General features: G+C 71.6%; 93 protein-coding genes, 4 tRNA genes, 2 pseudogenes and 1 riboswitch (1 of these 100 running past the window's edge). Of the genes and pseudogenes, 47 read left to right on the top strand and 52 right to left on the bottom strand.

The window, feature by feature from the left end; translation table 11 throughout:
• The 3 genes from ACH4F6_RS25205 to ACH4F6_RS25195 form a co-directional block, all read left to right on the top strand.
• Nucleotides 1-71, top strand: the 3' portion of a protein-coding gene (locus ACH4F6_RS25205) for a ParA family protein (protein WP_397962645.1). The gene continues 1,003 nt to the left of window position 1, outside the view; the window shows 71 of its 1,074 coding nt (coding positions 1,004-1,074); its start codon lies beyond the left edge, outside the window; its stop codon occupies nucleotides 69-71.
• Nucleotides 68-1,165, top strand: coding sequence for a ParB/RepB/Spo0J family partition protein (locus ACH4F6_RS25200; RefSeq protein WP_397962575.1), 1,098 nt, complete (start codon nucleotides 68-70; stop codon nucleotides 1,163-1,165). Before ACH4F6_RS25205 ends, ACH4F6_RS25200 begins: the two co-directional genes overlap by 4 nt.
• A gap of 323 nt (nucleotides 1,166-1,488) precedes the next feature.
• On the top strand, nucleotides 1,489-2,106 hold the full coding sequence (locus ACH4F6_RS25195) for a GNAT family N-acetyltransferase (protein WP_397962574.1): 618 nt from the start codon (nucleotides 1,489-1,491) through the stop codon (nucleotides 2,104-2,106).
• 125 nt (nucleotides 2,107-2,231) lie between these two features.
• Here the strand turns inward: ACH4F6_RS25195 and trxA are convergent, their stop codons facing one another.
• The 7 genes from trxA to ACH4F6_RS25160 all read right to left on the bottom strand — a co-directional run bounded on the left by trxA (nucleotide 2,232) and on the right by ACH4F6_RS25160 (nucleotide 12,189).
• Complete coding sequence (gene trxA, locus ACH4F6_RS25190) at nucleotides 2,232-2,561, bottom strand: thioredoxin (RefSeq protein ID WP_397962573.1); 330 nt, start codon at nucleotides 2,559-2,561, stop codon at nucleotides 2,232-2,234.
• A 41-nt stretch (nucleotides 2,562-2,602) separates the two neighbouring features.
• On the bottom strand, nucleotides 2,603-3,571 hold the full coding sequence (trxB, locus tag ACH4F6_RS25185; protein ID WP_397962572.1) for a thioredoxin-disulfide reductase: 969 nt from the start codon (nucleotides 3,569-3,571) through the stop codon (nucleotides 2,603-2,605).
• A gap of 169 nt (nucleotides 3,572-3,740) precedes the next feature.
• The gene (locus ACH4F6_RS25180; protein ID WP_397962571.1) at nucleotides 3,741-4,658 is read right to left on the bottom strand and encodes an anti-sigma factor family protein; all 918 of its coding nucleotides are present in this window, start codon (nucleotides 4,656-4,658) and stop codon (nucleotides 3,741-3,743) included.
• Complete coding sequence (sigM, locus tag ACH4F6_RS25175) at nucleotides 4,655-5,395, bottom strand: RNA polymerase sigma factor SigM (protein ID WP_397962570.1); 741 nt, start codon at nucleotides 5,393-5,395, stop codon at nucleotides 4,655-4,657. Before sigM ends, ACH4F6_RS25180 begins: the two co-directional genes overlap by 4 nt.
• 33 nt (nucleotides 5,396-5,428) lie before the next feature.
• A complete protein-coding gene (locus tag ACH4F6_RS25170; protein WP_397962568.1) occupies nucleotides 5,429-7,150 on the bottom strand; it encodes a protein kinase family protein in 1,722 nt (573 codons plus the stop codon).
• 324 nt (nucleotides 7,151-7,474) lie between these two features.
• Entirely contained in the window at nucleotides 7,475-9,760 is a 2,286-nt protein-coding gene (gene murJ, locus ACH4F6_RS25165) for a murein biosynthesis integral membrane protein MurJ (RefSeq protein WP_397962567.1), read from the bottom strand.
• Between the two features lie 44 nt (nucleotides 9,761-9,804).
• Complete coding sequence (locus tag ACH4F6_RS25160; protein ID WP_397962566.1) at nucleotides 9,805-12,189, bottom strand: DUF6049 family protein; 2,385 nt, start codon at nucleotides 12,187-12,189, stop codon at nucleotides 9,805-9,807.
• Between the two features lie 258 nt (nucleotides 12,190-12,447).
• Between ACH4F6_RS25160 and ACH4F6_RS25155 the strand changes: the two genes are divergently transcribed.
• Nucleotides 12,448-13,890 (top strand): CCA tRNA nucleotidyltransferase, encoded by a 1,443-nt coding sequence (locus ACH4F6_RS25155; protein WP_397962565.1) that lies wholly within the window; start codon nucleotides 12,448-12,450, stop codon nucleotides 13,888-13,890.
• Nucleotides 13,891-13,989: 99 nt separating this feature from the next.
• Here ACH4F6_RS25155 and ACH4F6_RS25150 read toward each other — a convergent pair whose 3' ends face one another.
• From ACH4F6_RS25150 to ACH4F6_RS25135, 4 genes are all read right to left on the bottom strand, one after another.
• Nucleotides 13,990-14,481, bottom strand: a complete 492-nt coding sequence (locus tag ACH4F6_RS25150) for a hypothetical protein (RefSeq protein WP_397962564.1) — start codon at nucleotides 14,479-14,481, stop codon at nucleotides 13,990-13,992.
• 122 nt (nucleotides 14,482-14,603) lie between these two features.
• Complete coding sequence (locus ACH4F6_RS25145) at nucleotides 14,604-15,866, bottom strand: MFS transporter (RefSeq protein ID WP_397962563.1); 1,263 nt, start codon at nucleotides 15,864-15,866, stop codon at nucleotides 14,604-14,606.
• A gap of 87 nt (nucleotides 15,867-15,953) precedes the next feature.
• On the bottom strand, nucleotides 15,954-17,036 hold the full coding sequence (locus ACH4F6_RS25140) for an inositol-3-phosphate synthase (RefSeq protein WP_397962562.1): 1,083 nt from the start codon (nucleotides 17,034-17,036) through the stop codon (nucleotides 15,954-15,956).
• 44 nt (nucleotides 17,037-17,080) lie between these two features.
• A complete protein-coding gene (locus ACH4F6_RS25135) occupies nucleotides 17,081-17,764 on the bottom strand; it encodes a helix-turn-helix transcriptional regulator (protein WP_397962561.1) in 684 nt (227 codons plus the stop codon).
• A 385-nt stretch (nucleotides 17,765-18,149) separates the two neighbouring features.
• Between ACH4F6_RS25135 and ACH4F6_RS25130 the strand changes: the two genes are divergently transcribed.
• Both ACH4F6_RS25130 and ACH4F6_RS25125 read left to right on the top strand, forming a co-directional pair.
• Complete coding sequence (locus tag ACH4F6_RS25130; RefSeq protein ID WP_397962560.1) at nucleotides 18,150-20,834, top strand: transglycosylase domain-containing protein; 2,685 nt, start codon at nucleotides 18,150-18,152, stop codon at nucleotides 20,832-20,834.
• Nucleotides 20,835-20,965: 131 nt separating this feature from the next.
• A complete protein-coding gene (locus ACH4F6_RS25125) occupies nucleotides 20,966-22,462 on the top strand; it encodes a glycosyltransferase family 87 protein (protein WP_397962559.1) in 1,497 nt (498 codons plus the stop codon).
• 82 nt (nucleotides 22,463-22,544) lie between these two features.
• On the opposite strand, the gene ACH4F6_RS25120 is transcribed toward ACH4F6_RS25125, so the two are convergent.
• The 3 genes from ACH4F6_RS25120 to ACH4F6_RS25110 form a co-directional block, all read right to left on the bottom strand.
• The gene (locus tag ACH4F6_RS25120) at nucleotides 22,545-23,576 is read right to left on the bottom strand and encodes an alanine racemase (RefSeq protein WP_397962558.1); all 1,032 of its coding nucleotides are present in this window, start codon (nucleotides 23,574-23,576) and stop codon (nucleotides 22,545-22,547) included.
• A gap of 101 nt (nucleotides 23,577-23,677) precedes the next feature.
• Entirely contained in the window at nucleotides 23,678-24,799 is a 1,122-nt protein-coding gene (gene femX / locus ACH4F6_RS25115) for a peptidoglycan bridge formation glycyltransferase FemX (RefSeq protein ID WP_397962557.1), read from the bottom strand.
• 215 nt (nucleotides 24,800-25,014) lie between these two features.
• Entirely contained in the window at nucleotides 25,015-25,326 is a 312-nt protein-coding gene (locus ACH4F6_RS25110) for a hypothetical protein (protein WP_397962555.1), read from the bottom strand.
• A gap of 287 nt (nucleotides 25,327-25,613) precedes the next feature.
• On the opposite strand from ACH4F6_RS25110, the gene rpsF reads away from it, so the two are divergent.
• The 4 genes from rpsF (at nucleotide 25,614) to rplI (ending at nucleotide 27,341) form a co-directional block, all read left to right on the top strand.
• Entirely contained in the window at nucleotides 25,614-25,904 is a 291-nt protein-coding gene (gene rpsF, locus ACH4F6_RS25105) for a 30S ribosomal protein S6 (RefSeq protein WP_004950685.1), read from the top strand.
• Between the two features lie 78 nt (nucleotides 25,905-25,982).
• A complete protein-coding gene (locus tag ACH4F6_RS25100; RefSeq protein WP_397962554.1) occupies nucleotides 25,983-26,558 on the top strand; it encodes a single-stranded DNA-binding protein in 576 nt (191 codons plus the stop codon).
• Nucleotides 26,559-26,639: 81 nt separating this feature from the next.
• Nucleotides 26,640-26,876 carry a 30S ribosomal protein S18 gene (rpsR, locus tag ACH4F6_RS25095; protein ID WP_003949403.1) on the top strand — a complete coding sequence of 79 codons (237 nt, stop codon included), beginning with the start codon at nucleotides 26,640-26,642 and terminating at the stop codon, nucleotides 26,874-26,876.
• An 18-nt stretch (nucleotides 26,877-26,894) separates the two neighbouring features.
• Complete coding sequence (rplI, locus tag ACH4F6_RS25090) at nucleotides 26,895-27,341, top strand: 50S ribosomal protein L9 (protein ID WP_396318931.1); 447 nt, start codon at nucleotides 26,895-26,897, stop codon at nucleotides 27,339-27,341.
• 125 nt (nucleotides 27,342-27,466) lie between these two features.
• On the opposite strand, the gene ACH4F6_RS25085 is transcribed toward rplI, so the two are convergent.
• Nucleotides 27,467-28,804 (bottom strand): MATE family efflux transporter, encoded by a 1,338-nt coding sequence (locus ACH4F6_RS25085; RefSeq protein ID WP_397962553.1) that lies wholly within the window; start codon nucleotides 28,802-28,804, stop codon nucleotides 27,467-27,469.
• Between the two features lie 459 nt (nucleotides 28,805-29,263).
• Here ACH4F6_RS25085 and dnaB point away from each other — a divergent pair, with 459 nt between their 5' ends.
• Both dnaB and ACH4F6_RS25075 read left to right on the top strand, forming a co-directional pair.
• Nucleotides 29,264-30,742: a replicative DNA helicase gene (dnaB, locus tag ACH4F6_RS25080; RefSeq protein WP_397962552.1), complete on the top strand. Its 1,479-nt coding sequence runs from the start codon at nucleotides 29,264-29,266 to the stop codon at nucleotides 30,740-30,742.
• 99 nt (nucleotides 30,743-30,841) lie between these two features.
• A complete protein-coding gene (locus tag ACH4F6_RS25075) occupies nucleotides 30,842-32,227 on the top strand; it encodes a serine hydrolase domain-containing protein (RefSeq protein WP_397962551.1) in 1,386 nt (461 codons plus the stop codon).
• A gap of 111 nt (nucleotides 32,228-32,338) precedes the next feature.
• On the opposite strand, the gene ACH4F6_RS25070 is transcribed toward ACH4F6_RS25075, so the two are convergent.
• Both ACH4F6_RS25070 and ACH4F6_RS25065 read right to left on the bottom strand, forming a co-directional pair.
• On the bottom strand, nucleotides 32,339-32,791 hold the full coding sequence (locus ACH4F6_RS25070) for a GNAT family N-acetyltransferase (RefSeq protein ID WP_397962550.1): 453 nt from the start codon (nucleotides 32,789-32,791) through the stop codon (nucleotides 32,339-32,341).
• 9 nt (nucleotides 32,792-32,800) lie between these two features.
• The gene (locus ACH4F6_RS25065; RefSeq protein WP_397962549.1) at nucleotides 32,801-33,265 is read right to left on the bottom strand and encodes a MarR family winged helix-turn-helix transcriptional regulator; all 465 of its coding nucleotides are present in this window, start codon (nucleotides 33,263-33,265) and stop codon (nucleotides 32,801-32,803) included.
• Nucleotides 33,266-33,406: 141 nt separating this feature from the next.
• Between ACH4F6_RS25065 and ACH4F6_RS25060 the strand changes: the two genes are divergently transcribed.
• A complete protein-coding gene (locus tag ACH4F6_RS25060; RefSeq protein WP_397962548.1) occupies nucleotides 33,407-34,615 on the top strand; it encodes an MFS transporter in 1,209 nt (402 codons plus the stop codon).
• Nucleotides 34,616-34,666: 51 nt separating this feature from the next.
• Nucleotides 34,667-35,086 (top strand): heme-binding protein, encoded by a 420-nt coding sequence (locus tag ACH4F6_RS25055; RefSeq protein WP_397962547.1) that lies wholly within the window; start codon nucleotides 34,667-34,669, stop codon nucleotides 35,084-35,086.
• A gap of 76 nt (nucleotides 35,087-35,162) precedes the next feature.
• Here ACH4F6_RS25055 and ACH4F6_RS25050 read toward each other — a convergent pair whose 3' ends face one another.
• The 6 genes from ACH4F6_RS25050 to ACH4F6_RS25025 form a co-directional block, all read right to left on the bottom strand.
• Nucleotides 35,163-36,029, bottom strand: a complete 867-nt coding sequence (locus tag ACH4F6_RS25050) for a GNAT family N-acetyltransferase (RefSeq protein WP_397962546.1) — start codon at nucleotides 36,027-36,029, stop codon at nucleotides 35,163-35,165.
• 206 nt (nucleotides 36,030-36,235) lie between these two features.
• Entirely contained in the window at nucleotides 36,236-36,718 is a 483-nt protein-coding gene (locus ACH4F6_RS25045; protein ID WP_397962545.1) for an NUDIX domain-containing protein, read from the bottom strand.
• A gap of 87 nt (nucleotides 36,719-36,805) precedes the next feature.
• On the bottom strand, nucleotides 36,806-37,711 hold the full coding sequence (locus ACH4F6_RS25040; protein WP_397962544.1) for a LysR family transcriptional regulator: 906 nt from the start codon (nucleotides 37,709-37,711) through the stop codon (nucleotides 36,806-36,808).
• A 226-nt stretch (nucleotides 37,712-37,937) separates the two neighbouring features.
• A complete protein-coding gene (locus ACH4F6_RS25035) occupies nucleotides 37,938-39,089 on the bottom strand; it encodes a cystathionine gamma-lyase (RefSeq protein WP_397962543.1) in 1,152 nt (383 codons plus the stop codon).
• Nucleotides 39,086-39,625, bottom strand: coding sequence for a low molecular weight protein-tyrosine-phosphatase (locus ACH4F6_RS25030; RefSeq protein ID WP_397962542.1), 540 nt, complete (start codon nucleotides 39,623-39,625; stop codon nucleotides 39,086-39,088). Before ACH4F6_RS25030 ends, ACH4F6_RS25035 begins: the two co-directional genes overlap by 4 nt.
• Before the next feature lie 7 nt (nucleotides 39,626-39,632).
• Nucleotides 39,633-40,010 carry a phage holin family protein gene (locus tag ACH4F6_RS25025; protein WP_397962541.1) on the bottom strand — a complete coding sequence of 126 codons (378 nt, stop codon included), beginning with the start codon at nucleotides 40,008-40,010 and terminating at the stop codon, nucleotides 39,633-39,635.
• A 48-nt stretch (nucleotides 40,011-40,058) separates the two neighbouring features.
• On the opposite strand from ACH4F6_RS25025, the gene ACH4F6_RS25020 reads away from it, so the two are divergent.
• From ACH4F6_RS25020 to ACH4F6_RS25005, 4 genes are all read left to right on the top strand, one after another.
• Nucleotides 40,059-40,376: a cupin domain-containing protein gene (locus ACH4F6_RS25020; RefSeq protein ID WP_397962540.1), complete on the top strand. Its 318-nt coding sequence runs from the start codon at nucleotides 40,059-40,061 to the stop codon at nucleotides 40,374-40,376.
• Between the two features lie 184 nt (nucleotides 40,377-40,560).
• Complete coding sequence (locus ACH4F6_RS25015) at nucleotides 40,561-40,773, top strand: DUF5326 family protein (protein WP_397962539.1); 213 nt, start codon at nucleotides 40,561-40,563, stop codon at nucleotides 40,771-40,773.
• A gap of 315 nt (nucleotides 40,774-41,088) precedes the next feature.
• The gene (locus ACH4F6_RS25010; RefSeq protein WP_397962538.1) at nucleotides 41,089-41,832 is read left to right on the top strand and encodes an IclR family transcriptional regulator; all 744 of its coding nucleotides are present in this window, start codon (nucleotides 41,089-41,091) and stop codon (nucleotides 41,830-41,832) included.
• A gap of 98 nt (nucleotides 41,833-41,930) precedes the next feature.
• The gene (locus ACH4F6_RS25005) at nucleotides 41,931-42,377 is read left to right on the top strand and encodes an SsgA family sporulation/cell division regulator (protein WP_397962537.1); all 447 of its coding nucleotides are present in this window, start codon (nucleotides 41,931-41,933) and stop codon (nucleotides 42,375-42,377) included.
• Between the two features lie 213 nt (nucleotides 42,378-42,590).
• Here the strand turns inward: ACH4F6_RS25005 and ACH4F6_RS25000 are convergent, their stop codons facing one another.
• Nucleotides 42,591-44,096, bottom strand: a complete 1,506-nt coding sequence (locus ACH4F6_RS25000) for a YibE/F family protein (protein ID WP_397962536.1) — start codon at nucleotides 44,094-44,096, stop codon at nucleotides 42,591-42,593.
• A gap of 416 nt (nucleotides 44,097-44,512) precedes the next feature.
• A riboswitch (TPP riboswitch) is annotated at nucleotides 44,513-44,702 on the top strand.
• On the opposite strand from ACH4F6_RS25000, the gene thiC reads away from it, so the two are divergent.
• Entirely contained in the window at nucleotides 44,695-46,491 is a 1,797-nt protein-coding gene (thiC, locus tag ACH4F6_RS24995; protein ID WP_397962535.1) for a phosphomethylpyrimidine synthase ThiC, read from the top strand. It overlaps the preceding riboswitch by 8 nt.
• Nucleotides 46,492-46,564: 73 nt before the next feature.
• Here the strand turns inward: thiC and ACH4F6_RS24990 are convergent, their stop codons facing one another.
• The 3 genes from ACH4F6_RS24990 to ACH4F6_RS24980 form a co-directional block, all read right to left on the bottom strand.
• A complete protein-coding gene (locus ACH4F6_RS24990) occupies nucleotides 46,565-47,449 on the bottom strand; it encodes a hypothetical protein (RefSeq protein WP_397962534.1) in 885 nt (294 codons plus the stop codon).
• A 194-nt stretch (nucleotides 47,450-47,643) separates the two neighbouring features.
• Nucleotides 47,644-48,726 carry a metallophosphoesterase gene (locus tag ACH4F6_RS24985; RefSeq protein WP_397962533.1) on the bottom strand — a complete coding sequence of 361 codons (1,083 nt, stop codon included), beginning with the start codon at nucleotides 48,724-48,726 and terminating at the stop codon, nucleotides 47,644-47,646.
• Nucleotides 48,727-49,271: 545 nt separating this feature from the next.
• Nucleotides 49,272-50,384, bottom strand: a complete 1,113-nt coding sequence (locus tag ACH4F6_RS24980) for a LacI family DNA-binding transcriptional regulator (RefSeq protein ID WP_397962532.1) — start codon at nucleotides 50,382-50,384, stop codon at nucleotides 49,272-49,274.
• Nucleotides 50,385-50,919: 535 nt separating this feature from the next.
• Between ACH4F6_RS24980 and hisC the strand changes: the two genes are divergently transcribed.
• From hisC to ACH4F6_RS24955, 5 genes are all read left to right on the top strand, one after another.
• Nucleotides 50,920-51,999, top strand: a complete 1,080-nt coding sequence (gene hisC / locus ACH4F6_RS24975; RefSeq protein WP_397962531.1) for a histidinol-phosphate transaminase — start codon at nucleotides 50,920-50,922, stop codon at nucleotides 51,997-51,999.
• Between the two features lie 211 nt (nucleotides 52,000-52,210).
• Complete coding sequence (locus tag ACH4F6_RS24970) at nucleotides 52,211-53,719, top strand: cytochrome ubiquinol oxidase subunit I (protein WP_397962530.1); 1,509 nt, start codon at nucleotides 52,211-52,213, stop codon at nucleotides 53,717-53,719.
• Between the two features lie 20 nt (nucleotides 53,720-53,739).
• Entirely contained in the window at nucleotides 53,740-54,744 is a 1,005-nt protein-coding gene (gene cydB, locus ACH4F6_RS24965) for a cytochrome d ubiquinol oxidase subunit II (protein WP_397962529.1), read from the top strand.
• A 60-nt stretch (nucleotides 54,745-54,804) separates the two neighbouring features.
• A complete protein-coding gene (cydD, locus tag ACH4F6_RS24960; protein ID WP_397962528.1) occupies nucleotides 54,805-58,290 on the top strand; it encodes a thiol reductant ABC exporter subunit CydD in 3,486 nt (1,161 codons plus the stop codon).
• 110 nt (nucleotides 58,291-58,400) lie between these two features.
• Nucleotides 58,401-59,462 (top strand): M23 family metallopeptidase, encoded by a 1,062-nt coding sequence (locus tag ACH4F6_RS24955; RefSeq protein ID WP_397962527.1) that lies wholly within the window; start codon nucleotides 58,401-58,403, stop codon nucleotides 59,460-59,462.
• A gap of 16 nt (nucleotides 59,463-59,478) precedes the next feature.
• On the opposite strand, the gene ACH4F6_RS24950 is transcribed toward ACH4F6_RS24955, so the two are convergent.
• The 4 genes from ACH4F6_RS24950 to ACH4F6_RS24935 form a co-directional block, all read right to left on the bottom strand.
• Nucleotides 59,479-60,360, bottom strand: coding sequence for an HAD hydrolase family protein (locus tag ACH4F6_RS24950; protein ID WP_397962526.1), 882 nt, complete (start codon nucleotides 60,358-60,360; stop codon nucleotides 59,479-59,481).
• Nucleotides 60,361-60,495: 135 nt separating this feature from the next.
• Complete coding sequence (locus ACH4F6_RS24945) at nucleotides 60,496-61,398, bottom strand: LLM class flavin-dependent oxidoreductase (protein ID WP_397962525.1); 903 nt, start codon at nucleotides 61,396-61,398, stop codon at nucleotides 60,496-60,498.
• Between the two features lie 157 nt (nucleotides 61,399-61,555).
• Nucleotides 61,556-62,104, bottom strand: coding sequence for an RNA 2'-phosphotransferase (locus tag ACH4F6_RS24940; RefSeq protein ID WP_397962524.1), 549 nt, complete (start codon nucleotides 62,102-62,104; stop codon nucleotides 61,556-61,558).
• Between the two features lie 235 nt (nucleotides 62,105-62,339).
• Complete coding sequence (locus tag ACH4F6_RS24935) at nucleotides 62,340-64,115, bottom strand: SDR family oxidoreductase (RefSeq protein ID WP_397962523.1); 1,776 nt, start codon at nucleotides 64,113-64,115, stop codon at nucleotides 62,340-62,342.
• 336 nt (nucleotides 64,116-64,451) lie between these two features.
• Here ACH4F6_RS24935 and ACH4F6_RS24930 point away from each other — a divergent pair, with 336 nt between their 5' ends.
• From ACH4F6_RS24930 to ACH4F6_RS24905, 6 genes are all read left to right on the top strand, one after another.
• Nucleotides 64,452-65,417 carry an ABC transporter ATP-binding protein gene (locus ACH4F6_RS24930; protein ID WP_397962643.1) on the top strand — a complete coding sequence of 322 codons (966 nt, stop codon included), beginning with the start codon at nucleotides 64,452-64,454 and terminating at the stop codon, nucleotides 65,415-65,417.
• On the top strand, nucleotides 65,407-66,315 hold the full coding sequence (locus ACH4F6_RS24925; RefSeq protein WP_397962522.1) for an ABC transporter permease: 909 nt from the start codon (nucleotides 65,407-65,409) through the stop codon (nucleotides 66,313-66,315). The genes ACH4F6_RS24930 and ACH4F6_RS24925 overlap by 11 nt, the downstream gene beginning before the upstream one ends.
• Entirely contained in the window at nucleotides 66,312-67,223 is a 912-nt protein-coding gene (locus ACH4F6_RS24920; RefSeq protein WP_397962521.1) for an ABC transporter ATP-binding protein, read from the top strand. Before ACH4F6_RS24925 ends, ACH4F6_RS24920 begins: the two co-directional genes overlap by 4 nt.
• A gap of 10 nt (nucleotides 67,224-67,233) precedes the next feature.
• On the top strand, nucleotides 67,234-67,953 hold the full coding sequence (locus tag ACH4F6_RS24915) for an ABC transporter permease subunit (RefSeq protein WP_397962520.1): 720 nt from the start codon (nucleotides 67,234-67,236) through the stop codon (nucleotides 67,951-67,953).
• Nucleotides 67,954-68,227: 274 nt separating this feature from the next.
• Entirely contained in the window at nucleotides 68,228-68,419 is a 192-nt protein-coding gene (locus ACH4F6_RS24910; protein ID WP_397962518.1) for a hypothetical protein, read from the top strand.
• Nucleotides 68,420-68,764: 345 nt separating this feature from the next.
• A tRNA-Ser gene (locus ACH4F6_RS24905) sits at nucleotides 68,765-68,849 on the top strand.
• A gap of 215 nt (nucleotides 68,850-69,064) precedes the next feature.
• On the opposite strand, the gene ACH4F6_RS24900 is transcribed toward ACH4F6_RS24905, so the two are convergent.
• From ACH4F6_RS24900 to ACH4F6_RS24860, 9 genes are all read right to left on the bottom strand, one after another.
• Nucleotides 69,065-69,892, bottom strand: a complete 828-nt coding sequence (locus tag ACH4F6_RS24900) for an HAD family hydrolase (protein ID WP_397962517.1) — start codon at nucleotides 69,890-69,892, stop codon at nucleotides 69,065-69,067.
• Nucleotides 69,889-71,166: a serine--tRNA ligase gene (gene serS / locus ACH4F6_RS24895; RefSeq protein ID WP_397962516.1), complete on the bottom strand. Its 1,278-nt coding sequence runs from the start codon at nucleotides 71,164-71,166 to the stop codon at nucleotides 69,889-69,891. The genes ACH4F6_RS24900 and serS overlap by 4 nt, the downstream gene beginning before the upstream one ends.
• A gap of 741 nt (nucleotides 71,167-71,907) precedes the next feature.
• Nucleotides 71,908-72,840 carry a prephenate dehydratase gene (gene pheA / locus ACH4F6_RS24890; protein WP_397962515.1) on the bottom strand — a complete coding sequence of 311 codons (933 nt, stop codon included), beginning with the start codon at nucleotides 72,838-72,840 and terminating at the stop codon, nucleotides 71,908-71,910.
• Between the two features lie 94 nt (nucleotides 72,841-72,934).
• Nucleotides 72,935-74,311 (bottom strand): iron uptake transporter deferrochelatase/peroxidase subunit, encoded by a 1,377-nt coding sequence (gene efeB / locus ACH4F6_RS24885; protein ID WP_397962514.1) that lies wholly within the window; start codon nucleotides 74,309-74,311, stop codon nucleotides 72,935-72,937.
• Nucleotides 74,312-74,318: 7 nt separating this feature from the next.
• A complete protein-coding gene (locus ACH4F6_RS24880; RefSeq protein WP_397962513.1) occupies nucleotides 74,319-76,457 on the bottom strand; it encodes a copper resistance CopC/CopD family protein in 2,139 nt (712 codons plus the stop codon).
• A gap of 13 nt (nucleotides 76,458-76,470) precedes the next feature.
• On the bottom strand, nucleotides 76,471-76,920 hold the full coding sequence (locus ACH4F6_RS24875) for a copper chaperone PCu(A)C (protein WP_397962512.1): 450 nt from the start codon (nucleotides 76,918-76,920) through the stop codon (nucleotides 76,471-76,473).
• Nucleotides 76,917-77,567 carry an SCO family protein gene (locus ACH4F6_RS24870; protein WP_397962511.1) on the bottom strand — a complete coding sequence of 217 codons (651 nt, stop codon included), beginning with the start codon at nucleotides 77,565-77,567 and terminating at the stop codon, nucleotides 76,917-76,919. The genes ACH4F6_RS24875 and ACH4F6_RS24870 overlap by 4 nt, the downstream gene beginning before the upstream one ends.
• Before the next feature lie 81 nt (nucleotides 77,568-77,648).
• A complete protein-coding gene (locus ACH4F6_RS24865) occupies nucleotides 77,649-78,401 on the bottom strand; it encodes a YcnI family protein (protein ID WP_397962641.1) in 753 nt (250 codons plus the stop codon).
• 144 nt (nucleotides 78,402-78,545) lie between these two features.
• A complete protein-coding gene (locus ACH4F6_RS24860; protein ID WP_397962510.1) occupies nucleotides 78,546-79,376 on the bottom strand; it encodes a hypothetical protein in 831 nt (276 codons plus the stop codon).
• 253 nt (nucleotides 79,377-79,629) lie between these two features.
• Between ACH4F6_RS24860 and ACH4F6_RS24855 the strand changes: the two genes are divergently transcribed.
• The 3 genes from ACH4F6_RS24855 to ACH4F6_RS24845 all read left to right on the top strand — a co-directional run bounded on the left by ACH4F6_RS24855 (nucleotide 79,630) and on the right by ACH4F6_RS24845 (nucleotide 81,965).
• Nucleotides 79,630-80,082, top strand: coding sequence for an ATP-binding protein (locus ACH4F6_RS24855; protein ID WP_397962509.1), 453 nt, complete (start codon nucleotides 79,630-79,632; stop codon nucleotides 80,080-80,082).
• Nucleotides 80,083-80,183: 101 nt separating this feature from the next.
• Entirely contained in the window at nucleotides 80,184-81,122 is a 939-nt protein-coding gene (locus ACH4F6_RS24850; RefSeq protein ID WP_397962508.1) for an intradiol ring-cleavage dioxygenase, read from the top strand.
• A 9-nt stretch (nucleotides 81,123-81,131) separates the two neighbouring features.
• Complete coding sequence (locus ACH4F6_RS24845; RefSeq protein ID WP_397962507.1) at nucleotides 81,132-81,965, top strand: triphosphoribosyl-dephospho-CoA synthase; 834 nt, start codon at nucleotides 81,132-81,134, stop codon at nucleotides 81,963-81,965.
• Between the two features lie 1,065 nt (nucleotides 81,966-83,030).
• Here the strand turns inward: ACH4F6_RS24845 and ACH4F6_RS24840 are convergent.
• From ACH4F6_RS24840 to ACH4F6_RS24825, 4 genes are all read right to left on the bottom strand, one after another.
• A complete protein-coding gene (locus tag ACH4F6_RS24840; protein ID WP_397962506.1) occupies nucleotides 83,031-84,245 on the bottom strand; it encodes an MFS transporter in 1,215 nt (404 codons plus the stop codon).
• Between the two features lie 67 nt (nucleotides 84,246-84,312).
• Entirely contained in the window at nucleotides 84,313-85,686 is a 1,374-nt protein-coding gene (locus ACH4F6_RS24835; protein WP_397962505.1) for a PLP-dependent aminotransferase family protein, read from the bottom strand.
• An 88-nt stretch (nucleotides 85,687-85,774) separates the two neighbouring features.
• A complete protein-coding gene (locus ACH4F6_RS24830) occupies nucleotides 85,775-87,259 on the bottom strand; it encodes an aminopeptidase P family protein (protein WP_397962504.1) in 1,485 nt (494 codons plus the stop codon).
• Between the two features lie 78 nt (nucleotides 87,260-87,337).
• Nucleotides 87,338-88,732, bottom strand: coding sequence for a PP2C family protein-serine/threonine phosphatase (locus ACH4F6_RS24825; protein ID WP_397962503.1), 1,395 nt, complete (start codon nucleotides 88,730-88,732; stop codon nucleotides 87,338-87,340).
• Nucleotides 88,733-89,384: 652 nt separating this feature from the next.
• Here ACH4F6_RS24825 and ACH4F6_RS24820 point away from each other — a divergent pair.
• Nucleotides 89,385-90,050, top strand: coding sequence for a bifunctional DNA primase/polymerase (locus tag ACH4F6_RS24820; RefSeq protein WP_397962502.1), 666 nt, complete (start codon nucleotides 89,385-89,387; stop codon nucleotides 90,048-90,050).
• A 56-nt stretch (nucleotides 90,051-90,106) separates the two neighbouring features.
• Entirely contained in the window at nucleotides 90,107-90,706 is a 600-nt protein-coding gene (locus tag ACH4F6_RS24815) for a hypothetical protein (RefSeq protein WP_397962501.1), read from the top strand.
• 276 nt (nucleotides 90,707-90,982) lie between these two features.
• Here ACH4F6_RS24815 and ACH4F6_RS24810 read toward each other — a convergent pair whose 3' ends face one another.
• The 3 genes from ACH4F6_RS24810 to ACH4F6_RS24800 all read right to left on the bottom strand — a co-directional run bounded on the left by ACH4F6_RS24810 (nucleotide 90,983) and on the right by ACH4F6_RS24800 (nucleotide 93,911).
• Entirely contained in the window at nucleotides 90,983-91,948 is a 966-nt protein-coding gene (locus tag ACH4F6_RS24810) for a DUF5926 family protein (RefSeq protein ID WP_397962500.1), read from the bottom strand.
• Nucleotides 91,949-92,145: 197 nt separating this feature from the next.
• Nucleotides 92,146-92,697 carry an ATP-binding protein gene (locus tag ACH4F6_RS24805; protein ID WP_397962499.1) on the bottom strand — a complete coding sequence of 184 codons (552 nt, stop codon included), beginning with the start codon at nucleotides 92,695-92,697 and terminating at the stop codon, nucleotides 92,146-92,148.
• A 323-nt stretch (nucleotides 92,698-93,020) separates the two neighbouring features.
• On the bottom strand, nucleotides 93,021-93,911 hold the full coding sequence (locus ACH4F6_RS24800; protein WP_397962498.1) for a glycerophosphodiester phosphodiesterase: 891 nt from the start codon (nucleotides 93,909-93,911) through the stop codon (nucleotides 93,021-93,023).
• Nucleotides 93,912-94,223: 312 nt separating this feature from the next.
• Here ACH4F6_RS24800 and ACH4F6_RS24795 point away from each other — a divergent pair, with 312 nt between their 5' ends.
• A complete protein-coding gene (locus ACH4F6_RS24795; protein WP_397962497.1) occupies nucleotides 94,224-95,777 on the top strand; it encodes a S1C family serine protease in 1,554 nt (517 codons plus the stop codon).
• Between the two features lie 188 nt (nucleotides 95,778-95,965).
• Nucleotides 95,966-96,050 (top strand) — tRNA-Ser (locus ACH4F6_RS24790).
• A gap of 106 nt (nucleotides 96,051-96,156) precedes the next feature.
• On the opposite strand, the gene ACH4F6_RS24785 is transcribed toward ACH4F6_RS24790, so the two are convergent.
• Entirely contained in the window at nucleotides 96,157-97,074 is a 918-nt protein-coding gene (locus tag ACH4F6_RS24785; protein ID WP_397962496.1) for a bifunctional DNA primase/polymerase, read from the bottom strand.
• 347 nt (nucleotides 97,075-97,421) lie between these two features.
• Between ACH4F6_RS24785 and ACH4F6_RS24780 the strand changes: the two genes are divergently transcribed.
• The 3 genes from ACH4F6_RS24780 to ACH4F6_RS24770 all read left to right on the top strand — a co-directional run bounded on the left by ACH4F6_RS24780 (nucleotide 97,422) and on the right by ACH4F6_RS24770 (nucleotide 100,461).
• Complete coding sequence (locus tag ACH4F6_RS24780; protein ID WP_397962495.1) at nucleotides 97,422-97,733, top strand: hypothetical protein; 312 nt, start codon at nucleotides 97,422-97,424, stop codon at nucleotides 97,731-97,733.
• 380 nt (nucleotides 97,734-98,113) lie between these two features.
• Nucleotides 98,114-98,662, top strand: a complete 549-nt coding sequence (locus ACH4F6_RS24775) for a SigE family RNA polymerase sigma factor (RefSeq protein WP_397962494.1) — start codon at nucleotides 98,114-98,116, stop codon at nucleotides 98,660-98,662.
• Between the two features lie 155 nt (nucleotides 98,663-98,817).
• Nucleotides 98,818-100,461 (top strand): long-chain fatty acid--CoA ligase, encoded by a 1,644-nt coding sequence (locus ACH4F6_RS24770; protein WP_397962640.1) that lies wholly within the window; start codon nucleotides 98,818-98,820, stop codon nucleotides 100,459-100,461.
• A gap of 252 nt (nucleotides 100,462-100,713) precedes the next feature.
• Here the strand turns inward: ACH4F6_RS24770 and ACH4F6_RS24765 are convergent, their stop codons facing one another.
• Both ACH4F6_RS24765 and ACH4F6_RS24760 read right to left on the bottom strand, forming a co-directional pair.
• Complete coding sequence (locus ACH4F6_RS24765) at nucleotides 100,714-105,273, bottom strand: PAS domain-containing protein (protein WP_397962493.1); 4,560 nt, start codon at nucleotides 105,271-105,273, stop codon at nucleotides 100,714-100,716.
• 352 nt (nucleotides 105,274-105,625) lie between these two features.
• Nucleotides 105,626-106,105, bottom strand: a complete 480-nt coding sequence (locus ACH4F6_RS24760) for an SSI family serine proteinase inhibitor (protein WP_397962492.1) — start codon at nucleotides 106,103-106,105, stop codon at nucleotides 105,626-105,628.
• Nucleotides 106,106-106,262: 157 nt separating this feature from the next.
• Here ACH4F6_RS24760 and ACH4F6_RS24755 point away from each other — a divergent pair.
• The 7 genes from ACH4F6_RS24755 (at nucleotide 106,263) to ACH4F6_RS24725 (ending at nucleotide 114,205) form a co-directional block, all read left to right on the top strand.
• Nucleotides 106,263-106,353 (top strand) — tRNA-Ser (locus ACH4F6_RS24755).
• Between the two features lie 222 nt (nucleotides 106,354-106,575).
• Nucleotides 106,576-106,648: transfer RNA gene (locus ACH4F6_RS24750), tRNA-Arg, on the top strand.
• Between the two features lie 174 nt (nucleotides 106,649-106,822).
• A complete protein-coding gene (locus tag ACH4F6_RS24745) occupies nucleotides 106,823-107,710 on the top strand; it encodes a DUF2797 domain-containing protein (RefSeq protein WP_397962491.1) in 888 nt (295 codons plus the stop codon).
• A gap of 405 nt (nucleotides 107,711-108,115) precedes the next feature.
• Nucleotides 108,116-108,856 carry a response regulator transcription factor gene (locus ACH4F6_RS24740; protein WP_397962490.1) on the top strand — a complete coding sequence of 247 codons (741 nt, stop codon included), beginning with the start codon at nucleotides 108,116-108,118 and terminating at the stop codon, nucleotides 108,854-108,856.
• Nucleotides 108,853-110,517, top strand: a complete 1,665-nt coding sequence (locus tag ACH4F6_RS24735; RefSeq protein WP_397962489.1) for an ATP-binding protein — start codon at nucleotides 108,853-108,855, stop codon at nucleotides 110,515-110,517. The genes ACH4F6_RS24740 and ACH4F6_RS24735 overlap by 4 nt, the downstream gene beginning before the upstream one ends.
• 14 nt (nucleotides 110,518-110,531) lie before the next feature.
• Complete coding sequence (locus ACH4F6_RS24730) at nucleotides 110,532-112,010, top strand: glycosyltransferase (RefSeq protein WP_397962487.1); 1,479 nt, start codon at nucleotides 110,532-110,534, stop codon at nucleotides 112,008-112,010.
• Entirely contained in the window at nucleotides 112,007-114,205 is a 2,199-nt protein-coding gene (locus ACH4F6_RS24725) for an ArnT family glycosyltransferase (protein WP_397962486.1), read from the top strand. Before ACH4F6_RS24730 ends, ACH4F6_RS24725 begins: the two co-directional genes overlap by 4 nt.
• 272 nt (nucleotides 114,206-114,477) lie before the next feature.
• Here the strand turns inward: ACH4F6_RS24725 and ACH4F6_RS24720 are convergent.
• Nucleotides 114,478-114,585, bottom strand: a pseudogene (locus ACH4F6_RS24720) (PPOX class F420-dependent oxidoreductase); the annotation flags it as partial.
• 86 nt (nucleotides 114,586-114,671) lie between these two features.
• Nucleotides 114,672-114,769, bottom strand: a pseudogene (locus tag ACH4F6_RS24715) (PPOX class F420-dependent oxidoreductase); the annotation flags it as partial.

Below are 114,769 nucleotides of genomic sequence, written 5' to 3'. Positions count from 1 at the left end.
TCGGCTATGACGCCACCCACGCCCATATCGGCGCCCAGAACAATCCGAGCATGGTGGAGGGGATCCAGTGAGTGAGCGACGAAGGGGGCTGGGCCGTGGTCTGGGCGCGCTGATCCCTGCTGCCCCGACCGAGAAGGCGCCGGCTGCGGCTGCGGTGGGAGGTGGCACGTCGGCGTCCCCCGCAGCGGTCCCGCTGCTGACGACCGACCGTGGAGTGGCGGCGGCCAAGGTGACGACGCTGCCTGTTTCACGTGAAACCGAGGAATCGTCGGCGACCGGTGCTCCGGAGACGCCTGCGCCTCCCCTGGGTGCTCACTTCGCAGAGATTCCCCTCGACGCCATCACGCCGAACCCGCGCCAACCGCGTGAGGTCTTTGACGAGGATGCCCTCCACGAGCTGATCACCTCCATCAAGGAAGTCGGTCTCCTCCAGCCGGTCGTGGTACGGCAGCTGGGCCCCGGGCGCTATGAGCTCATCATGGGTGAGCGGCGCTGGCGGGCCTGCCGTGAGGCGGGCCTGGAGGCGATCCCCGCGATCGTGCGGGCCACGGAGGACGAGAAGCTTCTTCTGGACGCCCTCCTGGAGAACCTCCACAGGGCTCAGCTGAACCCGCTGGAAGAGGCAGCCGCCTACGACCAGCTGCTGAAGGACTTCAACTGCACCCACGACCAGCTGGCGGACCGCATCGGTCGCTCGCGCCCGCAGGTCTCCAACACGCTGCGTCTGCTGAAGCTCTCGCCGGCGGTTCAGCGTCGGGTCGCTGCCGGGGTGCTCTCCGCCGGTCACGCCCGGGCCCTGCTCTCGGTCGAGGACTCGGAGGAGCAGGATCGACTGGCCCACCGGATCGTGGCCGAGGGACTCTCGGTGCGGGCGGTCGAGGAGATCGTCACCCTCATGGGCTCCCGCCCGCAGACGCCTCAGCGTTCCAAGGGACCCCGCGCCGGTGGCCCTGTCTCCCCGGCGCTCACCGACCTCGCCACCCGCCTCTCGGACCGCTTCGAGACGCGGGTGAAGGTCGACCTGGGCCAGAAGAAGGGCAAGATCACCGTCGAGTTCGCCTCCATGGAGGACCTTGAGCGCATCCTCGACACCCTCGCCCCCGGTGAGGGGCCGGTCCTTCAGAAGGGCCTGGTCGAAGGGGAGGGTGCGGAAACGGAAGGCTGAGCCGTCCGGCTTCCGAGCTTTCGTCCGCCGATCGCTGGAGCGAGCCGTGTCCGGTGTATACCGGAACACGGCTCGCTCTTTGCTTTCCCGCAGTATCGAGGGAATCGCATCGTGGATACGATGCGTGGGGGTATGGCGCATCCACCGGGCAGCACCTCTGAGGGGGAGGCGGGGGCCATGCGGACGATGAGCCGAACGGGACTGGTGAGCGCGGGACTGGGACTGGGCGCGGTCGGAGGGTTCGTCGGCAGCCTGCTCAGGGAACGGAACGCTCTGACAGCCGCTCGCGGCGCGGCGGGCGCAGGAAGCGAGGAACAGCCTTCATGGGGCGTCGGCTCGTACCGCTCACGTTGGACAACCTTCAGGACCTTCCCCAGCGCTGTCGCTCGTGCGTCTTCTGGGAACTGGATCCCGTCAGCGGCGAGGCCGCGGTAAAAGCCGGAACAGGCGCCGCGGAGAAGGAGGCCTGGATCTCCGGCGTCCTGCTGGACTGGGGCTCCTGCGGCCGGGTCGTCTACGTCGACGACGTCCCCGTCGGCTTCGTGCTCTACGCTCCGCCGGCTTATGTGCCTCGCTCGACAGCTTTCCCCACGAGCCCGGTGTCACCCGATGCGGTGCAGCTGATGACGGCCTTCATCATGCCGGGTTACCAGGGACAAGGGCTGGGCCGGGTGATGGTGCAGACGGTCGCCAAGGATCTGCTGCGCCGGGGCTTCAAGGCGATCGAGGCGTTCGGTGACGCCCGCTGGAAGGATCCGGCCTGTCTGCTTCCGGCCGACCACCTGCTGGCCGTGGGGTTCAAGACGGTCCGCCCGCACCCTGCTCACCCCCGGTTGCGGCTGGAGCTGCGTACCACGCTCTCCTGGAAGGAAGACGTGGAAATGGCGCTCGACCGGTTGCTGGGAGCAGTCCAGAAAGAGCCGGCGCTGCGACCGCTGTGAGCGGTACTCGTATGCGGGGCGCGCGGGCTCGGATACGCCTGGGACAAACGAAAGGGCCAGCCCTTTCGGGCTGGCCCTTCGTGTTTCACGTGAAACATCGGCCGCCGGTGCGACGACTCAGAACGTCACTCGGCGATGAAGTCCTCGAGGTCGCGGACGATCGCGGCCTTCGGCTTGGCGCCGACGATGGTCTTGGCGACCTCACCGTTCTGGTAGACGTTCAGGGTCGGGATGGACATGACGCCGTACTTGGCGGCCGTACCCGGGTTCTCGTCGATGTTGAGCTTGACGACCTCGATCTTGTCACCGTACTCGTTGGCGATCGCCTCGAGGGACGGAGCGATCTGGCGGCACGGTCCGCACCAGGCGGCCCAGAAGTCCACCAGGACGGGCTTGTCGTTCTTGAGGACGTCCTGCTCGAAGGAGTCGTCGGTCACGTTCTTCAGGTCGGCCACGGCGGGCTCCTTTAACTGGGTGCGGTAGGGCGGTAGGGGGATCAGACAGCGGTCTTCTCGGGCTCGGCGTGCTCCTCGTCAGCGAGGGCAGCGAGGAAGCGCTCCGCGTCCAGAGCCGCGGAACAGCCGGTCCCGGCCGCGGTGATCGCCTGACGGTAGGTGTGGTCGACCACGTCGCCGGCAGCGAAGACACCGGTCACGTTCGTCCGGGTGGAGGGGGCGGCGACCTTCAGGTACCCCTCCTCGTCCAGGTCGAGCTGACCCTTGAAGAGTTCGGTGCGCGGGTCGTGGCCGATCGCGATGAACAGGCCCGTCACCGGCAGGTCGGAGAGCTCACCGGTCTTGAGGTTGCGCAGCTTCAGACCCGCCAGCTTCTGGTCACCCTGGATCTCGGCCACCTCGCTGTCCCAGACGAACGTGATCTTCGGGTCGGCGAAGGCGCGCTCCTGCATCGCCTTGGAGGCGCGCAGGGTGTCCCGCCGGTGGACGATCGTCACGGACTTGGCGAAGCGCGAGAGGAAGGTGGCCTCCTCCATCGCGGTGTCGCCTCCACCGATCACGGCGATGTCCTGGTCCTTGAAGAAGAAGCCGTCACAGGTGGCGCACCAGGAGACACCGCGGCCGGACAGCGCGTCCTCGTTCGGCAGGCCGAGCTTGCGGTGCTGCGAGCCGGTGGTGACGATGACGGCCTTGGCCTGGTGCACGGTACCGGCGGTGTCCGTCACCGTCTTGATCTCACCGGAGAGGTCGACGGAGACGATGTCGTCGGGAACGAGCTCGGCGCCGAACCGCTCGGCCTGGGCGCGCATGTTGTCCATGAGCTCGGGGCCCATGATGCCGTCCTGGAAGCCGGGGAAGTTCTCCACCTCGGTCGTGTTCATGAGCGCGCCGCCCGCGGTGACAGCGCCTTCGAACACCAGCGGCTTCAGCGACGCGCGTGCGGTGTACAGCGCCGCCGTGTAGCCGGCGGGCCCGGAGCCGATGATGATCACGTTACGGACGTCGCTCACGGCTTGATTCCTCGTCTCTGGTCTGCGTCGTTCGACCGGTGGGAGCCTCTCTGAACTCTCACCCCACCCAACGGATCCTAAGGGGCGCGCATTCCCGTTGTGCCCGGGCACACGGAGGGACGGACACCGTACGGGATAACCACGCAGGACCCGGACGAAGCCTTGCCCGTCAGCGCTGTGTGTACGTGTCCTTCAAGAGGAGCTCGGCCGGGCCGGCCGACCCCTGCCGGACGCACGTGGCGTCCATCAGGTAGACGTTCACACGGGTGGCGTCGGAAGGGTCGGGCAGCACGACCAGCAGAGCGTCCCTCCCTTGGTACCGGCCCTGTTCGACGGCGAGGGCCGTCCCGCTCTGACCGATCCCCTTCTGGACGCAGGGCGGAACAGTGGGCTGCCTGAAGGCCCTGGTGCTGGGACCTTCAGGTTCACCCTGAATGCCGACCTCGCCCGGGCTCTTGGAGCCCTGGGTCGTGGCGAGGAGTTCAGTGACCTGCTGCTCCAGGGTGCTGTGAGCGAAGGTGTCGACGGCTGTGGACGCCGACGGATGGGCGGAGGTGCCGGAGCCCGAGTCCTCCGTCAGTGACGACACCAGGAACGAACCGAGTCCCAGCGCGGCGACAGCGAAGACGGTGCTCAGCGCAGCGACCGTGCGTCGCCTGCCCCGAGCATGTTCCTTACGGCCCGGGCCGGTGGTGGCGCTACGGGCGTGGCCTGCGGGGCGGGACGTCCCTGCCGATGTTTCACGTGAAACGTACGGGGCGGGCTGGACGTCGCTCTCGGGTATGGAAACGGGCAGACCGTCCTCGGACGTGCTCGTGGCTTCCGACGCGGTGGCGCTCGGCAGCGACTCCGCGGCGAGTGCGGCATCGATGCGGTGGGCGACGTCGTCGGGCATGCGCGGCGGTCCCGAGACCGCGCCCAGGAGACCACGGATCTCCTCCAGCGACGCATGGACGTCCGCGCAGAGTGCGCACGCCTCCAGGTGCTGACGGACGGCGGAGCTGCGAGAGGGCGGCAGCAGGCCCTCGGTGAGGTCGGAGATCTCCGCGACGTCCGGGTGCCCGCTCGTGTCCGTCGTCGATGTCACGCTCGCCCACCTCCGCCCTTCACAGCAGCTGAATCGCCCGTCCCGGCGCCGGACGGTCCCTCCTCATGAGGACCCGCTGCGGGTGGGACGGATGTCCCCTCCGCCCGGTTCCGTCCCCCGGCCGTTTCTTCCTCCGCGTTTTCTTCCTCGGCCTCGGTGTGTCCCGGGCGAAGATGCGTGAGCAACGGCAGCAGCTTGGCTCTGCCCCGGGCGCAGCGGCTTTTCACCGTCCCGGCCGGCACGTCGAGCATGCGGGCGGCTTCGGCAACGGGGTATCCCTGCATGTCGACGAGCACGAGTGCGGCGCGCTGGTCGGGCGGGAGCGTGCCGAGCGCGTCCAGCAGCTGGCGGTGGACGTCGTTGCGCTCGGCCGGAGCCGAAGCCGACTCGTGCGGCTCCAGCAACTGCTCCAGGCGTTCGGGGTCGTCGACCGGCGAGGTCCTGCGGGAGGCCACCTTGCGGGCGCGGTCCAGGCAGGCGTTCACCGTGATGCGGTGCAGCCAGGTCGTGACGGCGGACTGGCCGCGGAAGGTGTGGGCGGCGCGGTAGGCGGACACCAGGGCGTCCTGGACCGCGTCAGCGGCTTCCTCGCGGTCGCCGAGAGTGCGCAGGGCCACCGCCCAGAGCCGGTCGCGGTGGCGTCGTACGAGCTCACCGAAGGCGTCGGGGTCGCCCTTCACATGGCGGGCGAGGAGGTCCTGATCGCTGGCGTCGCCATGTGTGGTGCCATCTGCCATCAGACCCCCTCCCCCTGTGTCCGCGGTGAGCTGTCAGCCGGTGAACTTCACGTCGGTGATGGCCTGCTTGTAACCGGAGCCGCTGTAGTTGGCGGAGTCGTTTCCGGAATACGGCATCGCGGTCAGCCACACCAGCACGTAGCGGCTCTTCGCCGGCTTGGCGACCGCCACCTTCGCAGAGGTGTCGCTCGTCGTCACCTCACCCAGCTTGCTCATGGAGCTCAGCGGGGTGGACGAATCCAGCGAGTCGGTTGCGTAGAGCTGGACCGTGGTGTGATCGCCGCCGTACCGGAGTGAGAGCGTCGCGGTCGACACCTCCTGGGCGGAGCCGAGGTCGTAGACGATGCCGACACCAGGCTTGATCACTATCTTCGGACCGTCCTCGTAGCTGTTGGTCCGCCATCCCGTCGTCGTGCTGCCGTCGTACGTCAGGTCCACGTCGCCGGGATGCTGGGCGTCGCCCGCGGCCACGTACTCCTGGGCACCCTCGATCGTGAGCTGCCTGACGGGCTTGATCTTGTCGCTGTTGTTGTCGTTCCCGTCGGTGGTCTGCGTCTGGTTGGTGTCGTCGGGCTTGTCACCCTGGTCCATCAGGGCGTCCGCGAGCTGCCAGCTGCCCAAGCCCAGGGCCGCGATCAGGAGGGCCGAGACGGCCCACTTCAGCGCCCTGCCGGTACGGCTCTGCAGCGGTGGAGGCGGAGCCGGCACCGGCTGCGTGGCGCCCGGGTGGGCGACGGGGCGGCCGTACGTGCCCTGCTGGTACGTCGTCCGCTGGTACTCCGGGGGCGCGGTGAACGCCGGCTCCGGCGGGCGGATGCGGGGCATCTCCCCGATCGCCTTCACCAGCTCCTCCGGCGTGGTGCAGGCGGCCTCGTGCCGGGACGCGGTGGCCCCGTCGTTGACGAGGGCCCGCATCGTCAGCTCCGACAACCCGCGATGGACGCCGGCACGCACCTGGTCGGGTGGGATGAGCCCGATGTCCTTGGGCAGCCCGGACAGGCCGTATGCGTCGCTCTCGTACGGCCAGCGCTGGGTGAGCGCCGCGTACAGCAGCGCGCCGATCGCTTCGGTGTCGGCGCGCTGCGGAGTGTCGGAGCTGACCCCGCGCAGCGCGGCGTTCACGGCGAGGCCGCGGATGCGCCACTGGCCCGTGGAGGTGCGCAGTACGGCGTTGGGGTTCAGGCGCAGGTGCGCGAGGCCCTCGCGGTGGGCGGCGGCCATGGCGGAGGCGACCTGGCTGACCATCTGGTAGGCGTCGTGCGGTTCCAGCGGCCCGGAGGCGAGGAGGGTCGTCAGCTCGGTGGCGTCCGGCAGCCACTCGTGGACGACGTAGACGAGGTCGTTCTCCTCGACGGCGTCCAGTACCTGGACGAAGCGGGGATCGCCGAGCAGCGCGGAGGAGCGCGCCGCGGCCAGCACGGAACGGGCCCGGCTGTGGTCCGCGGGCAGGACGTGGACGCCGACGGCACGACGGAGTTTCTCGTCGACCGCACGCCAGCTGCTGAAACCGTCCAGACGGGTGACGCAGTCCTCGAGACGGTAGCGTCTGGCGAGCTTGTGACCGCTGTGCAGTTCCGGCGCCGAGGCCTTCCCAGGACGCTCCGTCCCGCCGCTCCCCTGTGCCTCGTCGCTGTCCGTGTCCCGCTCCCGGTTCTTGGCCACCCCGTCGGCCGTGGACTGGTCCGCCTGCGCGGTCAGCGGCTCGTCACCGCTGTTGTCTGCCACGTCGACGGCAGCCGTACTCCGTTCCGCCACCGTCGTTCCTGCCTCCCCATTCATTGCGCGCCGCCCGACCTCGTGCGCGCCGTCCGACGCCGAAACCAATTGTGCCCACAGTCCGCCGCTATGCACGACACGCGGCGACGGACGATGGTTGTGCGCCTACCCCCTGATCCAGGGCCTGCGCAGCCTCTCATACCGGGGACGCAGGGTCCGGCACGCACCTCGGCGGAGTCGTCGTCGGCTGCCGGCGCTCGGCATCGACGTCCTCCCCCGCACTGCATCTGTACGTACCGGATCCCGCTCGTGCTCGTTCACAGGTGCTGATCCTTTCCTCCGCCCCGATCCGCCGGACGGGCCCTAGCGGCCCAGGCGTCCACGGACCATGCCGACGAGCGAGTTGAGCTCCTCGATGCGCATGCGGCGGGCGGCGACGAAGAAGATGCCGAGCAGCACCGCCCCGCCGGCCAGCAGCGCGGCGAGGGAGCCGAGGACGCCCTGGCCCAGGCTGTGACCGATGCCGTAGCAGGCGGCGCCACTGAGCAGGGCGGCCGGCACGGAGGCGATGCACAGGCGCGCGTAGGTCCGCAGGACGCGGGAGCCGTCGAGGTCGCCACCGAGCCGCTTGCGCAGCCGGCTCCAGGCGACGCCGACGCCGATCGCGTAGGCCAGGCCGTAGGAGGCGGCCATGCCGATCACGGCCCAGCGGGGGTCGAGCACGAAGTAGCAGACCGCCGAGGCGCCGGCGTTGACCGCGGCCACGATGACGGTGTTGTAGAAGGGGGTGCGGGTGTCCTCGTACGCGTAGAAGGCGCGCAGCACCACGTACTGCACGGAGTAGGGGATCAGGCCGAGGCCGAAGGCCATCAGCATGAAACCCATGTTGGTGGCCTCGCTGGTGCCGGACGAACCGAAGATCAGAGTGCACATCGGGATGCCGAGCGCGAGGAAGCCGAAGGCGATCGGGACGATCGCGACGGCCGTGGTGCGCAGTCCCTGGGAGATGTCGTCCCGGACCGCGCCGGCGTCCTCCTCGGCCGCCGAGCGGGAGAGACGCGGCAGCAGGGCGGCCATCAGGGAGACCGTGATGATGGCCTGCGGCAGGCCCCAGATCAGCTGGGCGTTGGCGTAGGCGGCGAAGCCGGTACCGTCGACGGGCGAGTCCTTGCCGGCCGCGGTGGACAGCTGGGAGACGACGATCGCGCCCGCCTGGTTGGCGAGGACGAACAGGAAGGTCCACTTGGCGAGCGTGACGGCCTTGCCGAGGCCGTGGCCCTTCCAGTCGAACCGCAGCCGCAGCCGGAAGCCGGTCTCCCGCAGGTACGGGATCATCGCCAGGGCCTGGACGACCAGGCCGAGCAGGATGCCCACGCCCAGGAGCCGCTGGCCCTCCGGCGGGATGGACGTGACCTTCATGCCGGAGTCGGCGGCGGTGCCGTAGACCCAGATGAACATGCCCAGCGTCACGATGATGACGATGTTGTTCAGGACCGGTGTCCACATCATCGCGCCGAACCTGCCGCGCGCGTTGAGGATCTGCCCCATCACGACGTGGATCCCCATGAAGAAGATCGAGGGCAGGAAGTAGCGGACGAAGGTGATGCCGACCTCGTTGGCGGCCGGGTCGCTGGCGACCGGGTCGGACAGGAGACGGATCAGGACGGGGGCCGCGGCGACCGAGGCGAGCGTGAGCACGCCGAGCGCCACGACGACCAGGGTCAGCAGACGGTTCGCGTACGCCTCGCCGCCGTCCTCGTCCTCCTTCATGGCGCGGACGAGCTGGGGGACGAAGACGGAGTTGAGGCCGCCGCCGACGGTCAGGATGTAGATCATCGTCGGAAGCTGGTAGGCGACCTGGAAGGTGTCACCGAGCAGACCGACGCCCAGCGCCGAGACGATCAGCGCGGAGCGGATGAAGCCGGTGAGGCGCGAGACCATCGTGCCCGCCGCCATCACGGCGCTGGACTTCAGCAGGCCCGAGGCCCGCCCGCCCTTCTTGGCGACCGTGGCGGCAGCCGGTGCCGGCTCCGCCGCCGGGGCGGCCGCCGGTCGGGCGCCCAGGTCCATGGTCTGGTCGGTGAGGGACGCCGAGGAGGCCTGGTACGACGCCACCGCTCCCGGCCCGCCCGGGGAGGCCACCGGATTCGGGACCGCCGGGGGCTCGGAGGAGGGCCGGACGCCGCCCTGTTGCTGGTCCCGGAAGAGATGCGCGAAGGCGTCCGGCTCGTGGCGCTCCTCCCCGGAGTGCGTGACGAGGTCGTCGACGCCGACGAACTGGGTCGTGCGGGGATCGTCGCCGTACGGCAGGTACTGGGTCGGGCCGTCCGGCTCGGGCGCCGGCGTCTGGGCCCACATGCGCGGGTCGGGGGCGTACGGCGACTGCTGCGGCGGTGCGTACAGCGGCTGCTGAGGCTGGTGCGTGCCCGGGGGCGGCGGGGGGTGGGCGGCACGGTCGTAGAGCGCCTCGGTGACCGGGTCCTGCGCGGTGAGGTCCTGGGCCCGGTAGGGGTCCTGGTCGTAGGCGTCCTGGAGGTACATGTCCGCGGGGTGCTGCGGCGGCACCTGGCCGTGCTCGGGCGGCGGGCCCTCGGGGTAGCCCGAGCTGCCCGCGGCCTGGCCGCGGTCACCGTCGTACGGCGCGTTCATGGTTACCCCACCTCATCGTCCCGGGCCCACCGGCCACGACATCCTCAACGGTCCACTCTCTCACCCGTGCCGGAAGGGTCGACCCTTTCCACCGCGGTGTCCGGCGCCCCGTCACTCGGCTGCACCGGCTCGTCCGCCCCGGACCGGACACCGGATTCCTCGGGGAGACGGTCCTTCGGCTCCTGCGCCGTGGCAGGGGTGTCCGGCGTCTCGTCCGCCTCGTCGCGGGTGTCGTCCTCGGCCTCGCGGGCCGCGGCGCGCTTGCGCTGGGTGTACATGCGGAAGCCTGCCAGCACCAGCAGCAGGACGCCGCCGCCGATGACCAGCATCACGGTGGCCGTGATCTCCGTGACCTTCACATCGAAGGTGACCGGGGCCCCGTACGGCCGGCCGTCCTCCGTGTAGAGCTGGGCGACCACCGACGTCTGACCGTTGACGTTGGCGGACGTGGTGAACTTCACCGTCGTGCTGTGCCCGCCCGACACCGCGATGGGCTGCTCGAAAGAGGCGTTGCCACCGATCTCGAGACGGGTCGGATTGGTCGAGGTGAGCCGCAGCCTCAGGTGCTCGACGCCCTGCACGAGGTTGTTCTGCACGGTGACCGGGATCGTGGCGCTGCGTCCGGAGAGCTTGGTATCCGACTTCTGGATCAGCTTGACCTGGTCGGTCAGGGTGTCGAGGTAGTTCTGCACGCCTTGGCGGAAGGAACTCGCCGCCGTGCTCCGGCCCCGCCACGACGTGGACATCTCACGGTTGACGGCCCGGCCGAAGGGGGTCGCCGCCCGGGATTCGTCGGTGAGGATGACCTTGAAGTTGTCGAGCTTGGCCTGGGTGGTCGCGATCTCCTCGAAAGCCGACCGGGACAGTTCCCGGTTGCGCAGCGAGGAGAGGTACTTCGATCGCGCCGGCACCTTCGTGGTGGCACCGGCGTCGGGCTTGGCCGCGGCGGCCGCGGTGAGCTGCTGGGGCTGCGACCAGGTGCCGTCCTGGAGAGCGGTGACCGCCCTCGCCATCACCTGGGCCTGGCTCGCGGTCGGCATCCGCTGCGGTGCGACGACGACGGTGCGCTGCTTGTCCGTCTGCAGGTTCAGCGCCAGGCTCTGCGCGAGGAACTCCTGTACCGCGAGCGTGGACACGGAGGCCCTCGCCAGGTCGCCCTGGAACACCGTCGACAGCCGCGCGTCCGCGACCACCGCCGTGGTGCCACCCCCGATCGGCCGGGCCGCGGAGGGCGTGTACGACAGGCTGCCCGTCTCCCGCAGGCTGTCACTGCGCGCGATCACCTTGTCGGCGCCGGCGGAAGTGGCGATCTTGACGATCGAGGGGTCGACGGCCCCCTCCACAGGCCAGGCGAAGTCGGTGCTGGGAGTGACGTGGAGCACCGTCTCCACCGTGACGGCGGCGACGTCGGTGGCCGCCTTGAGCTGGCTCAGCGAGCCGGTGGCACCGGTGCCGTTGTGAGCGAGGGAGGCCAGGTCCGGATCAGCGAAGGGCAGGGCGACGACCTCCTTGCCCCGCACCGCCTCCTGCAGGTGGGCGAGCCACTGCTTGGCCACCGCCTGATGCGTGCCGGCCGTGGTGGTGGTGCCCTCGCCGCGGAGGTCGTAGGTGCCGGTCATGGCGTCGACGGAAGCCAGCAGGTCCGGGTCGATCACCCAGGTGACGTCGAGGGCCTTGCCCAGGCTCACGAGCTGGTCGAGACGGCCGCCGGGTGAGATCTCCTCGGCGAGGTCGTCGTTCAGGAAGATCGGCGTCTGCTGCTTGTTGGAACCGGTCTCGGCCGTCATGTGGACGGTGGACATCAGCGGCCACAGCACGGTCGTCCTCGTCGTGGTGTCCGCCTTGTCGGGCTGCCACGGCAGGAACGTCCGCTGGATGCCCAGCAGCCGCGCCCACGGCTTCGCCGCGGTCTCGCCCGAGAGCGAGACGCCCAGGGGGTAGACCCCGTCGTCCCCGAGGTCGAGCGCGTCGACCGGTACGGCGATGCTGAAGGGCTGCGCGACGCCCGGCGTGAGCTTGGCGAACTTGGCGACGTACTTGCCGCCCACTTCCTCACCGGCGGGGGCCGAGAGGTCGTCGGCCTTCCTGGTGGCGGACTCGATCGCCGAGCGGGTCGTCAGCGCGGAACCCACCCGCAGGTCCACCTGGGCGTCCGTGACCGCTTGCTTGCCGTTGTTGGTGACCGTGCCGGACACGGTGAGCGTGTCCCCGTCGCTGGGGGCGCTGGGGGTGAGCGTGTCGACGGCGACGGCCACGGTGCCCGCGTCGGAGGCTTCCCTGACCGACGCCTGACCCTCGGCGTGTGCCGGGGAGGCGGGCAGCTGGAGCAGGCCGGCCAGCAGAGGCGCCCCCGCGAGCAGTGCTCCGGTGCGCCGCAGCCACCGGCGGGCAGGTGAGGGAGTCCCCGGGAAGTCTGCAGCCTCGGCCACGCGTTCGTCCGTCCCTCGTCGTCGTCAGTGGTGGTCGTCGGAAAGTGCGTCCACGCATGGTAACGAGGAGCGCTGAAGGTAAGTGCCACGGTCTGCTTCGCAAGATCGGCGAAGACGGCCGTGCCGTCCTCTATGTTCACGTATGAAGGGACGCACCCGCGTACGTCACAAGTGCTGATCTTGGGCGGCTGTCGGAGGAGGTGTCCGCACTCCTTGATCGGGGCGCCTGGCCCGCCGCGGCACGTACCCTCTTCTGTTGTGCCGAACGCCAACGAAGACAACCTCAGTGTCCTGAGCCAGGTGCAGCACCGCGCGGTGAGTGAACTGCTGCGGGTCGCCCCTGTCGCCGACGACCTCGCCCGCCGTTTCCAGGAAGCTGGGTTCTCACTCGCCCTGGTCGGTGGCTCGGTACGGGACGCGCTGCTCGGCCGGCTCGGCAACGACCTGGACTTCACGACGGACGCGCGTCCCGAGGACGTGCTGAAGATCGTCCGGCCGTGGGCGGACGCCGTCTGGGAGGTCGGGATCGCCTTCGGCACCGTGGGCGTGCAGAAGGACGGCTACCAGATCGAGGTCACCACCTATCGGTCGGAGGCCTACGACCGGACCTCCCGCAAGCCCGAGGTGTCCTACGGCGACTCCATCGAACAGGACCTCGTCCGACGTGACTTCACCGTCAACGCGATGGCCGTGGCGCTTCCGGAGAAGGAGTTCATCGACCCGCACGGCGGCCTCGACGACCTCGCGGCCCGGGTGCTGCGCACCCCGGGCACGCCCGAGGAGTCCTTCTCCGACGACCCGCTGCGCATGATGCGCGCCGCCCGCTTCGCCGCCCAGCTCGACTTCGAGGTCGCCCCCGAGGTCGTCACGGCGATGACGGAGATGGCCGGCCGCCTGGAGATCGTGTCCGCCGAGCGAACCCGGGACGAGCTGAACAAGCTGATCCTGTCCGCGCACCCCCGCAAGGGGCTGGCGCTGCTGGTGGACACCGGGCTCGCCGACCACGTTCTGCCGGAGTTGCCCGCCCTGCGGCTGGAGAGGGACGAACACCACCGGCACAAGGACGTCTACGACCACACGCTGATCGTTCTGGAGCAGGCGATCGCACTGGAGGAGAGCGGCCCCGACCTGACACTCCGCCTGGCCGCACTGCTGCACGACATCGGCAAGCCGCGCACCCGCCGCTTCGAGAAGGACGGCAGAGTCTCGTTCCACCACCACGAGGTGGTCGGCGCGAAGATGACCAAGAAGCGTATGACGGCCCTGAAGTACTCCAACGAACTCGTCAAGGACGTCTCGCGCCTGGTCGAACTCCACCTCCGCTTCCACGGGTACGGCGCCGGCGAGTGGACCGACTCCGCCGTCCGTCGCTACGTGCGGGACGCGGGCCCGCTGCTGGAGCGTCTGCACAAGCTGACCCGCTCGGACTGCACCACGCGCAACAAACGCAAGGCGGCCGCGCTCTCGCGGACCTACGACGGGCTGGAGGAGCGCATCGCCCAGCTCAAGGAGCAGGAGGAGCTGGACGCGATCCGGCCCGACCTCGACGGCAACCAGATCATGGAGATCCTGGGCACCGGCCCGGGCCCCGTCGTCGGGAAGGCGTACAAGTATCTGCTGGAGCTTCGGCTGGAAAACGGGCCGATGGAGCACGACGAGGCGGTGGCGGCCTTGAAGGAGTGGTGGGCCGGGCAGAGCTGAACCGGGAAGCCGGGTCATGTTTCACGTGAAACATGACCCGCAGGGATGCGAAGAGGGCGATGTTTCACGTGAAACATCGCCCTCTTGGCGTCTGCTGCCTTACTTGTCCTTCAGGCAGAGCAGGAAGTCGCTTCCGTCGCCGCTCTCGGTGTAGGAGTACTGGAAGTCCTTGGCCTTCTCCTCGCACTTGCTCTCGGCCGTGAGGGCCGTGTAGTTGCCCTCGATCTTGGCGAGCACCACGTACTGGGCCTTCGAGTCGCCGCAGTCGACGACCTCGAGGTCCGGGTTGTTGTCGTCGCTGCTGCCGCGGTGCATGCAGTCGCCGACCTTCGCCGTGTTGGCGTCGTCCTGGCTGGCTATGTAGCCACCGGCGATCACGCCGATGGCGGCGACGACGAGGACGACGTTCTTGATCGTCTTAAAGCTGACCTTGCGGCGGGGCTGTGGCGGCACCGGCGCGTAGGGAGCGGCACCCTGCGGGGGGAGCCCCGGCTGACCGGGCTGCTGGGGGTAGCCGCCCTGGGGCGGGTACGGGGCCTGAGGCTGGTTCTGGGCGAACGGGTTCTGGCCCTGGGGCGGCGGAGTGGTCACTTGGGGGTCCCCCTAGAACATGGGTGAGTGCGTGCGCAAGGAGCGCATAAGACCCACGTAAGTTATCGGTCCCCACTGACAAGCCAGTAGCCAGGACGGGCTCTGTGTCACTGATGTGACACTTATCGGCGATCAAAACGGGCCATACCCACCGCTACCAGTCCGTAGATAACGGCGACTGTTATCACCAGCACCGCCGAGCGGCCGTTCGGCGGCAGCATCAGGGCCGCGACCGCCGCCGCTCCGACGAAGGCGACGTTGAAGAGCACGTCGTAGAGCGAGAAGATCCGGCCGCGGAAACCGTCGTCGACCGCGGACTGGACGATCGTGTCCGTGGCGATCTTGGCGCCCTGGGTGGTCAGGCCCAGGACGAACGTCGCGACCAGCAGAGGAGCCGTGGCGAACGGAAGACCGAGGGCGGGCTCCAGGATCGCGGCGGCCCCCGCGCACACGACGATCCAGCGGCCCGCCCCGAGTCGCCCCACGGCCCCCGGCGTCACGACGGCCGCCGCGAAGAAACCGGCGCCGGAGATGCCCAGGGCGACTCCCAGCAGCGCGAGGCCGTCGTCGGTGTCGGAGGTCAGGGTGTACCGGCACAGCATCAGCAGCATGACCAGCAGGGCGCCGTAGCAGAACCGCATCAGGGTCATCGCGCCGAGCGCCCAGGCGGCCTCCCGGCGGGCCGGCTCGGCGAGGTGCCGGATGCCCGCCACCAGGTCGCGGGCGGTACCGGCGATCGCCGTCATGAGCCGGGGCTGGACCAACGCGCGGTCGGGGCCCAGGAGCTCCCGCGCCATGCGCAGCGATGCGAGCGCCCCGCACAGGTACAGCGCCGCTCCCAGCAGCACGACGGCCGCGTCGGAGTCCGCGGCCGCCAGCCGGACGACGAAGGCGAGGCCGCCCCCCGCCGTCGCGGCCAGGGTGCCGGCGGTCGGGGAGAGGGAGTTGGCCATCACCAGGCGCTGGGCGTCGACCACACGCGGGAGAGCGGCGGACAGGCCCGCGAGGACGAAGCGGTTGACGGCGGTGACGCACAGCGCCGAGGCGTAGAAGAGCCAGCCGGGGACGTGACTGACCATCAGCACGGCGGTCACCGAGGCCAGTGCGGCGCGCAGCAGGTTGCCGTAGAGGAAGACCTGACGGCGGCGCCAGCGGTCCAGCAGAACGCCGGCGAAGGGGCCGACCAGGGAGTAGGGAAGCAGCAGGACCGCCATCGCGGAGGCGATCGCGGCGGCCGAGGTCTGCCTCTCCGGAGAGAAGACGACGTACGTGGCGAGCGCGACCTGGTAGACGCCGTCGGCGGACTGGGAGAGCAGCCGTACGGCGAGCAGGCGCCGGAAGTCGCCGAAGCGCAGCAGGACGCGCAGATCGCGGTGGACGGCCATGGGGCACAGCCTCACATACGCAGAAGGCTCCCGGACCACATGGTCCGGGAGCCTTCTGCGGCCCTGGCAGGAGCGACTCGATGAGCTTTAGCGCTCGACCTCACCCTGGATGAACTTCTCGACGTTCTCGCGGGCCTGGTCGTCGAAGTACTGGACCGGCGGGGACTTCATGAAGTAGCTCGAGGCCGACAGGATCGGGCCGCCGATGCCGCGGTCCTTGGCGATCTTCGCGGCGCGCAGGGCGTCGATGATGACACCCGCGGAGTTCGGGGAGTCCCAGACCTCGAGCTTGTACTCCAGGTTCAGCGGGACGTCACCGAAGGCACGGCCCTCGAGGCGGACGTAGGCCCACTTGCGGTCGTCCAGCCAGGCGACGTAGTCGGACGGGCCGATGTGGACGTTCTTCTCGCCGAGGTCCCGGTCGGGGATCTGGGAGGTGACGGCCTGCGTCTTGGAGATCTTCTTGGACTCCAGGCGCTCGCGCTCGAGCATGTTCTTGAAGTCCATGTTGCCGCCGACGTTCAGCTGCATCGTGCGGTCCAGGATGACACCGCGGTCCTCGAACAGCTTGGCCATGACGCGGTGCGTGATGGTGGCGCCGACCTGCGACTTGATGTCGTCACCGACGATCGGGACGCCCGCCTCGGTGAACTTGTCCGCCCACTCCTTGGTGCCGGCGATGAAGACCGGGAGGGCGTTGACGAAGGCGACCTTGGCGTCGATGGCGCACTGGGCGTAGTACTTCGCCGCGTCCTCGGAGCCGACGGGCAGGTAGCAGACGAGGACGTCGACCTGCTTGTCCTTGAGGACCTGGACGACGTCGACCGGCTCCTCGGCGGACTCCTCGATGGTCTGGCGGTAGTACTTACCGAGGCCGTCGAGGGTGTGGCCGCGCTGGACCGTGACACCGGTGGTGGGCACGTCGCAGATCTTGATGGTGTTGTTCTCGGACGCGCCGATGGCGTCCGCGAGGTCGAGGCCGACCTTCTTCGCGTCCACGTCGAACGCGGCGACGAACTCGACGTCACGGACGTGGTAGTCGCCGAACTGCACGTGCATCAGGCCCGGCACCTTGGACGCCGGGTCGGCGTCCTTGTAGTACTCCACGCCCTGCACCAGCGATGCGGCGCAGTTGCCCACGCCGACGATGGCTACGCGAACCGAACCCATTCCGGTTGCTCCCTGTGTGTACGAGTGAGGCCCTGACTGGGCGCTCACGTGGCGGTGTCGTCGGGCGTATCCGTCCCGGGGGTGCCCCCGGAACGGGGCAGGCCGCCCGTCGCTCCAGATGTGGTGTCCTGCTGAGCGGACCCCCCGGACGCGGAACCCCTCAGATCCCGTCCGGCCCGCTCGCTCTCGATGAGCTCGTTCAGCCAGCGCACTTCGCGCTCCACGGACTCCATCCCGTGGCGCTGGAGCTCAAGCGTGTAGTCGTCGAGGCGCTCCCGGGTGCGTGCGAGGGAGGCGCGCATCTTCTCCAGGCGCTCCTCCAGCCGGCTGCGCCGGCCCTCCAGGACGCGCATGCGCACATCACGCGAGGTCTGCCCGAAGAAGGCGAAGCGAGCGGCGAAGTGCTCGTCCTCGTACGCGTCGGGCCCCGTCTGCGAGAGCAGCTCCTCGAAGTGCTCCTTACCTTCCGCCGTCAGCCGGTAGACGATCTTGGCGCGGCGGCCCGTGAGGGGAGCGGTGAGGGCGTCCTCCGGGCTGTTGCTCGCTTCCTCGATCAACCAACCGTTGGTGACCAGCGTCTTGAGGCAGGGGTAGAGCGTGCCGTAGCTGAACGCACGGAACACTCCCAGCGACGTGTTGAGTCGTTTGCGCAGCTCATAGCCGTGCATCGGGGACTCGCGGAGCAGGCCGAGCACGGCGAACTCGAGGATGCCGGAACGCCGGCTCATCCATCGCCTCCCCTCTGCCTCGACCCGTCATGACGGGCGTCCTGACCGCTTTATCTCGCGCTGATGTATCGACTCGATACATCACGACGATAGAACGGCCTTCCGGGTGCGACAAGAGGGAGGATGGTGAACGGGGTCACATCGCCGATTCGTCACGGGCAAGTTGTCCGCTTTGATGGGAACTTCGGGACCAGGGGGGTTTTGACGGTGCGTAGTCTGTGCGCCATGCAGACCACCGGGACTCGCGTGACGTCGGGGGGCGTCGAGGTCCCCGGTGCCGTACGGGTGAATACGCAACCGACCGCATCCGTACTTCGGGGGGACAGGAAACCAGCCGCCGTTTCCAGGCGCGCACGGATGCGCCTGCCCGAGGAGTAATCGTTCGATGAGCGAGCACCGTCGCAAACCGCCGCAGCCGCAGGAAGGCGGACGTGCCGCGGCCCGACGCGGCCAGTCCGGCTCGTCCTCCGGCCGCCGTGCGGCACCGCGAGGCGCCACAGGGTCTCCTTCCGACTCGTACGGGTCGGGGCTCCACGGGCCGGGAGGCGAGGCGCGGTCGTACGGCGGCCGTGCCGAGACCCGCCGCGCGGGACAGAGGAGCACGGGTGGCCGGCGCGGAGGGGCAGAACCCGCAGGGGGCCGCCGTGGCGTCCCCAGTGGCCCTCCCGGCCGGGGCAGAGGGCGTGTCGCGCCCGACAGGAAGCGGCTGATCGACTACCCGCGTGCCGACAAGGACGGCTGGCGCCGCTGGACGCCGTCCTGGAAACTCGTCGCCGGCCTGTTCGTCGGCTTCGTCGGCTGTCTGGTCGCCGTGGCGGGCATCGGGTACGCCATGGTCGCGGTCCCGAAGGTCGACGAGACGGCGACGGCGGAGAACAACGTCTACTACTGGAAGGACGGCAGCCAGATGGTTGCCACCGGTGGTGAGACGAACCGCCAGATCATCGACCTCTCGCAGATCCCCGAGGCGATGCGCTGGGCCGTGATCTCCCAGGAGAACAAGACCTTCTACGACGACAGCGGCATCGACCCCAAGGGCATCGCGCGCGCCGTGTTCAACATGGCCCGTGGTGGACAGACGCAGGGTGGCTCGACCATCACCCAGCAGTACGTCAAGAACGCCATGCTGAACGACCAGTCGCAGACGATCTCCCGGAAGTTCAAGGAGATCTTCGTCTCGATCAAGGTGGGCGCCACGGTCGACAAGGACGAGATCATGGCCGGCTACCTGAACTCCGCGTACTACGGGCGCAACGCCTACGGGATCCAGGCCGCCGCCCGCGCGTACTTCAACAAGGACGCCATCAAGCTCAACGAGGGCGAGTGCGCCTTCCTGGCCGCCATGCTCAAGGGCGCGACGTACTACGACCCGGCGGGCGCGGTGTCCATCGACACCTCCGCGACATCGGATGCCAACACCAAGCGCGCGCTGGTCCAGATGCAGGACACGCTCGACAAGATGGTCGAGTACGGGCACCTGAGCCCCGACGTGCGGGCCAAGTACACCAAGCTCCCCAACTGGCAGAACCCGCGTTCCAACACCCAGCTGAGCGGGCAGGTCGGCTACCTCGTCGACCTCGCCAACAGTTACGTGGTCACCCACAGCAAGGAAACGGGGATCACCCAGGAAAAGCTGCAGCAGGGCGGCTACTCGATCTACACGACCTTCGACAAGAAGAAGGTCGACCAGCTCACGGAGGCCGTCACCAAGGTCTACAAGGCCAACATCAAGCCGGAGAAGCGTCCGGAGACGGACACCCACGTCCAGTTCGGCGGGGCGTCGGTGAACCCGGCCACCGGCGCCATCGAGGCCATCTACGGCGGTGCGGACGCGACCAAGCACTTCACCAACAACGCCGACCAGACCGGTGCCCAGGTGGGTTCGACGTTCAAGCCGTTCGTTCTCGCCGCCGCGATGAGCTGGGGCGTCCGCGACCCCGACCTGGGTTCCTCGCAGGCGCAGGACGAGCGCACCATCGTCTCCCCCAAGAGCCTGTTCAGCGGAAAGAACAAGCTCAAGATCAAGAACTACGACGGGACGGTCTGGAAGAACGAGAAGGGCGAGGAGTGGCTGCAGACCAACGACGGCCAGGTCTCCTACGGCTCCGCGCCCAACTACAAGATCGACCTGCGTGAGGCGATGCGTGAGTCGGTGAACTCCGCGTTCGTGCAGCTCGGCATGGACGTAGGCCTGGACAAGGTCAAGGAGGCCGCGGTCAACGCCGGCATCAAGGAGAGCACCCTCGCCGGCACCACCTTCCCGTCGTTCTCCATCGGCATCTCCGACCCGAGCGCGATCCGCATGGCGGGCGCCTACGCCACCTTCGCGGCCAGCGGCAAGCAGCGGGACCCCTTCTCCGTCGAGAAGGTCACGGGCAAGGAAGGCGTGCTCTACACGCACAAGACGGCGACGAAGGAGGCGTTCACCTCGAAGGTCGCCGACAACGTCACGGACATCCTCAAGACCGTGGTCGAGGAGGGCACGGGTACCGCCGCCCAGCTGGACGGGCGGGACGTGGCCGGCAAGACCGGTACCACCGACGGCAACAAGTCGGCCTGGTTCGTCGGCTACACCCCGCAGCTGTCGACGGCGATCACCATGTTCCGGTACCCCGACGACGAGACCCAGAAGAACCGCACGTTCCTGGAGATGTTCGGCACGGGCGGCCAGGAGAAGATCCACGGTGCCTCGTTCCCGGCGGAGATCTGGCACGACTACATGGACGAGGCCATGGAAGGCCTTCCGGTGAAGAGGTTCCCCGAGCCCGAGCCCATCGGTGAGGTCCTCAACAAGGACCCGGAGCCGTCTCCCAGCCCCTCGGTCACCGAGACCGAGGAGGAGAGCCCGTCGCCCTCCCCGACTCCCAGCGAGACGGAGACCGAACCCTCGCCCTCCCCGAGCGAGACGTGCAACAGGTTCTTCGGCTGCGAGGAAACCTCGGGCGGCGGGAACAACGGCGGCGGCAACGGGGGCAGCGACGAGACGAGTCCGTCACCGTCCCCCTCGGAGTCGGAGGACACCACGAGAGGCAATCAGAGCGGCGGCCTCTTCGGAGGATCGACCGGTTAACGGTGTCATCGCCCCGAGCGGGCGTTTCACGTGAAACATCCGCATGTTTCACGTGAAACGAGGGCCGTCCCACGGCAGCAGGTGGGGCGGCCCTCGGCTTTTTCCTAGGTCCGTACGGCAGGATGTGGCCCATGCCCAGTGCAGAATCGACGCCGACGCGCGTGCACGAGCCGGACCCGGTACGGCCGACCAGGGACGACGAGGTCGCCGGTGCCGGCAGCGAGCTGATCGGTGGCCCCCTCGGGCGGCACGCCCTGACGGGGACGTCCTGGCTGACTCCCGTACGGGTCGTCGCGCTCGTGGCGATCGGGATGTTCGCCCTCGGGCTGGTCCAGAAGGCGCCCTGCTACAACGGCGCATGGTTCTTCGGCGCCAGCTCCCAGTACACGCACGCGTGCTATTCGGACATCCCGCACCTCTACCAAGGGCGCGGGTTCGCCGACGGGCTCGTGCCGTACTTCGACAAGCTCCCCGGCGACATGCAGTACCTCGAGTACCCGGTGCTGACCGGTGTGTTCATGGAGGTGGCCAGCTGGCTGACACCGGGCAGCGGCAGCATCCAGCACCAGGAGCAGTGGTACTGGATGGTCAACGCCGGGATGCTGATGGCGTGCGCGGCCGTCATCGCCGTCTGCGTGGCCCGCACGCACGCCCGGCGCCCCTGGGACGGTCTGCTGGTCGCCCTGGCACCCGCCTTCGCGCTGACCGCCACCATCAACTGGGACCTCCTGGCGGTCGCTCTGACGGCCGTCGCCATGCTGATGTGGTCGCGGGGCCGCTCGCTGGGTTTCGGGGTCCTGCTCGGGCTCGCCACGGCCGCCAAGCTCTATCCCGTCTTCCTGCTGGGCCCGCTGTTCGTCCTGTGCTGGCGGGCGGGGAAGTGGCGGGAGTTCGGCACCGCTCTGGGAGGCGCCGTCGTCGCCTGGCTGGTGGTGAACCTGCCGGTGATGCTCTTCGCCTTCGAAGGCTGGTCGAAGTTCTACACGTTCAGCCAGGAGCGGGGCGTCGACTTCGGTTCCTTCTGGCTGATCCTGGCCCAGAACTCCAGCGACCCCCTCACCACGGACAGCGTCAACACCCTGGCCACGCTGCTGGTCGTGGTGTGCTGCGTGGGCATCGCGGGGCTCGCGCTCGCCGCTCCCCGCCGCCCCCGCTTCGCTCAGCTCGCCTTCCTGATGGTGGCGGCCTTCATCCTCACCAACAAGGTCTACTCACCGCAGTACGTCCTGTGGCTGGTGCCGCTGGCCGTGCTCGCCCGGCCGAAGTGGCGCGACTTCCTGATCTGGCAGGCGTGCGAGGTGGCGTACTTCCTCGGCATCTGGATGTACCTCGCCTACACCACCAGCGGTGACGCCCACAAGGGCTTGCCGACCGACGGCTACCACTGGGCCATCGGCGCGCACCTGCTGGGGACGCTGTACCTGTGTGCCGTGGTCGTGCGGGACATCCTCATGCCGGAGCGGGACGTGGTGCGGCAGGCCGGTGACGACGATCCCTCGGGCGGTGTGCTCGACGGTGCGGAGGACGTCTTCGTCCTCGGTGCGGCCACCCGTCCTCCCCGCCACGCCGCGCCCTTCGACGGGGCGCAGGTGGGGTGGGGCAAGCAGGGGACCGACAGTTCGCCCTGAGTGAACAGGACGCTTCCGCGTCATACGAAAGGCCGTACACGGAGTCCGTGTACGGCCTTCGTCATGGCCCTGTTCCGGCGACTCAGCGGTCCACGAGCCGGTCGAACTGGGTGGTGGTGTGCCGCAGATGAGCCACCAGCTCGTCTCCGACGGTCGGCTCGGGAGCGTCCGCGGGCACGAAGAGGATGGACACCTGCATGTGCGGTGGCTCGGCGAACCAGCGCTGCTTGCCGCCCCACACGAACGGCGAGAGATTCCGGTTCACCGTGGCGAGGCCGGCGCGAGCGACGCCCTTGGCGCGCGGCATGACGCCGTGCAGGGCCTTCGGGGCCTCCAGGCCCACCCCGTGCGACGTTCCGCCCGCCACGACCACCAGGAAGCCGTCGGAGGCCGCCTTCTGCTGCCGGTAGCCGAAGCGGTCGCCCTTGGCGACGCGGGTGACGTCCAGGACGGCGCCGCGGTACTCGGTGGCCTCGTGGTCGCCCAGCCACAGCCGCGTGCCGATGCGGGCGCGGAAGCGGGTCTGCGGGAACTGCTGCTGCAGCCGGGCGAGTTCCTCGGCCTTGAGGTGGCTGACGAACATGGTGTGCAGCGGCAGCCGGGCCGCGCGCAGCCGGTCCATCCAGCCGATGACCTCCTCGACGGCGTCGGAGCCGTCGGTGCGGTCCAGCGGCAGGTGGATGGCGAAACCCTCCAGCCGGACGTTCTCTATGGCGGCGTGCAGCTGCGGCAGGTCCTGCTCGCTGATGCCGTGCCGCTTCATCGAGGACATCACCTCGATGACCACGCGCGCGCCCACGAGGCCGTACACGCCGTCGATCGAGGAGACCGAGCGCACGACGCGGTCCGGCAGCGGCACGGGCTCCTCACCGCGCCGGTACGGCGTCAGCACCAGCAGGTCGCCGCCGAAGAAGTCCTTGATGCGCGCGGCCTCGTACGTCGTGCCGACGGCGAGGATGTCCGAGCCCAGCCGGGTGGCCTCCTCCGCCAGCCGCTCGTGCCCGAAGCCGTAGCCGTTGCCCTTGCAGACCGGGACGAGTCCCGGGAACTGCTCCTGCACGTGCTTGTGGTGCGCCCGCCAGCGCGCGGTGTCGACGTAGAGCGTGAGCGCCATGGCCGGACCTGGAACCTTTCTCGTGGCTGCGGTGTGTCAGAGAGGGGGGAGCTGTCGGAGCCGTTGAGGCCATTGAAGCGGTGAGAGCCGCCGGTGCGTGCTCAGCGCCGCGACATGTAGATGTCGAGCGCCTTGTGGAGCAGCTTGTTCAGCGGGAAGTCCCACTCGCCGAGGTATTCGGCGGCCTGCCCGCCCGTTCCGACCTTGAACTGGATCAGGCCGAAGAGGTGGTCCGACTCGTCCAGCGAGTCGGAGATGCCGCGCAGGTCGTAGACGGTGGCGCCGAGCGCGTAGGCGTCGCGCAGCATCCGCCACTGCATCGCGTTCGAGGGGCGGAACTCCCGGCCGATGTTGTCGGAGGCTCCGTAGGAGTACCAGACGTGCCCGCCGACGATCAGCATCGTGGCCGCCGACAGGTTCACCCCGTTGTGGCGGGCGAAGTACAGCCGCATGCGGTTGGGGTCCTCGGTGTTGAGGGCCGTCCACATGCGCTGGAAGTAGGACAGCGGGCGCGGCCGGAAGTGGTCGCGCACGGCCGTGATCTCGTACAGCCGCTGCCATTCCTCGAGGTCGTGGTAACCGCCCTGGACGACCTCGACACCGGCCTTCTCGGCCTTCTTGATGTTGCGGCGCCACAGCTGGTTGAAGTTCTTGTGGACCTCTTCGAGGGAACGGTTCGCCAGCGGCACCTGGTAGACGTAGCGCGGCTGGACGTCGCCGAAGCCGGCGCCGCCGTCCTCGCCCTGCTGCCAGCCCATGCGGCGCAGCTTGTCCGCCACTTCGAAGGCGCGCGGCTCGATGAAGTCGGCCTCGATGTCGCGCAGCCGCTTCACGTCCGGGTTCTGGATGCCCGCCTTGATGGACGTGGCCTCCCAGCGCCGGATGATCACCGGCGGGCCCATCTTCACCGAGAAAGCGCCCTGCTGCTTGAGGTGCGCGAGCATCGGTTCCAGCCACTCGGTCAGGTTCGGCGCGTACCAGTTGATGACCGGGCCCTCGGGCAGATAGGCCAGGTAGCGCTTGATCTTGGGCAGCTGACGGTAGAGGACGAGACCGACGCCGACGAGCTCACCGGTCCTGCTGTCGAACCAGCCGAGGTTCTCCGAGCGCCACTCGGCCTTGACGTCGGCCCAGGCCGGAACCTGCATGTGGCTCGCCGACGGCAGGCTCTGGATGTACGCCAGATGCTGCTCGCGACTGATCGTCCTCAGGGTCAGGCTCATTCGGGGCGCTCCTCGGGCTGGTGTGTCCCCATGGGAACAGGGGCTCCGGCTCTAGCGCCGAAGCCTACTGCGCCTCGGGAGCGGCCCGACTGGGCGTACGGCAGCTTCGCCCCGGCCTTGTCGGCGGCCGGGGCGGTTCACCGGGCGCTCAGGCGTCCTCCGCGTCTTCGGCCGACGCCGGCGTCCGGGGTCCCGGGCCGGCGTCGGCCGACTCGTCAGACGCCGCCGAAGAGGCCGCCGTTCGCCATGCCGAGCATGAAGCCGACGCCGGAGGCGCCGAGACCCAGGATCAGGAAGAAGCGCTGGCGGGTGGTCTCGGAGATCCACTGTCCGTAGGCGCCGGTACCGATCCCCACCAGACCGGTCCAGGAACTGAGGAGATGCAGGTGGTCGAACTGTGCCGTGACGAAGGACACCACGCCGAGCACCAGGGTCACCGCCATCAGGGCGTCCTGGACGGGGTGGGACTTGCCGTCGGTGGCGAAGAGGGAACCGACTCCGGTGTTGGGTCGCAATGCTCGTGCCATGGGGCACCTCCTGCGGAAGGCGGCGCATCGTAGCGCCATACACACCCGATGTGTACAGATTGACGGCCACCGCCGCCGGATTTCAACCGGAAGCCGGTGTGCAGGTAGTCTGTACCGTCTGCACCGGTGTCTGCCCAGGCACGCCCAGGGACTCCGCCCAGCTCAGAGCGGGGACGTCGCAAGCCGACCCCCGATTGTCAGTGGCGGCCGATACCGTTGCGTACGCATCACAACCCTCCTGCCACGGAACGACCGTGGCCGCTGAGTCCGAAGGAGGTGGGTTCCACATGCGTCACTACGAGGTGATGGTCATCCTCGACCCCGATCTCGAGGAGCGCGCTGTCTCCCCGCTGATCGAGAACTTCCTCTCCGTCGTCCGTGAGGGCAACGGAAAGGTGGAGAAGGTCGACACCTGGGGCCGTCGTCGTCTCGCGTACGAGATCAAGAAGAAGCCCGAGGGCATCTACTCGGTCATCGACCTGCAGGCCGAGCCTGCGGTCGTCAAGGAGCTCGACCGCCAGATGAACCTGAACGAGTCGGTCCTCCGGACCAAGGTCCTCCGTCCCGAGACCCACTGAGCGTCCCCGCTCAGCCGATCTCGGGAATCTGAGTAGCCACACAAGCAGCCAGCAGCAAACCCGCCGAGAGGTTCCCCCATGGCAGGCGAGACCGTCATCACGGTCATCGGCAATCTTGTCGATGACCCCGAGCTGCGCTTCACCCCCTCCGGTGCGGCGGTCGCGAAGTTCCGTGTCGCGTCCACTCCCCGCACCTTTGACCGCCAGACGAACGAGTGGAAGGACGGCGAGAGCCTCTTCCTCACCTGCTCGGTCTGGCGTCAGGCGGCGGAGAACGTCGCCGAGTCGCTCCAGCGAGGCATGCGCGTCATCGTGCAGGGCCGGCTGAAGCAGCGGTCCTACGAGGACCGCGAGGGTGTCAAGCGCACGGTCTTCGAGCTGGACGTCGAGGAAGTCGGCCCCAGCCTGCGCAACGCCACGGCCAAGGTCACCAAGACCTCCGGCCGCGGTGGCCAGCAGGGCGGCGGCGGCTTCGGCGGCGGCCAGCAGGGCGGCGGCTGGGGCGGCGGCCCCGGTGGCGGCCAGCAGGGCGGCGCGCCCGCCGACGACCCGTGGGCCACCGGCGCTCCCGCCGGTGGTGGCCAGGGCGGCGGTGGCGGCTGGGGTGGAAACTCCGGCGGCGGTGGCGGCTACTCGGACGAGCCCCCCTTCTAGGCCTTCGGGCCCGGTCTTCCGGGCCTGCTCGGGTCGAGGGCGGGTCGTATCCCAACTTCTTGATCACACAGGAGAAACACCATGGCGAAGCCGCCTGTGCGCAAGCCGAAGAAGAAGGTCTGCGCTTTCTGCAAGGACAAGGTCACGTACGTGGACTACAAGGACACGAACATGCTGCGGAAGTTCATTTCCGACCGCGGCAAGATCCGTGCCCGCCGCGTGACCGGCAACTGCACGCAGCACCAGCGTGACGTCGCCACGGCCGTCAAGAACAGCCGTGAGATGGCGCTGCTGCCCTACACCTCCACCGCGCGCTAAGGGAAGGGTGACAGAAACATGAAGATCATCCTCACCCACGAGGTCTCCGGCCTCGGTGCCGCGGGCGACGTCGTCGACGTCAAGGACGGCTACGCTCGCAACTACCTGATCCCGCGGAAGTTCGCGATCCGCTGGACCAAGGGCGGCGAGAAGGACGTCGAGCAGATCCGTCGTGCTCGCAAGATCCACGAGATCCAGACCATCGAGCAGGCCAACCAGGTCAAGGCCCAGCTCGAGGGCGTGAAGGTCCGCCTGGCCGTCCGCTCCGGCGACGCCGGTCGTCTCTTCGGTTCCGTCACCCCGGCCGACGTCGCCTCGGCGATCAAGGCTGCCGGCGGCCCCGAGGTCGACAAGCGCCGCATCGAGCTCGGTACGCCGATCAAGACCCTGGGCGCCCACGAGACGTCCGTGCGTCTGCACCCCGAGGTTGCCGCCAAGGTCAACATCGAGGTTGTCGCGGCCTGACCGCTGCACTCGGCTTGATGAGCTGAGAAGGGGCCGCACCTTCCCGGTGCGGCCCCTTCGGCGTGTTCGGGTCCAGGACGGCTCCGCCCCTGTTCCAGGTGAAACGCCGGTTTCACGTGAAACGGTCAGCGCGTCGCACCGGTGACCACCCAGTGCCCGGAGCGGGCTCGCAGCCACAGAGTCAGCATGCGGACCACCATCATCAGCGTCATCGCACCCCACAGTGCGGTCAGCCCACCACCGAGAGCCGGCACCAGCAGGGCCGCCGGCGCGAAGACGGCCAGGGTGAGCACCATCGCCCGGGCGAGATAGGGGCCGTCACCCGCGCCCATCAACACGCCGTCCAGGACGAACACGATGCCGCAGACCGGCTGGGAGAGCGCCACCACCAAGAGGGCGGGGAGTGCCGCGTCCTTCACCACCTGGTCACCGGTGAACAGCGGCAGGAAGACCGGGCGGCTGATGACCACCAGCAGGGCGAGGACGACACCCACGGCGATGCCCCACTCCACCATGCGACGGCAGGCGGCGCGGGCGCCCTGGGCGTCGCCGGCGCCGAGACAGCGCCCGATGATGGCCTGCCCGGCGATGGCGATGGCGTCGAGAGCGAAAGCGAGCAGGCTCCACAAGGACAGAACGATCTGGTGCGCCGCGATGTCCGCGTCGCCGAGACGGGCGGCGACAGCGGTGGCGATCATCAGGACTGCTCGCAGGGACAAGGTGCGCACCAGCAGGGGCGCGCCGGCCTGGGCAGAGGACCGTATGCCGACGGCGTCCGGTCGCAGTGAGGCGCCGTGGCGGCGGGCGCCCCGGATCACCACGACGAGATAGGCCGCCGCCATGCCGCACTGGGCGATCACGGTTCCCCAGGCGGATCCGGCGATGCCGAGGCCGGCGCCATAGACAAGGCCGGCGTTCAGGGCGGCGTTGGCGACGAAGCCGGCGACGGCGACATAGAGCGGTGTCCTGGTGTCCTGGAGGCCGCGCAGGACACCGGTTGCGGCGAGGACGACGAGCATGGCGGGAATGCCGAGCGCCGAGATGCGCAGATACGTCGTGGCGTGCGGAGCTGCCGTGTTCGAGGCGCCGAAGAATTCCACGAGCGCCGGAGCCGTGGGCAGAACGGCCGCGATCACGGCGACCCCGAGTATCAGGGCGAGCCAGATGCCGTCCATGCCTTGCCGGATGGCTGCAGGAAGGTCGCCCGCGCCCACGCGGCGCGCCACGGCCGCCGTGGTGGCGTAGGCGAGGAAGACGAAGATGCTGACGGCGGTGGTGAGAAGGGCTGAGGCAACTCCCAGACCGGCCAGTTGCGCGGTCCCGAGGTGGCCCACGATCGCACTGTCGGCCATGACGAAGAGAGGCTCGGCGACGAGTGCGCCGAATGCCGGGACGGCCAGTGCGACGATCTCGCGATCATGCTGTCGCCGGGACGCTGCGGGGGGCGCGGCAGCTTGTGTCATGACCGCCAATGTAGTCGTCCACAGGTAATGGATGCAATCCGCAAGTGACCCTTACTCGCCGTGCGGCCGCAGCTCCTCTCGCCCGGCGTTCGAACCGATCTTGGTCCGACTGGGAAAGTTTTTCTTCTGCACAGCCCGTGGATGTCGAAAGTGCAGGTCAGGCGAGTTCCACAGGCAAAGAAGAGGGCTTGTTCACAGGGCTGTCCACCGCGTCGTGCACAGGTTTCGCGGAGTTGTCCACAGCATCCGGGGCATCGTCCACATGGCCTGTGGATAACCAGATTGGCTGACGGTGCCTGCGGGCCTACGGTTGTCCGGCGCCCGCTCCGCTCGCCGACTGTGAAACCCTCACAAAACCGGCACCCCAGCACCGGAGTTGGGCCTCTCAATTGTCAGTGCCGTGCCGTAGGAATGAGAGGCGCGGCGAGGTCCGCTCCGCGGACGGGAGGAGGTGGCTCGGTGAGCACTTCCGAGCCCTTGGACGATCCGTGGGCCGACAGCGGGCCCAGTGATCGTCTGCCCTCCGCCCGCCGACGCAGCGACGGCGGCCGTGGCCGCGACGAACAGCACGACCGCGACCGGGACAACGGCGCGTGGGACGGCGGGAGCCCGACTTTCGAGCGGGTGCCGCCGCAGGACCTCGACGCCGAACAATCCGTCCTCGGCGGCATGCTGCTGTCCAAGGACGCCATCGCCGACGTCGTGGAGATCCTCAAGGGCCACGACTTCTACAAGCCCGCGCACGAGATGATCTTCCAGGCGATCCTCGACGTCTATGCGAAGGGCGAACCGGCCGACCCCATCACGATCGCCGCCGAGCTCACCAAGCGCGGCGAGATCAACAAGGTCGGCGGCGCCGCGTATCTGCACACCCTCGTCCAGACGGTGCCGACAGCGGCCAACGCCGAGTACTACGCGGAGATCGTGCACGAGCGTGCGGTCCTGCGGCGCCTGGTCGAAGCCGGCACCCGCATCACCCAGATGGGGTACGCGGGTGACGACGACGTCGACGAGATCGTCAACCGCGCCCAGGCCGAGATCTACGCGGTCACCGAACAGCGCACCAGCGAGGACTACCTGCCCCTCGGCGACATCATGGAGGGCGCCCTCGACGAGATCGAGGCGATCGGTTCACGCAGCGGCGAGATGACCGGTGTCCCCACGGGCTTCACCGATCTCGACTCGCTCACCAACGGCCTGCACCCGGGCCAGATGATCGTCATCGCGGCCCGTCCCGCCATGGGCAAGTCCACGCTCGCGCTGGACTTCGCCCGGGCCGCGTCGATCAAGCACAACCTGCCGAGCGTCATCTTCTCCCTCGAAATGGGCCGCAACGAGATCGCGATGCGCCTGCTGTCCGCGGAGGCCCGCGTCGCCCTGCACCACATGCGCTCCGGCACGATGACGGACGAGGACTGGACGCGGCTGGCACGCCGGATGCCCGAGGTCTCCTCCGCGCCGCTCTACATCGACGACTCCCCCAACCTGTCGATGATGGAAATCCGTGCCAAGTGCCGCCGCCTCAAGCAGCGCAACGACATCAAACTGGTGATCATCGACTACCTGCAGCTGATGCAGTCCGGTGGCTCGAAGCGCGCCGAGAGCCGCCAGCAGGAAGTCTCGGACATGTCCCGCAATCTCAAGCTTCTCGCCAAGGAGCTGGAGGTTCCCGTGATCGCGCTTTCGCAGCTCAACCGTGGCCCCGAGCAGCGCACGGACAAGAAGCCCATGGTGTCCGACCTGCGTGAGTCCGGCTCCATCGAGCAGGATGCCGACATGGTGATCCTGCTGCACCGCGAGGACGCGTACGAGAAGGAGTCGCCGCGGGCGGGCGAGGCGGACATCATCGTGGGCAAGCACCGTAACGGTCCGACTGCCACGATCACCGTGGCCTTCCAGGGCCACTACTCGCGCTTCGTGGACATGGCACAGACCTGACCGGACCAGACGGCGGCAGCGGGAGTGCACGCGAACACCGTCTCGCGCCCTGGGCGAAACGACCTCGACGCAGGCCGGGCGGCCGGGTGAACTGGGCCCATGACGACACCTCAGGATGAGCTGCTCCCCGGCACCCGGCGGGCGCTGCTGCACCGGATCGCCGTGGCCCAGGCCGAGGGGCGGGCCCCGTCGCTCGTCGCCGCTGTCGTGCGCGACGGGCGGGCGGTGTGGCACGGAGCGCGGACCTCGGTCGACGGGCACGGCCCGGACAGGAACGTGCAGTACCGGATCGGCTCGATCACCAAGACCTTCACCGCCGTGCTCGTGATGCGACTGCGTGACGAGGGAGCGCTCGACCTCGGGGACCCGCTGGAGAAGCATCTGCCGTGCACCGGAACGGGGGAGGCGACGATCGCCCAACTGCTCGCCCACACCGGGGGACTGGCGGCCGAGTCGCCCGGTCCCTGGTGGGAACGGACGCCGGGCGCGCTGCGTCCCGAGCTCGCCGATGTCCTCGGCGACCAGCCCTTCCTCCATCCCGCAGGGCGCCGATTCCACTACTCCAACCCCGGATACAGCCTTCTGGGCGCCCTTGTCGAGCAGCTCCGCGGAGTGCCCTGGGACGAGGCGCTACGACGCGAAGTGCTCGAACCCCTGGGCCTGGACCGCACCACCACACGGCCGCAGCATCCGCACGCGGGCGGCTGGGCGGTGCACCCGTGGGCCGATGTGATGCTGCCGGAGCCCACCGAGGACTTCGGGCGGATGGCCGCAGCCGGTCAACTCTGGTCCACCGCCGGCGACCTGGCACGGTTCGCCGCCTTCCTGGCCCACGGGGACGACCGGGTGCTGAGCGCGGAGACCCTCCGGGAGATGCGGACGCCCGCGGCCCCGGCCGAAGAGACGGATCTGAGGGACGGCAGCGCCTACGGGCTTGGTCTACGGGTGGAGGCCCGGTCCGGCCGGCTGCTGGTGGGCCACTCCGGGTCCGTCCCGGGTTTCCTGGCGAGCCTCACGCTCAGCGTGGACGACGATGTCGCCGCCGTGGTGCTCAGCAACTGCACCTCCGGACCGATGGTCTCTCAAGTGGCCGCGGATCTCGTGTGCATCGTGGCCGAGGCCGAGCCGCGCTTCCCCGCCCCGTGGCGCCCGTTGCGGGAAGTCGATCGCACCGTCCTGGAGCTGGCCGGCCAGTGGTACTGGGGCACCAGTCCCTTCGCCCTGCGTCTCACGGCCGACGGCCTCCTCTCCTTGGGGCCGCTTTCCGGTGGAGGCCGGCGTTCAGGGTTCAGGGCGAACGGCGACGGGTCCTGGACAGGACTCGAGGGCTACTTCGCCGGTGAGGTCCTGCGGGCCGTACGACGCCCGGACGGCACGGTGGACCACCTGGACCTCGGGTCGTTCGTGTTCACGCGCCAGCCGTACGACAACGGGGCTGATGTACCCGGTGGCGTCGACACCGGCGGATGGCGGGGGATCGGCTGACGCATGCGGTGCGCGACCGGCTGAGCAAGCCGGAAGCGGGGGAGACGAGGGCGGCCACGTTTCACGTGAAACATGGCCGCCCTCGGTCGGCGGTACCGGGCGTCGGTTGCCTCAGAGCGGAAGCTTGAAGCCGACATGTGAGGCCACGAAGCCCAGCCGCTCGTAGAAGCGATGGGCGTCTGTGCGTGTGTGGTCGGAGGTCAGCTGCACCAGCTGGCAGTTCTCCCGCCGGGATTCCTCGATCGCCCACTCGATGAACCGCGTGCCCAGGCCGCTGCCCCGCTCGTCGGCGTGGACGCGCACGCCCTCGATGATCGACCGGGTCGCTCCGCGCCGGGACAGGCCGGGCACGATCGTCAGCTGGAGGGTGCCCACCACGCGACCGTCGCGCACGGCGACGACCAGGCGCTGGTTCGGATCGGCACTCAGCCGTTCCCAGGCGGCCCGGTACGGGGTGAGGTCGTCCGGCGACTCGCGCTGGGCGCCCAGCGGGTCGTCCGCGAGCATGCCGACGATCGCGGGGATGTCCTCTGCGACGGCGGCCCGCATCTCAAGATCTCCCATGGCCGCACCCTATGCGGGAGTGGGCGCCTTCAGTGACTCCACGACCCGGACCAGGGGGGCCAGGTTCGGGTCGCGTGCCGCCTCGTCGAGAGCTTCGCGGAGTGCCGCGTCATTGGTCGGGCGGGCCTCGTCGAGCAGTTCGAGGCCGGCCTCGGTGACGTTGGTGTAGATGCCGCGGCGGTCCGTGGGGCACAGGTAGCGCTCGAGCAGCCCCCGGTCCTCGAGCCGGGTGACCAGCCGGGTGGTGGCGCTCTGGCTGAGGACGACCGCGTCGGCGACCTGCTTCATCTGCAGATGGCCCCCTTCGCCGTCGTGCTGGCGGCTGAGCACGTCGAGCAGCGAGTACTCGCGCACGCTCAGGTCGTGCCGGGCCTGCAGTGCGCGCTCGATGTGGGCCTCGATCCTCCCGTGCAGCAGGGAGAGGGCGCACCAGCCCTGGGCGAGGGCGGTGAGCGCGGGGTCCGTCGCAGTCATGGGTGTCTTCCTCCGTCCCGGAGCGGCTGAATCCAGGATAGAGCAGCTCCGCAATAGTCAGCTGTTGCCTATATCCCGCGTCTGCAACTATTGTGGACGCACGCAAAGCGCTCCTGCAATCGTTTGGGAAGGTGTACCCCCATGCCTCTCGCGCTACTGGCCCTCGCGATCGGGGCCTTCGGAATCGGGACGACCGAGTTCGTGATCATGGGCTTGCTGCCCGAGGTCGCGGGCGACTACGGGGTCTCCATCCCCACGGCCGGCTTCCTCGTGACCGGCTACGCGCTCGGCGTCATGCTCGGCGCCCCGCTGATGACCGTCCTCGGCACCAAGGTGTCCCGCAAGCGGATGCTGATGCTGCTGATGGGCCTGTTCATCGTCGGCAACCTGCTCTCCGCCGTCGCCCCTGCCTTCTCCGTCATGCTGATCGGCCGGGTGATCGCCTCGCTCGCCCACGGCGCCTTCTTCGGCATCGGCTCCGTGGTCGCAGCCGACCTGGTCGCCCCGGACAAGAAGGCCGGCGCCATCGCCATGATGTTCACCGGCCTCACCGTCGCCAACGTCGTCGGTGTCCCGCTGGGCACCCTGGTCGGACAGAGCGTCGGCTGGCGCGTCACCTTCGGGATCGTCGCCGCGCTCGGCGTCGTCGGCCTGGCGGGCATCGCCCGGCTGGTCCCGGACATGCCCAGGCCGGAGGGCGTACGCCTGCGCCACGAACTGGCCGCCTTCAAGAACGCCCAGGTCCTGCTCGCCATGGCGATGACCGTCCTCGGCTTCGGCGGGGTCTTCGCGGCCATCACCTACATCGCGCCGATGATGACCCACGTGACCGGCTTCGCCGACGGGTCCGTCACCTGGCTGCTGGTCCTCTTCGGGCTCGGCATGGTCGGCGGCAACCTCGTCGGCGGCAGGTACGCCGACCGCGCCCTGATGCCGATGCTCTACGTCTCCCTGGGGGTCCTGGCGGTCGTCCTGGCGCTCTTCACCCTGACCGCCCACAACAAGGTCCTCGCGGCCGTCACGATCGCTCTGATCGGCGCCCTGGGCTTCGCCACCGTCCCGCCGCTGCAGAAGCGCGTCCTCGACCAGGCGCACGGCGCCCCGACGCTGGCCTCGGCGGTCAACATCGGCGCCTTCAACCTCGGCAACGCCCTGTCGGCCTGGCTCGGCGGCCTGGTCATCGCCGCCGGCCTCGGCTACACCGCGCCCAACTGGGTCGGCGCCGCCCTCGCCGCGGCCGCCCTGGTGCTGGCCCTCGTCTCGGCTGCGCTGGAGCGCCGCGACAGCGCCCCGAGCGCCGTCGTCGCCGGCAGTCCGAGCGTCGAGCGGCCGGCCGCCGTCCACCACTGAGCCCCGTCACCACCACAACCTCAGCACCACGACCAAGGAGAACTCCCCCTCATGAGCACCACCGCTGTCGCCCCCCTGACCATCGACGAGGCCGAGACCCTCATCACGGCCGCGCGCCGCGCCGCCGAGGCCGCCGGGGCCACGGTCAGCGTCACCGTCCTGGACGCGGGCGGCCATCTGCTGGCCTTCCGACGGGACGACCGCGCCGTACTGATCTCCGGCGAGACGAGCACCCGCAAGGCGTACACGGCGCTGCAGCTGAACACGCCCACCGCGGACCTCGTCGACGCCGTACAGCCCGGCGCTCCCTTCCACACCCTGCCCACCGCGCTCGACCGGCCGCTGCTGTTCATCGCCGGCGGTGTACCGGTCCGCCGTGACGGTCGCCTCATCGGTGCGATCGGGGTCGGTGGCGGCGCTCCGGAGCAGGATCACGGCTTCGCCACGGCCGCCCTCGAGACGCTCGCCTGACGGGACCGCGTCCCCGCGGGCGCATGAGAAACGCCGGTTCCCGACGAGCGAGGGGACCGGCGTCGCCGTGTCCGCGTCAGCCGGCCGCCACCGTCAGCGGAGCGAACCGACGGTTCCAGTCGCCCGGCAGTTCCGGGATCCCGTGGGTCATGACGGCATTGAAGGCGACGGACCGCAGCCCCCGCTCCTTCACCCACGCCAGCAGCTCCTCGTGGCGCACGTCGATGTCGGTGCGCAGGGGCCGGTCCGTGTGGGCGGCGAGGGCCGTCAGGAGTGCCTTCGCCGTCTCCGTGTCCCTCGCGATCAGCGGGCCCACCACATGGGTGTCCATGTTGGGCCAGGCGGCCGCGTAGCCGGTGATCCGGCCGTCGTCCTCGGCGACCCGCACCTGGTCGGCGAAGGCGGGCAGCCGGGCTATCACGTGGGTGCGGTCGGCGCCGAACACCTCCCCGTCGAGCCGGATGATCGTGCTGAGGTCCTCGGCCGTGGCCGCACGGGTGGCGACGCCGGGACCCGGTCCGTCGGACGTGAAGTGCCCGACCACCATCTCGGCCCGGCCCGTGACCTCGAACCCCAGCTTCTCGTACAGCGGACGGCCGTTCGGCGTCGCGTGCAGGGTCAGGGGGGTGGTGCCCATCGTGGAGACGACGTGCCGCATCAGGTACCGGCCGATGCCCTGGCGGGCGTACCGCTCGGCGACCAGCACCATGCCGATGGCACCGAGTTCCGGCCGGCCGTGCGGGCCGTACTCGGTGACCACGCAGGCGCTGACCAGGCCACCCTGCGGGTCGTCGATGCCGTACCCCTTGCCCGCGCTGAGGAGGAGGCCCCACTTGTGTTCTTCCCGGGGCCACCCCCGGTCCTCGGACAGGTCGGCGCAGGCGGTGAGATCGCGGTGCGTCAGGCGGCGAACGGGAAAAGAGGCGGGGGAAGGAGTCGGCACGCAGGTCAGGCTGTCCGACCATCACCTGCGACGTCCACCTGTTTCCCGGTGAGGCGCGTGCTTTTGGCCATGCCACGATCAGCTCCACAGCGTGCCGGCAGGCCGCCGGCGTTTCCCGTGCGCCACGTCGTGGCCGGGGAGCTCGTCGCCGTCGGGCGCCGGACGCCACCTCCGCCGGGCTCAGGCGCTGAACGGCGTTCCGGTTGTCACCCCAGGTCGGGCGCGTGCATGGCACGTACGCCCTCGATGTTGCCGTCGAGGTAGTGCCGCAGTGACAACGGCACGAGGTGAACGGAGGCGATGCCGACGCGGGTGAACGGAACCCGGACGATCTCGTACTCGCCGACCGGCTCGTCGATCTCGGGGCCGTGCCTCAGGGTCGGGTCCATGGACCCCAGACGGCAGACGAAGAAGTGCTGGACCTTCACCCCGGTGGCGCCGCCGTCCTCGCCGATGTGCTCGACGGTGTCGACGAAGCAGGGCACCACATCGGTGATCTTGGCGCCGAGCTCCTCGTACACCTCACGGTGCAGAGCCTCGACGACGGTCGCGTCCTCCGGTTCGACCCCGCCCCCGGGCGTGAGCCAGTACGGATCCATACCAGGCTTGGTGCGCTTGATCAGGATCAAGTCGTCGCCGTCCAGCAGAACGGCGCGGGCGGTGCGCTTGACCACGGGTCGGACGGTCATGGGAGAAATGTGGCCCGGCTGGTTCCACGTGAAACATCGCGAGAGGTCACCGGACGAGCTCGTTCCGTGAGGTCACGGGGAGGCCGTTCAGCACCAGTCGGCAGCCGTCCTGAGCAGCCCTTCGTGCGCCCGCGCGATGTGCGGCATCGCCAGTGTGCCGGTGCGCACCACCAGCACGTACGTCCGCAGCGGCGGCACCGCGGGCTCGTGGAGCTCGACGACGTCACCGCGGTCGAGCGCGGCCGCGCACAGGTAGCGGGGCAGCACCGCCAGACCGGCGCCCGCGATCACACAGGCGAGCACGGCACGCAGATCGGGAACGATGACGGTGCCCGAGGCGGCGGGACGCGAGTCGAAGACGGAGGCCCAGTAGCGGGAGACGAAGGGCAGCGACTCGTGGACCTCCACGACGGGGAGGTGCTTCAGCACGGACGCGTCCCTGCGGTGCGGTCTCTGCGCACCGATCGGCTCCGCCCGGTGCGGGGAGGCGATGAGGACGTGCTCCTCGTCGCACAGGGGGGTGGCGGTGAGGAGGCCGCCGCGGGGCCGGACCGTGCTGATGGCGAGGTCGTGGTGCCCGGCTGCCAGACCTTCCAGGACCTCCTCGGTGGTACCGAAGGAGGCGCGCAGGGCGAGGCCCTGTCCGTCGTCGCCGGACAGCTCGGTGAGGGCGGGCAGAGCCCGCTCGGCGGTGAACTCGGGGGGTCCGGCGAGATGCAGGGTCCGTACCGAGGACTCGTCGTCGAGTCCGGTCTCGGCGATCTCGACCAGCGCGTCGAGGTGCGGAGCGGCCTTGTGGGCGAGCTCGTCGCCGATGGTCGTCGGAGTGACGCCGCGGGCCTGGCGCAGGAAGAGGGGGCGCCCCAGCTGCCGTTCCAACGTGCGGATCTGGGAGGTCACGGCCGGCTGGGACAGCCCCAGCAGCGCGGCGGCGCGAGTGAAGGAGCCGGCCCGGTGCACGGTCACGAAAGTGCGCAGCAAGGCCAGATCCATGGAACGCCGCCCCTCCCCCTGTCCTGTCCCGGCCCCCGAGGCAGGGCCTCACTATAAATAAGTCGATAGGTCTCTGTCGCTACCGTGATTGGACACTGACACAGAGTCAACTAGCCTTGGTCACGCGGTTCTTCGCGCGCAGAACCGCGGACGGTCCGAGCCACGAGGGGGGAGGCTCGGACCGTCCGATGTGCGTAACGGGACACCGCGGGGTGCCCGTCGACGTTCACCGCGCCGACTCCTCCAGCGCGCGCAGCACATCCGCCACGAGGTCCTCGGGATCCTCGGCGCCGACCGACATGCGGATGAAGCCCTCCGGCACCGCGTCCCCGCCCCAGCGTCCGCGCCGTTCGGCCGTCGACCGCACCCCGCCGAAGCTCGTCGCATCGTCCACGAGCCGCAGCGCCTCCAGGAAACGCTCGGCACGCTCGCGGGTGGGCAGTGTGAAGGAGACCACGCACCCGTAGCGCCGCATCTGCTGCGAGGCCACCTTGTGGGACGGGTCGTCGGGCAGCCCCGGATACCGCAGCCCGGTCACCTCGGGCCTGCCCCGCAGCGCCTCGGCGACGGCCAGGGCGGCCGCCGTCTGCCGGTCGACGCGCAACTGCAGCGTGGCGATCGACCGGTGCGCGAGCCAGGCCTCCATCGGCCCCGGAATCGCTCCGACGATCTTGCGCCAGCGCCGTACGGCCGTCATCGGCTCGCCCGCGCGTCCGGTGACGTAGCCGAGGAGGACGTCGCCGTGTCCCGTGAGCTGCTTGGTGCCGCTGGCCACCGAGAAGTCGGCGCCGAGCGCCAGCGGACGCTGCCCGAGGGGCGTCGCGAGCGTGTTGTCGACGGCCACCAGGGCGCCGCGCCCGTGCGCCGCCTCGACGAGCCGCCGGATGTCGCAGACGTCGAGCCCGGGGTTCGACGGCGACTCGATCCACAGCAGCTTCGCGCCGTCGAGGACACCGAGCTGGGCGTCGCCACCGGTCGGCGCGGTGCGCACCTCGATGCCGTACGCCTCCAGCTGGGCGCGGACCAGGGGCAGCGCCTGGTAGCCGTCACTGGGCAGAACGACGGCGTCCCCGGCGCTCAGCTGGGAGAACAGCACCGACGAGATCGCGGCCATGCCGGAGGCGAAGGCCAGTGTCTCGACGCCGTCCTGTCCGGGCGCCTCCAGCTCGCCGATGGCCCGCTCCAGGTGGGTCCACGTCGGGTTCTCGTCGCGGCCGTAGGTGTACGGGCCCGTGGGCTCGCCCGGCAGGTGGAAGTGGGCGGCGAACACCGGACCCGGCAGGGTCGGCTCGTACTTCTCGGGCTCGGGCAGGCCCGCCCGCACCGCGCGCGTGCCCTCGCCGGCGGGCAGGTTCCCGGCCTTGGCGGAATCGTTCATACCCCTCGTCCTTCCACGTGCTCACGTACCGCGGCGAGCAGACCGTCACTCGCCTCCTCCACCATCTCAAGGCATTCCTCGAAACCGTCCCGGCTCCCGTAGTAGGGGTCGGGGACGTCGAGGTCGTCGCCCGCGGGTCCGGCAGGCGCGTGTGCCGCGCGGGACGAGGGCCGGCCGGGCGACGGAGGGGCGTAGGAACGCAGCAGACGCACCTTGCGGGCGTCCTCGTCCGTGGGCGCGAGGCGGCGCAGGGCCCTGAGGTGGCCGGAGTCCAGGGCGATCACGAGGTCGAGGTGCTCGAACCACGACCGCTCGAACACACGGGCCGTGTGCGCGACGGCGTAACCGTTCTCCTCCAGGACGGAGACGGCGCGCGGGTCGGCGCTCTCGCCCGCGTGCCAGTCGCCCGTGCCGGCGCTGTCGACCTCGACCAGCCCGTCGAGGCCGGCCTCCGCCACGCGCGCGCGGAACACCGACTCGGCCATCGGGGAACGGCAGATGTTGCCGGTGCAGACGAAGCAGACGCGGTAGGTCATCGCGGACTCAGTCCTCGTCGGGCAGGACGACGTTGAGGGCCCAGGAGACGACGGAGATGATCAGGCCGCCGACGACGGCCGTCCAGAAGCCCTCGACGTGGAAGCTCAGGTCGACCTTGTCCGCCAGCCACGAGGTGAGGAGCAGCATCAGCGCGTTGACGACCAGCGTGATCAGGCCGAGCGTGAGGACGAACAGCGGAAAGGTCAGCACCTTCACGACGGGCTTGACCACGATGTTGACCAGTCCGAAGATCAGCGCCACGACTATCAGGGTGCCGATCTTCCTGCCGGTGCTGTCACCGGTCAGAGTGATCTTGTCGAGCAGCCAGACGGCGACCGCCAGGGCGCCCGCGTTGGCGATCGTCTTGACTACGAAATTCTTCATGTGTCTGATCGTGGCAGAAGAGATCGGCTGCGAGCGTGGACGAGGGCGATGAAGGCATTCCGGCTGGACGAACTGGAGGCGGAGCGAGCCGCCAACGACGGTGCCTACCTGCAGTTCCTGCACGAACGGAACATGTCGGTCGGGCTGTACGCGCTCGACGCCGGGGACCACGATCCTCAGAATCCGCACGCTCAGGACGAGGTGTACTTCGTCGTGAGCGGGCGTGCGTCGCTCACCGTCGGCCTGGAGACGACCCAGGTGGCACGCGGCAGCGTGGTGTACGTGCCGGCCGGGGTCGCCCACAAGTTCCACCACATCAGCGAGGACCTGCGCGTCCTGGTCGTGTTCTCACCGCCCGAGGGCTGATCGTCTCCGTCCCGGAGCCGAGTGCGGGCTCGGGGTTCCCTAGGGGACCGGTCAGGGGAGGACAAGGGGTGCGAGGCCCCCGTCGGCAGGCTCGTCGGACCTAGCATCGACGGCAGGACATCGAAGGGGTCCGGCCCGTGCGAGGTGCCGGACATCGGACTGAACGAGGATGAGGACGAGGGCGATGCGAGAGATCTTTGCTGGGCTGCCGTGGTGGGTGAAGTGGGTGGCGGTGCCGGTCATCGCCCTGGTCGTGTTCGGCGGTCTGATAGCCAGTGTCGTCGGTTTCGTGATCGGCCTGCTCTTCAAGCTGCTGGTGTTCGTGGCACTGGTGGGCGGACTCGTCTACGTCGTACGGAAGTTCACGTCGAGTTCCTCGTCGCGCGGCGACTGGTGAGCGGTCGGGAGGCCGGAGACCGGTAACAGGAATCGCCGGTTCCCTCGGCCGGGGGAAGTTTCCCGGACGGCCGGTCCGTGAGCGGTGGCGGACGGTTAAAGTCCGGAGCCCGGCGCGGGGACGACCCCGCGAGCGGCGTATCCCCCCTCCCGTGTTCCCCGCACGGGCCGCCCTCTCGCGCTTCGGGAGCGACTCTTGCCCACGGTCGACACCGCATCAGCGACACCGTTCGCACCCCCTGCCCGTCCGTGTTCCACCGCGACTCCGCGCCAGCGTCCGCCGAGCGGAGGCGTCCCCGAACAGCCGCACTCCGCGATGACGCTCATCAGTTCCGTGCAGCGCGCGATGCGGCTGCTGGAGGCGGTCGCGGAGCACGCGTGCGGGGCTCCGGCCAAGCAACTGGCCCGCGAGACCGGCCTCGCGCTCCCCACGGCGTACCACCTGCTGCGCACCCTCGTGCACGAGGGATACCTCCGGCGGGACAAGGGGTTGTTCTTCCTCGGAGAGGCGGCCGAGCGGCTGGGCAGCAGCGGAGCCGCGCAGAAACGTCGCAGCACGGTCGTCGACACTCTCGCCCAATGGCGTGATTCGATCGGTGTCCCCGTGTACTACGCGCTGTACCGCGACGGTGAGATCGACGTCATGTGCGTCTCCGACACCCCGGGCATCCCGGCCGTCGAGGAATGGGCCGACTTCCGCGAAACCGGCCACGCGCACGCCATCGGGCAGTGCCTGCTGTCGCAGCTGGACGAGCGGTCCCGCCGCGACCACCTCGATCGCTACCCGGTGCAGTCCATCACCCCGTACACCGTCCGTGACGACCACACGCTGATGCGGCGGCTGGCCCGCTTCCGGCGTATGGACACGGTCGTCGAGCGCCAGGAGTACGCACTGGGCACGGTGTGCGCCGCGATCCCGATCACCGTGGGCGCGACCGCGGCCACCGTGGCGATCTCCCTGCCCGTCCACCAGGCCGACCGACTGCCGACGGCGGCACGGCAGTTGCAGAACGAGGTCGGCCGGATGCTGGGATCGCTCGCGATCTCTATCAGTATCTGAAAAATCACTCCTTGTGATCTGTCGTGTACGTTCAGCAAGATGCCTTGCACTATCAGGGGTTCATTCCCAGCCAGTTCACGGCCATGCGGGGTTAGGCGATGCGAGAGTCCGTACAAGCGGTTCAGGCAGAGGTCATGATGAGTTTTCTCGTCTCGGAGGAGCTCTCGTTCCGCATCCCGGTGGAGCTGGGCTACGAGACCTGTGATCCCTATGCCGTACGGCTCACTTTCCACCTGCCCGGGGACGCCCCCGTGACCTGGGCGTTCGGGCGGGAGCTGCTCATCGACGGGGTGGGGCGGCCGTGCGGCGAGGGAGACGTGCGCGTATCGCCCGTCGATCCGGACTCGCTGAGCGAGGTGCTGATCCGGCTTCAGGTCGGGGCCGACCAGGCGGTGTTCCGTTCCTCGGCGGCGCCGCTCGTCGCCTTTCTCGACCGCACGGACAAACTCGTGCCGCTGGGCCAGGAGGGGGCGCTCGCCGACTTCGACGCCCACCTCGAGGAGGCACTGGACCGGATCCTCGCGGAGGAGCAGAGCGCCGGCTGAGCGGTCGGCCGAACGGGGGAACGTTTCGACGCGGGGCGGGGCTCCGCAGGAACGCTTCTTCTGGGACGTCGCGGTCACGGACCGCCGGACCCTGCGTCCCGGACGACAGGGAGACCCGGTATCCGGCAGGCGGTGGAACCCGGCTGCCGGGAAGACAGGGCGGGGGCGCCCGGGTCCGTCCTCGGCAACGGCTCGGACGCCCCCCCCCGCACATCAGCGCTTGCGTCGTCTGCCCCGGCCGCTGCGGGCGGTCTGGGGCGCGGGGACCGCCGTACCGGCCGGTGAGGCCCCCGGCGCCGCCTGCGCGGCTGCGGCGGCCGCCCTGCCGGACTCCGGTCGGTCGGCCGAGACGACCAGGGCCGCGAGGGCCGTGGTCACCGGAACCGACGCCACCAGACCGATCGAGCCCACCAGTGTGCGCACGATCTCCTCGGCGACCAACTCGCTGTTGGCGACCGTGCCGACGTTGCTCTGGGCGATCGAGAAGAGCAGCAGCAGCGGCAGGGCGGCGCCGGCGTAGGCGAGGACGAGCGTGTTCACCACGGAGGCGATGTGGTCACGGCCGATCCGGATGGCGGCCCGGTACAGCCCCCGCCAGCCCATGGACGGGTTGGCCTCGTGCAGTTCCCAGACCGCCGACGTCTGGGTCACCGTCACATCGTCGAGGACGCCGAGCGAGCCGATGATGATGCCCGCGAGCAGCAGACCGCTCATGTCGATCGACGGATACAGGCCGTGGATCAGGCCGGTGTTGTCGTCCGTGTTGCCGGTGAGCGCGGCCCAGTCGATGAAGAGCGAGCCGAGGACGCCGATCAGCGACAGCGAGATGAGTGTGCCGAGCACCGCGACGGACGTACGGGCCGACAGGCCATGACACAGATAGAGCGCGATCAGCATGATGGCGCTCGACCCCACCACCGCCACGACCAGAGGGTTCGACCCCTGGAGGATCGCGGGCAGGATGAAGAAGTTCAGGATGAGGAAGCTGATGGCCAGGGCGATCAGCGCCATGACACCCCGCAGCCGGCCGACGACCACGACGGCGAGGGCGAAGATCAGGGCGAGCACCGTCATCGGAACGCGACGGTTCACGTCGGCCACCGAGTACTGGAGGTCCTTCGGCGCGGCGGGCTCGTAGGCGACCACGACCTTCTGGCCCTCGTCCAGCTGTCGTGACTGGTCCGGCTGCACGATCTCCGTGAACGTGCGTCCCTTGTCCTGACCCGTGTCCACCCGGATCGTGGCCCGCTTGCAGGTGCCGTTCGCCTGCTGCTGGGCGGAGGAGCCCTCGGCCGTGGAGGTGTCGCCGGTCGGGGCGCCGCCCGAGCCGTTCACCGACGAGCAGCTCAAGGTCTCCACCTTGGTCACCGTCGCGTGCTGGGTCTGCCGGTCGAAGCCGACGCCGGTGCGCTCGTGCGCCGGGGCGCCGCCGGGCCACAGCACGACCAGCCCGGCGAGCACCGCCACGGCGAACGGGACGAGGACGGCCGTGATGACCTTGCGCAGGTGCAGGGAGACGGGGGCGGCCGGGCCGTGACTGTGCGAGTGCCCGTGCCCCCCGCCTGAACCGGGTCCGTGCCCCTCGCCGGAACCGTGCCCGCCACCGGAACCGTGCCCGCCACCGGAACCGGGACCCGGCCCACCGCTGTGGCCGCCGTCCGGGGCGTGCGCGTGGAGGTGAGCGCCGGCCGGGTCACCGGCGGCGCCGTGTCCGCCCATGCCCGGGCGGTAGTCGTCCCTGCCGGAGCCGTACTCGCCTCTGCCCGGACCGTATTCGTCCCTGCCCGGCCCGCGCTCGCCGCCACCGGGCCCGTCGAGCCTCCGAGGCTCACCGGGCCCGTACCCGCCGCTCGGCGTCCGACCGTTGCCGGGGCCCCGCGCGCCATGGACCTCAGAGCGACCGTCGCCGGACCCGGGCCCCGGGGCGTGCCCGCCGCCGAAGGCGCGGTCGTCTCCGGGTGCGGGGATCCGGCCACGGCCGGTGCCGGGCCCGTGGCCGTTTCCGGCACCCGGCCCGCGGGGTGGTTCGGGTGGTGGATACGGAGGCTGGTGTGTCGTGGTCACCGCCCGATCATCGCAAGAACGAAGAGGGCCCCCTGTTCACCGCGCCCGAACTGCCGCTAGCGTGGGGGCACCTTTGCACACGCGGGAGCTCGGAGCACCGGGCTGAGAGGGCGCTGACCTCCGTCTTCGCGATGTTTCACGTGGAACGTCACCGACACCAGGTGATGTTTCACAGGAAACGTCGGCAGGCGGTAGCCGCTGCGTCGACCGCTGAACCTGTTACCGGGTAATGCCGGCGTAGGGAGTAGGTCTCATGACCAACAAGGACGCACGCACGCCTGCCTCCGCGCAGATCTCCGCCGAGAGCTCTGCCCACGGGGAGGCCGGGAAGTCCATCGGCTGGCACAAGGCGTATGTCGAGGGCACCCGCCCCGACCTGCGGGTGCCGGTCCGCCAGGTGCACCTCACCAACGGACGGTCGGTCACGCTGTACGACACCTCCGGCCCGTACACCGATCCGCACGTCGACACCGATGTCCGCAGGGGCCTGCCGCCGCTGCGGGAGAACTGGATCACCACGCGCGGCGACACCGAGGAGTACGCGGGCCGCCCCGTCCGTCCGGAGGACGACGGGATCAAGCACACCTCGCCGCGTGGTGGCCTGCGCAACCTCGACGCGGTCTTCCCGGGGCGTCCCCGTCTGCCGCGCCGGAGCCGTGACGGCAAGGCGGTCACCCAACTCGCGTACGCGCGCCGGGGGGAGGTCACCCCGGAGATGGAGTACGTGGCGATCCGGGAGAACGTGTCGCCCGAGGTGGTCCGTGAGGAGATCGCGGCGGGCCGTGCCGTCCTGCCCGCGAACGTCAACCACCCGGAGATCGAGCCGATGATCATCGGCAAGCGGTTCCTGGTGAAGGTCAACGCCAACATCGGCAACTCCGCCGTGACGTCCTCCATCGAAGAGGAGGTCGAGAAGATGACCTGGGCGACCCGCTGGGGAGCCGACACGGTCATGGACCTCTCCACCGGCCGCAACATCCACACCACCCGCGAGTGGGTGCTGCGCAACTCCCCCGTCCCCATCGGCACGGTGCCGCTCTACCAGGCCCTGGAGAAGGTCGACGGCAAGGCCGAGGAACTGACCTGGGAGATCTACAAGGACACCGTCATCGAGCAGGCCGAGCAGGGCGTGGACTACATGACGGTCCACGCGGGGGTACGTCTGCCGTACGTCCCGCTGACGGCGAACCGCAAGACCGGCATCGTCTCCCGCGGCGGCTCGATCATGGCGGCATGGTGCCTGGCCCACCACAAGGAGTCGTTCCTCTACGAGAACTTCGAGGAGCTGTGCGAGATCCTCGCCGCCTACGACGTCACGTACTCGCTCGGTGACGGTCTCCGGCCGGGCTCGATCGCGGACGCCAACGACGAGGCGCAGTTCGCGGAGTTGCGCACGCTCGGGGAACTCAACCGGATCGCGAAGCGCTTCCACGTCCAGACCATGATCGAGGGCCCGGGACACGTTCCGATGCACAAGATCAAGGAGAACATCGACCTCCAGCAGGAGATCTGCGACGAGGCTCCCTTCTACACGCTCGGCCCGCTGACGACGGACGTCGCACCGGCGTACGACCACATCACCTCCGGCATCGGTGCCGCGATGATCGCCTGGTGGGGCACGGCCATGCTCTGCTACGTCACGCCCAAGGAACACCTGGGTCTGCCCAACCGGGACGACGTCAAGACCGGCGTCATCACCTACAAGATCGCTGCCCATGCGGCCGATCTCGCCAAGGGCCACCCCGGGGCGCAGGAATGGGACGACGCGCTGTCCGACGCCCGGTTCGAGTTCCGTTGGGAGGACCAGTTCAACCTGGCCCTCGATCCGGACACGGCCCGTGAGTTCCACGACGAGACCCTGCCCGCGGAGCCGGCCAAGACCGCTCACTTCTGCTCGATGTGCGGGCCGAAGTTCTGCTCGATGAAGATCTCCCAGGACATCCGTCGCGAGCACGGTGGGTCACGTGCGGAGATCGAGGAGGGGATGGCGCAGAAGTCGAAGGAGTTCGCGGCGGCGGGGAACCGCGTGTATCTGCCGCTGGCGGACTGACGCCGGTCCCGCTCCGTACGGCGCCGGCTGTACGGCTTGCGCTCCCCTGTGGCGGGGGGCGCAAGCCGAAGGCCTACTCCGGCTGGTGTTCCGGGCCGCCGAAGTCCGGGCTGGTGTAGTCCGGGCTGCTGTAGCTCGGGCGGGAGCCGCCGGTGCGCCCGTCGTCGGGGCTGGTGAAGCCCGGGCGGTCGTAGCCGATCTTCGGCAGACGGCCGGTGGGCGCCTGCGGGGCCGGCTCGGAGTGCGACGCGGCGGCCGTGCCGGGGTCGGCGAGGGCCTCGCGCAGGAACGGCACGATGCCCCGTTCGAGCAGGGCTTCCCGCCAGGCTTCCCTGGCGCGGGCCACCTCGTCGCGCAGTTCGTCGTACGGGCCGGCCTCCACGGAGGGCCGGTTGCGCAGCGCGGTGAGGAGGAGTCCGACGGTGGCGACGAGGATGGCGGCCGCGGCGATGGCCCCGAACGCCCATCCGGCGGTGAGCATGGCCTGGGCGAACGACTGCCCGGGGCTGAGCATGCTGAGGAGGTAACCGACGAGCAGGAAGATCACCGCGGCGGTTCCGGCGAGAACGGGGGTGAGGACGGCGGCGATGGCGACGGCGCCCGCCCCGGCGCCCTCGGCGACCTGCGCGGCCTCTCCCATGGTGGTGGCGAGCCCCAGACCGCCCACGCCCGGCTCACCGGAACCGGACTCGTGGGCGGGTGACGACGGGGTGGACGGCGCCGGGTGGCGCAGTTCCTCGCGGACCTTCACGTAGTGCTGGTACTCGGTCGCCGCGGCCGCCGCGATGAGCGCGGTGGCGTTGAGCGCCATGGTGCGCAGTTGTTCGGCGTTCAGCCGCTGTCCGACAGCGGTCAGGTGCGGGTGGTGTGGTGCGGAGCGCAGCGCCTCGTCGAGGACCCGCTCGTACTCCTGGCGGTCCTCGCTGTGCAGGTGCTGCGGAACGCTGTTCATGTGCATCCCCCGATGCTCCGTAGGGCTTGGGGCTCGCATGCCAACGAGCCGTCGGGCAGAAACGGAGGGGAGCCTGCTACGGATAAGCCGATGGTAGAGCGGCGACGGCCTGAGGTAACAGGGGGTTCGCGGAAATTGGCCCCTGGCCTGCGGTGTCGTCGGACGTCTCCGGCGCGGGGGAGCGCCGGAGACGTGAACGGTCAAACGATCAGCGGCAGTTGCTGGACCAGCAGCTTTCCGGCCATCGTCACGCCGCCGTCCATCGCGATGGCCAGCCCGTCGGCGTAGACGTGCGGTCCCTCGACGACGGGACCGGCCGCGTCGTCGCCGTCCTCGGAGCCGACCTCGCCCAGCAGGTACGGGATCGGGCTGTGGCCGTGAACGATGCGGGTGCCGCCGTACGTATCCAGGAGCGAGCGGACGGCGTCGGCGCCGCCTTCGTCGCGGAAGGAGAAGCGCTTGGTGAACTTGCGGAACAGGTCCCAGACTTCGTCCGCGTCGTTACGGGTGATCGTCTCGCGGACGGTGTCGTTGACCGCCTCGATCGAGTCGCCGTAGTCGAGGTAGGCGGTGGTGTCGGAGTGCACGAGCAGATGACCGTCGACCTCCTCGATGGCGTCGAGGCGGGCCATCCACTGCAGGTGGTGGTCCTGGAGGCGGTCCATGTCGGACTTCTGGCCGCCGTTGAGCAGCCAGGCCGCCTGGAAGGTGGCGGTGCCCGCGCCGGAGTTGACGGGGGTGTCGCCGAAGCGCTTGGCGCCGAGCAGGAGCAGCTCGTGGTTGCCCATGAGGGCCTTGCAGTAGCCGCCGGCCGCGGCCGCTTCGGCGGACAGGCGCATGACGAGGTCGATGACGCCGATACCGTCCGGGCCGCGGTCGGTGAAGTCGCCCAGGAACCACAGCCGGGCGGTGCCCGCGCACCAGCGGCCCGCCGCGTCGACCAGGCCCTTCTCCTGGAGGGCGGCGACCAGCTCGTCGAGGTAGCCGTGCACGTCGCCGACGACGAACAGCGGACCGGGTCCGTTCGCGGGCAGCGGGGCCTGGACCGCCGCCGGGTCGACGGTCACCTGCAGGGTGTCGCCCCGGTTGATGACGGGCAGGTCCCGCTGGGTGGGCGTGTAGCCCTCGGGGTGCTCGAGAGGCTCCTCGAGGGGCGGCGCGACGTTCCCGGGATGGCTGTCGTGCGCGTACGGACCGGTCTCGTGGACATACGCGGGCACCCGGAAGTCACGCACCGTCGCCGTACGTTCCACCTCGGGTCCCTGACCGGCCCCCTGAGTCATCAGACCCCTCCACCATCGCGCCGCATCTGCACCGCTTCGGACTGCCTGGTCGCAACGGTCCGCGGTGCCGTGCGCCCATCATAGGAACGCGGATCGTGCCGTGTGATGACCCAGGGGTGGTGAATCGGAGCAAGGCTCCAGTTCGGCGCGGCTTTCGCCCCGATTGGGCCCGGGTTCGGCCGTCCCCGCTCACCCTGCGAACACTCACTCGACTCTCTCGCCTCACGCATCTCGGCGCGTCACGGGCGAGTCGTGGGACCGGCGCGTCGCGCTCGCGGCCCCCGCGTGCCGTCCGGTTCCGATGAGATCACCGGGTGTCGCGGCCCGGGCGGCATCCGGCCCGGCCGTCGCGGGCCTCGCGGTTCGGTGCCCCTGTGCGGTGCCGTCACCGTGGAACCCCTGCCCGGCACCCCGGGCGACGGCCCGCACGTCGTCCCTCTCCGTACGTGTCCGTCCGGTGCCCGACCCGGCCTCCCCGGCCCGCCGACTGGGCGGCAGCGCGTGCAGACGTCCCCGTGCCCCTCGAGATCCCGCGGTGACGCCCTTCAGATCCCTTCGGGAGCCCGCGGCGGACTCACGGTCGTGCGCTGCGCGCGTCGCTGGGACGAGGTACGCACGATCAGTTCGGTCGGTATCACCTGTTCGACGGGCCGGTCCGACTGGAGGCCCTCGATGGCGTCGATGAGGAGCTGGACCACCGCCGTGCCGATGCGGCGCGGCTTCAGGGACAGCGTGGTGATGGGCGGCTCGGTGCTGGCGTACACCGTGGACTCGCTGCAGCACACCAGCAGCAGGTCCTCCGGTACCCGCAGTCCGTAACGGCGGGCGGCGGCGAGCAGATCGGTGCCGTTGGGGTCGAACAGGCCGTAGACGGCGTCGGGACGGTCGGGGCGGGCCAGCAGCCGGTCGGCGGCGACGGCGCCCGCACACGGATCGTGGGCGGGGTAGGCCTCGTAGACCGGGTCCTGGCCGACCCGTTCGCACCAGCTGAGGTAGGCGCTGGTCGACAGGTGGGTGTACGTGTCGGTGGTGGTGCCGGTCAGCAGGCCGATGCGACGGGCACCGGCGTCGGCGAGGTGGTCGAGGATGTCGAGGACGGCGGCCTCGTGGTCGTTGTCGACCCAGGCGGTGACCGGGAGCTCGCCGCACGGGCGGCCGTCGGAGACGACGGGTAAGCCCTGACGGACGAGCTCACCGACCACCGGATCCTGGTCGGAGGGGTCGATGACGACCGTGCCGTCCAGGGCGACGTTCGACCACACGTCGTGGCGCGAGGTCGCGGGGAGGATGACGAGCGCGTAGCCCCGGGCGAGGGCCGCGGAGGTCGCGGCGCGCGCCATCTCGGCGAAGTACGCGAACTCGGTGAAGGTGAAAGGTTCATCCCCGTACGTCGTCACGGTCAGGCCGATGAGGCCCGACTTGCCGGTCCGGAGGGTTCTGGCCGCTGCCGAGGGGCGATAGCCGAGTCGGTCGGCGACCTCGCGGACGTGGCGTCGGGTGGCATCCGGGAGCCTGCCCTTGCCGTTGAGGGCGTCGGAGACGGTCGTGATGGACACTCCGGCGGCGGCGGCCACGTCCCTGATGCCCGCTCGGCCCGGCCGGCTGCCTCGGCGTGAGGTTTCCGCGCGGCTCACCTGGTGCTTCCCTGCTGCTGTCATGGCGAGCCGATAGTAGGGCTCATCCGGTGGGGTAGGGCGGACGCATATGCACGCGTTGACAGGCACGTTTCTGCATGATCGAAAAAGGCCATACCCCTGCGAACGCAAGCTGGTTGAGGCAATCCATGTCAGTACGTGGGGTGTGGGCACGGATGAGCCTGCCAAGGCACCGATGTTTCGAAGAGGTCTCAACTCACCTGCACGAGGGATGCGCGCCAAGGCGCGAGCCACCGGCGCGTAGATATATGTGAGGCGCGCCCCCGATTCGTACGCCTTCCTGTGGTGATGTCGCTGATGTGGGCCTGTGGAGCGTGGGACGGGGCCGTGGGCCGGGGAGGAGGTGCGCGGGTGCGGGGTGGCGATCGCGGGATCCGCGTGCGGGTGCCGGGGCGGGGGTCATGAGGTCGGAGGGCGGTGCCGGGGCGGTGATCGAGGGGTCCGTGGCCGACTGCTCGTCCACAGCTGTTCGCACCCGGGCCGAATCCTCATAAGGTGAGCAGTATTGAAGCCGGTGGTGGTCACGAGGAGGACTGCGGTGAGCGAGACGAGCCCCAAGCTGCGCGCCGAGCTGGAGGGGATCCCCACCTACAAGCCGGGCAAGCCGGCCGCGGCCGGTGGCCCCGTGGCCTACAAGCTGTCCTCGAACGAGAACCCGTACCCGCCCCTGCCGGGTGTGCTGGAACGGGTCACAGCCGCTGCCGCGTCCTTCAACCGTTACCCGGACATGGCGTGCTCGGGACTGGTGGACGAGCTCTCCGAGCGCTTCGGTGTGCCTGCGGCCCACGTCGCCACCGGCACCGGTTCGGTCGGCGTCGCCCAGCAGCTGATCCAGGCGACGGCGGGGCCCGGTGACGAGGTGATGTACGCCTGGCGGTCCTTCGAGGCGTACCCGATCATCACGCAGATCAGTGGTGCGACGTCGGTCCAGGTGCCGCTGACCCCGGGGTACGTGCACGATCTGGACGCGATGGCGGACGCGATCACCGAGCGGACCCGGCTGATCTTCGTCTGCAACCCCAACAACCCCACCGGGACCGTTGTGAAGCGGGCGGAGCTGGAGCGGTTCCTGGACCGGGTGCCTCGTGATGTGCTGGTCGTGCTCGACGAGGCCTACCGGGAGTTCATCCGCGATCCCGAGGTGCCGGACGGCGTCGAGCTGTACCGGGACCGGCCCAACGTCTGTGTGCTGCGGACCTTCTCCAAGGCGTACGGCCTTGCCGGGCTGCGGGTCGGTTTCGCGATCGCCCATGAGCCGGTGGCGGCGGCCCTGCGCAAGACGGCGGTGCCGTTCGGCGTCAGCCAGCTCGCCCAGGAGGCGGCCGTCGCCTCGCTGCAGGCCGAGGACGAGCTGTTCGGACGCGTGGGCTCCCTGGTCTGCGAGCGCAAGCGCGTGGTCGAGGGGCTGCGCGAGCAGGGCTGGACCGTGCCGGAGACGCAGGCGAATTTCGTGTGGCTCGGGCTCGGTGAGCGCACGGGCGCCTTCGCGGCCGCATGTGAGCAGGCCGGGGTCGTGGTCCGGCCGTTCGCGGGCGAGGGAGTGCGGGTGACGGTCGGGGAGGCCGAGGCCAATGACATCTTCCTGAAGGTGGCGGAAGGGTTCCGGAAGGAGCTGTAGGACGGTCCGACCCCCGTTCGACAGTTGCCGGGCGCCTTGGTTTCACGTGAAACCAAGGCGCCTTTGTCGTTTCCCGGCCCGGCGCTCGCCCCGGGTGACAGGAGTCACGCACATTGGTGACCCCCGCCGACAAGGTGTCGAACGGCTATGCGTCATACTTGCTTGTGAATGTGAACGCTTTCACAAGCGTGCGAGGTTAAGGAGCGGCGACGTGGACCTGGCTTTGGCGCCGGAGACTCTGGCGCGCTGGCAGTTCGGCATCACGACCGTCTATCACTTCCTGTTCGTGCCCCTGACGATCTCGCTGGCCGCTCTCGTGGCCGGCCTGCAGACCGCCTGGGTGCGCACGGAGAAGGAGAAGTACCTCAGGGCGACCAAGTTCTGGGGCAAGCTCTTCCTGATCAACATCGCGATGGGCGTGGTCACGGGCATCGTGCAGGAGTTCCAGTTCGGCATGAACTGGTCCGACTACTCGCGCTTCGTCGGCGACGTCTTCGGTGCCCCGCTCGCCTTCGAGGCCCTCATCGCGTTCTTCTTCGAGTCCACCTTCATCGGACTGTGGATCTTCGGGTGGGACAAGCTGCCCAAGAAGATCCACCTGGCCTGCATATGGATGGTCTCGATCGGCACGATCCTGTCGGCCTACTTCATCCTCGCGGCCAACTCGTGGATGCAGCACCCGGTCGGCTACCGGATCAACGAGGCGAAGGGACGGGCCGAGCTCACCGACTTCTGGCATGTGCTCACCCAGAACACCGCGCTCGCCCAGGCCTTCCACACCCTCTCCGCGGCCTTCCTCACCGGTGGTGCCTTCATGGTGGGCATCTCCGCCTTCCACCTGGTGCGCAAGAGGCACATCCGCGAGATGAAGACCTCCCTGCGGCTGGGTCTGGTCACCGTCGCCATCGGTGGTCTGCTCACCGCGGTCAGCGGTGACGTCCTCGGCAAGATCATGTTCGATCAGCAGCCGATGAAGATGGCCGCGGCCGAGGCACTGTGGGACGGCGAGGCTCCGGCACCCTTCTCCGTCTTCGCGTACGGCGACGTCGACGAGGGCCACAACAAGGTGGCCGTCGAGATCCCCGGCCTGCTGTCCTTCCTCGCCAACGACGACTTCAGCTCCTATGTCCCCGGGATCAACGACGTCAACAAAGCGGAGCAGGAGAAGTTCGGGCCCGGCGACTACCGGCCCAACATCCCCGTCGCCTACTGGGGCTTCCGCTGGATGATCGGCTTCGGCATGACGTCCTTCGCCATCGGCCTGGCCGGACTGTGGCTGACCCGCAAGAAGTTCATGCTGCCGCAGCACCTGCGGGTGGGTGACGACGAAGTGCCCCACCTGGTCCTGCTTCCGAAGAAGGCGCTCAGCCCCAAGCTCACCAAGCTGTACTGGCTCGCGGCGATCTGGACCCTGGGCTTCCCGCTCCTCGCCAACTCCTGGGGCTGGATCTTCACCGAGATGGGCCGACAGCCCTGGGTCGTCTACGGCGTCCTGCGCACCACCGACGCGGTCTCCCCCGGCGTCTCCCAGGGCGAGGTCCTCACCTCGATGACCGTCTTCACGGCCCTGTACGCCGTCCTCGCCGTCGTGGAGGTCAAGCTGCTGGTGAAGTACGTGAAGGCCGGCCCGCCCGAGCTCACCGCGGCCGACCTCAACCCGCCCACGAAGATCGGCGGCGACTCCCGTGACGCCGACAAGCCGATGGCCTTCTCGTACTAGGCCGAGGGAGCTGCACAGTCATGGAACTGCACGACGTCTGGTTCGTCCTGATCGCCGTCCTGTGGACCGGCTACTTCTTCCTGGAGGGCTTCGACTTCGGGGTCGGCGTCCTCACCAAGCTGCTCGCCCGCGACCGGCCCGAGCGGCGGGTGCTCATCAACACCATCGGGCCGGTCTGGGACGGCAACGAGGTCTGGCTGCTCTCGGCGGGCGGCGCCACCTTCGCCGCCTTCCCCGAGTGGTACGCCACGCTCTTCTCCGGCTTCTACCTGCCGCTGCTGTTCATCCTGGTCTGCCTCATCGTGCGGGGCGTCGCCTTCGAGTACCGGGCCAAGCGGCCCGAGGAGAACTGGCAGCGCAACTGGGAGCACGCGATCTTCTGGACCTCGCTTCTCCCGGCGTTCCTGTGGGGCGTGGCCTTCGGCAACATCGTGCGGGGCGTGAAGATCGACCGCAACTTCGAGTACGTCGGCGGTCTCGGGGATCTGCTCAACCCCTACGCGCTGCTCGGCGGTCTGGTGACCCTGACGCTGTTCACCTTCCACGGGGCGGTGTTCACGGCCCTCAAGACGGTCGGTGACATCCGGGAGCGGGCGCGAAAGCTGGCGTTCAAGGTCGGTCTGGCGACCGCCGTCTTCTCCCTGGTCTTCCTGCTGTGGACCCAGGTCGACGGCGGTGACGGCAAGAGCCTGGTCGCGTTGGCCGTGGCGGTCGTCGCATTGGTCGCGGCGCTCGTCGCGAACCAGGCCGGCCGGGAGGGATGGTCGTTCGCCCTGTCCGGCGTCACCATCGTGGCCGCGGTGGCGATGCTGTTCCTGACGCTCTTCCCGAACGTCATGCCGTCGACGCTCGACGATCAGTGGAGTCTTACGGTGTCCAACGCCTCGTCGAGCCCCTACACCCTGAAGATCATGACCTGGTGTGCGGTGATCGCCACACCGATCGTGATGCTCTACCAGGGCTGGACCTACTGGGTCTTCCGCAAGCGGATCGGTACGCAGCACATCGCTGAGCCTGCGCACTGAGTCCGAGATGGGGCATGTTTCACGTGAAACATGCCCCCGTGAGAAGAGGGTGTGTTTCACGTGAAACCGATCGACCCGCGTCTGCTCCGGTACGCCCGCGCCACCCGCCTGTTCCTGCTGGCGGTCGTCGGACTGGGTGCCGTCGGAGCGGCCCTGGTCATCGCGCAGGCGATGCTCATCGCCGAGGTGGTGGTCGGCGCCTTCCAGCACGGACTGTCGGTCGGCGAACTCCGCTCCCCCCTGCTGTTGTTGGTGGCCGTGGCGATCGGCCGTGCCCTGGTCTCCTGGCTCACCGAACTCGCCGCGCACCGTGCGAGCGCTGCCGTGAAATCGGAGCTGCGGGGGCGGCTGGTGGAGCGTGCCACGCAGCTGGGGCCGGGATGGCTGAGCGGGCAGCGGACCGGTTCGCTGGTCGCTCTCGCCACGCGTGGCGTGGACGCTCTCGACGGCTACTTCTCCCGCTATCTGCCGCAGTTGGGGCTGGCGGTGGTCGTTCCTGTCGCGGTGCTGGCGCGGATCGTGACCGAGGACTGGGTGTCCGCTGCCATCATCGTCGGCACTCTTCCTCTGATTCCCGTCTTCATGGTGCTGATCGGCTGGGCCACGCAGTCGCGGATGGACCGCCAGTGGCGGCTGCTGTCACGGCTGTCGGGGCATTTCCTGGACGTGGTGGCGGGGCTGCCCACGCTGAAGGTGTTCGGCCGCGCCAAGGCACAGGCGGAGTCCATCCGACGCATCACGGGTGAGTACCGGCAGGCGACCATGCGGACCCTGCGGATCGCCTTCCTCTCGTCGTTCGCGCTGGAGTTGCTGTCGACGCTCTCCGTCGCCCTGGTCGCCGTGACGATCGGTATGCGCCTGGTGCACGGCGAGATGGACCTCTACATCGGTCTCGTCATCCTCGTCCTGGCACCGGAGGCGTACCTGCCGCTGCGGCAGGTCGGGGTGCAGTACCACGCGGCCGCCGAAGGGCTCGCCGCGGCCGAGGAGATCTTCTCCGTGCTGGAGACGCCGGTGCCGGCGTCGGGTGACGGCGCGGTGCCGACGGGCGGTGTGGCCTTCGACGGTGTCACCGTCCGCTATCCCGGACGGTTCACCGACGCCGTCCGTGATGTCTCCTTCAGCGTTCGGTCCGGGGAGACGGTCGCGCTCGTCGGCCCGAGCGGCGCGGGAAAGTCGACCCTGCTGAACGCGCTTCTGGGATTCGTGCGGCCCACCGAGGGACGGATCCGGGTCGGGGGAGCCGACCTCGCCGACATCGACCCGGAGCAGTGGCGGTCCCGGATCGCATGGGTGCCACAGCACCCGCACCTGTACGCCGGGACGATCACCGAGAACGTGCGGCTGGCGCGTCCGGACGCCGATGACGACGCCGTACGCCGGGCGCTCGCGGATGCGGGGGCACTGGAGTTCGTGGACGCGCTGCCCGCCGGGGAGCGGACGGTGCTCGGCGAGGACGGAGCCGGGCTGTCCGCCGGACAACGGCAGCGGCTCGCACTGGCCCGGGCGTTCCTCGCGGACCGGCCGGTACTGCTCCTGGACGAACCGACGGCCGCCCTCGACGGGGAGACCGAGGCCGAGGTCGTGGCGGCCGTGCGCCGGCTCGCGGCCGGGCGGACAGTGCTGCTGGTGGTGCACCGTCCGGCGCTGCTGGCGGTGGCGGACCGGGTCGTACGGCTGGCGGAGGCCGAGGTTCCCGCGCGCGGTGAGGCCGTGTCCAAGGGCGCTTCCGCACCGCTGGAGGACACGGCATCCGCCGCCGCGTCCGACACCGCGGCCATGCCCGCGGCGGCCGGCGGCGGCGCCCTCGCCCGGGTGCGCGCCATGGCCGGCGCCCGGCGCGGCCGGCTCGCCCTCGCGCTCCTGCTCGGAGCCCTGGCCCTCAGCAGTGCCGTCGGACTCATGGCCACCTCCGGGTGGCTCATCTCGCGGGCCTCGCAGCAGCCGCCGGTGCTGTACCTGATGGTGGCCGTGACGGCGACCAGGACCTTCGGCATCGGACGGGCCGTGTTCCGGTACGCCGAGCGGCTCGTGTCGCACGACGCGGTGCTGCGGATGCTCGCCGACACCCGGGTCGCCGTCTACCGGCGACTGGAGCGTCTGGCACCCGCCGGACTGCGTACGACCCGCCGGGGTGATCTGCTGACACGGCTCGTCGCCGATGTGGACGCGCTGCAGGACTACTGGCTGCGCTGGCTGCTGCCCGCCGGTGCCGCCGCCGTCGTCTCGGCCGGGTCCGTCGCGTTCACCGGATGGCTGCTGCCCGAGGCCGGTGCGGTGCTCGCGGCCGGGCTGCTGGCGGCCGGGGTGGGCGTCCCGCTCGTCACCGGCGCCGTGGCCCGCCGGGCGGAGCGCCGGCTCGCACCCGCCCGGGGCGTGCTCGCCACCCGCACCGCCGATCTGCTCACCGGCACCGCCGAACTGACCGTCGCCGGCGCGCTGCCCGCCCGTACCGCCGGGGTGCGGGCGGCCGACTCCGTGCTCACGCGGATCACCTCGCGGGCCGCCACCGCCACCGCGCTCGGTGACGGGCTGACCGCGCTCGTCACCGGTCTGACCGTCACGGCGGCCGCCGTCGTGGGGGCGCAGGCCGTCGGCGACGGCCGGCTGGGCGGCGTGACGATGGCCGTCGTCGTCCTCACTCCGCTGGCCGCCTTCGAAGCCGTGCTGGGGCTGCCGCTGGCCGTCCAGTACCGCCAGCGGGTGCGCAGGAGCGCGGAGCGGGTGTACGAGGTCCTCGACTCCCCCGAACCGGTGCGGGAGCCGCAGCACCCCCGGCAGGCGCCCGCGTCGCCGTTCCCGCTCGTCGTCAAGGGGCTGACCGCCCGGTACGCCGGGCAGGACCGGGACGCGCTCGCCGGTGTCGACCTCACGCTGGCACAGGGGCGCCGGATCGCCGTCGTGGGACCCTCCGGTTCCGGCAAGACGACGCTCGCGCAGGTGCTGCTGCGCTTCCAGGACGCGGGCACCGGCTCGTACACCCTCGGCGGGGTCGACGCGTACGCACTGGCCGGCGACGACGTGCGCCGACTGGTCGGGCTGTGTGCGCAGGACGCGCACCTCTTCGACAGTTCGGTCAGGGAGAACCTGCTGCTGGCGAAGAAGGACGCGACGGAGGACGAACTGCGGAGCGCGCTCGCCCGGGCCCGTCTCCTGGAGTGGGCCGACAGCCTGCCCGAGGGACTCGACACGCTCGTCGGCGAGCACGGCGCCCGGCTGTCCGGCGGACAGCGGCAGCGGCTCGCGGTGGCCCGTGCGCTCCTCGCCGACTTCCCCGTGCTGGTGCTGGACGAACCCGCCGAGCACCTCGACCTGGCGACGGCCGACGCGCTCACCGCGGACCTGCTGGCCGCCACCGAGGGCCGTACGACGCTCCTCATCACCCACCGGCTGGCCGGTCTGGAAGCGGTGGACGAGGTGGTCGTGCTGGAGGAGGGACGGGTCGTGCAGCGCGGCGCGTACGCGGAGCTGGCCGCTGCCGAGGGGCCGTTGCGGAGGATGGCCGAGTGGGAGGCCGCCGCGGAGCAGCTGGTGGGCGCGCGCTGACCCGCCGGAGCCGGATCGCGCGGGGCGAGTCGGCCATTCGGGGCTGACGGTCCCCCGGGCGTACGACTTGAACAGGACCGGGGCGGGACGGCCGGGACACGATCGCTGACATGCGCTCATCTCACCGTCGTCCGCTGCTCGCCCTGGTCCTGTTCTGCGCGGCCGCGGGGCTCGCGGCACGGCCGGCCGCGGACGGGGAGTCCGGCGGGGACGACCCCGCCCGGGCCTCCGGGAGCAGCGCGCAGGTGGTGCGGCTGTACGAGGACGCCGCCGCGGCCACCCGACGGTACGAGGCGGCGCGTTCGGAGGCGGAGGCGCAGCGGGCCGAGGCCCAGCGGCTGGAGAAGCTCCTCGACCGTGAACGGCGGGCGGCCGCCGCCCTGCGTGATGACCTGGGACGCATAGCGAGCGCCCAGTACCGCGGCAGCGGCGGCCTGCCGCTCGTCGCACAGCTCGTGATGGCCCGCGGTCCCGATGACCTGATGCGCGGTCAGCACCTCTTCTCGCAGGCGAGCCTCGGTGTCGCGAACGTGATCGCCAGGAGCCGGCGGGCCGAGACGCGGCTGGCCGCCGAGGAGGCACGGGCGGCCGCGGCCTGGCGGGCGCTGGACCGGCGCAACACCCGACTCGCCGCGTTGAAGAACGACATCGAGCAGAAGCTGGAACAGGCGCGCTGGCGGTTGCAGGGGGAGGCGGACGCGTCGGTCGCGGCCGGTTCGTGCCGGGGCGCCGTGCGGCTCGGTCAGCCGCCGGCGCAGTCGGCCCGGGTGTGGGTACCGCCCGTCGAGGGGTACGCCCTGTCCGCGAGTTTCGGCAGCGGTGGTTCCCACTGGGCGAACCGGCACACCGGGCAGGACTTCGCGGTGCCGATCGGGACGCCCGTGCGGGCGGTCGGCGCGGGCCGTGTGGTGCGGGTGGCGTGCGGCGGCGCGTTCGGCGTCGAGATCGTGCTCGAGCACGCCGGCGGCTACTACACGCAGTACGCCCACCTAGCGGCCGTCACCGTCGACCAGGGCGAGACGGTGGCTCCCGGGCAGTGGATCGGCCAGTCGGGGACCAGCGGCAACTCCACCGGACCCCACCTGCACTTCGAGGTGCGGGTCACGCCGGAGATGGGGTCGGCGGTCGATCCGGTGCCGTGGCTGGCGGCCCGCGGGGCGCCTGTCGGCTAGGACCGTCGTGGACGGCTCAGCCGGAGGACCGGGCCCGCTCGGCGATCAGCCGCTCGATGACGACGGCGACCCCGTCGTCGTTGTTGGCGACCGTCTGCCCGGAGGCCGCCGCGACCACGTCCGGGTGCGCGTTGCCCATGGCGTACGACCGGCCCGCCCAGGTGAGCATCTCGACGTCGTTCGGCATGTCCCCGAACGCGACGACCTCCTCGTGCGAGATGCCGCGTTCGGCGCAGCACAGGGCGAGCGTGCTGGCCTTGGAGACGTCGGGACCACTGATCTCCAGCAGGGCACTGGGGCTGGAACGGGTGACGTTGGCGCGGTCGCCGATCGCGAGCCGCGCGAGGGTGAGGAAGGCGTCGGGGTCGAGCGTGGGGTGGAAGGCGAGGATCTTCAGCACCGGTTCGTCCGCTCCCGGGGCGCCGGGGGCCAGCAGCTGCTCGGCGGGCGCGAGGGCGTCCGGGATCTCCAGGTGCATCTTCGGATACTCCGGCTCCTGGTAGAAGCCGTAGGTCTGCTCAACGGCGTACATCGTGCCGGGCGCGGCCTCGCGCAGCAGCCGTACGGCGTCCAGCGCGTTGTCCCGGGCCAGCTCGCGGACCTTCACGAACCGGTGGGTGCCGGCGCCGCCGTGCAGGTCGACCACGGCGGCGCCGTTGCCGCAGATGGCCAGGCCGTGCCCGTGGACGTGGTCGCTGACGACGTCCATCCAGCGGGCCGGGCGTCCGGTGACGAAGAAGACCTCGATCCCCGCTTCCTCGGCGGCGGCCAGGGCCGCGACGGTGCGTGGGGACACCGACTTGTCGTCGCGCAGAAGGGTGCCGTCGAGGTCGGTGGCGATCAGCCGCGGCGGGAGGCCGGCGGCCGGGGACACGGGCTGTCGAGTCGCTGAGGTCACCGGGTCATTCTCCCGTATCCGCCCGCACGGCCGTGCGAGAGACCGCACAGATGAGACACGTGCGGCTCATCGGCGAGGCTTACGGCGCTCACCGGTAAGGCCGACGGCGGCCCAGGTGCGGGTGGGCGGCCGAGGTCAGCGCAACTGGGCGGGCGCTTCCATCGCGATCTGCTCGAAGACCTTGTCGTCCGCGGCGAAGTCGGAGTCCGGGATCGGCCAGTGGATCACGAGCTCCGTGAAGCCGAGCTCCTGGTGTCGGCCCGCGAAGTCGACGAAGGCGTCCAGAGACTGCAGCGGACGGCTGCGGTCCGGCGTGAATCCGGTGAGCAGGATCTTGTCGAGCGCCTGGACGTCCCGACCGAGGGCCACGCAGGCGTCCGTGAGCTTCTCGATCTGAGCGCGGATGGCCTGAAGCGACTGCTCGGGGGTGCCGTTCTCGTACAGCTTGGGGTCGCCGGTGGTCACCCAGGCCTGCCCGTGACGGGCCGCCAGCCTCAGCCCGCGCGGTCCGGTCGCGGCGACGGCGAAGGGCAGCCGGGGGCGCTGAACGCAGCCCGGGATGTTGCGCGCCTCGTGCGCCGCGTAGAAGTCGCCCTCGTACGACACCGAGTCCTCGGTCAGGAGCCGGTCGAGCAGGGGCACGAACTCGGTGAAGCGGTCGGCGCGCTCCCGAGGGGTCCACGGCTCCTGGCCCAGGGCGGTGGCGTCGAAGCCGGTGCCGCCCGCGCCGATGCCCAGGGTGACGCGGCCGCCGGAGATGTCGTCGAGGGAGATGAGCTCCTTGGCCAGGGTCACCGGGTGGCGGAAGTTCGGCGAGGTCACCAGCGTGCCCAGGCGGAGGCGGTCGGTGACGGACGCGGCGGCGGTCAGGGTCGGGATCGCGCCGAACCACGGACCGTCGCGGAAGCTGCGCCAGGACAGGTGGTCGTAGGTGTACCCGGTGTGGAAGCCGAGCTGCTCGGCGCGCGTCCACGTCGAACGGCCTCCCTCGTTCCAGCGGCGGTAGGGGAGGATCACGGTGCTCAGGCGCAGACTCATGGCGTCGAGCGTATGCGGCGGACCGCGTTTCACGTGAAACGCTCACCGCACGTGTCTCACCGGACACGGAGGGGGATGGCGGCGGCCTCGGCGACGGGGAGGTGGTCCATGAGGGTGATCACGCCGACGGGGGTCTCGGGCGCCCGGTGGCCAGAACTCAGTGCGGTTCCGGGAACCGCAGGTACCGGGGCGGCACCGCCTGCGTCAGCCACACGCCGTTCGCACTGACGTGGAACACGTGGCCGTCGCGGTGCATGGCGCCCGCGTCCACGGACAGGACCACGGGCCGGCCGCGGCGGGCCCCCACCCGGGTCGCGGTCTCCCGGTCGGCCGAGAGGTGCACGTCGTGCCGGTTCATGGGCCGCAGCCCCTCGGCGCGGATCGCTTCCAGATGGCGTGCCACTGTCCCGTGATAGAGGTACGGCGGTGGGGCCGCCGGGGGCAGACCGAGGTCCACCTCGATGCTGTGGCCCTGGCTGGCCCGGATGCGGGTGCCCTCGATCGCGAAGCGCTTCTTGTCGTTGGCGGCGACCACATGGTCCAGTTCGGCCCGGGTGAAGGGGAAGCCGTGGGCCGCGGCGGCCGCGATCAGAGTGTCGATCTCGACCCAGCCGCCCTCGTCGAGGGCGAGGCCGATGCGTTCGGGCTGGTGACGCAGGTGTTTCGAGAGGTACTTCGACACCTTCACGGTGCGTCTTTCGTCCATTCCCCCAGCATGGCGGGGGAGACGCGGATCACGCATCGTCTTTTGCGCCCGGCGCTTGCCTCCCGGGAAACTGTGGTGCCGGCGCAGGGGACGGGCTGAACCCGTGGACCGCCGGACCGGGGCGGCGATGGCGCGACAAGGGCACGTACGCATCGATGACGCGGTCGGCGACGGGCCGAGCCGAGCGCCGGCGGACACAGGTGGCCCGCCGATCGTCCGGCCGCCCGCAACCGCGTCACACCGGCGGCTTCACACGGGCCAGACGCCGCAACCACCCGGGCGCGAAACGCGACAGCGCGTAAGCCGCCCGTGCCTCCGGAGTCACGGGGACCAGGGCCTCGTCGTGGGCCACCGCTCGGAGAATCGCCTCGGCGACCTTTTCCGGCGGGTAGCGGCGCATGCCGTACCAGCGGGCCGCCCGCTTCCGGCGACGCTCTTCCTCTTCGGCGTCGACCCCGACGAACCTCGCTGTGGCGGTGATGCCGGTGTTCACCAGACCGGGACAGACGGCCGTGACGCCGATGTCCTTCCCGGCCAGTTCGGCGCGCAGGCACTCGCTCAGCATGAGCACGGCCGCCTTGGAGGTGCTGTAGGCGGGCAGGACCCTGCTCGGCTGGAAGGCCGCCGCCGAGGCGGTGTTGACGATGTGGCCGCCCTGACCGCGCTCGATCATCTGCCGGCCGAAGAGACGGCACCCGTGGATGACGCCCCACAGGTTGACGTCCAGGATCCGCTTCCAGTCCTCGGGCGCCGTGTCGAAGAAGGAACCCGACAGCCCGATGCCCGCGTTGTTCACCAGGACGTCCACCACGCCGTACCGGGACAGGACGTCGGCGGCGAGCTTCTCCATCGCCTGCTCGTCGGAGACGTCCACGGTCTCCGCCCAGGCCTCCGGCGCGCCGAGCAGCAGGGACTTCTCGGCGGTGCGGGCGGCGCTGTCCGCGTCGCGGTCGACGGCGATCACGCGCGCACCGGCCTCCGCGAAGGCGAACGCCGTGGCCCGTCCGATGCCGCTGCCCGCGCCGGTGACCAGCACGAGTTGGCCGCCGAAGCGTTCGGCGTGGGGGCCGGTGGCCCTGCGCGACGCCTCACGGACCCCGCCGCCCTCGGAGGCTTCCGTCGACGTGACGAAGTCGGCGATCCAGGAGGACAGCTGATCCGGCCGGGTCCGTGGCACCCAGTGCTTCGCCGCGAGCGTCCGCCTCGTCAGCCGCGGGACCCACTCCTCCAGTCCGTCGTACAGCCGCTCCGACAGGTAGGCGTCTCCGAGGGGCGTGACGAGCTGCACGGGCGCGTGCGCGTGGGCGTCGGTGCGGGGATGGCGCAGCCGGGACCGGACGTTGTCGCGGTACAGCCAGGCTCCGTGCGCGGCGTCCCGGGGGAGCGATGGCGTCGGGTAGTCGCCGTGCGGGACCTTCTCCAGTCGCCGCAGGATGCCCGGCCAACGCTTGCCCAGCGGACCGCGCCAGGCGAGTTCCGGCACGGCGGGCGTGTGGAGCAGGTAGACGTACCAGGACTTGGCGCCCTGGCCCAGGAGTTGGCCGATCCTGCGTGGTGTGGGGCGCCGCAGGCGCCGGTTGATCCAGTGGCCGAAGTGGTCGAGGGACGGACCGGACACCGACGTGAAAGAGGCGATCCTGCCCCGGGTGCGCTCGACCGTGACGAACTCCCAGGCCTGGACCGACCCCCAGTCGTGACCCACCAGGTGCACAGGCCGGCCGGGGCTGACCACGTCGACGACCGCGAGGAAGTCGTCCGTCAGCTTCTCGAGGGTGAATCCTCCGCGCAGCGGCTCGGGAGCGGAGGAACGGCCGTGGCCGCGCACGTCGTAGAGCACCACGTGGAAGCGGTCCGCCAGTCGGGACGCGACCTCCGACCACACCTCCTTGCTGTCCGGATAGCCGTGCACCAGGACGACCGTCGGCCGCCCGGGATCCCCCAGCTCGGCCACGCACAGCTCGATCCCGCCGGTCCGCACCCGGCGCTCGCGCGCACCCTCCAGTGCCGTCACTCGGCCTCCACCTCCGCTTTCGCCCGTGCCTCCGGCCGGCTCCCCCGCACCGGGCGGCGCTGCGCGAGGAGGGGCCATCGGTCTTCGCCGTCGTCGAGCCGCCTCTTCCCGTCCGCCGGAACGGCCGACCACGGTACGTGTTCGTAGCGTGACCCCGCCGAATCTGGCACTTGTCGGAGAGAGCGTCAATGGGGCGGGGACCGGGGCTGCGGATCAGCGCCGTAGCTCTCAGGCAGGGGATCCCCTACGGTCCCCTACACCTGAGGTCTGATGCGAAGACGGCTCTGCGGTCTGACGATTTCCGTGGCGTGCGTCACTACGTTCGGTGGTGTGACTGTGATCGCGACCGAAAGCCTGAGCAAGCGGTTCCCCCGGGTGACCGCGCTCGACCGGCTGTCCGTGGACGTCGGACCCGGTGTGACCGGACTCGTCGGCGCCAACGGCGCCGGCAAGTCCACCCTGATCAAGATCCTGCTGGGTCTCTCGCCCGCCACGGAGGGCCGCGCCGAGGTGCTCGGCCTCGACGTCGCCACCAAGGGCGCCGCCATCCGTGAGCGTGTCGGCTACATGCCGGAGCACGACTGCCTGCCGCCCGACGTCTCGGCCACCGAGTTCGTCGTGCACATGGCCCGCATGTCCGGTCTGCCGCCGACGGCCGCGCGCGAGCGCACCGCGGACACCCTGCGCCACGTCGGCCTGTACGAGGAGCGCTACCGCCCCATCGGCGGCTACTCGACCGGCATGAAGCAGCGCGTGAAGCTCGCCCAGGCCCTCGTCCACGATCCGCAGCTGGTCTTCCTGGACGAGCCGACCAACGGCCTGGACCCGGTCGGCCGCGACGAGATGCTCGGGCTGATCCGCCGCATCCACACCGACTTCGGCATCTCGGTCCTGGTCACCTCCCACCTCCTGGGCGAACTGGAGCGCACCTGCGACCACGTCGTGGTCATCGACGGCGGCAAGCTCCTGCGCTCCAGCTCCACCACCGACTTCACACAGACCACCACCACCCTCGCGATCGAGGTCACCGACACCGACGAGCACCCCGACGGCACCCGCGCGGTGCGCGAGGAACTCCACGCGCGCGGGGTCGACGTCCTCGACTCCCAGAGCGGCCTGCCGGGCGCCGGCCACATCCTGCTGCTGACCGCACAGGGCGAGGAGACGTACGACGTGGTGCGGGACGTGGTCGCCGACCTCGGTCTCGGCCTGGTGCGCATGGAGCAGCGCCGGCACCACATCTCCGAGGTCTTCAAGGACAGCGACGAGCAGCGGAAGGAGGCCGTCGGCCATGGCGGTTGAGCATCCCGTCACCACCCCCCCGGGTGACCAGTCCCGTATCCACAACATCGGCTACCGCAGTTATGACGGGCCGCGCCTGGGCCGCGCCTACGCCCGCCGCTCCCTCTACTCGCAGTCCCTGCGCGGCGCCTACGGCCTCGGCCGTTCGGTGAAGTCCAAGGTGCTGCCCATGCTGCTCTTCGTGGTGATGTGCCTGCCCGCGGCCGTCATGGTCGCCGTCGCGGTCGCCACGAAGTCCAAGGAACTCCCGCTGGACTACACGCGGTACGCGATCGTGATGCAGGCCGTCATCAGCCTCTACGTCGCCGCGCAGGCGCCGCAGTCCGTCTCGCGCGACCTGCGCTTCAAGACCGTGCCGCTGTACTTCTCCCGGCCGATCGAGACCGCCGACTACGTGCGTGCCAAGTTCGCCGCGCTCGCCTCGGCGCTGTTCGTCCTCACCGCCGCACCCCTGCTGGTGCTCTACGTGGGCGCCCTGCTGGCCAAGCTGGACTTCGCCGACCAGACCGAAGGGTTCGCCCAGGGACTCGTCTCCGTGGCACTGCTCTCCCTGCTCTTCGCCGGTCTCGGCCTGGTCGTCGCCGCGGTCACCCCGCGCCGCGGCTTCGGCATCGCGGCCGTCATCGCCGTCCTGACCATCTCCTACGGCGCGGTCTCCACCCTCCAGGCCATCGCCGACGCCCAGGGCAGCACCGGCGCGACACCCTGGATCGGTCTCTTCTCGCCGATCACGCTCATCGACGGAGTGCAGTCCGCCTTCCTCGGTGCGACCTCGGCGTTCCCCGGCGGGATCGGCCCCTCCAAGGGGGAGGGCGTGGTCTACGTCCTCGTCACCCTGGGCCTGATCGCCGCCAGCCACGGCCTCCTGATGCGCCGCTACCGGAAGGTGGGACTGTGACCACGCTCTCCCTCGACCACGTCTCCCGCTGGTTCGGCAACGTGGTCGCCGTCAACGACATCACCATGACCATCGGCCCCGGCGTCACCGGCCTGCTCGGCCCCAACGGCGCCGGCAAGTCCACCCTCATCAACATGATGGGCGGCTTCCTGGCCCCCTCCACCGGCACCGTCACCCTCGACGGCCAGCAGGTCTGGCGCAACGAGGACATCTACCGGCACATCGGTATCGTCCCCGAGCGGGAGGCGATGTACGACTTCCTCACCGGCCGCGAGTTCGTCGTCGCCAACGCCGAGCTGCACGGCCTGGGCGCGAAGGCCGCCCAGAAGGCGCTGGCCACGGTCGAGATGGAGTACGCGCAGGACCGCAAGATCTCCACCTACTCCAAGGGCATGCGCCAGCGCGTGAAGATGGCGAGCGCCTTGGTCCACGACCCGTCGCTGCTGCTGCTCGACGAGCCGTTCAACGGCATGGACCCGCGCCAGCGCATGCAGCTCATGGAACTGCTGCGGCGCATGGGCGACGAGGGCCGCACGGTGCTGTTCTCGTCGCACATCCTCGAAGAGGTCGAGCAACTGGCCTGGCACATCGAGGTCGTCGTGGCCGGACGCCACGCGGCCAGCGGCGACTTCCGCAAGATCCGCCGCCTGATGACCGACCGCCCGCACCGCTATCTGGTGCGCTCCAGCGACGACCGCGCCCTCGCGGCCGCGCTGATCGCCGACCCGTCGACCTCCGGAATCGAAGTGGACCTCGCCGAGGGCGCGTTGCGCATTCAGGCCGTCGACTTCGGCCGCTTCACGGCCCTGCTGCCGAGGGTGGCGCGCGACCAGGGCATACGCCTGCTCACGGTCTCGCCGTCCGACGAGTCCCTCGAGTCCGTCTTCTCTTACCTGGTCGCGGCGTAGGAGGCCGAAGATGTACGACCCCACTGTCGCCCGGCTCACCTATCGAGCCCTGCTCGGCCGCCGCCGGGCCCTCATCCTCGGCGCACTGCCGCTGCTGCTCGTCGCGATCTCCGTGGTGGTGCGCGGCCTGGCCGGCGCCGACGACCAGACCGCGTCCGACCTGCTGGGCGGGCTTGCGCTCGCCACGATGGTGCCGATCATCGGCGTCATCGCGGGCACGGGCGCGATCGGCCCGGAGATCGACGACGGTTCCGTGGTGTACCTCCTGTCCAAGCCGGTGAAGCGGCCGACGATCATCTTCACCAAGCTGATCGTGGCGATCGCGGTGACGATGGTGTTCTCCGCGCTGCCGACGCTGATAGCGGGTTTCATCCTCAACGGCAACGGACAGCAGATCGCCGTCGCCTACACGGTGGCCGCGCTGGTCTCCTCCATCGCCTACGCCGCGCTGTTCCTGCTGCTGGGCACGGTGTCCCGGCACGCGGTGGTCTTCGGCCTCGTCTACGCCCTCGTCTGGGAGGCCCTGTTCGGCTCCCTGGTGCCGGGCGCGCGCACGCTGAGCGTCCAGCAGTGGTCGTTGGCCGTCGCCGACAAGGTCGCCGGCGGGGACCTCATCTCCTCCGACGTCGGGCTCACGACGGCGACCGTCCTGCTGGTCGCGGTGACCGTGCTGGCCACCTGGTACGCGGGGCAGAAGCTGCGGGCGCTGACGCTGGCGGGCGAGGAGTAGACGCCGGCGGACGGGTCTCTTCGGCCGGCTCTTGACGGGGACTTCACCGCTGCCCGCCCACACTGGGCGAACGGGACACGCGGGACGGGACGGAAGGACGGCCGGGGAGGCGAGGATGACGGACGAGGCGGCGCGGTACGACGGCCGGGAGCACGAGGGCGGCCGAGGACGGTTTGGCGACGGGGACGGTCACCCGGACGGGGCCCCGGACCGAGCCCCGGACCGGGCTTCGGGAGGGGCCTCTCACGGGACCTCGGGAGGGGCCGCTGACGGGGTGTGGGACGACCTCGTCCTCGACGAGGACTTCATACGCGCCGCCGACACGTCCGAGCCGTCCGCCCGTGCCCGGATGCTCGCCGCCCGCTGGCGTCGGGAGAAGCCCGAGCCGCAGCCGTGGCGTTCCGACGAGCCGCCCGCGGGCTGGTTCTTCAGCAAGGCGCGTCGGCGGCGGTGGCGTCGGAGGTGAGTGCCGGGCGGGGTCGCGGGTGAGCCGCGTCCCTGGGGAGGCCCGTCCTCGGGCGGTGCCGCCGCCCTCAAGTCGCGCTCTTCGCACTCCTGTTTTATTCAGTGGCGTCCGACTCGTCCGGCAGCGACACTGGGGGTGTTCGCAGCGCCGGGACGGAACCGGCGTCAGGTACCGGGAGAGGAGCGGGGCGATGTCCATGCACGGCAGTTCGTTCCGCTTCCGTCAGGGCAGTCCGCGGCGGGCTCCGGAGTAGTCACTCCTCCGTCGAGCTCGCCCCCCACGGGGAACTGCCCGGGGCGGCCGCTTCGAGCACGCGATGTCGCTCTCGCGTGAGGCCGCCCACCCGGAGGATTGGCCGAGTGGTAAGGCACCGGCTTGCTAAGCCGTGGTCGGGTGCGAGCCCGCGCACGTTCGAATCGTGCATCCTCCGCGAGACGTTGTCACTGGGACTGGAACTGGGCCGGGGATTCGGATGGGGGTACGTCGAGAAGGGGCGGGGCGACGGGGGTGGTCGTAGAGGTGCGGGAGCGCCGTGGCTGGTCGCGCAGTTCCCCGCGCCCCTGATCGCCTGCGGCGATCGTCGGACCCCAGCCCCAGCCGTCGACTCGCTTCCCGCGTCCCCCGTTTGCGACTGACGCCTTGTGGTCAGTTCAGGAGTCTTTCCAGGACCAAGGCGATGCCGTCCTCCTCATTGGAGGAGGTGAGTTCGTCGGCGACCGCTTTGAGCTCGGGGTGGGCGTTGGACATGGCGACGCCTCTGGCCGACCAGGCGAACATGGGGATGTCGTTGGGCATGTCGCCGAAGGCGAGGGTGTCGGCGGCCTTGAGACCCAGGCGGCGGGCGGCGAGGGAGAGACCGGTGGCCTTGGACAGGCCGAGGGGGAGCAGCTCCACGATGCCGGCGCCGGCCATCGCCACGGTGACGAAACCACCCGCGGTCCGGCGGGCAGCCTCGGCCAGTTCGTCGTCCGACAGCTCGGGATGCTGTATGTAGAGCTTGTTCAGCGGGGCGGACCACAGGTCCGACGCGTCGGTGAACGGAACGGCCGGGAGCTTGCCGGTGAGCGCGTAGCCGGGGCCGACCAGCACCTCCCCCTCCAGCCCGTCCCGGCTCGCCGCCAGGTACAGCGGGCCGACCTCCGCCTCGATCTTGGCGAGCGCCACCCCGGCCAGCTGCCGGTCCAGGGTCACCGAGGTCAGCAGGCGGTGGGCGCCGGCGTCGTAGACCTGGGCGCCCTGGCCGCAGACCGCCAGGCCGTCGTAGCCGAGGTCGTCGAGGACGTGCCGGGTCCAGGGGACCGCGCGGCCGGTCACGACGATGTGGGCCGCTCCCGCCGCGGTGGCCGCGGCGAGGGCGTCGCGGGTGCGCCGGGAGATCGACTCGTCGGCGCGCAGCAGTGTCCCGTCGAGGTCGGTCGCGATCAGCCGGTAGGGGAAGCCCGGGGAGGCCTCCTTCTCCTTGGCCTCGCTCACTTGGCCACCGGCTCCAGGATCTCCCGCCCGCCGAGATACGGGCGTAGCACCTCGGGCACGCGCACGGAGCCGTCGGCCTGCTGGTGGTTCTCCAGGATCGCCACGATCGTGCGCGGGACGGCGCACAGGGTGCCGTTGAGCGTGGCCAGCGGGCGGACCTGCTTGCCCTCGCGGACGCGGATCGACAGGCGGCGGGACTGGAACTCGGTGCAGTCCGAGGTCGAGGTCAGCTCGCGGTACTTGCCCTGGGTCGGGATCCACGCCTCGCAGTCGAACTTGCGGGCGGCCGACGAGCCCAGGTCACCCGTGGCGACGTCGATCACGCGGAACGGCAGCTCCAGCGAGGTCAGCCACTGCTTCTCCCACTCCAGCAGGCGCTGGTGCTCGGCCTGCGAGTCCTCGGGAGCGACGTACGAGAACATCTCGACCTTGTCGAACTGGTGCACGCGGAAGATGCCCCGCGTGTCCTTGCCGTGCGAGCCGGCCTCGCGGCGGAAGCAGGGGGAGAAGCCCGCGTAGCGCAGCGGCAGGCGCGCGGCGTCGATGATCTCGTCCATGTGGTACGCGGCGAGGGCGACCTCGGAGGTGCCGACGAGGTAGAGGTCGTCGCTGTCGAGGTGGTAGACGTCCTGGGCCGCCTGGCCGAGGAAGCCGGTGCCCGCCATGGACTGGGGGCGCACCAGGGCGGGGGTGAGCATGGGGGTGAAGCCCGCGGCCGTCGCCTGGGCGATCGCCGCGTTCACCAGCGCGAGCTCCAGGAGGGCGCCGACACCGGTGAGGAAGTAGAAGCGGGAGCCGGAGACCTTCGCGCCGCGCTCGACGTCGATCGCACCGAGGAGCTGGCCCAGCTCGAGGTGGTCCTTGGGCTCGAAGCCCTCGGCGGCGAAGTCGCGGATCTCGCCGTGCGTCTCCAGCGTGGCGAAGTCCTCCTCACCGCCGACGGGAACGTCGGGGTGGACGAGGTTGCCGAGCCGCAGGAGCAGTTCCTGCGTCTCGTGGTCCGCCGCGTCGCGCTCGGCGTCGGCGGCCTTGACGTCGGCCTTGAGCTGTTCGGCGCGCTTCAGCAGCTCGGCCTTCTCCTCCGCGGAGGCCTTGGGGATGAGCTTGCCGAGCTGCTTCTGTTCGGCACGCAGCTCGTCGAAGCGGACGCCGGACGACCTGCGCCGTTCGTCGGCGGACAGGAGAGCGTCGACGAGCGCGACGTCCTCTCCACGGGCGCGCTGGGACGCGCGCACACGGTCGGGGTCCTCACGGAGCAGGCGAAGGTCGATCACGCGCTCAAGGTTACCGGTGCGGGGTTGCGGCTCACGACTCACTATTGCGGAAACGTGGCTTACGTTCCGCTATGGTTCTCTTGCCCTATGTGTCCCCTGGGTGCCCCGGGCGTCCGCTCGCGGTGCCCGGGCGCGCCTTTTCGGGGTGATAAAGGCGTCTCATTCCCTGAGGCGGGGCGGGATGGACCGGGGCGGCACGGGGCGGGGACCGGACGCCGGGCGGCGTCGCGATGACTGGAATTCTTCGGGGAAAACAGGACGCGGTCGGCCCGGTTGTCCACAGGAATCCACACCCGGGAAGGGTTATCCACAGGCTGTGCGAAAGATCTGTGGACATCGGAATTGATCATTCGGAACCCTGCTCTCCGGGCCCGCAATTCCCAGGCCGAACCCCTCCCGCGGCCACCTTCGGGTGGAAATGGGTCGCCCCAAAGGATTTATCGAAGGAAACGGGTGGACGAGGGGCGAACTGTCGGGTCACGGCCGCCCATGAGGTCTGTAGGGCGATTTGTCGACCAATGGCCCTTCGTTGTCGACCTGTCCCCAGGTCGAGAAGCCGCCCTGTGGAAAACTTCTGTGGATAACGAGGATATGCAGGTATGACTGGCTGAAACCCGGCTGTCGACCGCCCACCGCCCACCGCCCGCGCCGGCCCGCCCTCGCCAAGCCGGCCCGCCATCGCCGCGCCGGCCGCCACGCCCCCACCGACCCCCGTCGCCCGGCGTGGGCGTCTCCCGTCGCCTAGAAGCGCCCGTCCTGGCAGCGTGCCACCCAGTCCGCCGCCGCCACGAACTCGTCGTCCGAGGTCCCGGTCAGCGGAGCCCGCACGTCCGCCGCAGTCACGTCCGCGCGCGGGTACGAGCCGAGGAAACGCACGTCGCGGCAGATCCGCTTGAGACCCATCAGCGCCTCGGCCATCCGGCGGTCGGTGATGTGGCCGGCCGCGTCGATGCAGAAGCAGTAGTTGCCGATGCCGGCGCCGGTCGGCCGTGACTGCAGCACCATGAGGTTGATGCCGCGGGTGGAGAACTCGCCCAGCAGGTCGCGCAGGCCACCGGGGTGGTCGTCACGCTGCCACAGCACGACGGACGTCTTGTCGGCCCCGGTCGGCGCGGCGGGCCGGGCCGGGCGGCCCACCAGCACGAACCGCGTCTGCGCGTTCTCCGCGTCGTGGATCCCGGTCTCCAGGGCCGTCAGGCCGTACCGGGCGGCCGCGAACTCCCCCGCGAAGGCGGCGTCGTAGCGGCCCTCCTGGACCAGGCGGGCGGCGTCCGCGTTCGAGGCGGCGGACTCCCAGACGGCGTCCGGGAGGTTGGCCTTCAGCCAGTTGCGGACCTGCGGCTGGGCGGCCGGGTGCGCCGAGACCGTCTTGATGTCGGACACCTTCGTGCCCGGCCGGACCAGCAGCGCGAAGGTGATCGACAGCAGTACCTCGCGGTAGATCATCAGCGGCGTGCCGGCGACCAGCTCGTCCAGCGTGGTGGTGATCCCGCCCTCGACGGAGTTCTCGATCGGCACGAACGCGGCCTCGGCCTCGCCCGTGCGCACCGCGTCCAGGGCGGACTGCACGGAGACGTACGGGATCAGCTGCCGGGTGGCCGTTTCGGGCAGCGTGCGCAGGGCGACCTCCGTGAAGGTGCCCTCGGGGCCGAGGTACGCGTAGCTCGCTGGCATGACCTCACCCTAACGGCCCTCGTGGGACCGGGCGCACGCGTCTCACCCGGGCCCCTCGGCCGGATGAATCCGCGTGACCCGAGCCCGGCGTGTCTCACCCCTCCAGCAACCGCTGCCCCACGTACTCCCCCTCCGCCGCCCCGCCCGGCACCGCGAACAGGCCGCTCGCCTCGTGGCGGATGTACTTCGACAGCGCGTCCCCGCGGTCCAGCTTCCGCTGCACGGTGACGAAGCCGCGCAGGGGGTCCGCCTGCCAGCAGATGAACAGCAGCCCCGCGTCCGGCACCCCGTCCGCGTCGATGCCGTCGTGGTAGGAGAACGGCCGTCGCAGCATCGCCGCGCCCCCGTTCTGGTCCGGGCGGGTGATCCGCGCGTGGGCGTTGAGCGGGACCACGAGATCGCCGTTGGCGTCGGTCTTCTCCAGGTCCATCCCGGTCGTCTCGGTGCCCCCGGACAGCGGGGCCCCGTCGGACTTCCGGCGCCCGATGACCTGCTCCTGGGCCGTGACCGACAGCTTCTCCCAGTCGTCGAGGAGCATCCGGATACGGCGCACGACGGCGTAGGAGCCGTGGGCCATCCAGGCGGGGTCGTTCGAACCTGACGCCGGGACGAAGATCCGCTTCTCGAAGTCGGACTCCGTCGGCCGGGGATTGCGGGTGCCGTCCAGCTGGCCCATGAGGTTGCGGGTGGTCATGGGGTGGGCCGTCGCCCCGGGGGTGCGGTTGAAGCCGTTCATCTGCCAGCGGACCCTGGCGGCGCTGCCCGCGTCCTTCTGTACGGCGCGCAGGGCGTGGAAGGCGACGAGGGCGTCGTTCGCGCCGATCTGGACCCACAGGTCCCCGTTGCTGCGGGACTTGTCGAGCTGGTCGGAGGAGAAGTCCGGCAGCGGGTCCAGGGCGACCGGGCGCTGCTTCTCCAGGCCGGTGCGGGCGAAGAAGCTGTGGCCGAAGCCGAAGGTGACGGTCAGCGAGGACGGGCCGGCGTCCCGGGCCACGTCCGTGTCGTCGTGCGGGGCCGCCTCGCCCGCCATCAGCCGTCGGGCCGTCTCCGACCAGCGGCGCAGCAGTGCGGCGGCCTCCTTGCGGCCCGCGCCGGCCGCGAGGTCGAAGGCGACGAGATGGCCGCGGGCCTGGAGGCCCTGAGTGATGCCGGGCTGATGTTTCACGTGGAACATCACCCGCTCGGATCCGATCGAGGAGAGCGGCGTCGCCTGCGCGGGCGCGGCGGCATAACCGGCGGCCCCGCCCGCGACGCCGAGCACGAGCCCGGTGGCGCCGGCGGTGCCGAGCAGTTTGCGCCGCGTCAGGCCCTCGTGGTCCGAGGATTCCCCGGAGACCGCGGGGCCCGTTCCGGTCGCGGGAACGGCCGCGGATCCCGCCCGGGGCGTGGGCGTGGCCGCGGATCCGGCCCCGCGGTCGGCCCCCGCGGCGGTCTTGGACGTACGGGCGGCCGAAGTGGACTGGTCAGGCATGGTGCGGTCAGCCGATCTGCGCGTTCTTGGAGACGGTCACCTGGTCGATGTCGGAGGTCCGCACGGTCACGGCGATCTTCCACTCGCCGGCCATGGGAAGCTGCACTCCGTTCGCCGACCAGTGGCCGGTGGTGATGTGGTCGGGGACGACGGACAGGGGCCCGATGCTCTTGGCCTCGAGGGTGAAGGCGATCTTCACCTCGGGGACGTCGAAGGCGCGGCCGTTGGGCCGGGTGACGTAGACGTGCATCTCGTTCGCCCCGCTCCGCGCGGGGTCGAGGTCCACGCTGACGACGCCCTTGCCGTCGGTCCCGCCGGTGTCGAAGGACATGTCGAGGGTCAGCGCCCCCGAGGTGGCCGACGAGGACGACGAGGCCGCCGTGGCCGCCTTGGCCTCCTGCTCCGTCCGGCCGGGCTCGGTGGACGTCAGCGCGGTGGTGACGGCGAGCAGCACGACCGCGACGCCGGCCTCGGCGAGCACCGAACGGCGCAGGCCGAAGCGGTTCGGGTCGGCGTCGCGCCGCCGCTTCTGTCGGGCGGACTCCACGGCGGCCCGCTGCCGGGCGAGCTGCGCGGCCCGCCCGGCGCCGACGGCGGTGGTGCCGACGGGGGCGGCGGTGCCGCCGACCGTGGTGTCGTCGGCGTCCGCCGGCGTCGCCCCGTCCCCGGAGCCGGTGGCGCTCCCGGCATCGTCTCCGGAGCCGGCGGCGCTCCCGGCGTCGTCCCCGGAACCGGCGACCGCCGGGCCCCGCCCGGAGGGAGCCCGTGCGACAGCCGGCTTCATCACCTGGGCGTCCACCCGCTCCTCCCCTTCGCGTTCCTGCCCGTCCGCGTCCTCCCGCTCGCCGGCGTCCCGCGTCTCGACACCCGTGCTCGCGCGGGACTCCGTGCGGGAGTCTTCCGCCAGCCGTGCCGTCCACCGCCGCGAGATCCGGGCGATGCCGACGAGCAGCGCCACCAGTCCGATCTTGACGAGCAGGAGCTGTCCGTAGCGGGTGTCGGTGAAGGCCGACCAGGAACCGAGCTGCCGCCAGGACTGGTAGACGCCGGTCGCGACCAGGGCGACCACGCTGCCGAAGGCGACCTGCGAGAAGCGACGGACCGCCGGGGTCCCGACCGGGGTGTCCGACCGGTACAGCGCCACGAGCAGCGCGCACAGTCCGCCCAGCCAGGCGGCGACGGCGAGCAGGTGGAGGACGTCCACCGGCATCGCGATGCCCGGCTGGAGGCCGGTGGAGGCGTGCTCGGCCATCGACCAGCTCGCCGCGAGTCCGGCCGCGACGACGGTCCCGCCGACGGCGAGTCCGAAGGTCAGGTCCCGCCTCTCCTCGCCCTCCCGCTTGTCGTAGGCGCCGAAGAGCACGGCGATGAACAGCGCGGCCGCGGCGAGCAGCAGCAGCCGGGAGACCAGCGCGGCGCCCGTCTTGGTCTGCAGGACCTGCCCGAGCAGATCGAGGTCGAAGACGTCGCCGAGCTTCCCGGAGCCGGTGTAGGAGCCGCGCAGGAGCAGCAGGAACAGGGTGGCGGCGGTGAGCGCGAGCCAGCCGGAGACCACCAGCCGCTGCACGGCCCGCACGCCGGTGCCGCGCGGCCAGCAGGCCAGCACGAAGGCGGCCCCGCCGGCCATGACGACGAACCCGGCGTACGACACGTACCGCCCGAAGCCGTACAGCCCCCCGACGACCCCGCCGCCGGCCGCCTGGCCGGACACCGAGACGCTGGTCTCGGAGGGGGCGCCGATGGAGAAGGTGTAGGCGCCGGCGACGGGGTGGCTGTCGGCGGACACCACCTGGTAGGTCACCGTGTACGTGCCGTCCGGCAGCCCCGAGTGCAACGGCACGGCGTAGGTCGTACCGCTGACGCCGGACGGCTCGCCGGTGTCGACGCGCGTGCCCTTGGGGTCGAGGACGCGCAGTGAGTCGCCGCTCATCGCGACCTGCTCGGAGAAGGTCAGCGACACCCGCGTGGGCGCCTTGTCGACCACCGACCCCTGGGCGGGATCGCTGCCGGTGAGCGCGGCGTGCGCCGAGGCCGGGCCGGCCGCGGCGAGGAGCGCGCCGGTGACGGCGAGGAACAGCAGCACCAGCAGCCGGACCCGGGGGGCGGCGGCCGGTCTCCGGGCTCCGGGGACGATGGTGTGGGTCAAGGCGGTCCTTCCCTCAGTGCCCGGTCATCGGGGTGTAGGTGGCGGATTCCACCGGCATCTCGACCTCGACGGTCCCGGACTCGGCGAAGTGCAGTTCCACGGTCACCTTCTCGCCCTGCTTCGGCTTGCGTGTCAGCTTCTCGAACATCAGGTGGTCGCCGCCGCTGGCGAGCACGAGCCGGCCGTGCGCGGGTACGTCGAGCGATCCGGTCTCCCGCATCGCCCCGCCGGCGGTCTCGTGCACGGTGACGCTTCCCGCGACGTCACTGGTGACGGAGGTCAGCTCGTCCTTTGTACCGCCTTCGTTGGTGATCGTCATGAATCCGGCCGCCATGGAGTCGGAGACCGGCTGCGGCATGTAGGCGGCGCTCACCGACAGGTCGGCGGTCGTGTCGTCGGAGCCGCAGCCCGCGAGGACCAGGCCGCAGGCCAGGACGGCGGCGCGGACGGCCCACCGCCTCACGGGTTCCGCCCCTCGACGATCGCGGGCAGGTCCTCGGTGTAGTCGTCGACCGTGGCGTCCTCGCCGTAGAGGAGGTAGCCGCCGTCCGTCTTCGGGGAGAAGGCGATGACCTGGGTGCCGTGGGTGGAGACCGTCTTGCCGTTCTTGTCCTTGTACGGCGGCTCGATGGAGATGCCGAGGGTGCGCGCGGCGGTCTGGACGGTGGCGAAGTCGCCGGTCAGGCCCACCACCTGCGGATCGATGCCCTTCAGCCAGGCGCCGAGCGCGGCGGGGGTGTCGCGGGCCGGGTCGGTGGTGACGAACACGACGCGCAGTTCGTTCTGCTCCGCCGCGGGGAGCTGCTTCTTCGCGACGGCGATGTTGCTCATCGTCAGCGGGCAGACGTCGGGGCAGTTGGTGTAGCCGAAGTACAGCAGGGTCGGGTGCCCGGCGGTCTCCTTGCGGAGGTCGTACTGCTTGCCCCGGGTGTCGGTCAGCACCAGGTTCGGCTTGGTGAAGGGCTGGTCGAGCACGGTCGCGGCCTGCTGCGAGCCCTCCGCGGAGACGGCGGCGACGGGGTCGGCGTCACTGTCGCCGCTGCCGCAGGCGGAGAGGGTGAGGGTGGCGGCGGCCAGCAGCGCGGCCGCGGCGAACGTCTTCTTGCGCATGGGGAGAAGTCCTAGGGGTGGAGAGATCCGGTGCGCGCCGGGACCGTGACGGCCCCCGGCGCGCACCGCGGAGGTCTGACGTCAGGAGACGTCGCCGGTCCGGGTCCGGCGACGGCCGGCGAGCACGCCGTACGCCACGCCGGCGGCGCCGACGACGATGCCCACGACACCGAGCACGCGGGCGGTGGTGTCGCTGCCGTCGGAGGAGCCGGACGCCTCGGTCTCGGTGGCCTCGGCGTCGTCGGAGCCGGACTCCTCGGAGGCGTCCTCGGCGGACGAGCCGTGGGCGTGGCCGTCGGACGCGGCGGACAGGGCGAGCACCGGAGCCGGGTTGTCGGGCTCCTCGGCGCCCTTCTCCTGCACCTCGATCCAGCGCACGACCTCCTTGTTGGAGTACGTCTGGATCGCCTTGAAGACGACCTGGTCGGCGTTCTCCGGCAGCACGCCCACGGAGACCGGGAACTGCTGGAGGAAACCGGGCTCGATGCCCTTGCCCTCGGCGGTCCAGGTGACCTTGGAGACGGCCTCGGTGACCTGCCGGCCGTGCACCTCCAGCGGCTTGGCGAGCTTGCTCTTGGTGACGGCGATCTTCCAGCCGGGGACCTGCTGCGGCAGCACGGAGGAGAACGGGGTGTCGGTCGGGAAGTTGACCTCCAGCACGGTGGTCGAGGCGTTGTCGCGCTCGTTGGGGACGCGGAAGTTCACGACCGCGTAGCCGCCCTTGGCGGCCGTGCCCTCGGGCTGCACGGTGACGTGCGCGAAGGCGGGCGAGGACAGCACGAGCACGGCGGAGCCGGCCACGGCAGCGGCGGCGACGAGACGGGAGGTCTTCAGGACGGGCTTCATGACAGCGAGCACTCCACTCTGAGTGAGGTACGACGGTGAGGTGGGGCGCGGGCACGGATTCCGTGCGCACACGCGCGTGCCGCACGACGGCGGCCGCCCCCTCCCGTGTGGTGGAGTGCTGGTCGCGTCGCGTCAGGCAGCGAGGACGAGGACCGCGACGGCCGGCGGGCCGCGCCTGATCACCGTGTGCTGGAGCGCGTCGGCAGGCGGCTTCGAGGGTGCGAGCAGGGCGGTGCGCGGGGGGCGCGGGCCCCACTCGGGCGCCGCGGGCAGCCCTGCCGACAGGGCGCGCACCAGGGCGAGCGCCCCGCGCAGCGACCGGACGAGCGCGCCCTCGGTGACCCCGTGCGCCGACAGTTCCATCAGGCGCAGCAGGGCGCTGTCGCCGCGCCGCAGCAGCCAGCCGGCGGCGACTGCCGCGAGGACGTGACCGAGCAGCATCGGCAGGGACGGCAGCAGGGACGCCGACGAGCCGGCGGTGGCCAGCGCGTCCGCCGAGTGGCGCATGGACCCCGTGTCCGTGCCACCGCCGGCGCCGTTTCCGTAGACGCGTGCCTCGATGAGGATCCGCTGTGCCTGCGCGGGGCTGATCGCCGCCGCCGTGGTCCCGCACAGCAGCCGGGCGGCCCGCTCGACCAGGGCGGCGTCGGAGACGGTCGTCGCCGTCGACGTCACGGTCGTGGCGCCGTGCTGTCCGAGCCCGAACAGCGTGTGCAGCACGCCCTGTCCGACGGCGAGCAGGACGGCGATGCCCGGCAGCGACCGCTCACGCCCGGCGAGCGGAGCCGCGACGAGGAGCACCGCGAGGAATCCCGCGCCGAGCGTCCACAGCGGGACCGTGGCGCAGGAGGCCATGGTGTGACCGGCCCCGGCCAGCACGACGCAGACCGCGGCGAAGACCGCGGCCCGCAGCATCCGGAGAGCGCCTCCGGAGCGCGCCGTGCGCTGGTGGGGGTCAGTCATGGCGGGCCCATCATCGCACTGGCCGCACGACGCCCCCGCAGCAGGTCCACGACATTCCCGCCGACGGGGAGGATCATCTTCTGGTCGCAGGGGGGACGCCTGTGTACGCCTGGGTGCTCCTGGGTCCCGCATACACGGATCGGCCTTGCCGTGCATCCCCCATATGGGCGGCCGCACAAGGAAATCGCGCTTACTTCCGGGGCCGGGCGGCAATACGTATCGGTATGTCGAGCCGCGGCCGGGAGGCTGGAGCATGAGCATCTGGTGGTCACTCCATCTGCGGCGCGAGGCCGCGAGCGTGCCGCTCGCGAGGCGCCTGCTGCTCGGCACGATGGAGACGGCCGGTGTCGACCCGGACGTCTCCTACGACCTCTCCGTCGCCCTCAGCGAGGCCTGCGCCAACGCCGTCGAGCACGGCGGGGACACCGCGCACGGCGGCTGTTCGGAGGCGTACCGCGTCACCGCCTACCTCGACGGCGAGAAGTGCCGCATCGAGGTCGCCGACTCAGGCCCGGGCTTCACCGGCGAGCGCCCGGTCCGCCCGGCCCACGTCGGCACCGACGCCGAGGCGGGCCGCGGCCTGTACCTCATCCAGGAGCTCGCCGACCACGTCCACATCGGCAACAAGCCGGGGCGGACCGGGGCGGTGGTGAGCTTCGACAAGATCCTGAAGTGGCGCAAGGGCGCCCCGCTGGTGGCGGTGTGACGGCCGGCCGGCGGTCGCGGTCCCGGCTCGCACCGCACTCACAGCCGGTTCACAGCGTCGCCCCATGCCTCTGACGGGTGGCGCTCCTACGTTTCATGTCCATGACGGGAAACCACAGGAACACGTCCATCACCCGGCGCCGCGCCCTCGCGGTGACCGGCGGCACGGTCGCGGCCGGCGGAATCGCCGTCGCCGGTTACCGGTCCGCGTCCGCCGACACGAGCACGTCGGCCGAGGCGACCGCGTCCGCGACCGCCTCCGCGACCTCGTCCGGCAGCGGCTGCATGACGCTGATGCCGAGCGTCACGGAGGGGCCCTACTACCTCGACGGCGCCTTGGTGCGCAAGGACATCACCGAGGGCAAGAGCGGGGTCCCGCTGACCCTGCGCCTGACCGTCGTCGACGCCACCGACGGCTGCACCCCGGTCCCCGGCGCGGCCGTGGAGATCTGGCACTGCGATGCCTGGGGCTACTACTCCGGCTACACCACCGCCAACCCCGGCGGCTCGGCCCCCGCCGAGAGCGAGGACGGCTCCACCGCCGACGACGGCACCTACCTGCGCGGCTACCAGATCGCGAACGCCAACGGGGTCGTCAAGTTCCAGACGATCTTCCCCGGCTGGTACACGCCCCGGACCTGCCACGTCCACCTCAAGGTGCACACCGGCGGCCAGAAGGAGGACGGCACCTACGAGGGCGGCAAGGTCAACCACACCGGCCAGCTGTTCTTCGACGACGACGTCGCCGAGGAGATCTTCACGCTGGAGCCGTACGCCAAGCACTCCGGCACCTACACCCGGCTCGCGGACGACATGGTCTACGACGGCGGCGGCGCCTCCAGCGGCCTGCTCACCCTCGAGCCGGTCAAGAAGGCCGACCCGTCCAAGGGCTACAAGGGCTTCCTGACCATCGGCATCGACCCGGACGCGGAGAACACCGGCGCGGGCAGCGGCGGCGGTGGCGAGGGCGGCACGCCCCCGAGCGGTGCTCCGACCGGCGCCCCGCCGAGTGACGCCCCGTCGGCCTCGGCGTCCTCCTGAGGCACGGCCATGACGAGCCGTGAGGACGAGGCACTCGCACAGGCCGCCGTGGCCGCGCTGACCGGGCAGCTGGCCCTGGCCCCGAAGCCCGGGCTGCCCGACCCGCGTGACCTCTTCGCCCGCGTGACCCGGATGGACCACCGCGCCCTGCGCTGGTCGGCCAAAGCACTCGCACCCGGCCTCGCGGCGATGGCGGCCGCCGCCCGCCGCACCGGCGAGCCCTCGCCCCGGCTCCGTGCCGAGCTGGGCGCGATCGGCCGGTGCACCGAGCACTCGGTGGGCCTGGCCGGTGGCGGACACCGGGGTGCGCTGTGGACGCTCGGCCTGCTGGTCGCGGCGGCCGCCCTCGACCCGCGCGCGCGAGGCGCCGAGGTCGCCGCCACCGCCAAACGGATCGCCGCGCACACCGACCGCAACGCCCCGCGGCGCCCGTCCCGGGGCTCGACGATCTCGGCGACGTACGGCGCCGCCGGCGCCCGGGGCGAGGCCCGGGCGGGCTTCCCCCACGTCCGCCGCGCCCTGGACGCGCTCGCGAGGGCCCGCACGTCGGGCGCCGGCGAACCACAGGCACGCCTCGACGCCCTGCTCACCGTGATGTCCACGCTCCAGGACACCGAACTCCTCCACACCGCGGGACCGGTGGGACTGCGCCACGTCCAGGCGGGCGCCCGCGCGGTCCTCGAAGCGGGCGGAACCTCGACCGAGCCGGGCCGCGAGGCCCTGGCGGCCCTGGACGCGGACCTCCACGCGCGCGCGTGGAGCCCGCGGGGGAGCGCCGGCCTGCTGGCGGGGGCGCTGTTCGTGGACTCCCTGCCGGTGACCGTCCGCCCGCGAGCGGTCTGACCGGCGGGGCGCCCGGCCGTCGGCCGCCGGGTCCGGGGCGCGCCACCGCCGGGCGCGGGTGGCGCACGGCTGCCGGTCCTGGCGGACCGCTCACGGGCCGTCAGGACCGGTGAGGCCCACTGCCGGCAGGTCCGGCGGGACGCGGGCCGTGAGGCCGGCCGGGGCGTGCGTCTGCCGGGTCTTTCGGTCCGCTCACGGCTCGTCAGGTCCGGTGAGGCATACGGCCGTCGGGGCCCGACGGGGAGCACAGCTGTCAGCCCCTCCAGGGCGTGGGCCGTCGGACCGGGGCGCAGGTCTGCCGAGGTCCGACGGGGTTCATGGCCTCCGACACCGCCGGACCGGACCCCTGTCGGACCCCCGCCGGCCTGGACCCCCGTCGGGCCCCTGCAGGACCGGACCTCTGTCGGCCCTTCGCCGGACCGGACCCCCGTCGGGCCCCTGCAGGACCGGACCTCTGTCGGCCCTTCGCCGGACCGGATCTCCGCCGGACCGGACCCCCGTCGGGCCCCTGCAGGACCGGACCTCTGTCGGCCCTTCGCCGGACCGGATCTCCGCCGGACCGGACCCCTGTCGGACCCCCCGCCGGCCTGGACCCCCGTCGAGCCCCTGCAGGACCGGACCTCTGTCGGCCCTTCGCCGGACCGGATCTCCGCCGGACCGGACCCCCGTCGGGCCCCCGCCGGCCTGGACCCCCGTCGAGCCCCTGCAGGACCGGACTCCTGTCGGACCCCGCCAGGCCGGATCCGCAGGACCGGACTCCTGTCGGACCCCGCCAGGCCGGATCCGCAGGGGCGGACCCCGTCGAACCCCGCCGGGCCGGACCCCTGTCGGGCCCCCGCCGGCCTGGACCCCCGTCGAGCCCCTGCAGGACCGGACTCCTGTCGGACCCCGCCAGGCCGGATCCGCAGGGGCGGACCCCGTCGGACCCCGTCGGACCCCGCCGGGCCGGACCCCCGCCGGTCCCCCACGGACCCCAGCCGTCCGCACCGGGACGGCCGAGCGGTCCGCACCGGGACGGCCGAGCGGTCCGCACCGGGACGGCCGAGCGGTCCGCTCCGGTTCCGGTCAGCTCACCGGTACGGGCCGCCCGGCCGTCCCGGCGTCCCGGCCCGCGGACGCCCGGCGCGCCGCCGGGCCCATCGCGTACGACGCTGCCACCGTCACGCCGCCGAGCAGCAGCCAGCCCGGGGCGCCCCACTCCACCAGCAGCCAGGTCAGCACCAGCGGGCCCGAGGTGCGGGCGACGGTGACGCCCGTGCCGAAGAAGCCCTGGTACTCGCCGACGCGATCGGCCGGAGCCAGGTCGAAGGAGAGCTGCCAGGAACCGGCCGACTGGCCCATCTCCGCCACCACCTGGAGGACCGCCCCCAGCACCAGCGCGCCCGCCGCCACCCACGGGGAGGCGCCCGCGGACAGCGCGAACACCGCGCAGGCGGCGCACATGACCCACCCCGACCGCCGTACCGCGCGGACGGCGCCGTCCCGTCCGGTGACGCCCCGTGCCGCCCGCACCTGGAAGAGGGTCACGGCGGCGGTGTTGAGCACGAACAGCGCGGAGACCAACCAGACCGGCGCCCCCGTCCGCGACGTGATCCACAGCGGCAGGACCAGGCTGAGCAGCGGCAGCCGCAGCAACAGCACGGTGTTCAGGAGCGCGACGAGCGCGTACGGCCGGTCGCGCAGCACGCCGAGGCCGCCACGGGGGCGCACCGCGACCGGAGCCACCCGGGGCAGCCCGAGCAGCAGCAGCGCGCACACCAGGAAGCCCACCGCGTCGACCGCGAACACCGCGAGGTACGCCGTCCGCGTACCGGCGTGCAGCGCGAGCCCGCCGAGCCCGGCGCCCACCGCCAGTCCGGCGTTGAGCGTCGCCTGCAGCCGTGCCAGCAGCCCGGTCCGTTCCCCGGCGGACACCAGCCCCGCCAGCAGCGCCTGCCGGGCCGCCGCGAGCCCCGACTGCGCGGCCGCGTACCCGCAGGCGACCAGCACGAACGGCACGAACCCGCGCACCAGCGTGAACGACGCCACCGCGCACCCGGTCGCCAGCGCCAGCAGCACCGCCGTACCGCGCGGCCCGCGCCGGTCGGCCAGCCGGCCCAGCGGCACCCCCGCCAGCGAGCCGGCCGCCCACCCGACGGTCAGACCGAGGCCCACGCGCGCGGGAGCGAGACCGGCGACCTGGGTGAAGTAGAGGGCCGACGTCGTGTGGTACGCGCCGTCCCCGACCGAGTTGCTCAACTGCGCCAGGGCCAGGAGCCGCTGCGGGCGAGTCGTCGTCATGACCGCGACACTAGAAGGCCGGTGGACCCGCGGACAGCACCAATCGCACGCCGTTCCACTGGCCCAATCAGGCGCCGTCCAGCACCTTCACCAGGACCTCCAGTGCCTCCGGATACGCCCGCTCCCGCGGTGTGCCGTAGCCGACCACCAGGCCCTGGAGCCGTCGGCCGCCGTCCTCGCGCGTGTGCCAGTGCTCGCCCAGCCGCCCGACCGCGAGACCCTCCGCCGCGGCCCGCTCCAGGACCGCCTCCTCGTCGCCGACCTCCACCAGCGCGTGCAGCCCGGCCGCGATCCCGCGCACGCCCCGGCGCGCGCCCAGCCGGTCCAGGAGCAGGTCCCGGCGGCGCCGGTAGCGCAGCCGGCACGCGCGTACGTGACGGTCGTAGGCGTGGCTGTCGATCAGTTCGGCGAGCGCGAGCTGGCCGATGGTCTCGGTGTGGTGGTCGCTGTGCAGCTTGGCGTCGGCCACCGCGTCGACCAGCTGCGGCGGCAGCACCATCCAGCCGAGCCGCAGCGCGGGCCCGAGCGTCTTGGACGCGGTGCCCAGGTAGACGACCTGCTCCGGTGCCATCCCCTGGAGCGCGCCGACGGGCTGCCGGTCGTAGCGGAACTCGCCGTCGTAGTCGTCCTCGACGATCAGCCCGCCCCCCGCGCGGGCCCAGTCCGTCAGCGCCCTGCGCCGTTCCGGGTGCAGGGTGACGCCGGTCGGGTACTGGTGGGCGGGCGTGACCACCGCGGCCCCGACGTCCCCCAGGTCCCGCGTGCGCATCCCGCGCTCGTCGACCCGCACCGGCACCACGTGCCCGCCGTTGCGCCGCACGACCTCGCGGTGGAACGGCAGCCCGGGATCCTCCATGGCCACCCGCGCGTCCCCCAGCACCCGGGTGAGCAGCGCGAGCCCCTGGACGTACCCGGAGGTGACGACGATCCGCTCCGGCGGCGCGATCACTCCCCGCGCCCGCCCCAGATACCCCGACAGCGCGGTGCGCAGCTCCATGCGCCCGCGCGGGTCCCCGTAGTCGTACGCCAGCGAGGGCGCCGTCGCGATGGCACGGCGCAGCGCCCGCAGCCAGGCCGCCGCCGGGAAGGCCCCGACGTCCGGGCTGCCGGGCCGCAGGTCGTGACGCGGCTCACGCGCGCGTGCGGCGGCCTCCGGCGCCGGCGCGGCGGGGGAGGGCAGCGAGGCGACCCGGGTGCCCGACCCCTGCCGTGCCGTGAGGTAGCCCTCGGCGACGAGCTGGTCGTAGGCGGCCTTCACGGTGTTGCGGGAGACACCGGCCTCGACGGCGAGCCGCCGGGTGGCCGGCAACCGCGTGCCGGGCGCCAGCCGACCGTCCCGCACGGCGTCGCGCAGGGCACGCTCGAGGCCGGCGCGACGCCCCTCGCCGCCCTCGGGCTCCAGATGCAGGTCGACCCCGACGCCGGACCAGAAGTCGTCCACGACGTCCCTCCCCCTGTGTGTGTGCCGTCCGTGATCCGGGCACGGCGATGGCCGGGCACCTCACCGGTACCCGGCCACCGGCTCCGTATCAGGCCTTGAGCGAGGCCATCCACGCCTCGACCTCGTCCGACCGGCGGGGCAGCCCGTCGGAGAGGTTCCGGTTCCCGTCCGCCGTCACCAGGATGTCGTCCTCGATCCGGACCCCGATGCCCCGGTACTCCTCCGGAACGGTCAGGTCGTCGGCCTGGAAGTACAGCCCCGGCTCGACCGTCAGCACCATGCCGGGCTCCAGGACGCCCTCCACGTACGTCTCGGTCCGCGCGGCGGCGCAGTCGTGGACGTCCATGCCGAGCATGTGCCCGGTGCCGTGCAGCGTCCAGCGCCGCTGCAGACCGAGCTCCAGCACCCGCTCCACGGGCCCCTCGACGAGCCCCCACTCGACCAGCCGCTCGGCCAGCACCCGCTGGGCGGCGTCGTGGAAGTCCCGGTACTTCGCGCCCGGCTGCACGGCCGCGATCCCGGCCTCCTGGGCGTCGTACACGGCGTCGTAGATCTTCTTCTGGAGCTCGCTGAACCGCCCGTTGACCGGCAGCGTGCGCGTGACGTCGGCGGTGTAGTACGTGTGCGTCTCGACGCCCGCGTCGAGCAGCAGCAGCTCGCCCGAGCGCACGGGCCCGTCGTTGCGCACCCAGTGCAGCGTGCAGGCGTGCGGCCCGGCCGCGGCGATCGTGCCGTAGCCGACGTCGTTGCCCTCCACGCGCGCGCGGAGGAAGAACGTGCCCTCGATGTAGCGCTCGCTCGTCGCCTCGGCCCTGTCCAGGACGCGCACCACGTCCTCGAAGCCGCGGACCGTCGAGTCGACGGCCTTCTGGAGCTCGCCGATCTCGAAGTCGTCCTTGACCAGACGGGCCTCGGAGAGGAAGACGCGCAGTTCCTCGTCGCGCTCGGCGGTGACCTTGTCGGTCAGCGCGGCCTCGACGCCGGCGTCGTGGCCGCGGACGACCCGCACCGGGCCGGTGGCCCCGCGCAGCTTGTCGGCCAGCTCGCGCACGTCGGAGGCGGGGATGCCGTACAGCGTCCCGGCCTCGGTGAGGGAGTGCCGGCGGCCGACCCACAGCTCGCCCTGGCCGGAGAGCCAGAACTCGCCGTTCTCCCGGTCGGAGCGCGGCAGGAGGTAGAGGGTCGCGACGTGGCCCTCCCCCTCGGGCTCCAGGACGAGGACGCCGTCCTCGGTCTGGTTGCCGGTGAGCCAGGCGTACTCGACCGAGGCGCGGAAGGAGTACTCCGTGTCGTTCGAGCGGGTCTTCAGGTTGCCCGCGGGGATCACCAGGCGCTCGCCCGGGAAGCGCGCGGAGAGCGCGGCCCGGCGGGCGGCGGTCTCGGCGGCCTGGGCGATCGGCTCCAGGTCGTGCAGCTCCGTGTCGGCCCAGCCGGACTTCATGTTCTCGGCCAGCTCGTCGGACACGCCCGGGTACAGGCCGTTCTTGCGCTGCTTGATCGGCTCCTCGTCCGCCGCGTCGGCGGCGGGGTCGAGCACAGCTTCCGGGGTCTCCGGGGTGAGCTCTTCGGCCACGGTCATCCTCCTAGGTACGGCACTGGGCCTCCTCCATCGTACGGTCGTGCCGAAGGGGGCTCAGGGCCCGAGGGCCTCTTACCGTGGCTGTTCAGGGGCGTTCGCGTCCTGGGCGAAGCGTGCCGCGAGCAGCACCACGTCCTCTGTGCCGCCCGTCGCGTCCAGTTCCCGCGGCAGCACCGTGCGCAGCACGTGGTCGGCGATCGCGCCGGGGTCGTCGCGCAGCGCCCTCGGGACGCCCGCCGCGGCCGCGTGCAGCCGGGCGAAGGCCCGGTCGACGGGGTCGCCGGTGCGGTGCAGCAGCCCGTCGGTGTAGAGCAGGACCGTCTCGCCGGGTTCGGCCTCCAGCTCCACGCTCGGCGCCTCCCAGCAGGCGAGCATGCCCAGCGGCGCGGAGACGGAGGTCTCGACGAACTCCGTGCGCCGCGCGCCGACCAGCAGCGGCGGGCAGTGTCCGGCGCCGGCCAGGGTGAGCCTGCGCAGCGCGGGCTCGCAGTAGGCGAACAGGGCGGTGGCGGAGCGGGCGGGCTCGGTCAGCCGCAGCAGCAGCTCCAGGTCGGACAGGACGGCGACGGGGTCCTCGCCCTCCATCACGGCGTACGCCCGCAGGGAGGCGCGCAGTCGGCCCGTCGCGGCCACCGCGCTCGGCCCGGACCCGGTGACGGAGCCGACGGCGAGGCCCAGGGCGGCGTCCGGCAGCGGCAGCGCGTCGTACCAGTCGCCGCCCGCGCGCGGGCCGGTGCGGTGCCGGGCGGCCAGCTGGACGCCGGCCACCCTCGGCAGTCGTGAGGGCAGCAGTTCCTCGGCCATCGTGGTCATGCACGCGCGCGTGCGCTCGACCTCGACGAGGCGGGCGAGGTGCTCGGCGGCGAAGCGGACGTACAGGCCGGCCAGGTGGCACTGGCGCTCGCCCGGTTCGGCGGGCTCGTCGTACAGCCAGACGGCGGCGCCGATACGGCCCGCGCCCTCCCCGGCGAGGGGCAGGGCGTAGCTGGCGGCGTAGCCGAGGCGGGCGGCGACCTCGCGGTGGCGGGGGTCGAGGCCGTCCTCGGCGAACAGGTCGGGCTGGGCGATCCCGCCCTCGGCGCCGGGCAGGCCGTCGAGGATCCGGCCGTGGGACAGCGCGCTGCGCGGCACGGTCTCGATGTGGCCGAGATCGGCGCGGCCGAGACCGAGGCCGATCGTGCTGTCCGGGCCGAGTCCGTCGGATGGCTCCAGCACGACGAGACCGCGCCGGGCGCCCACGAGGGCGGCTCCGGCGCGCAGCACTTCCTGGAGGCCGTCGGCCAGGGTGGCCGTACGGGCCAGGCGTTCGGTGAGTTCGTGGAGCGTGGTGAGGTCGGAGACCCAGCCGGCGAGGCGGTCCTGGAGGAGGGCCCCTGCTCCGGGAGGGACCGGTGGGGCGGCGGGGGTGACGGGCGCGGGCGCGACAGTGTGTGCGGGCGAGGGAACCGTTGAATCGATTCCAGCCACTTTCGAAGGGTGAGGGGCGTTCATGGCGTCCGGCTCTCGGACCGGTGCGTATCGCGCGGAAGCATCGCAAACCCCCATGTCGTTCTGCGCCGCTGCAGTGTCTCCACATGTACACGCACTCGTGAGGGGATGTCCAGCATTGTCCTGCGGGGATCGCTGGTGTCCGTGGGACTGCCGGGGTTTTCGCGCCGGGTGCTCCGGCTCCCTTGCGGAATGGCGAAGTTGGCTGGAAACTGCCTCGGGCAGCGGGTGATTGCGGTCGACTGGGCCTGCTCCACGGAGCGTCACAGCGGTCGTGATGGGTACGTACTCGGTGAGAACCAGGGGTCGTTGGGAGCCACCCGGAACCTGGTGACCGACCCGGGCGTCTTAGCCACCGACGACCGTGCCCCATCCTCCCGTGGCGGCGGCGGAGAGAACTACGCGCACGGCAGAACGCCGGCCTTCGCCACCCCACGCCATGCCCATGCTCGAGGTGGGCGCAGTATGGACGGAGTGGCCGCGGAAGCAGCCGACGATCGAACCCCAGGGGTTCCCCTTGTCCATGACAGGGGTGTGATGCGCCAACAGGTACGCACAGTGAAGTGATCGACACATGGTGTGATGTAACCCACGGTGTTGCCAGCGGTGCAACGGAAAGGAACGAGCGCTCATGCGCGAGATCCTCGGAAGGCGACGCAGGCTCTTGTCCCGGCGCAGCGACGGGGGGCCTGAATCGGTCGACGCGGCCCTGACCTTCGCGACGGAATGGCAGTGGCCCGTGCTCCCGGGTGTGACGGCGGACCCGCAGGGGCGTTCCCGCTGCGGCTGCCCCGACCCGGAGTGCTCGGTGCCCGGCGCTCACCCCTTCGACCCCGGACTCCTCGCGGCCAGCACCGACGCGCGCATGGTGCGCTGGTGGTGGACGAACCGGCCGACGGCGCCGATCGTCCTGGCCACCGGCGGAAACGCGCCCTGCGCGGTCAGCCTGCCGGCCCTCGCCGCCTCCCGCGCGCTCGTGGCGCTGGACCGGCAGGGCATGCGGCTCGGCCCGGTCGTCGCCTCGCCCACCCGCTGGGCGATCCTCGTCCGGCCGTACTCCATGGAGCAGTTGGGCGAGCTGCTGTACGCCAAGGACTTCGTGCCCGGCTCCCTGCGTTTCCACGGCGAGGGCGGCTACCTCGCCCTGCCCCCCTCCGAGACCGGCCAGGGGGAGATCCGCTGGGAGCGCGCGCCGCTGCCCGGTTCGGCCTCGCCCTGGGTGCCCGACGTGGAGGCCGTGGTGGACGCGGTCGTCGACGCCCTCACTCGGACGGGTGTGAGCGCACCCGAGTTGTGAGGGTGTCGGGCGCGCGCGGCGGGGGACGCCCGCGTCCGCTCGTTATCTTCCGCCTCATGCAGCGACATGCCGGGGGCCGGCCCCCAGGCCCCCGATGGGCCCGTCTCCTCGCCCTCGGGGGCGCGGTGGTGGGCGCGATCGCCCTTCCCTGGGCCATGGCGTCCGCGGGATCCGTGGGCGACGGAGGCGAACCCGAGGTACGCGCCCCCGCCCCCGTCGTCCGCGGCACGGACGTCGATCGCCGTACGGACGCCAAGGCGTTCCCGCCCGGGCCGTCCCGTTCCCCCCTGCTGCTCGGCCTCGGTCTGGCCACCGCCGCCCGCTGCGGTCCCGAACTCGCCTCCCCCGACGGTGTCGAGGCGCAGACCTGTGTGCTGATCCAGGGCGAGGAGGCCTGGGCGCGCGTCTACTACCGCAACTCCACCGGCCGGGCCCTGGACGCCGGTCTGAGCCTCGTGGGGCCACGGGGGCGCACGGTGCAGACGCGTTGCGCGGTGGGCGCCGACGACGAGCCGGGGGTCTGTGAGACGCCTCGTGAACGGCGCGCGGGGGAGCCGGCCGCGTACACGGCGGTCGCGGAGTTCGCCGCGGCGGGCGGCGACGAGTCGCTGCTGCTGCGTGCGGGCAGCAACTCAGCTGCACATGACGGCAGTTGACGTCCGGCGCCCCGAACGGGGCGGGAGCGGACATGGAAAGGCCCGATTGCTGGCGACGGGGGATGCACCAGCAACCGGGCTACTGGAACGGTAACAAGAGATCGGCTCCAAGCAAATTCGATCACTTGTCTTCATCGGCTTTCCGGACACCCACGGACGGCCGCTTCTGGCGTCTACTCGCCTTGCCCGGACGGGAGTTGTGAGTGGGGTCACGCCGTGCGCCGGGGCCGCGGTGCTGACCGGCCGGTCAGCCCGGCCGGCGACCGCACCCGTGTCTCAGCTGAGCGTCACCTGTCGGTTGGTGAGGCCGCCGCGGGCGCGTCGCTCGTCGGCGGTGAGCGGTGCGTCCGAGGCCAGCGCGGTGGCGAGGCGCTCGGCGAACTCGGCGGCCGGCTTCTCCACGTCGTCCGCCGAGACCCCGCTCGGCAGGTCCCAGACCGGCACGGTCAGGCCGTGCGCCCGGAAGGACCCCACCAGCCGGGTGCCCTCACCCAGGCTGGAGCGGCCCGCCGCGTGCAGCCGCGCGAGGGCGTCCAGAAGCTGCTCCTCCGGGTGCGGCATGACCCAGCGCAGGTGGTTCTTCTCCGGCGTCTCGCACCAGTACGCGGCGTCCGCACCGGTCAGCTTCACGGTGGGGATCGCCGCCGCGTTGGCCCGCTCCAGGGAGGCGGCCACCTCCGGCGAGGCGTTCTCCGGGTCGGGCACCCAGAACTCGAACCCGGAGTGCACAACTGGCTCGAAGGCGCCTTCGGGGTCGAGCAGGTCCTGCAGCCGGGGACCGTCGGCGGGGGCGCGGCGGCCCTGCACGGGCGTGCCGGGCTGCGCCTCCAGGGCGCGCTGGAGGGTGTCGGCGAGGTCACGGCTGATGTCGCCCGACGCCGTGTCGTTCTGCAGGCCGAGCAGGACGGAGCCGTCGTCGCGGCGCAGGGCCGGCCAGGCCATCGGCAGGACCGTGGCCAGCGTGACCGACGGGACGCCCTCGGGCAGGCCGTTCCTGAGCGTCAGCTCGGCCGTGGCCGCCGGGACCAGCTCGCGCAGCGCCACCCAGTCGCACTCGCCGGGCAGGCCCTCGAACGGCCGCTGCACCAGCTCGGTCACGGCGTGGGCGGCGGCCCGGCCGTGACAGGCCTTGTAGCGGCGGCCGCTGCCGCAGGGGCAGGGCTCACGGGCCCCGACGACCGGGATCTCTCCGTCGGTGCGCTGCGGCCGCTCGGCCTTCGTCTGGGGTCGCTTCTTGGCCATCTGGGTGTCTCCCGGGTACGGCTCGTCTGGTACGGGCGGGAGCCTAGCCGTTCGTCCGGGAAGGCACGGGGACCTGTGGACAACGGAGGGCATGTGGACAACGGATGGGTGCGTGGGCGGATGACCGACGGGTCGCCGGGTGGGCGGGGGTACGGCGGGCCGCCGGCGCCGCCGGCGGCCCGTCCGGACGACAGGTCCTAGTCCAGGTCGTCGAACGCGTCCGCGAAGTCCAGACCGGGCAGCGACGACACCGACGGCGCGGTGATCCGGGAGGCGAAGTCGTCTCGCCGGCTCACGGCGTCGGGGTCGTGCACGTCCGCGTGGACGACGACCCACACGGTGACCTCGCCCCGCACGTCGTCCCGGACGCCCCAGTCGTCGGCCAGCGCCGTGATGATGTGGAGTCCGCGTCCGCCGTGGGCGGTGACCGAGGGGGTCGCCGGGGCGGGACGGGTCGGGCCGCCTCCGTCGGTGACCTCGACCACGAGCCGGCCGCCGGTGTCCACCCGCCATGCGGCCCGTACGTCGCCGTCACCGGCGAGGGCGTCGCCCAGGGGCCGGCCGTGCTTGCACGCGTTGCTCAGAAGTTCCGACAGGATCAGGACGGCGTCGTCGATGACCGTTTCCGAGACCCCGCCCCTGCGCAGTTGGTCGCGCATGCGGTGCCTCGCCTTCCCCACGCCCGCAGGGCCATGGGGTACGGCCATGCTCGACGACGTGGGCACCTCCTGTGCCACCACCAACGCCACCCCCGAGACCTCCTTCGCCCCACGCCACGGTGTGGATGCCCCATTGGCCTGTACCGGAAACCGGCCGTTCCGTGTGCGGTGAGGCACTCGCGCAGGTCGAACACGGACCGAACGCGCCGGAGCACTCCCCGTGAGGGGGCGGTCCTCGTGTGGCTGGAATTCTTCGGTATGGCTGAGAACGGAGGATGCTTCAGTGGGGCGTCGGGGTCAAGAGGTATGGGTGAGGCTTGTGAGACATCTGTGACTTCCTCCGCCCCGCCCGCGCCTTCCGGCGGTCTTCCGGGGACGGTGACGGCGGGTGCCCGGCGGGCGGGGCGGTCCGCTCAGCGGCCCAGCCTGCGCAGCACCGCCCGCGGGCGGTTGGTGATGATGGCGTCGACGCCCAGGCCGACGCAGAGGTCGACGTCCTCCGCTTCGTTCACGGTCCACACGTGCACCTGGTGGCCGGTCCGCTTCAACCGCTCCACATAGGCGGGGTGGTTGCGCACGATGCGGATCGAGGGGCCCGCGATCGCGACGCCCTCGGGCAGTCGTCCGTCGCGCGTCCTGGGTGTGACGAACTGCATCAGGTAGACCGTCGGCAGCGTCGGCGAGGCGGCGCGCACGCGATGCAGCGAGCGCGCGGAGAAGCTCATGACCCTCACCGGCGACTGCTCCGCCGTGACCGGCGCGTCCAGGCCGAACCGCTTCAGGAGCACCAGCAGCCGCTCCTCCACCTGACCCGCCCACCTCGTCGGGTGCTTGGTCTCGATGGCCAGTTCCACCCGGCGCCCCGCGTCGGCGACCAGTTCCAGCAGTCGCTCCAGGGTCAGGACGGAGGTGCGCTCGCGGTCCTCGGGGCGGACCTCCCAGTCGGGCTCCTCGCGCGTGGTCCAGAACTCGGGGGCCGGACGGGGCTCGTGCGTCCCGCGCGCCCCTCCCGCCTCTCCGGTCTCCCCGGCCTCCCGCGCCTTCCACGACCCGAAGTCCAGGGCCGCGAGGTCGGCGAGCTCCAGGGCGGACACGGCTCCCCGGCCGTTGGACGTACGGTTGACGCGACGGTCGTGCACGCAGACGAGATGGCCGTCCGCGGTCAGCCGCACATCGCACTCGAGGGCGTCCGCACCGTCCTCGATCGCCTTCGTGTACGCGGCCAGGGTGTGTTCGGGGGCCTCCTCGGAGGCTCCGCGGTGGGCGACGACTTGGATCGGGTGCTGCTGCCGTGCGTGGGTCACCGCGTCATGGTGCCACCGGGGCGGGGTACGCGTCCGGCGGAGGGAACAAGGGAGTCCGGAACCGTTGTCTGAGAACGCTGTGAGAAGCGTCTGAGATGTTTCGGTGAAGTGTCCGAAGTGCCATGCGATGCCCCATGTAAACAATACCCGGGGACCCACAGCCACCGCTTATGGTGCTCTGACGGCCCGTGGGAAAAGCTGAGTCGTACAAAAAGCACATGCACAGCTGCAGCGCGCCGGGTCGACGACAAGCGTGAACGAGCGTGACCGAGTACGACCGAGGACAACAGCCGTGGATCGAGGAGTAGAGCTGTGAGCACCGAGAACGAGGGCACCAACGAGGGCACCGCGGTTCCCCCGGCCCCGTCCGCACCCCCCGTGCCGGTGGAATCTCCCGCGGCCTCCCCCCAGGCGCAGCCGCCGGCACGGCACGAGCAGCAGGCGCAGCAGCCCCCGCAGGCGTCCGCACCGGCCCAGCCGCCGGTCCCCGGCGCCGGGGCGCCCACCGCGCCGCTCCCCGCGACGCCCCCGAGCGCCGCACCCGGCACGGGCGGCGCGCCCGGCGGCGCCTGGCCGCCGCCCACCGCGGCGCAGGGAGCCGCCCCGTACGGCACCCCGGCGGCCGAGGGCGCCTGGCCGCCGCCCCCGCCGCCGGCCACGCCGTCGTACGCGGACGGCTTCGGCGGGAACTCCGGGGGCGAGCCCGGCTGGGGCGCCTCCCACCAGCAGCCCACGCCCCCCAAGCCCCGCCGCGGCCGGGGCGGGCTCGTCGCCGCGGTCCTGGTGGCCGCGCTGGTCGCCGGCGGCCTGGGCGGCGGCCTCGGCTACACCCTCGCCAAGAACGACGACGACACCGGCTCCACCACCGTCTCCGCCTCCGACAGCGGCGGCTCCGTCAAGCGCGACCCCGGCACGGTCGCCGCGGTCGCCGCCAAGGCGCTGCCCAGCACCGTCACCATCGAGGCCGAGTCGAGCAACGGCGAGGGCGGCACCGGCACCGGCTTCGTCTTCGACACCGAGGGCCACATCGTCACCAACAACCACGTCGTCGCGGACGCGGTCGACGGCGGCAAGGTCACGGCCACCTTCCCGAGCGGCAAGAAGTACGACGCCGAGGTCGTCGGGCACGCCCAGGGCTACGACGTGGCGGTCATCAAGCTCAAGAACGCTCCCTCGGACCTGAAGCCGCTGACGCTGGGCGACTCCGACAAGGTGGCCGTCGGCGACTCGACGATCGCGATCGGCGCCCCCTTCGGCCTCTCCAACACGGTCACCACCGGCATCATCAGCGCCAAGAACCGCCCGGTGGCCTCGTCCGACGGCACCGGCAGCAGCTCCTCCTACATGAGCGCCCTCCAGACCGACGCGTCCATCAACCCGGGCAACTCCGGCGGCCCGCTGCTGGACGCGCAGGGCAACGTCATCGGCATCAACTCCGCGATCCAGTCCACCGGCAACGGCGGACTGGGCGGCACCGCCCAGTCCGGTTCGATCGGCCTCGGCTTCGCCATCCCGATCAACCAGGCCACCCATGTCGCCCAGCAGCTGATCAAGACCGGTGAGCCGGTGTACGCGAAGATCGGCGCGTCGGTCTCCCTGGAGGACTCCACCAACGGCGCGAAGATCACCGACCAGGGTGAGAGCGGCGCCGCCGCGGTCGAGTCGGGCGGACCCGCCGACAAGGCCGGCCTGAAGCCCGGAGACGTCATCACCAAGCTCGACGACAGGGTGATCGACAGCGGCCCCACCCTGATCGGCGAGATCTGGACGCACCAGCCGGGCGACAAGGTCACGATCACCTACGAGCGCGACGGGAAGTCCCACACCGTCGACCTCACCCTCGGCTCCCGCAAGGGCGACAGCTGACCGGTTCCTCGCGACCGGCCCGCGCGCGCCCACCCGTTGCTCGCGTCCCCGCGCCGCCCTCGACCGGACGGGGCTCGGACGAGGACGGTCGGCACGAGCCGTGCAGGGACCCCGTGTGGACCACGGCCCCTGCCCGGCGCCCGATCCCGGTACGCTGTACCCGCTCCGCTCCAGGTGGACCGGAGCGAGGTGGGTTGCCCGAGCGGCCTAAGGGAACGGTCTTGAAAACCGTCGTGGCGCGAGTCACCGTGGGTTCAAATCCCACACCCACCGCGCACGTGAACGGCCCCTGACCAGGTGAAACGGTCGGGGGCCGTTCTGCTGCGCGCACCCGTGGGCCAAGGCGGCGGGGGCGCTCGCCCGGCCCCCCCCGCCCGCCTCATCCCCTCGCGCCCCCCTCTTCCGCCCCCGGCCACCCCTCGTGCGGCCGTCCCGCCACCACCCTCCCCGCCGAGGCCACCGTCCCCCGGGCCTCGCGTTCCGGGAGGCCCGTGCGGAGGGCCGCGGCGATCAGGGCCTCGGTGAGGGCGGGGCCGATGCCGTTCTCGTAGGCGCGGCAGGCGGCCCAGAAGAGACGGGTGTTGCGCTGGCCCTCGTGGGCGGCGAGGACGAACTGGACCAGGCCGTGGCCGTGGTGGCCGGCCGCCGTGCGGGGCACGGGGCGGGGCGGGGGGAGCAGGAGGCGCAGGAGGGCGCGCGGGCAGGGAGCGGGGGCGAGGTGGGCCGTGCCGGGGACCGTGCTGTAGACGCCGTGGTCGGTGCGGGAGCCGGGGCCGACCAGGTAGCCGCCGGCGCCGCGGATGTCGATGCCGGGGGCGAGGCGGCCGGCCGAGTTGGGCACGGCGACGTCCGGTGGGCCGGTGAGCCACAGGTGACGGCCGCCCGAAGGGGTGCGGACGACGACCGTGGGCGGAATCGTGAACAGGTGGCGCAGGGCGAGTTCGCGCAGGGCGGCCGAGGAGTCCACGCCGGACTTGGTGTCGAGGTCGACGCCGATCAGATGGTGCGGGGGCAGGCCGCAGGCGATGCCGTAGCCGGTGGCCCAGGGTGCGGCGGCGAACAGGGCGCGGATGCGTGCCGGGTCGGTGGAGGCGTCGTGGACGCCGTGCCCGAAGAGACCGCACTCGCCGTGGCAGGGCGGGCCGGCCGGGGCGGGGGCGGCACGGTGGGGGGAACGCAGGGCCGGGAGCTTCGTCCGGGAGAGGGGGATGACGGCCAGGCCGCGTTCGGCGGCCGACAGGGCGTGGGCGAGGGCCAGGGTGGCGGCCTGCCGGGGATACCGGTCGGTGATGGCCATGACTTCATATTCGTACGCATGTTCGAAAAAGGGAAGGGGGTGCGGAGCACGGCTCACCGGCCGGGGCGGATCGGCCGGACGCGTGCGGAAACGCTTCAGCTCTTGTGGGGCCGGGGGCCCTTGTCCGGCTCCTTGGAAGGCGAGGGACATCGAGCGGGAAAAACGGTGTCAGGGGTTTATCGACTCCTCCTCACGCTTGCGTGCTAATCGCGGCTTCCGGGGCGGTTCGCCCGGGACGCGGTGGGCAACTCTGGTCTCGCGACGTCGTGACAGTGCCGGGGCGTTCGGCCGACTGCCCCGGTGGAAGCCGTGATCAATGCCGTCATCCATGTTCTCGGAGGAACACCATGGCAAGCATCCGCACCGCCCGCGTCATCGCCGCCGTCTCCGCCCTTCCGCTGGCGGCCGCCCTCTTCACCGGCGTCGCGGGGGCGAACACCGGCGCCGTCGCGGACGACGGATCGAACGCGGGCGTCGCGAGCGTCGTGGGCGGCGGGGTGGGCCGCGACAACAGCGGCAACTCCTCCACCACGCAGCAGAACGCCGTCGGATCGGGCGCCTCGAACCAGAGCAACACCGCCCAGGTCAACGGCTCCCCGTTCACGGCCGTCAACCAGGGCAACGCCAATACCGCGATCTCCTTCACACCGCTGTGGTGAGCTGAGGGGCCGGCCCCGGCCCCGGCCGCGGCGGGTGTGCTCCAGGGGGGGGCGGCGTCCGCGCGGCGGTGCTTCGGCGCCGCCGCGCGGACGTTTTCGCGTGGTCTGGACAGCTCGCCGTGCCTGGCGGACAGTCAGGAGCCCGCTCCCGCAGGAGGCGAGGGAGCCGGGAAGCGGCGCGTCCGTGCGCGGCGAAGACGTCACCGGAGCCGGGGCCCCTGCCGCCGCCGACCCGCCCTCAGGGGTGAACCCGCAGTACGCGCCGTCCTCCCGTCCACCTTCAGGAGGTGGAGCGGGCACCACCCCTACAACCTGAGGCGGAGTCCGCTTCGGCACCTGCGGCCGATCCGCCGGACGAGGGCCGCTCCTAGCGTTGAGCCATGACCACACCCGTCTGCACCAGCGCCTCGGACGGCATGACGCGGCCTTCCCCGTACCCGTCCTTCACGTCGTACGTCAGGGCCCGCCAGCCGGTGCTGCTGCGCACCGCACGGTCGCTGACCGCGAACCCGAGCGACGCGGAGGACCTGCTGCAGACCGCGCTCACCAAGACGTACGTCGCGTGGGAGCGGATCGAGGACCACAGGGCGCTGGACGGCTACGTCCGCCGGGCCCTGCTGAACACGCGCACCTCCCAGTGGCGCAAGCGCAAGGTCGACGAGTTCGCCTGCGACGAACTGCCCGAGCCGGAGCCGCAGCCCGGCGACGACGACCCGGCCGAGCGGCAGGCGCTGCACGACGCGATGTGGCGGGCGATCATGAAGCTGCCCTCCCGGCAGCGGGCGATGGTCGTCCTCAGGTACTACGAGGACCTCAGCGAGCTCCAGACGGCGGAGGTGCTCGGCGTCTCGGTGGGCACGGTGAAGTCGGCGGTCTCCCGGGCCCTCGGCAAACTCAGGGACGACCCTGAGCTGGGCGTTGCCCGGTGACGCCCCGCACACGGTGGTGATCCCCGCTCCGACGTGATCTGATCGATCACCGCTCCCTAGTGACATACCGCGCGGTATGTGCGCAGAATCAGCGCAACCCGTTACCACCGCGCAGGCAATGTCGCCGCACCTGGGAGGACGCCGTGCTGAGCACCATGCAGGACGTACCGCTGCTGATCTCGAGGATCCTGACCCACGGGTCGACGGTCCACGGCACATCGCAGGTGACCAGCTGGACCGGCGAGGGCGCCCCGCAGCGCCGCTCCTACGCCGAGATCGGCACCCGTTCGGCGCAGCTGGCCCACGCCCTGCGCGACGACCTCGGGGTCGTGGACGACGACCGGGTCGCCACCCTCATGTGGAACAACGCCGAGCACGTCGAGGCGTACTTCGCGATCCCCTCGATGGGCGCCGTCCTGCACACCCTCAACCTGCGGCTGCCCCCCGAGCAGCTCGCCTGGATCGTCAACCACGCGGCCGACAAGGTCGTGATCGCCAACGGTTCGCTGCTGCCGCTCCTGGCCCCGCTGCTCCCGCACCTCAAGACGGTCGAGCACGTCGTCGTCACCGGCCCGGGCGACCGCACCCTGCTCGCGGACGCGACGGTGCGGGTCCACGAGTACGAGGACCTGATCGCCGGGAAGCCGGCCGCCTACGACTGGCCCGAGCTGGACGAACGCCAGGCCGCCGCCATGTGCTACACCTCCGGCACCACCGGCGACCCCAAGGGCGTGGTCTACAGCCACCGTTCGATCTACCTGCACTCCATGCAGGTCAACATGGCCCAGTCGATGGGCCTCACCGACCAGGACACCTCCCTGGTCGTCGTGCCCCAGTTCCACGTCAACGCCTGGGGCCTGCCCCACGCCACCTTCATGACCGGCGTCAACATGCTGATGCCGGACCGCTTCCTCCAGCCCGCGCCGCTCGCCGAGATGATCGAGGCCGAGAAGCCGACCCACGCGGCCGCCGTCCCCACCATCTGGCAGGGCCTGCTGGCCGAGCTGACCGCCAAGCCGCGGGACGTCTCCTCCCTCACCCAGGTCACCATCGGCGGCTCGGCCTGTCCGCCCTCGCTGATGACCGCCTTCGACGAGCTCGGCATGCGGGTCTGCCACGCCTGGGGCATGACGGAGACCTCCCCGCTCGGCACCATCGCCCGCCCGCCGGCCCACGCGGTCGGCACCGACGCCGAGTTCGCCTACCGCCTCACCCAGGGCCGCTTCCCCTCCGGCGTGGAGGCCCGCCTCACCGGTCCCGGCGGCGAGCGCCTCCCCTGGGACGGCGAGTCCGCGGGCGAGCTGGAGGTGCGCGGCCCCTGGATCGCGGGCGCCTACTACAACGGACCCGGCGCCGAACCGCTGCGCCCCGCCGACAAGTTCAGCGAGGACGGCTGGCTGAAGACGGGCGACGTCGGCACCATCTCCCCCGACGGCTTCCTCACCCTCACCGACCGCGCCAAGGACGTCATCAAGTCCGGCGGCGAGTGGATCTCGTCGGTGGAGCTGGAGAACGCGCTGATGTCCCACCCGGACGTCGCCGAGGCGGCCGTCGTCGCCGTCCCCGACGACAAGTGGGGCGAGCGCCCGCTGGCCACGGTCGTGCTGAAGGAGGGCGCCACCGCCGACTTCGAGACCCTGCGCGCCTTCCTCGCCGAGGAGGGCCGGATCGCCAGGTGGCAGCTGCCCGAGCGCTGGACGGTCGTCCAGACGGTGCCGAAGACGAGCGTCGGCAAGTTCGACAAGAAGGTGCTGCGCCGGCAGTACGCGGAGGGCGCGCTCGACATCACCCGGATCTGACGGACCCGTACGCCGGGCAGGGCACCTCGCGGCCCCTGCCCGGCGTACGGCCGTCCCGCCGTCGTGCCGCGGAGGGGCCGCATCCCGGTGGGCGTCGGGGACGACGACCGCGCCCGCCTGCGCGCCGCCGTCGAAGAGGCGGCACGCGGGCGGGTCGCGAAGGACATCGGTCCGGGCGGACATCGGTCCGGGCCGGGCGGCGGTCCGGTCCGGGCGGACGGCGAGGGCGGCAGGCACTGAGGCCGGACCGCCCTAGTTGGTGCCGATCCGGGCGAGCAGGTCCACGATCCGGGACTGCACCTCCGCGCTGGTGGACCGCTCCGCGAGGAACAGCACCGTCTCGCCGGAGGCCAGCCGCGGCAGGTCGGCCTGGTCGACCGCGGCCGTGTAGACGACCAGCGGGGTGCGGTTGAGCTGCTGGTTCGCCCGCAGCCAGTCGATGATCCCGGCGCGGCCCCGGTGCACCTGCATCAGGTCCATCACCACCAGGTTCGGCCGCAGCTGCGAGGCCAGCGTGACCGCGTCCGCGTCGCTCGCGGCCCGCGCCACCTGCATCCCGCGCCGCTCCAGCGTCGCCGTCAGCGCCAGCGCTATCTCCGCGTGCTCCTCGATCAGCAGCACCCGCGGCGGATGCTGCTCGCTGTCACGCGGCGCGAGCGCCTTCAGCAGGACGGCGGGATCGGCGCCGTACGCCGCGTCGCGCGAGGCCTGTCCGAGTCCGGCCGTGACCATCACCGGCACCTCGGCGGCCACCGCGGCCTGCCGCAGCGACTGGAGCGCGGTCCGGGTGATCGGCTCGGTCAGCGGGTCCACGAACAGCGCGGCCGGGAAGGCGGCGATCTGCGCGTCGACCTCCGCCCGCGAGTGCACGATCACCGGCCGGTACCCGTGGTCGCTGAGCGCCTGCTGCGTGTGGACGTCCGGAGCCGGCCACACCAGCAGCCGGCGCGGGTTGTCCAGCGGCTCCGGCGGCAGCTCGTCGTCCATCGGCTGCGGCCGCGGCGGATCCGCCACCTCGACGGCACCGCCCGGTCCGTCGAGCGGCTCGGGGCCCTCGGCGGCGTTCTCGTCCGGCGCCCCTATGGCGTACGACCGCCCGGCTCCCTCGGTCCCGGGCGCGAGCCGCGTCTGCCCGGCCAGGGACTGCCCGGGAAGCGGCTGCCCCGCGGGCGAGGGCTGCGGCGCGGCGGGCTGCTCGGCCCCCGGGTGCGGACGGGCCGTCTGCTCCGGTCGGGCGGCCGGGTCGGGCGGCGTCCCCAGCTTGCGCCGCCGCCCGGAACCGCCGGGGGCGTGCGGGGCCGGGGTGCTCGTCGCCTGGGGCGCCTGCGGCTGCTGGACCTGGGCGGCCTGACGGGTGAACGGCACGCCCTGGCCGAGGGTGCGGACGCTGATCGCCCGCCCCTGCGTGGAGTGCGGGTCGACGGGCGCGGCGGCGGCCTCGGCGGGCAGCGGCTGTGCCGCCCGCGGCTGCGGCGCGACGGCCTCCGGCGGCAGCGGAGTGCCCGAACTCGGCGTGCCGGTGGCCGGCGGGGCGGGGGGCGCGGGGGCCTCGGCCGCGGGCAGCGGCTGCCCCGGGGCGACCACCCCGGCCTGCGCGGACGCGTTCGGCAGGGGAGCACCGGGAACCGGCTGGGCGGCGGCGGGCCGACCGGGGACGGCCGCGGGAGCGGGCTGCTGTTCGGGAACGGGAACGGGACCGGGACCGGCGGCCGGCTGCGCGGGCAGGGACTGCCCCGGCAGCGGCTGTCCACCCGGAGCGGCGCCGCCCTGCGGCTGCGCGACCGGCTGCCGCCCTTGCTGGGGCACCGTCTGCCCGGCGCCGTCCTGCGCCGGACCCGCGGACCGGCCCTGCGCCGGAACCGCGGCGGCTCCCGGAGGAACCGGTGAGGCAGCGTCGGCGGCCCCCGCCGGCTGCGCCACCGCGCGCCGCCGGCGACCCGTCGGAGCGTTCGTCGGATGCGGCTGCGGCGGCGTGTGGTCGTCCGCCTGGTCGTGTGCGGCGGCGTCGTGCCGGCCGTGGACGATCGGCGTGTCCCCGGACGCGCCCCGGCCGGGCGCCTGCGCCTGCCCGGGGGCCTGCGCCTGGGCGGGGATCTGCGCCTGCGGCGGCACCGGGGCCTGCCCGGGAACGGCCTGACCCGGAAGGGGGACGGGCACCGGCTGACCCGGCACCGGAACCGGCCCGGGCTGCCCCGAGGCGGGCACCGGCTGACCGGGAACGGGCACCGGCTGACCGGGCACCGGAACCGGCCCGGGCTGCCCCGAGGCGGGCACCGGCTGACCGGGAACGGGCACCGGCTGACCCGGCACCGGAGCGTTCCCCGTGGGCATCGCGGGCGGGATCTGGCCCACCGCCTGCGCCCCGGCGCCCCCGTCCGTATCCGTATCCGTCCCGTCGGACGCCCGGTCCGCCTCCGCCGGCGGCAGGGCGAACACCGTACGGGGACCCGCCTCCTGCGCGGCGGCGCGTTCCGTCGCCGCGGCGAGCGCCCGCCGCCGGCGTCCGGTCGGCTGGGCGTCCTCCGCGGGGACCCCGGCCTCGGCCCCGGCCACCGCGGGCAGGGCGGCCGGCAGGGCCTGCGGTTCGTCGACGGCACGCCGGGCCCGCCGGCCGGAGGGCGCGGGCACCCCCTGCGGCGGAACGGTGCCACCGAGTCCCGTACCGGAGGCGGCGGTCCCCGCCGCGTGCTCGTCGGCCGTCACGACGGCCCCTTCGGCCACCCCGGCCCGGGCGCCCGCGCCGGAGTCCGCACCGGCGGCCTGCTCGGCCGGCCGTCCGCGCCGCCGCCCGGTCCCGCCGTTGCCGTCGGCGCCGGCCGGGGCCTCGATGTCCTCCACCGGCGCGGCCGGCGTCTCCTCGGCGGCCAGGGCACGCCGGCGGCGCCGGCCGGTCGGGACCGCGGCCTCCGCCTCGGCGTCCCCGGCCGCGCCGGCCGCCGGAACCTCGCTGTCCAGGAAGGCGTCCACGGAGGACCGCCGGGCCCGCCGCCGTCCCCCGCCGGGGTTCTGCCCTCCCGGCGCGCCCTCGGCGCCTTCCGCGGCCTCGCCCGCGTCCACCGCCTCCGGCACCGGGGGCTCACCCTCCGACCCCGCCGGCAGGGCGAAGCCGGAACCGGCGCCCGCGGCGGCCGGCGGGGCGGCGACCGCGCCCGCGCCCCCGCCCAACGGCACCTCGAGGACGTACGCGTTGCCGCTCATCCCCGGCACCTCGTGCGTCTGCAGCACACCGCCGTGCGCCCGGACGATCCCGCGCACGATCGGCTCGTGCACCGGGTCGCCCCCGGCGTACGGTCCGCGCACCTCGATCCGGACGACCTCACCGCGCTGGGCGGCGGCCACGACGACGGTGTTGTCCATGTAACCGCCCGCCGAGACGGGAGCGTTGCCGGTGGCGTCGACGCCCGCGACATCGGCCACCAGGTGGGCGAGCGCGGTCGCGAGGAGCCGTGCGTCCACCTCGGCCTCGATGGGAGGCGCGTGCACGGCGAACTGCACCCGGCCCGGCCCCACCAGCTCGACGGCGCCGTCGACACCGGCGGCGACGACGGCGTCCAGCATCACCTTCGTACGGGTGATCTCCCCGCCGCCCGCGTCGAGCCGCTGGTAGCCGAGGACGTTGTCGATGAGGGTCGTGATCCGTGCGTAGCCCGCCGACAGGTGGTGGAGCACCTGGTTGGCCTCGGGCCACAGCTGCCCCGCGTCGTCGGCGGCGAGCGCCGACAGTTCGCGGCGCAGCTCGTCGAGGGGCCCGCGCAGCGACCGGCCGAGAAGGGTGAGGAGCTGGTCGTACCGGGCGGCGAGCGCCTCGTACCGGTCCTTCTCCCGCTCCCCCAGCGCGGCGTAGCGCTCCTCGCCGGCGGCGAGCTCCTCCTCGTGCCGCTCGCGCAGCTCCTCCACCTCGGTGACGTGCTGCTGACGCAGGGCGGTGAGGTCCGAGGCGTGCTCCTCGGAGAGCTTCTCCAGCTCCTCCGCGTGCTTCTTCTCGAGGGCGGCCTTCTCGTCGGCGAGGGCGTCGTAGGGCCGGCGGTCGGTGAAGGTCATCACGGCGCCGACGAGCTGGTCGCCGTCCCGCACGGGCGCGGTCGTCAGGTCCACGGAGACCTTGTCCCCCGCCTTCGACCACAGCACCTGCCCGCGCACCCGGTGCTTGCGCCCGGAGCGCAGGGTGTCGGAGAGCGGCGACTCGTCGTACGGGAAGGGGGAGCCGTCGGCGCGGGAGTGCAGCACGAGCGTGTGCAGCTCCTTGCCGCCGAGGTCGCTCGCCCGGTAGCCCAGGATCTGGGCGGCGGCCGGGTTGACGAGCACGATCCGCCCGTCGGTGTCGGTGCCCACGACGCCCTCGGCCGCGGCCCGCAGGATCATCTCGGTCTGCCGCTGCGAACGCGCCAGCTCGGCCTCGGTGTCGACGGTGCCGGACAGGTCGCGCACGACGAGCATCAGCAGCTCGTCGCTGGCGTAGCCGTAGCTGTCGTAGGCCTGCTGGCCGTTCTCCAGATTCGCGCTCGTGACCTCGACGGGGAACTCGGCGCCGTCCGTCCGCCGGGCGATCATCCGCGTCGGCTTGGTCCGCCCGCGCGGGTCCATGTGGTCGGGCCGGCGCATGGAGCCGGGGATGAGCTTGGAGTCGAACTGCGGCAGCAGATCGAGGAGCCCCCGCCCGACGAGCGCGGTCCCGGGCGCCTCGAAGGCCTCCAGGGCGATGGTGTTCGCGTTGACGACGGTCCCGTTGGCGTTGACCAGCACCAACGCGTCGGGAAGCGCGTCGAGTATGGCTGCGAGGCGAGCAGCGCCTCGGGATGGCCTGCTGCTCACGAGTCGCTTCCTCCCTGTTACCGCACCTTGCCGACCGCTCGGGCCATCTTGCCAACCGTCCCGCAGCGTGTCACGCGAGGGAGTCTAAGGGCTGGGGCAGCGCTCGTGGCGCCGGATGAGAGGGAGCTCGCACGACGAAGTGACACAGAACGTGTGACCGCCCGCACCGGCTCCGCGGGACCTTCGCGCGACGTTTACGTCACGGGTGCCTTCGCCATGGGAAACCTGTGCGTACGGGGCGGCAGGGGCCGGAGCGGCCCCTGCCCGGGGCCGGGGCGCCGGCCGCCCGGGGCCGTCGGGGGCACGGGCCGGCCCCGGAGCGGAATCCGGGCGGCCGCCCTCGCGGCACCCGTCACTCCCGTGGGCCCGCGCCCTCACCGCCCGGCCGCCCCGCCTCCGGCAGCAGCGGCACGAACCGGTCCCACCGCGCGATCTCGCACCCGTCGCTGCGGTCGAACGTCGTGTCGACGGGGCGCCCGGCCCAGCGGCCGGTGACGTGCGCGGTGGACGGGCCGCCGTACCGCGCGGTGCACACGGTCCCGTCCGGCACCGGCGCGAAGGCGTCCTTCCCCCACCGGGTGTTCCGGTCCACCGCGCGGCAGGCCCCTGACACGTCCGGGTGACTTCCGGCGTCCGGGTGGCAGTGCACCGTGAACGTTCCGTCCGCCTCCTCGCCCGCGCCCCTGACGGTGACGGTGAGGTGGTCGCCGACGTCGGCGGGTGGCGGGGAGGCCGCGGCGTGCCCCGGTCCGGCGGCCAGGGCACCGCCGGACGACACGCAGGCGGCGAAGACGGCGAGAGCGAACCGCCGGAGCGGTGTGAGCTGGAGCATGGCCTGATCAACGCCCCGCTCCCGGCGACGTTGCGCCCGCGGAAGACCTTTGCCCTGCGGCCCACCCGCCTAGTACCGTGGAGGCCGATTGGTGACACGACGCTCGACTGTGTCATCATCTGCACGCACCACTCGCACACACGCGAGCGGTTGTGCTGGAGGCGTCGCCTAGTCCGGTCTATGGCGCCGCACTGCTAATGCGGTTTGGGCCTTAAAGCCCATCGAGGGTTCAAATCCCTCCGCCTCCGCCCCACTCGAAGCCCCGGTTCTTACGGCCGGGGCTTCGTCGTTGTCTCCCGCGGAGTGCCCCGTCGCCATCCCCTCAGCCCTCCATCTGGACGTTTTCGCAGGTCACAAGGGGTGTGCGAATCGGATTTCACATGACGGCGGCAGTCATGTAATGTTCTTCCTGTCGCCGCGAGCGGGCCGGAAGGGCCGGGAGCGGAAGACGAAAAACAGAAAAAAGACAAGCACTCGTAGCTTAACGGATAGAGCATCTGACTACGGATCAGAAGGTTGCAGGTTCGAATCCTGCCGAGTGCACACCGACGAGAGGCCCCGGAGAGATCCGGGGCCTCTCGCGTTTCGTTCTCCGTGACGGCGGTGGGAGCACGCCCCGTCCGGCCGGCCGGGGCGAACCGCTGGGTGCGGCCGTCGGCGGAGCGGGGACGCGGCGGCGACGGGCGTTGTCAGTGGTGGGGGCTAGCGTGGTGGGCGATGGCACAGGCGTGGAAGTGCGCGGGACTGCGGTGGTCGGAGCGGGGGCCCGTGCTCATGTGGGACGGGGGGCGTCGTAGTCCGCTGTCCTGGGGGAAGCGGGTGGCCTTCGCGGTCGCCGAGGGGGGAGCGCGGGGATGCGTGGGAGCCCGGGGGCACCCGTGTCCGGTGCGGGCGGCCGTGCCGGCGAGGAGCACGGGCGCCCGGTGCGAGGAGTGCGCGCGGCTGGACCGGGCGCACTCCGTCGCCGCCGACGGGATCGCCGACGACCCCCGGCCCTACCGCGTGTACCTGGCGTGGTTCGGACCGGGAATGGTCAAGGTGGGGATCACGGCCGTGGAGCGCGGCCCGGCCCGGCTGCTGGAGCAGGGCGCCGTCTGTTTCAGCTGGCTCGGCACGGGCCCGCTGATGGCCGCCCGGCGCACGGAGGAACTGCTGCGGGCCGCCCTGCGCGTGCCCGACCGCATCCCGTACGCCGAGAAGCGGGCCGTACGGGCGCACTTGCCCGCCGGCGAGGAGGACCGGGCGCTGGAGGTGGGCGAGTTGCACGCCCGTGCCGTCGGACTGGGCGGCTGGCCCGAGTCGTTGACGCGGGAGCCCTTCACGGCCGTCGACCATCTGCGCGCGTTCGGGCTCGCGGGGGCTGCGGCCGCCGTCGGTGAGGTGAGCGAGCTGGTCGCCGGAGGGGCCGTGAGCGGAGAGCTGGTCGCGGCGGCCGGGCCGGATCTGCATCTGGCGACGGAGGTGGGGGTCGTCGTGCTCGACACCCGTCTGGTGACCGGCTGGGAGATCGTCCCGGCGGCCGCGTCCGGGGAGATCACGCTCCCGCTGCGAAGGCTCAAGGGCCGTGCGGAGGAGAGCGCCCACCGGCAGGAGGGGCTGTTCTGAACCGCCCGGGAGCACGAAGCCGACGCGCCCGCCCGCGAAACCGACACGCACCCCCGGGAGCCCGGCGCGCCTTCACGGGAAGCGGGCGCACGCCCATGGGGCCCGTCCGCTCCGCACGGGGGAAGCCCGGTCTGCGCCCGTGAGCAGCGCCGCCGGCGCGCCCACGCGAGGCCGGCGCGTACCGGAGCGGAGCGCCGCCCGCGGGCGCGGGCGCGTACAGTCCGCCCAAAGGCCGCACATCGCGGAATCTGTGCCTCCGGGTGGCCGCCCGGGGTGGGAAAGCGGGGCAGAGGCGGGCATTCCCTCCGCACCCCAGGGATTCCCTGAGAGCTTCCTGTGTGTTTCTCAGGGAAATCACAGACAGCGAAAAGGGTCCTCTCAGAGGACCCCGACATGGTGTCCTCCATGACCACGACCTCGCCCCAGGGGCGCACCGAACTGCTGAGGCCGGACGGGAGCCCCGTCCGAGTGCTTGTGGTGGACGACGAGCTGTCGATCACCGAGCTGCTGTCCATGGCCCTCCGCTACGAGGGATGGCAGATCCGCAGCGCGGGGGACGGCACCGGTGCCCTCCAGGCCGCGCGCGAGTTCCGGCCGGACGCCGTCGTCCTGGACATGATGCTGCCCGACATGGACGGCCTCACCGTCCTCGGCCGTCTGCGCCGGGAACTGCCGGACGTGCCCGTCCTCTTCCTCACCGCGAAGGACGCGGTCGAGGACCGCATCGCGGGCCTCACCGCCGGCGGCGACGACTACGTCACCAAGCCGTTCTCGCTCGAAGAGGTCGTCGCGCGGCTGCGCGGACTCATACGCCGCTCGGGCGCCGCCGACCGCCGCTCCGACTCCGTCCTGGTCGTCGGCGACCTCACCCTCGACGAGGACAGCCACGAGGTCTCGCGCGCCGGGGAGAACATCCACCTCACCGCCACCGAGTTCGAACTGCTGCGCTTCCTGATGCGCAACCCGCGGCGCGTGCTCAGCAAGGCGCAGATCCTCGACCGCGTGTGGTCGTACGACTTCGGCGGCCAGGCCAACGTGGTCGAGCTCTACATCTCGTACCTGCGCCGCAAGATCGACGCCGGGCGTGAGCCGATGATCCACACCCGGCGCGGCGCCGGTTACCTGATCAAGCCCGCGGCCTCATGAGCGGGCGACGACGGCCGCGTCCGCAGAAGCGACGTGGGGGTCCCCCCGCCCGAGCGAAGCTGAGGGTGGGGGAGGGACAGCCGCGCACCCTGCGGACGCGGCTCGTCGTCGCGTCCGTGGTGCTGATCGCCGTGGTCTGCGCGGTCATCGGCACGGTGACCACGCTGGCCCTGCGGTCGCACCTGTACGAGCAGCTCGACGACAAGCTGAAGGACATGACGAACCGCGTGGCCGGGATGCCGCCGGGCGGGATCAAGGAGGAGCTGCCCCGCCAGGACGCCGGGGGAGCCGCCGACGGCTCGGACACCATCGACCTGTCGGACTTCGTCGAGCGCGGGCCCCAGGTGCCGGGCACGCTGATCGCGAAGGTCGTGAACGGCGCGATCACCGACGCCAAGGTCGGCAAGAAGGACACCACCAGCACCGACTTCAACCCCATGGTGGCCAAGTCGCTCAGCGAGACCCAGCGCGCCGCCCTCAACGCCGTCGGCCAGGACCGCGAGAGGCACAGCGTCGAGCTCCCCGGGCTCGGCGACTACCGCGTCCAGTACGTCAGCGGCGTCAAGGGCTCCTACTACGTCGCCATCCCGACCCAGGACACCGACAACACCATCACCACCCTGATCCTGGTCGAGGTCAGCGTCACCGCCGCCGGCCTGGTCGCGGCCGGCATCGCCGGCACCGTCATCGTCGGCGTCGCCACCCGCCCCCTGCGCAAGGTCGCCGCCACCGCCACCCGGGTGAGCGAGCTGCCCCTGCACACCGGCGAGGTCAACCTCAGCGAGCGCGTCCCCGAGTCCGAGACCGACCCGCACACCGAGGTCGGCCAGGTCGGTGCCGCGCTCAACCGCATGCTCGACCACGTCCACGGCGCCCTGCACGCCCGGCAGCAGAGCGAGATGCGGGTCCGGCAGTTCGTCGCGGACGCCAGCCACGAGCTGCGCACCCCCCTCGCCTCGATCCGCGGGTACGCCGAGCTGACCCGGCGCGGCAGGGAGCAGGTCGGACCCGACACCCGGCACGCCCTGGGCCGCATCGAGTCCGAGGCGGGCCGGATGACCCTCCTCGTCGAGGACCTGCTGCTGCTCGCCCGGCTCGACGCGGGCCGGCCGTTGCAGTTCGAGCAGACCGACCTCGTACCGCTGGTCGTCGACACCATCAGCGACGCCCGCGCGGCCGGGCCGGCCCACGTCTGGCGGCTCGAGCTGCCCGACGAGCCCGCCCTGGTGTCGGCGGACGCGGCACGGTTGCAGCAGGTGCTCGTCAACCTGCTGGCCAACGCCCGGACGCACACCCCGCACGGCACCACCGTCACCGCGCGCGTGCAGCGGCGCGGGCCGTGGCTGTGCGTGGACGTCCAGGACAACGGCCAGGGCATCCCGCCGGACCTGCTCCCGCACGTCTTCGAACGGTTCGCCCGCGGCGACTCCGCGCGCTCCCGCACCACCGGATCGACCGGCCTCGGCCTCGCCATCGTGCAGGCCGTCGCGACCGCGCACGGCGGCGCCGTGACCGTCGACAGCGTGCCCGGACGGACCGTCTTCACCGTGCACCTGCCCGCGCTCACCCCCGCCGTGCCCCGGCCCGCGCCCGAAACGAACTGGCAACCGGACTCACAGGGCCAGCACAGGGCCGGCACATGGGTGCGACAGGGCGCTTGACGAAAGTCGCTGTCATGCGAACCGACTCTTCTCCCGGCACCCTGCCGGCGCGGGAGCACCTCCCGGCCGCCACAGCCGGTACGCCTGTCCTGGACGTAGTGATCCCCGTCTACAACGAGGAGAAGGACCTCCAGCCGTGCGTCCTCAGACTGCACGACCACCTCACCCGGACGTTCCCGTACCCGTTCCGCATCACGATCGCGGACAACGCGTCCACGGACACCACCCCGGACGTGGCGCGGCTGCTGGAGACGCGGATCCCCGAGGTGACGTCCTTCCGGCTGGAGCAGAAGGGCCGCGGCCGGGCGCTGCGGACCGTCTGGGCCGCCTCGGACGCCCCGGTCCTCGCGTACATGGACGTGGACCTGTCCACCGACCTGAACGCGCTGCTGCCGCTGGTGGCGCCGCTGATCTCCGGCCACTCCGACCTGGCGATCGGCTCCCGCCTGGCCCGCAGCTCCCGTGTCGTGCGCGGCGCGAAGCGGGAGTTCATCTCCCGCTCGTACAACCTGATCCTGCGCGGCTCGCTCCAGGCCCGCTTCTCCGACGCGCAGTGCGGGTTCAAGGCGATCCGCCGTGACGTCGCCCAGGTGCTGCTCCCCCTGGTGGAAGACACGGGCTGGTTCTTCGACACTGAGATGCTGGTACTCGCCGAACGCGCCGGCCTGCGGATCCACGAGGTGCCGGTCGACTGGGTCGACGACCCGGACTCCACGGTGCACATCGTGAAGACGGCGACCGACGACCTGAAGGGGGTATGGCGCGTAGGGAAGGCATTGGCCACTGGTTCGCTTCCGCTGGACCGGCTGACCAGGCCGTTCGGCGACGACCCCCGCGACCGCGACATCATGGACGTACCCAAGGGACTGGCCCGTCAGCTCGTCGGCTTCTGCTTCGTCGGTGGCCTGTCCACCCTCTTCTACCTGCTGCTCTACAGCGGCTTCCGGCAGTTCTCCGGCTCCCAGGTGGCCAACGCGCTCGCCCTGCTGGTCTCCGCGATCGCCAACACCGCGGCCAACCGCCGGCTCACCTTCGGGGTGCGCGGGCGCACCGGCGCCGTCCGCCACCAGGCGCAGGGCCTGGTCGTCTTCGGCATCGGCCTCGCGCTGACCAGCGGCTCGCTCGTGGCCCTGAACGCGGCGACGTCCGACCCCGCCCACTCCACCGAGCTCGCCGTGCTCGTCGTGGCCAACCTCGCGGCGACCGTGCTGCGCTTCCTGCTGTTCAGGGTGTGGGTCTTCCCCGACCGGCGGGAGAGCGAGGACCGGCCCCGGGACGAGGCCGGCGCGCCCGCCCCGTCCTCGCCGCCGTACCCCGCCACCGCCCCGCAGGGGCCGCTCGCGCAGCACCGGGGCACGCCGTACGACGCCTCCGGCGCCCACGCGGCCACTCCCTTCCGCGCCGGTGAAGCCGCGGACGGCACCTGGAGGGACGCCACCATGCGCCTGCAGCCGGTCCGCCCCCACGACACCGATCCGGGGGACGCCCGATGACCACCGACCTCGACGGTGCGGCCGGCTGGGGCCCGCCCCCCACCGCTCCCCCGGCCGACGAGCCGCCGCGGCGGCCGGCCGTCCCGGACCCCGGGGCGGGCGAGCCGAAGCAGCCCCTCGTCCGCAGGCTGTGGCGCGGCCGCCCCGAGGACCCCCGCTGGGCCCGCCCGGCCTTCCTCGGCCTGCTGCTCGTCACCTTCGTCCTCTACCTCTACGACCTCAGCGCCTCCGGCTACGCGAACTCCTTCTACTCCGCCGCCGTCCAGGCGGGCAGCCAGTCCTGGAAGGCCTTCTTCTTCGGCTCGCTGGACGCGGCCAACGTCATCACCGTCGACAAGCCCCCGGCCGCGCTGTGGCCGATGGCGCTGTCGGTGCGGATCTTCGGTCTGAGCTCGTGGGCGATCCTCGTCCCCGAGGTCCTGATGGGCGTCGGCACCGTCGCCGTCGTCCACGCGGCCGTGCGCCGCCGCTTCGGCCCGGCCGCCGCTCTGATCGCGGGCGCCGTGCTCGCGCTCACCCCGGTCGCCGCGCTGATGTTCCGGTTCAACAACCCGGACGCGATGCTGGCGCTGCTGATGGCGGTGGCCTGCTACTTCGTGATCCGCGCTCTGGAGGACGGCCGTACGAAGTGGCCGGCGTGGGCGGGTGCCGCGGTCGGCTTCGCCTTCCTCGCCAAGACGCTGCAGGCCTTCCTGATCCTGCCGCCGCTGGCGATCGTGTACGCGGTCTGTGCGCCGGTGAGCCTGAAGAAGCGTTTCGGGCAGCTGGCCGCCGCGGCCGGCGCGCTGGTCCTGTCCGGCGGGTGGTGGGTCGCGATCGTCGAGCTGTGGCCCGCCTCCTCCCGGCCGTACATCGGCGGCTCGCAGAACAACTCGTTCCTGGAGCTGACCTTCGGCTACAACGGTCTCGGCCGGCTCAACGGCGAGGAGACCGGCAGCGTCGGCGGCGGTGGCGGCAACGGCGGCGGCAGCTGGGGCGAGACCGGCTGGGACCGGTTGTTCGGCTCCGGCATCGGCGGCCAGATCTCCTGGCTGATCCCGGCCGCGCTGATCCTCCTGGCCGGCGGCCTGGTGGCGACCCGCGGGGCCCGGCGCACGTCCGCGACCCGCGGATCCTTCCTGGTGTGGGGCGGGGCGCTGCTGGTCACCATGCTGGTCTTCAGCTACATGCAGGGCATCTTCCACGAGTACTACACCGTGGCCCTCGCCCCCTACGTCGCGCCGCTGATCGGCATGGGCGCGGTCACGCTCTGGGAGGAGCGCGCCGAGGCGTGGGCGTCGCTGACCCTGGCGGGCGCGATGACGGCCACCGCGGGCTGGGGGTACGTCCTCCTCAACCGCTCCTCCGACTACCTGCCGTGGCTGAAGTGGTTCGTCCTGGTCGGCGGTCTGGCCGCCGCGCTCGGCCTGATCTTCGCCGGCCGGCTGGGCCGCCGGCCGGCCCTCGGCGTGGCCGGGCTGGGCCTGGTCGCGGCGCTGGCCGGTCCGACGGCGTACACCCTCACCACGCTGAGCGAGGGCCACACCGGCTCGATCGTCACCGCCGGTCCGGCGGTGACGGGCGGCCGGGGCGGCCCCGGGGGCGGCGGCTTCGGCGGCGGCATGCGCGGCGGTGTGCCGGGCCAGGGCCAGGGCCCGGGGCAACAGGGCCAGGGCCAGAACCAGCAGGGCGGGCCCGGCGGCGGTTGGACGGGCGGCGGCATGCCGGGCCAGGGCCAGAACCAGCAGAACGGCACCGGCCAGAGTCCGCAGGGCAACGGCTTCCCCGGCGGCCGGGGAGACGGGGCCGACGGCGGGACGGGCGGCGGTGGCGGCGGCATGGGCGGCCTGCTGAACGGCGCGAGCGTCACCTCCGAGGCCAAGAAGCTGCTGGAGACGGACGCCGACCGGTACACCTGGGTCGCGGCGGCGATCGGCGCCCAGAACGCGGCGAGCTACCAGCTGTCCACCGGCGAGCCGGTGATGGCGATCGGCGGCTTCAACGGCACCGATCCGTCCCCGACGCTGGCCCAGTTCAAGCAGTACGTGGCCGACGGCAGGATCCACTACTTCGTGGGCGGCGGCTCCGGCGGCGGCACGGGCGGCAGCGGCGACGGCGTCTCCGCGCAGATCACCGAGTGGGTCGAGGCCACCTTCCAGCAGGTCACGGTCGGCTCGGCCACCTTCTACGACCTCACGCAGAAGGCGAGCGACTGAGCACGGAACGACGGTTCGCCGACGACGGGCGGTGGCCCGGGGGATTCCCGCCCCGGGCCACCGCCCTCGTCGTACCGGCCCGTCCGGCCGGCCCTCCCCATGCGCGGGCAGGGCGAGGGCGACGAACGCGACGGCCCCGTGGCCGTCACCCGGCCCGACGTCCCGGCGCGGGCGCCGCAGCGGGCAGCCCGCCGGGCTCGACCGGTGTCGGATCACCGAGGTCACCGTGCGGCTGCCGGACGCCGACGGGCCGACCGGTCACCCCGGTCGGCTCACTCCTGGGGGGCGAGTCGGGCGGGGAAGCCGCCCGTGGCGATCGGGCCCCATCGGTGCGGGGTGATCCGGATGATCGACTTGCCCTGCGTCACCATCGCCTCCCGGGCCCCTTTCCCGTGCGCCCCTCGCACTGCTGCGCAGGCTTCGGGACGCTGCGCCGGACTCCGTCCGTCGTGGTGGGAGCGGGGTGCTACTCCTGGGGGGCGAGTCGGGCGGGGAAGCCGCCCGTGGCGATCGGGCCCCATCGGTGCGGGGTGATCCGGATGATCGACTTGCCCTGCGTCACCA

Origin of the sequence: Streptomyces sp. NPDC017936 (assembly GCF_044328485.1) — a bacterium.
Taxonomy (GTDB): Bacteria; Actinomycetota; Actinomycetes; order Streptomycetales; family Streptomycetaceae; genus Streptomyces.
This window is presented reverse-complemented; position numbering and strand designations above follow the sequence as displayed.

Excerpts from the sequence above, each read along its gene's own strand:
- ACH4F6_RS25195 (WP_397962574.1), top strand. The coding sequence starts at position 1,489 with ATGGGGCGTCGGCTCGTACCGCTCACGTTGGACAACCTTCAGGACCTT.
- sigM (WP_397962570.1), bottom strand. The coding sequence starts at position 5,395 with ATGGCAGATGGCACCACACATGGCGACGCCAGCGATCAGGACCTCCTC.
- murJ (WP_397962567.1), bottom strand. The coding sequence starts at position 9,760 with ATGAACGCGCCGTACGACGGTGACCGCGGCCAGGCCGCGGGCAGCTCG.
- ACH4F6_RS25145 (WP_397962563.1), bottom strand. The coding sequence starts at position 15,866 with ATGGCCGTCCACCGCGATCTGCGCGTCCTGCTGCGCTTCGGCGACTTC.
- ACH4F6_RS25140 (WP_397962562.1), bottom strand. The coding sequence starts at position 17,036 with ATGGGTTCGGTTCGCGTAGCCATCGTCGGCGTGGGCAACTGCGCCGCA.
- ACH4F6_RS25135 (WP_397962561.1), bottom strand. The coding sequence starts at position 17,764 with ATGAGCCGGCGTTCCGGCATCCTCGAGTTCGCCGTGCTCGGCCTGCTC.
- ACH4F6_RS25130 (WP_397962560.1), top strand. The coding sequence starts at position 18,150 with ATGAGCGAGCACCGTCGCAAACCGCCGCAGCCGCAGGAAGGCGGACGT.
- ACH4F6_RS25125 (WP_397962559.1), top strand. The coding sequence starts at position 20,966 with ATGCCCAGTGCAGAATCGACGCCGACGCGCGTGCACGAGCCGGACCCG.
- ACH4F6_RS25120 (WP_397962558.1), bottom strand. The coding sequence starts at position 23,576 with ATGGCGCTCACGCTCTACGTCGACACCGCGCGCTGGCGGGCGCACCAC.
- femX (WP_397962557.1), bottom strand. The coding sequence starts at position 24,799 with ATGAGCCTGACCCTGAGGACGATCAGTCGCGAGCAGCATCTGGCGTAC.
- ACH4F6_RS25110 (WP_397962555.1), bottom strand. The coding sequence starts at position 25,326 with ATGGCACGAGCATTGCGACCCAACACCGGAGTCGGTTCCCTCTTCGCC.
- rpsF (WP_004950685.1), top strand. The coding sequence starts at position 25,614 with ATGCGTCACTACGAGGTGATGGTCATCCTCGACCCCGATCTCGAGGAG.
- ACH4F6_RS25100 (WP_397962554.1), top strand. The coding sequence starts at position 25,983 with ATGGCAGGCGAGACCGTCATCACGGTCATCGGCAATCTTGTCGATGAC.
- rpsR (WP_003949403.1), top strand. The coding sequence starts at position 26,640 with ATGGCGAAGCCGCCTGTGCGCAAGCCGAAGAAGAAGGTCTGCGCTTTC.
- rplI (WP_396318931.1), top strand. The coding sequence starts at position 26,895 with ATGAAGATCATCCTCACCCACGAGGTCTCCGGCCTCGGTGCCGCGGGC.
- ACH4F6_RS25085 (WP_397962553.1), bottom strand. The coding sequence starts at position 28,804 with ATGACACAAGCTGCCGCGCCCCCCGCAGCGTCCCGGCGACAGCATGAT.
- ACH4F6_RS25075 (WP_397962551.1), top strand. The coding sequence starts at position 30,842 with ATGACGACACCTCAGGATGAGCTGCTCCCCGGCACCCGGCGGGCGCTG.
- ACH4F6_RS25070 (WP_397962550.1), bottom strand. The coding sequence starts at position 32,791 with ATGGGAGATCTTGAGATGCGGGCCGCCGTCGCAGAGGACATCCCCGCG.
- ACH4F6_RS25065 (WP_397962549.1), bottom strand. The coding sequence starts at position 33,265 with ATGACTGCGACGGACCCCGCGCTCACCGCCCTCGCCCAGGGCTGGTGC.
- ACH4F6_RS25060 (WP_397962548.1), top strand. The coding sequence starts at position 33,407 with ATGCCTCTCGCGCTACTGGCCCTCGCGATCGGGGCCTTCGGAATCGGG.
- ACH4F6_RS25055 (WP_397962547.1), top strand. The coding sequence starts at position 34,667 with ATGAGCACCACCGCTGTCGCCCCCCTGACCATCGACGAGGCCGAGACC.
- ACH4F6_RS25045 (WP_397962545.1), bottom strand. The coding sequence starts at position 36,718 with ATGACCGTCCGACCCGTGGTCAAGCGCACCGCCCGCGCCGTTCTGCTG.
- ACH4F6_RS25040 (WP_397962544.1), bottom strand. The coding sequence starts at position 37,711 with ATGGATCTGGCCTTGCTGCGCACTTTCGTGACCGTGCACCGGGCCGGC.
- ACH4F6_RS25035 (WP_397962543.1), bottom strand. The coding sequence starts at position 39,089 with ATGAACGATTCCGCCAAGGCCGGGAACCTGCCCGCCGGCGAGGGCACG.
- ACH4F6_RS25030 (WP_397962542.1), bottom strand. The coding sequence starts at position 39,625 with ATGACCTACCGCGTCTGCTTCGTCTGCACCGGCAACATCTGCCGTTCC.
- ACH4F6_RS25025 (WP_397962541.1), bottom strand. The coding sequence starts at position 40,010 with ATGAAGAATTTCGTAGTCAAGACGATCGCCAACGCGGGCGCCCTGGCG.
- ACH4F6_RS25020 (WP_397962540.1), top strand. The coding sequence starts at position 40,059 with ATGAAGGCATTCCGGCTGGACGAACTGGAGGCGGAGCGAGCCGCCAAC.
- ACH4F6_RS25015 (WP_397962539.1), top strand. The coding sequence starts at position 40,561 with ATGCGAGAGATCTTTGCTGGGCTGCCGTGGTGGGTGAAGTGGGTGGCG.
- ACH4F6_RS25010 (WP_397962538.1), top strand. The coding sequence starts at position 41,089 with ATGACGCTCATCAGTTCCGTGCAGCGCGCGATGCGGCTGCTGGAGGCG.
- ACH4F6_RS25005 (WP_397962537.1), top strand. The coding sequence starts at position 41,931 with ATGCGAGAGTCCGTACAAGCGGTTCAGGCAGAGGTCATGATGAGTTTT.
- ACH4F6_RS25000 (WP_397962536.1), bottom strand. The coding sequence starts at position 44,096 with ATGGGCGGACACGGCGCCGCCGGTGACCCGGCCGGCGCTCACCTCCAC.
- thiC (WP_397962535.1), top strand. The coding sequence starts at position 44,695 with ATGACCAACAAGGACGCACGCACGCCTGCCTCCGCGCAGATCTCCGCC.
- ACH4F6_RS24990 (WP_397962534.1), bottom strand. The coding sequence starts at position 47,449 with ATGCACATGAACAGCGTTCCGCAGCACCTGCACAGCGAGGACCGCCAG.
- ACH4F6_RS24985 (WP_397962533.1), bottom strand. The coding sequence starts at position 48,726 with ATGACTCAGGGGGCCGGTCAGGGACCCGAGGTGGAACGTACGGCGACG.
- ACH4F6_RS24980 (WP_397962532.1), bottom strand. The coding sequence starts at position 50,384 with ATGACAGCAGCAGGGAAGCACCAGGTGAGCCGCGCGGAAACCTCACGC.
- cydB (WP_397962529.1), top strand. The coding sequence starts at position 53,740 with ATGGAACTGCACGACGTCTGGTTCGTCCTGATCGCCGTCCTGTGGACC.
- ACH4F6_RS24955 (WP_397962527.1), top strand. The coding sequence starts at position 58,401 with ATGCGCTCATCTCACCGTCGTCCGCTGCTCGCCCTGGTCCTGTTCTGC.
- ACH4F6_RS24945 (WP_397962525.1), bottom strand. The coding sequence starts at position 61,398 with ATGAGTCTGCGCCTGAGCACCGTGATCCTCCCCTACCGCCGCTGGAAC.
- ACH4F6_RS24940 (WP_397962524.1), bottom strand. The coding sequence starts at position 62,104 with ATGGACGAAAGACGCACCGTGAAGGTGTCGAAGTACCTCTCGAAACAC.
- ACH4F6_RS24925 (WP_397962522.1), top strand. The coding sequence starts at position 65,407 with ATGGCGGTTGAGCATCCCGTCACCACCCCCCCGGGTGACCAGTCCCGT.
- ACH4F6_RS24915 (WP_397962520.1), top strand. The coding sequence starts at position 67,234 with ATGTACGACCCCACTGTCGCCCGGCTCACCTATCGAGCCCTGCTCGGC.
- pheA (WP_397962515.1), bottom strand. The coding sequence starts at position 72,840 with ATGCCAGCGAGCTACGCGTACCTCGGCCCCGAGGGCACCTTCACGGAG.
- efeB (WP_397962514.1), bottom strand. The coding sequence starts at position 74,311 with ATGCCTGACCAGTCCACTTCGGCCGCCCGTACGTCCAAGACCGCCGCG.
- ACH4F6_RS24870 (WP_397962511.1), bottom strand. The coding sequence starts at position 77,567 with ATGCGCAAGAAGACGTTCGCCGCGGCCGCGCTGCTGGCCGCCGCCACC.
- ACH4F6_RS24860 (WP_397962510.1), bottom strand. The coding sequence starts at position 79,376 with ATGACTGACCCCCACCAGCGCACGGCGCGCTCCGGAGGCGCTCTCCGG.
- ACH4F6_RS24855 (WP_397962509.1), top strand. The coding sequence starts at position 79,630 with ATGAGCATCTGGTGGTCACTCCATCTGCGGCGCGAGGCCGCGAGCGTG.
- ACH4F6_RS24850 (WP_397962508.1), top strand. The coding sequence starts at position 80,184 with ATGACGGGAAACCACAGGAACACGTCCATCACCCGGCGCCGCGCCCTC.
- ACH4F6_RS24845 (WP_397962507.1), top strand. The coding sequence starts at position 81,132 with ATGACGAGCCGTGAGGACGAGGCACTCGCACAGGCCGCCGTGGCCGCG.
- ACH4F6_RS24840 (WP_397962506.1), bottom strand. The coding sequence starts at position 84,245 with ATGACGACGACTCGCCCGCAGCGGCTCCTGGCCCTGGCGCAGTTGAGC.
- ACH4F6_RS24820 (WP_397962502.1), top strand. The coding sequence starts at position 89,385 with ATGCGCGAGATCCTCGGAAGGCGACGCAGGCTCTTGTCCCGGCGCAGC.
- ACH4F6_RS24815 (WP_397962501.1), top strand. The coding sequence starts at position 90,107 with ATGCAGCGACATGCCGGGGGCCGGCCCCCAGGCCCCCGATGGGCCCGT.
- ACH4F6_RS24810 (WP_397962500.1), bottom strand. The coding sequence starts at position 91,948 with ATGGCCAAGAAGCGACCCCAGACGAAGGCCGAGCGGCCGCAGCGCACC.
- ACH4F6_RS24785 (WP_397962496.1), bottom strand. The coding sequence starts at position 97,074 with ATGGCCATCACCGACCGGTATCCCCGGCAGGCCGCCACCCTGGCCCTC.
- ACH4F6_RS24780 (WP_397962495.1), top strand. The coding sequence starts at position 97,422 with ATGGCAAGCATCCGCACCGCCCGCGTCATCGCCGCCGTCTCCGCCCTT.
- ACH4F6_RS24775 (WP_397962494.1), top strand. The coding sequence starts at position 98,114 with ATGACCACACCCGTCTGCACCAGCGCCTCGGACGGCATGACGCGGCCT.
- ACH4F6_RS24770 (WP_397962640.1), top strand. The coding sequence starts at position 98,818 with ATGCAGGACGTACCGCTGCTGATCTCGAGGATCCTGACCCACGGGTCG.
- ACH4F6_RS24760 (WP_397962492.1), bottom strand. The coding sequence starts at position 106,105 with ATGCTCCAGCTCACACCGCTCCGGCGGTTCGCTCTCGCCGTCTTCGCC.
- ACH4F6_RS24745 (WP_397962491.1), top strand. The coding sequence starts at position 106,823 with ATGGCACAGGCGTGGAAGTGCGCGGGACTGCGGTGGTCGGAGCGGGGG.
- ACH4F6_RS24740 (WP_397962490.1), top strand. The coding sequence starts at position 108,116 with ATGACCACGACCTCGCCCCAGGGGCGCACCGAACTGCTGAGGCCGGAC.
- ACH4F6_RS24735 (WP_397962489.1), top strand. The coding sequence starts at position 108,853 with ATGAGCGGGCGACGACGGCCGCGTCCGCAGAAGCGACGTGGGGGTCCC.
- ACH4F6_RS24730 (WP_397962487.1), top strand. The coding sequence starts at position 110,532 with ATGCGAACCGACTCTTCTCCCGGCACCCTGCCGGCGCGGGAGCACCTC.
- ACH4F6_RS24725 (WP_397962486.1), top strand. The coding sequence starts at position 112,007 with ATGACCACCGACCTCGACGGTGCGGCCGGCTGGGGCCCGCCCCCCACC.